This window comes from Niabella drilacis, from assembly GCF_900101395.1.
GTDB classification, from domain to species: Bacteria; Bacteroidota; Bacteroidia; order Chitinophagales; family Chitinophagaceae; genus Niabella; species Niabella drilacis.
In genome coordinates this window covers 1-115,343 of the sequence record NZ_FMZO01000008.1, presented here as the reverse complement: position 1 = coordinate 115,343, position 115,343 = coordinate 1, and the positions used below count along the sequence as shown (strand labels likewise).

Annotated in this window: 91 protein-coding genes, 2 tRNA genes and 1 pseudogene; 39 read left to right on the top strand and 55 right to left on the bottom strand. The window is 48.3% G+C overall.

Annotated features, from left to right (window positions below; all coding sequences use genetic code 11):
- Window positions 1-328 precede the first annotated feature (328 nt).
- The 3 genes from BLS44_RS15025 to BLS44_RS15010 all read right to left on the bottom strand — a co-directional run bounded on the left by BLS44_RS15025 (window position 329) and on the right by BLS44_RS15010 (window position 2,781).
- Window positions 329-1,405 carry a tetratricopeptide repeat protein gene (locus BLS44_RS15025; RefSeq protein ID WP_090390994.1) on the bottom strand — a complete coding sequence of 359 codons (1,077 nt, stop codon included), beginning with the start codon at window positions 1,403-1,405 and terminating at the stop codon, window positions 329-331.
- Window positions 1,406-1,665: 260 nt separating this feature from the next.
- Window positions 1,666-2,316: an NAD(P)-dependent oxidoreductase gene (locus tag BLS44_RS15015; protein ID WP_176954435.1), complete on the bottom strand. Its 651-nt coding sequence runs from the start codon at window positions 2,314-2,316 to the stop codon at window positions 1,666-1,668.
- A 60-nt stretch (window positions 2,317-2,376) separates the two neighbouring features.
- Window positions 2,377-2,781 (bottom strand): RrF2 family transcriptional regulator, encoded by a 405-nt coding sequence (locus BLS44_RS15010; protein WP_090390990.1) that lies wholly within the window; start codon window positions 2,779-2,781, stop codon window positions 2,377-2,379.
- 224 nt (window positions 2,782-3,005) lie between these two features.
- Here BLS44_RS15010 and BLS44_RS15005 point away from each other — a divergent pair, with 224 nt between their 5' ends.
- From BLS44_RS15005 to BLS44_RS14980, 6 genes are all read left to right on the top strand, one after another.
- On the top strand, window positions 3,006-3,443 hold the full coding sequence (locus tag BLS44_RS15005) for a DUF6526 family protein (protein WP_090390988.1): 438 nt from the start codon (window positions 3,006-3,008) through the stop codon (window positions 3,441-3,443).
- A 434-nt stretch (window positions 3,444-3,877) separates the two neighbouring features.
- Window positions 3,878-6,892, top strand: coding sequence for a SusC/RagA family TonB-linked outer membrane protein (locus BLS44_RS15000; RefSeq protein ID WP_090390986.1), 3,015 nt, complete (start codon window positions 3,878-3,880; stop codon window positions 6,890-6,892).
- 52 nt (window positions 6,893-6,944) lie between these two features.
- Window positions 6,945-8,576, top strand: a complete 1,632-nt coding sequence (locus BLS44_RS14995) for a RagB/SusD family nutrient uptake outer membrane protein (protein ID WP_090390984.1) — start codon at window positions 6,945-6,947, stop codon at window positions 8,574-8,576.
- Window positions 8,577-8,891: 315 nt separating this feature from the next.
- A complete protein-coding gene (locus tag BLS44_RS14990) occupies window positions 8,892-10,601 on the top strand; it encodes an aryl-sulfate sulfotransferase (protein ID WP_245729223.1) in 1,710 nt (569 codons plus the stop codon).
- Window positions 10,602-10,639: 38 nt separating this feature from the next.
- Window positions 10,640-11,824 (top strand): glycoside hydrolase family 130 protein, encoded by a 1,185-nt coding sequence (locus BLS44_RS14985; protein ID WP_090390980.1) that lies wholly within the window; start codon window positions 10,640-10,642, stop codon window positions 11,822-11,824.
- A gap of 137 nt (window positions 11,825-11,961) precedes the next feature.
- Entirely contained in the window at window positions 11,962-13,896 is a 1,935-nt protein-coding gene (locus BLS44_RS14980; RefSeq protein WP_090390979.1) for a sodium:solute symporter family protein, read from the top strand.
- A 146-nt stretch (window positions 13,897-14,042) separates the two neighbouring features.
- On the opposite strand, the gene cysM is transcribed toward BLS44_RS14980, so the two are convergent.
- The 15 genes from cysM to BLS44_RS14900 form a co-directional block, all read right to left on the bottom strand.
- On the bottom strand, window positions 14,043-14,915 hold the full coding sequence (gene cysM / locus BLS44_RS14975; protein ID WP_090390978.1) for a cysteine synthase CysM: 873 nt from the start codon (window positions 14,913-14,915) through the stop codon (window positions 14,043-14,045).
- Between the two features lie 166 nt (window positions 14,916-15,081).
- Complete coding sequence (locus BLS44_RS14970; protein ID WP_245729222.1) at window positions 15,082-15,909, bottom strand: serine O-acetyltransferase; 828 nt, start codon at window positions 15,907-15,909, stop codon at window positions 15,082-15,084.
- Window positions 15,910-16,233: 324 nt separating this feature from the next.
- A complete protein-coding gene (locus BLS44_RS14965; protein ID WP_090390974.1) occupies window positions 16,234-18,072 on the bottom strand; it encodes a cytochrome-c peroxidase in 1,839 nt (612 codons plus the stop codon).
- Window positions 18,073-18,099: 27 nt separating this feature from the next.
- On the bottom strand, window positions 18,100-19,446 hold the full coding sequence (gene acpA / locus BLS44_RS14960) for an acid phosphatase (protein WP_090390973.1): 1,347 nt from the start codon (window positions 19,444-19,446) through the stop codon (window positions 18,100-18,102).
- A gap of 512 nt (window positions 19,447-19,958) precedes the next feature.
- Complete coding sequence (locus BLS44_RS14955) at window positions 19,959-21,149, bottom strand: aldose epimerase family protein (RefSeq protein WP_245729221.1); 1,191 nt, start codon at window positions 21,147-21,149, stop codon at window positions 19,959-19,961.
- A gap of 57 nt (window positions 21,150-21,206) precedes the next feature.
- Window positions 21,207-23,240 carry a beta-L-arabinofuranosidase domain-containing protein gene (locus tag BLS44_RS14950; protein ID WP_090390970.1) on the bottom strand — a complete coding sequence of 678 codons (2,034 nt, stop codon included), beginning with the start codon at window positions 23,238-23,240 and terminating at the stop codon, window positions 21,207-21,209.
- A 58-nt stretch (window positions 23,241-23,298) separates the two neighbouring features.
- Window positions 23,299-25,332: a family 43 glycosylhydrolase gene (locus BLS44_RS26585; protein WP_176954434.1), complete on the bottom strand. Its 2,034-nt coding sequence runs from the start codon at window positions 25,330-25,332 to the stop codon at window positions 23,299-23,301.
- Window position 25,333: 1 nt separating this feature from the next.
- A complete protein-coding gene (locus tag BLS44_RS14940) occupies window positions 25,334-26,383 on the bottom strand; it encodes a glycoside hydrolase family 43 protein (RefSeq protein ID WP_090390968.1) in 1,050 nt (349 codons plus the stop codon).
- Window positions 26,380-27,333, bottom strand: coding sequence for a glycoside hydrolase family 43 protein (locus BLS44_RS14935; RefSeq protein ID WP_090390966.1), 954 nt, complete (start codon window positions 27,331-27,333; stop codon window positions 26,380-26,382). The genes BLS44_RS14940 and BLS44_RS14935 overlap by 4 nt, the downstream gene beginning before the upstream one ends.
- A 171-nt stretch (window positions 27,334-27,504) precedes the next feature.
- The gene (locus BLS44_RS14930) at window positions 27,505-28,671 is read right to left on the bottom strand and encodes a glycosyl hydrolase (protein WP_090390964.1); all 1,167 of its coding nucleotides are present in this window, start codon (window positions 28,669-28,671) and stop codon (window positions 27,505-27,507) included.
- A gap of 306 nt (window positions 28,672-28,977) precedes the next feature.
- Window positions 28,978-31,038, bottom strand: coding sequence for a beta-L-arabinofuranosidase domain-containing protein (locus BLS44_RS14920; protein WP_090390961.1), 2,061 nt, complete (start codon window positions 31,036-31,038; stop codon window positions 28,978-28,980).
- A gap of 51 nt (window positions 31,039-31,089) precedes the next feature.
- Window positions 31,090-32,106: a glycoside hydrolase family protein gene (locus tag BLS44_RS14915; protein ID WP_090390960.1), complete on the bottom strand. Its 1,017-nt coding sequence runs from the start codon at window positions 32,104-32,106 to the stop codon at window positions 31,090-31,092.
- Between the two features lie 31 nt (window positions 32,107-32,137).
- Window positions 32,138-32,851 carry a DUF3823 domain-containing protein gene (locus BLS44_RS14910; protein ID WP_090390958.1) on the bottom strand — a complete coding sequence of 238 codons (714 nt, stop codon included), beginning with the start codon at window positions 32,849-32,851 and terminating at the stop codon, window positions 32,138-32,140.
- A 21-nt stretch (window positions 32,852-32,872) separates the two neighbouring features.
- A complete protein-coding gene (locus BLS44_RS14905; RefSeq protein ID WP_090390957.1) occupies window positions 32,873-34,762 on the bottom strand; it encodes a RagB/SusD family nutrient uptake outer membrane protein in 1,890 nt (629 codons plus the stop codon).
- A gap of 13 nt (window positions 34,763-34,775) precedes the next feature.
- The gene (locus BLS44_RS14900; protein ID WP_090390955.1) at window positions 34,776-37,892 is read right to left on the bottom strand and encodes a SusC/RagA family TonB-linked outer membrane protein; all 3,117 of its coding nucleotides are present in this window, start codon (window positions 37,890-37,892) and stop codon (window positions 34,776-34,778) included.
- A 395-nt stretch (window positions 37,893-38,287) separates the two neighbouring features.
- Between BLS44_RS14900 and BLS44_RS14895 the strand changes: the two genes are divergently transcribed.
- Window positions 38,288-41,428, top strand: a complete 3,141-nt coding sequence (locus BLS44_RS14895) for a ligand-binding sensor domain-containing protein (protein WP_090390954.1) — start codon at window positions 38,288-38,290, stop codon at window positions 41,426-41,428.
- Between the two features lie 17 nt (window positions 41,429-41,445).
- Complete coding sequence (locus BLS44_RS14890) at window positions 41,446-42,234, top strand: response regulator (protein ID WP_245729220.1); 789 nt, start codon at window positions 41,446-41,448, stop codon at window positions 42,232-42,234.
- Between the two features lie 265 nt (window positions 42,235-42,499).
- Here BLS44_RS14890 and BLS44_RS14885 read toward each other — a convergent pair whose 3' ends face one another.
- The 3 genes from BLS44_RS14885 to BLS44_RS14875 form a co-directional block, all read right to left on the bottom strand.
- A complete protein-coding gene (locus tag BLS44_RS14885) occupies window positions 42,500-43,735 on the bottom strand; it encodes a BaiN/RdsA family NAD(P)/FAD-dependent oxidoreductase (protein ID WP_090390951.1) in 1,236 nt (411 codons plus the stop codon).
- 90 nt (window positions 43,736-43,825) lie between these two features.
- Window positions 43,826-44,746: an alpha/beta hydrolase gene (locus BLS44_RS14880; RefSeq protein WP_090390950.1), complete on the bottom strand. Its 921-nt coding sequence runs from the start codon at window positions 44,744-44,746 to the stop codon at window positions 43,826-43,828.
- 165 nt (window positions 44,747-44,911) lie between these two features.
- Entirely contained in the window at window positions 44,912-45,553 is a 642-nt protein-coding gene (locus tag BLS44_RS14875) for a TetR/AcrR family transcriptional regulator (RefSeq protein ID WP_090390948.1), read from the bottom strand.
- 279 nt (window positions 45,554-45,832) lie between these two features.
- Between BLS44_RS14875 and BLS44_RS14870 the strand changes: the two genes are divergently transcribed.
- From BLS44_RS14870 to BLS44_RS14845, 6 genes are all read left to right on the top strand, one after another.
- A complete protein-coding gene (locus BLS44_RS14870) occupies window positions 45,833-46,525 on the top strand; it encodes a DUF5683 domain-containing protein (RefSeq protein WP_090390946.1) in 693 nt (230 codons plus the stop codon).
- Between the two features lie 216 nt (window positions 46,526-46,741).
- Window positions 46,742-47,308, top strand: coding sequence for a hypothetical protein (locus tag BLS44_RS14865; RefSeq protein WP_143019791.1), 567 nt, complete (start codon window positions 46,742-46,744; stop codon window positions 47,306-47,308).
- Between the two features lie 54 nt (window positions 47,309-47,362).
- Window positions 47,363-49,741, top strand: a complete 2,379-nt coding sequence (locus BLS44_RS14860) for a TonB-dependent receptor (protein WP_090390942.1) — start codon at window positions 47,363-47,365, stop codon at window positions 49,739-49,741.
- 10 nt (window positions 49,742-49,751) lie between these two features.
- Window positions 49,752-50,633, top strand: coding sequence for a DUF4249 domain-containing protein (locus BLS44_RS14855; protein ID WP_176954433.1), 882 nt, complete (start codon window positions 49,752-49,754; stop codon window positions 50,631-50,633).
- Window positions 50,634-51,419: 786 nt separating this feature from the next.
- Window positions 51,420-52,115, top strand: a complete 696-nt coding sequence (locus BLS44_RS14850) for a M15 family metallopeptidase (RefSeq protein WP_090390938.1) — start codon at window positions 51,420-51,422, stop codon at window positions 52,113-52,115.
- Entirely contained in the window at window positions 52,112-52,669 is a 558-nt protein-coding gene (locus BLS44_RS14845; RefSeq protein WP_090390937.1) for an AAA family ATPase, read from the top strand. The genes BLS44_RS14850 and BLS44_RS14845 overlap by 4 nt, the downstream gene beginning before the upstream one ends.
- A 53-nt stretch (window positions 52,670-52,722) precedes the next feature.
- Here the strand turns inward: BLS44_RS14845 and BLS44_RS14840 are convergent, their stop codons facing one another.
- Window positions 52,723-53,178: a hypothetical protein gene (locus BLS44_RS14840; protein WP_090390935.1), complete on the bottom strand. Its 456-nt coding sequence runs from the start codon at window positions 53,176-53,178 to the stop codon at window positions 52,723-52,725.
- 484 nt (window positions 53,179-53,662) lie between these two features.
- On the opposite strand from BLS44_RS14840, the gene BLS44_RS14835 reads away from it, so the two are divergent.
- Window positions 53,663-53,857 (top strand): hypothetical protein, encoded by a 195-nt coding sequence (locus tag BLS44_RS14835; protein ID WP_090390933.1) that lies wholly within the window; start codon window positions 53,663-53,665, stop codon window positions 53,855-53,857.
- A gap of 141 nt (window positions 53,858-53,998) precedes the next feature.
- Here BLS44_RS14835 and BLS44_RS14830 read toward each other — a convergent pair whose 3' ends face one another.
- From BLS44_RS14830 to BLS44_RS14820, 4 genes are all read right to left on the bottom strand, one after another.
- Window positions 53,999-55,699 (bottom strand): sodium:solute symporter family protein, encoded by a 1,701-nt coding sequence (locus BLS44_RS14830; protein WP_090390932.1) that lies wholly within the window; start codon window positions 55,697-55,699, stop codon window positions 53,999-54,001.
- Entirely contained in the window at window positions 55,696-55,827 is a 132-nt protein-coding gene (locus BLS44_RS27020; protein ID WP_262492858.1) for a hypothetical protein, read from the bottom strand. Before BLS44_RS27020 ends, BLS44_RS14830 begins: the two co-directional genes overlap by 4 nt.
- A 298-nt stretch (window positions 55,828-56,125) precedes the next feature.
- Window positions 56,126-56,305 (bottom strand): hypothetical protein, encoded by a 180-nt coding sequence (locus tag BLS44_RS14825; RefSeq protein WP_090390931.1) that lies wholly within the window; start codon window positions 56,303-56,305, stop codon window positions 56,126-56,128.
- Complete coding sequence (locus BLS44_RS14820; protein WP_090390929.1) at window positions 56,306-58,783, bottom strand: PIG-L family deacetylase; 2,478 nt, start codon at window positions 58,781-58,783, stop codon at window positions 56,306-56,308. It abuts the gene before it with no gap.
- A 374-nt stretch (window positions 58,784-59,157) separates the two neighbouring features.
- On the opposite strand from BLS44_RS14820, the gene ggt reads away from it, so the two are divergent.
- From ggt to BLS44_RS14785, 6 genes are all read left to right on the top strand, one after another.
- Window positions 59,158-60,885: a gamma-glutamyltransferase gene (ggt, locus tag BLS44_RS14810; protein ID WP_090390925.1), complete on the top strand. Its 1,728-nt coding sequence runs from the start codon at window positions 59,158-59,160 to the stop codon at window positions 60,883-60,885.
- Between the two features lie 164 nt (window positions 60,886-61,049).
- Window positions 61,050-61,580, top strand: coding sequence for a DUF1572 family protein (locus tag BLS44_RS14805; RefSeq protein WP_090390924.1), 531 nt, complete (start codon window positions 61,050-61,052; stop codon window positions 61,578-61,580).
- 3 nt (window positions 61,581-61,583) lie between these two features.
- Window positions 61,584-62,066: a GAF domain-containing protein gene (locus BLS44_RS14800; protein ID WP_090390923.1), complete on the top strand. Its 483-nt coding sequence runs from the start codon at window positions 61,584-61,586 to the stop codon at window positions 62,064-62,066.
- Between the two features lie 10 nt (window positions 62,067-62,076).
- Window positions 62,077-62,349: an acylphosphatase gene (locus BLS44_RS14795; protein ID WP_090390922.1), complete on the top strand. Its 273-nt coding sequence runs from the start codon at window positions 62,077-62,079 to the stop codon at window positions 62,347-62,349.
- A 166-nt stretch (window positions 62,350-62,515) separates the two neighbouring features.
- The gene (locus BLS44_RS14790) at window positions 62,516-62,782 is read left to right on the top strand and encodes an acylphosphatase (protein ID WP_176954432.1); all 267 of its coding nucleotides are present in this window, start codon (window positions 62,516-62,518) and stop codon (window positions 62,780-62,782) included.
- 83 nt (window positions 62,783-62,865) lie between these two features.
- Complete coding sequence (locus tag BLS44_RS14785) at window positions 62,866-63,609, top strand: 3-keto-disaccharide hydrolase (RefSeq protein ID WP_090390919.1); 744 nt, start codon at window positions 62,866-62,868, stop codon at window positions 63,607-63,609.
- Between the two features lie 86 nt (window positions 63,610-63,695).
- On the opposite strand, the gene BLS44_RS14780 is transcribed toward BLS44_RS14785, so the two are convergent.
- Window positions 63,696-63,768, bottom strand: a tRNA-Gly gene (locus BLS44_RS14780).
- A gap of 204 nt (window positions 63,769-63,972) precedes the next feature.
- On the opposite strand from BLS44_RS14780, the gene BLS44_RS14775 reads away from it, so the two are divergent.
- From BLS44_RS14775 to coaD, 3 genes are read left to right on the top strand one after another with little or no spacing between them, the layout of a single operon-like run.
- Window positions 63,973-64,887, top strand: coding sequence for an alpha/beta hydrolase (locus BLS44_RS14775; protein WP_090390917.1), 915 nt, complete (start codon window positions 63,973-63,975; stop codon window positions 64,885-64,887).
- A 23-nt stretch (window positions 64,888-64,910) separates the two neighbouring features.
- Window positions 64,911-65,837, top strand: a complete 927-nt coding sequence (locus tag BLS44_RS14770) for an aspartate carbamoyltransferase catalytic subunit (RefSeq protein WP_090390915.1) — start codon at window positions 64,911-64,913, stop codon at window positions 65,835-65,837.
- A 21-nt stretch (window positions 65,838-65,858) separates the two neighbouring features.
- On the top strand, window positions 65,859-66,323 hold the full coding sequence (coaD, locus tag BLS44_RS14765) for a pantetheine-phosphate adenylyltransferase (protein WP_090390913.1): 465 nt from the start codon (window positions 65,859-65,861) through the stop codon (window positions 66,321-66,323).
- Between the two features lie 162 nt (window positions 66,324-66,485).
- On the opposite strand, the gene BLS44_RS14760 is transcribed toward coaD, so the two are convergent.
- On the bottom strand, window positions 66,486-69,257 hold the full coding sequence (locus BLS44_RS14760) for a hypothetical protein (RefSeq protein WP_143019790.1): 2,772 nt from the start codon (window positions 69,255-69,257) through the stop codon (window positions 66,486-66,488).
- Between the two features lie 105 nt (window positions 69,258-69,362).
- Between BLS44_RS14760 and BLS44_RS14755 the strand changes: the two genes are divergently transcribed.
- The 3 genes from BLS44_RS14755 (at window position 69,363) to BLS44_RS14745 (ending at window position 72,186) form a co-directional block, all read left to right on the top strand.
- The gene (locus BLS44_RS14755) at window positions 69,363-69,917 is read left to right on the top strand and encodes a hypothetical protein (protein WP_090390910.1); all 555 of its coding nucleotides are present in this window, start codon (window positions 69,363-69,365) and stop codon (window positions 69,915-69,917) included.
- Between the two features lie 108 nt (window positions 69,918-70,025).
- Complete coding sequence (locus BLS44_RS14750) at window positions 70,026-70,805, top strand: COG1470 family protein (protein WP_090391140.1); 780 nt, start codon at window positions 70,026-70,028, stop codon at window positions 70,803-70,805.
- Window positions 70,798-72,186, top strand: coding sequence for a hypothetical protein (locus BLS44_RS14745; protein ID WP_090390908.1), 1,389 nt, complete (start codon window positions 70,798-70,800; stop codon window positions 72,184-72,186). Before BLS44_RS14750 ends, BLS44_RS14745 begins: the two co-directional genes overlap by 8 nt.
- Before the next feature lie 68 nt (window positions 72,187-72,254).
- On the opposite strand, the gene BLS44_RS26255 is transcribed toward BLS44_RS14745, so the two are convergent.
- The 13 genes from BLS44_RS26255 to BLS44_RS14675 form a co-directional block, all read right to left on the bottom strand.
- Window positions 72,255-72,425: a lmo0937 family membrane protein gene (locus BLS44_RS26255; RefSeq protein WP_143019789.1), complete on the bottom strand. Its 171-nt coding sequence runs from the start codon at window positions 72,423-72,425 to the stop codon at window positions 72,255-72,257.
- A 530-nt stretch (window positions 72,426-72,955) separates the two neighbouring features.
- Window positions 72,956-74,371: an alpha-L-fucosidase gene (locus BLS44_RS14735; RefSeq protein WP_090391139.1), complete on the bottom strand. Its 1,416-nt coding sequence runs from the start codon at window positions 74,369-74,371 to the stop codon at window positions 72,956-72,958.
- Window positions 74,372-75,424: 1,053 nt separating this feature from the next.
- Window positions 75,425-76,024 (bottom strand): porin family protein, encoded by a 600-nt coding sequence (locus BLS44_RS14730; protein ID WP_090390905.1) that lies wholly within the window; start codon window positions 76,022-76,024, stop codon window positions 75,425-75,427.
- 125 nt (window positions 76,025-76,149) lie between these two features.
- Window positions 76,150-76,728 (bottom strand): porin family protein, encoded by a 579-nt coding sequence (locus BLS44_RS14725; RefSeq protein WP_090391138.1) that lies wholly within the window; start codon window positions 76,726-76,728, stop codon window positions 76,150-76,152.
- Between the two features lie 686 nt (window positions 76,729-77,414).
- Window positions 77,415-78,572, bottom strand: coding sequence for a hypothetical protein (locus BLS44_RS14715; RefSeq protein ID WP_143019788.1), 1,158 nt, complete (start codon window positions 78,570-78,572; stop codon window positions 77,415-77,417).
- A 227-nt stretch (window positions 78,573-78,799) separates the two neighbouring features.
- Window positions 78,800-78,994 (bottom strand): hypothetical protein, encoded by a 195-nt coding sequence (locus BLS44_RS14710; protein WP_090390901.1) that lies wholly within the window; start codon window positions 78,992-78,994, stop codon window positions 78,800-78,802.
- 53 nt (window positions 78,995-79,047) lie between these two features.
- The gene (locus tag BLS44_RS14705) at window positions 79,048-79,305 is read right to left on the bottom strand and encodes a hypothetical protein (RefSeq protein WP_090390899.1); all 258 of its coding nucleotides are present in this window, start codon (window positions 79,303-79,305) and stop codon (window positions 79,048-79,050) included.
- A 52-nt stretch (window positions 79,306-79,357) separates the two neighbouring features.
- Window positions 79,358-80,041, bottom strand: coding sequence for a hypothetical protein (locus tag BLS44_RS14700; protein WP_090390898.1), 684 nt, complete (start codon window positions 80,039-80,041; stop codon window positions 79,358-79,360).
- An 8-nt stretch (window positions 80,042-80,049) separates the two neighbouring features.
- Window positions 80,050-81,084: an alpha/beta fold hydrolase gene (locus tag BLS44_RS14695; protein WP_090390896.1), complete on the bottom strand. Its 1,035-nt coding sequence runs from the start codon at window positions 81,082-81,084 to the stop codon at window positions 80,050-80,052.
- A gap of 37 nt (window positions 81,085-81,121) precedes the next feature.
- Window positions 81,122-81,499, bottom strand: coding sequence for a hypothetical protein (locus BLS44_RS14690; protein WP_090390894.1), 378 nt, complete (start codon window positions 81,497-81,499; stop codon window positions 81,122-81,124).
- Window positions 81,500-81,597: 98 nt separating this feature from the next.
- The gene (locus BLS44_RS14685) at window positions 81,598-82,017 is read right to left on the bottom strand and encodes a DUF6326 family protein (RefSeq protein ID WP_090390893.1); all 420 of its coding nucleotides are present in this window, start codon (window positions 82,015-82,017) and stop codon (window positions 81,598-81,600) included.
- Complete coding sequence (locus tag BLS44_RS14680; RefSeq protein ID WP_090390891.1) at window positions 82,007-82,702, bottom strand: DUF4386 domain-containing protein; 696 nt, start codon at window positions 82,700-82,702, stop codon at window positions 82,007-82,009. The genes BLS44_RS14685 and BLS44_RS14680 overlap by 11 nt, the downstream gene beginning before the upstream one ends.
- 173 nt (window positions 82,703-82,875) lie before the next feature.
- On the bottom strand, window positions 82,876-83,997 hold the full coding sequence (locus tag BLS44_RS14675) for a helix-turn-helix domain-containing protein (protein ID WP_090390889.1): 1,122 nt from the start codon (window positions 83,995-83,997) through the stop codon (window positions 82,876-82,878).
- A gap of 441 nt (window positions 83,998-84,438) precedes the next feature.
- On the opposite strand from BLS44_RS14675, the pseudogene BLS44_RS27175 reads away from it, so the two are divergent.
- A pseudogene (locus BLS44_RS27175) lies at window positions 84,439-84,771 on the top strand (recombinase family protein); the annotation flags it as partial.
- A gap of 733 nt (window positions 84,772-85,504) precedes the next feature.
- Here BLS44_RS27175 and BLS44_RS14660 read toward each other — a convergent pair.
- Both BLS44_RS14660 and BLS44_RS14655 read right to left on the bottom strand, forming a co-directional pair.
- Window positions 85,505-85,577: transfer RNA gene (locus BLS44_RS14660), tRNA-Lys, on the bottom strand.
- A 134-nt stretch (window positions 85,578-85,711) separates the two neighbouring features.
- Window positions 85,712-88,159: a bifunctional glycoside hydrolase family 9 protein/polysaccharide deacetylase gene (locus BLS44_RS14655; protein ID WP_090390886.1), complete on the bottom strand. Its 2,448-nt coding sequence runs from the start codon at window positions 88,157-88,159 to the stop codon at window positions 85,712-85,714.
- A 72-nt stretch (window positions 88,160-88,231) separates the two neighbouring features.
- Between BLS44_RS14655 and BLS44_RS14650 the strand changes: the two genes are divergently transcribed.
- Together BLS44_RS14650 and BLS44_RS14645 are read left to right on the top strand one after the other, a co-directional pair.
- A complete protein-coding gene (locus BLS44_RS14650) occupies window positions 88,232-89,041 on the top strand; it encodes an SDR family oxidoreductase (protein WP_090390885.1) in 810 nt (269 codons plus the stop codon).
- A gap of 65 nt (window positions 89,042-89,106) precedes the next feature.
- Window positions 89,107-89,934, top strand: a complete 828-nt coding sequence (locus BLS44_RS14645) for an SAM hydrolase/SAM-dependent halogenase family protein (RefSeq protein ID WP_090390884.1) — start codon at window positions 89,107-89,109, stop codon at window positions 89,932-89,934.
- 284 nt (window positions 89,935-90,218) lie between these two features.
- Here the strand turns inward: BLS44_RS14645 and BLS44_RS14640 are convergent, their stop codons facing one another.
- The gene (locus BLS44_RS14640) at window positions 90,219-90,596 is read right to left on the bottom strand and encodes an SET domain-containing protein (RefSeq protein ID WP_090390882.1); all 378 of its coding nucleotides are present in this window, start codon (window positions 90,594-90,596) and stop codon (window positions 90,219-90,221) included.
- 211 nt (window positions 90,597-90,807) lie between these two features.
- On the opposite strand from BLS44_RS14640, the gene mgtE reads away from it, so the two are divergent.
- The 3 genes from mgtE to BLS44_RS14625 all read left to right on the top strand — a co-directional run bounded on the left by mgtE (window position 90,808) and on the right by BLS44_RS14625 (window position 96,638).
- Window positions 90,808-92,202 (top strand): magnesium transporter, encoded by a 1,395-nt coding sequence (mgtE, locus tag BLS44_RS14635; RefSeq protein WP_090390880.1) that lies wholly within the window; start codon window positions 90,808-90,810, stop codon window positions 92,200-92,202.
- 81 nt (window positions 92,203-92,283) lie between these two features.
- The gene (gene glmS / locus BLS44_RS14630) at window positions 92,284-94,122 is read left to right on the top strand and encodes a glutamine--fructose-6-phosphate transaminase (isomerizing) (protein ID WP_090390879.1); all 1,839 of its coding nucleotides are present in this window, start codon (window positions 92,284-92,286) and stop codon (window positions 94,120-94,122) included.
- A 308-nt stretch (window positions 94,123-94,430) separates the two neighbouring features.
- On the top strand, window positions 94,431-96,638 hold the full coding sequence (locus tag BLS44_RS14625; RefSeq protein ID WP_090390877.1) for a DUF4954 family protein: 2,208 nt from the start codon (window positions 94,431-94,433) through the stop codon (window positions 96,636-96,638).
- Window positions 96,639-96,755: 117 nt separating this feature from the next.
- Here BLS44_RS14625 and BLS44_RS14620 read toward each other — a convergent pair whose 3' ends face one another.
- Complete coding sequence (locus BLS44_RS14620) at window positions 96,756-98,723, bottom strand: menaquinone biosynthesis decarboxylase (protein WP_090390875.1); 1,968 nt, start codon at window positions 98,721-98,723, stop codon at window positions 96,756-96,758.
- Window positions 98,724-98,907: 184 nt separating this feature from the next.
- Complete coding sequence (locus BLS44_RS14615; RefSeq protein WP_090390873.1) at window positions 98,908-99,933, bottom strand: dipeptide epimerase; 1,026 nt, start codon at window positions 99,931-99,933, stop codon at window positions 98,908-98,910.
- A 531-nt stretch (window positions 99,934-100,464) separates the two neighbouring features.
- Between BLS44_RS14615 and BLS44_RS14610 the strand changes: the two genes are divergently transcribed.
- Window positions 100,465-101,310, top strand: coding sequence for a universal stress protein (locus tag BLS44_RS14610; RefSeq protein ID WP_090390872.1), 846 nt, complete (start codon window positions 100,465-100,467; stop codon window positions 101,308-101,310).
- A gap of 174 nt (window positions 101,311-101,484) precedes the next feature.
- Here BLS44_RS14610 and rmuC read toward each other — a convergent pair whose 3' ends face one another.
- The 4 genes from rmuC to BLS44_RS14590 all read right to left on the bottom strand — a co-directional run bounded on the left by rmuC (window position 101,485) and on the right by BLS44_RS14590 (window position 104,886).
- On the bottom strand, window positions 101,485-102,993 hold the full coding sequence (rmuC, locus tag BLS44_RS14605; RefSeq protein ID WP_090390870.1) for a DNA recombination protein RmuC: 1,509 nt from the start codon (window positions 102,991-102,993) through the stop codon (window positions 101,485-101,487).
- 148 nt (window positions 102,994-103,141) lie between these two features.
- Window positions 103,142-103,492 carry a hypothetical protein gene (locus tag BLS44_RS14600; protein ID WP_090390869.1) on the bottom strand — a complete coding sequence of 117 codons (351 nt, stop codon included), beginning with the start codon at window positions 103,490-103,492 and terminating at the stop codon, window positions 103,142-103,144.
- 166 nt (window positions 103,493-103,658) lie between these two features.
- Window positions 103,659-104,414 (bottom strand): SDR family oxidoreductase, encoded by a 756-nt coding sequence (locus BLS44_RS14595; protein WP_090390867.1) that lies wholly within the window; start codon window positions 104,412-104,414, stop codon window positions 103,659-103,661.
- Window positions 104,415-104,496: 82 nt separating this feature from the next.
- Window positions 104,497-104,886: a helix-turn-helix domain-containing protein gene (locus tag BLS44_RS14590; protein WP_090390866.1), complete on the bottom strand. Its 390-nt coding sequence runs from the start codon at window positions 104,884-104,886 to the stop codon at window positions 104,497-104,499.
- A gap of 151 nt (window positions 104,887-105,037) precedes the next feature.
- On the opposite strand from BLS44_RS14590, the gene BLS44_RS14585 reads away from it, so the two are divergent.
- Entirely contained in the window at window positions 105,038-105,274 is a 237-nt protein-coding gene (locus tag BLS44_RS14585; protein ID WP_143019787.1) for a hypothetical protein, read from the top strand.
- Between the two features lie 9 nt (window positions 105,275-105,283).
- Here the strand turns inward: BLS44_RS14585 and BLS44_RS14580 are convergent, their stop codons facing one another.
- Both BLS44_RS14580 and BLS44_RS14575 read right to left on the bottom strand, forming a co-directional pair.
- On the bottom strand, window positions 105,284-105,649 hold the full coding sequence (locus BLS44_RS14580; protein ID WP_090390862.1) for a LytR/AlgR family response regulator transcription factor: 366 nt from the start codon (window positions 105,647-105,649) through the stop codon (window positions 105,284-105,286).
- A 53-nt stretch (window positions 105,650-105,702) separates the two neighbouring features.
- Entirely contained in the window at window positions 105,703-106,143 is a 441-nt protein-coding gene (locus BLS44_RS14575; RefSeq protein WP_143019786.1) for a hypothetical protein, read from the bottom strand.
- 248 nt (window positions 106,144-106,391) lie between these two features.
- Here BLS44_RS14575 and BLS44_RS14570 point away from each other — a divergent pair, with 248 nt between their 5' ends.
- The 3 genes from BLS44_RS14570 to BLS44_RS14560 all read left to right on the top strand — a co-directional run bounded on the left by BLS44_RS14570 (window position 106,392) and on the right by BLS44_RS14560 (window position 110,180).
- Window positions 106,392-106,931, top strand: coding sequence for a class I SAM-dependent methyltransferase (locus tag BLS44_RS14570; protein WP_176954430.1), 540 nt, complete (start codon window positions 106,392-106,394; stop codon window positions 106,929-106,931).
- The gene (locus BLS44_RS14565) at window positions 106,915-107,496 is read left to right on the top strand and encodes a VTT domain-containing protein (protein WP_090390859.1); all 582 of its coding nucleotides are present in this window, start codon (window positions 106,915-106,917) and stop codon (window positions 107,494-107,496) included. Before BLS44_RS14570 ends, BLS44_RS14565 begins: the two co-directional genes overlap by 17 nt.
- Window positions 107,497-107,822: 326 nt before the next feature.
- A complete protein-coding gene (locus BLS44_RS14560; RefSeq protein ID WP_143019785.1) occupies window positions 107,823-110,180 on the top strand; it encodes a PDZ domain-containing protein in 2,358 nt (785 codons plus the stop codon).
- Window positions 110,181-110,638: 458 nt separating this feature from the next.
- On the opposite strand, the gene BLS44_RS14555 is transcribed toward BLS44_RS14560, so the two are convergent.
- Window positions 110,639-112,090 (bottom strand): alpha-L-fucosidase, encoded by a 1,452-nt coding sequence (locus tag BLS44_RS14555; protein WP_090390857.1) that lies wholly within the window; start codon window positions 112,088-112,090, stop codon window positions 110,639-110,641.
- Window positions 112,091-112,155: 65 nt separating this feature from the next.
- On the bottom strand, window positions 112,156-113,016 hold the full coding sequence (locus BLS44_RS14550; RefSeq protein ID WP_143019784.1) for an AraC family transcriptional regulator: 861 nt from the start codon (window positions 113,014-113,016) through the stop codon (window positions 112,156-112,158).
- 371 nt (window positions 113,017-113,387) lie between these two features.
- Here BLS44_RS14550 and BLS44_RS14545 point away from each other — a divergent pair, with 371 nt between their 5' ends.
- Window positions 113,388-113,609: a hypothetical protein gene (locus BLS44_RS14545; RefSeq protein WP_090390853.1), complete on the top strand. Its 222-nt coding sequence runs from the start codon at window positions 113,388-113,390 to the stop codon at window positions 113,607-113,609.
- Window positions 113,610-113,675: 66 nt separating this feature from the next.
- On the opposite strand, the gene BLS44_RS14540 is transcribed toward BLS44_RS14545, so the two are convergent.
- Window positions 113,676-113,906 carry a hypothetical protein gene (locus BLS44_RS14540; protein WP_090390851.1) on the bottom strand — a complete coding sequence of 77 codons (231 nt, stop codon included), beginning with the start codon at window positions 113,904-113,906 and terminating at the stop codon, window positions 113,676-113,678.
- Window positions 113,907-115,343 lie beyond the last annotated feature (1,437 nt).

Below are 115,343 nucleotides of genomic sequence, written 5' to 3'. Positions count from 1 at the left end.
TAAACAATATTAAACTATATTCAACAATGTCCCACCACATTAAACCAGTGAAAAGTGAAACGGCTCTAACCCGCCGGCGGGCAGGCTGGAAACTTTAAACCTTAAACTTGAAACAAACACAGGAGTCTTCAGCTGTCAGTTATCAGCCCCTTAAACAATATTCGACCGCATTCAGCAATGTTCAGCCACATTTAACACGGCATAACTCAAACTGGAAACCTGAAACAAACATAGGAGCTCTTAGCCGCCAGCTCATTTGAGAATTGAGAATTAAGATCCGGGATACCAGATCGGGTATAAAAAACAGCCCCAAACATGAAAGCTGATACTAAAAACCGGCCCCCGGCCACCGATAAGCCTGTGTCCATACCCGGAGTTGCTCCATCTGCTCCCGGTGATCCTGGATCCAGACTTCGTTCATCACATTTCCGGAGGGCGAAAAGATATGATGCGCAAAACTTTCAACAAGCTTCTGTTCATGCAGCCCTCTGAAAAACGGAAGATATACGCTTCCATAAAACCCGCTGTGCCCCGTCTGCCCTGCCAGCAATTCAATAACTGAGGCCAGGCGGCCTGCAAAACGGTCTGCCGGCAAAAGCCCTTCTGTTTTTGAAGCATCAGCTGCCCCTCCAAGTTCAAACAGCAAGCTTATCGACTGAAAATCATCATCCGCAGGCCGTTTATGTCCCCGTTTCTTCAAAGCGCCCCGGGAGATCTCAATATGATAGGTATTGGAATCTGTTTTCTTTGCATTACCTTCTACCAGGCGGCGTACTTCACCAAGGGCATCCTCTGCCCGCTTACTCCTGTTATCCAGCAGCAGGTAAGTCATGTAGGGCATTAATGCCGCTATTTTATTGTTCTTCAGCAGCATCGTTCTGCCCAGCATAAAATGAGAGGAAAGATGCACCGGGTTTTTGGAGAGGGATGCTTCCAGTTCTGAAATACCCGCATCAATCTGGTTCATCCTTAAATAAGTGATCGCCTTGTTATAGTTGAGCATATTATTGCCGGGAACCTCCCTGATCCCCTCCTCATATACTTTTAAGGCTTTCTGATGATCGCCCTGCTCATCCAGTGCCGCCCCCCAGGTACTATATGCATTCCCCATAATACTGCTGTCTGCCCGTTTGCTCTTAATAATGACCTGACTTAATTCGATCGCTTGCTTATAATTTTTGGAGGCCATCAGGGAATACGATTTTTCATATTGAGCGATCACATGATCCGGGTCTATTCCCAAAACGCTGTCGTATTTTTTTACAGCATCCGCATATTGTCCCTGATCATGAAAACGGATCCCCTCCATCATCAGCAATTTGATCCTGCTGGTGTCCTGCCCCTGTACCTTTAACAGCAGCAGTAAGAACCCGGTGAGCAGCAATTGTCCTTTCATCTCTGGCATTTACTCCAAAATTACAGATCATATACCGCATTTTGATAAAACGGGATTTATAATAAGCATGATTCCGGCCCGCCAAAGACACAGGGTGCTGCCCGGCTCCGGCATATGCGTGGCTTACCCTATACCGGAAATAAAATATACATTGCGGCAACAAAAAGAGCCGGGTTACCGTACAGGCAATCCCGTCCGGATTTGTCCGGGCGGGATTTATAAAAGCGGTCCTCAAATACAGCTTCCTGTACTGTTCATCATTTATACGTCTAATAGGCGGCCGTAAAACGCTGCCGGGTATGTGCCGGATGTTCTGCTTCATTGATGACCGCTACCGCCAGGTCCTCTACGGACAATACACTTCTTCCGGATGCATCAAAAACAGGAGTATCCCCGCCCAAACGAAATTTACCGGTACGGCCGGCTGTAACTCCCGGGTTCATTTCTATGGCCGGGCTGAAAAAGGTCCAGTCCAGCTGCCGGTTAGCCTTCAGCTCATTCAAATAATCACGCGCAGCGAGGGCGCCTGCTTTATATTCCCGCGGGAAATCCGGACCATCCACCAGCTGCTTCCCGTCTACCAGCAAACTACCGGCCCCGCCCAAAACGATCAGTCGTTTAAGACCGGTTTTCTCCACAACGGCTTCAATATGCCGGGCACCATCCAGGAAGTCCTCATAAAGATTGGGATTCGTCCATCCCGCATTAAAAGCACTGATAACCACATCGCTGCCCGCTAAAGAAGCTGCCAGTGCCGCTTCATTGGTCACATCCACATTTTTCAGGGTCAGGAGGCCCGGCATGTCGCCCAGTTTAGACGTATCCCGTGCCAGGGCTATTACCGCATGCCCTCTTTCAAGAGCTTCCTTTACGACCGCGCTACCTACAAAACCGGTAGCTCCAATAATTGCAATTTTCATTATCTGCTATTTTTATTATTTAATTGTATTATTTTTTATTACAGTTTAAATCAAAAAAAATCAAACCCGTTCCAGCAGGTCCCTGATCGTAATGGAACGAAACCTTTTCAGCAAAGCCTGTTCCGCTTCGGTATTTAAACCGTCCATAATAACGCCGATACGTTTACCAACAGTACAGTGCTGGTTGGGCAGGTTCCTGGAATGAGCAAACAGGCCCTCCTTATAAACGACCCTATACAGGTCCGATAACCGGATCTTTGAAGGAGGCATTGCCAGGCTGCTTCCGCCATTTTTACCTTCCTGCGTTACAACAAATCCGGCGGCCCGCAGAACGCTGATCTCCTTTCGTACCAATACCGGGTTGATGTTAATGCTCCCCGCTATATAAGATGAGCTTAATGCCCCCTCTTCCTGTGCCAGCAGGGTAAGGATATGAATTACTGTTGCAAAACGCCCGTTGATCATTCTGTAATTATTTTTATTACAGAACAAAGATACAGACAAGCGCCTGAAAAAATGAAACCGGGAATGTTAAATTTTCCGTGCGGCGTTTTTGTACAGGGCGCATACCCTTTCTATTACCAGGCGTCTGAAGACAGGCCCCCGGGTTTCATCAACCAGGGCGAAAGAAGATCATGCACTTGCGCCGCTCCCGGAAATTTCCGTTATCTTAACGGCAAATTTCTACTATGGCCAGCCAGCGTTTCAGCAATCATGTCCGGTATTATCCGCCGCATCATTTTGTCTTTTATCCCTTCCTGTTGCTGCTGGAAGCCGGCGCTGTTTACAACATTTTCTGTGATCCTGCTTTAAGAACGGTATGGATCTTTATCGCCCTGCTGATCCTGCTTATTGGCTGGTTGTCCTATATGCTGCGGCAGCATTATGCCCTTATGCTTCAAAACCGGATGGTAATGCTGGAAATGCGGCACCGGTATTTTGTACTCACCGGCAAGCCCTTTGACCCACTGGAACAACTGCTGTCTTTTTCGCAGGTTGCAGCACTGCGGTTTGCCCCCGATGAAGAATTGCTGCCGCTGATCGAGAAAACACTGCAGGAAGCGCTTCCTCCCCGGTCTATTAAACAACAGATCCGGAGCTGGAAAGCCGATACTATGAGGGTATAAAGTCCCTGCCCGCCTGCTTGTCCTTACCCTTTATATTATAAATGGGTATGATAACCTTCAACCAGGATCATCCTACGGCCTTAAGCCGTTGGAACGCCCTGAACGCTTATGCCATAGACAATGCCTGCACTCAAAAACATCGGACCTGAGCGGATTTTTCAACCTGATTGAGCAAATCGTTCAACAAAAACACCGTTGATCCTTTATCTGCAGAGCTCTGCGCTTGCCTTTACCATACTGCCCGGCCCGGTTGCCTGTCTTTAAAGGGGGCTCTTTACGACGCTTTCAGCACAATACTATCCCGGGGCACCGCTCATGCGGCCCCCAAAATAAAAGGAAAAATTGTTCAATGAACTTGGTGTTATTGTGAAATCCATCCGGTAGTGTTTCCAGTAGTTTTATCCCATCATTTTTTTACCAAACAAGCCATATGTATGAAAAAAGTATTACTCATACTGCTTTTAGGAACCATTAGTCATTTTACATGGGCCCAGCAAGTATTACAGGTCAAAGGAACGGTACGGGATAAAAACAACAATCCCCTGCCAGGTGCTACCGTAACAGTAAAAGGAACAACGACAGCAACGCAAACCGACGAGAACGGAAATTTCATTTTAAATGCGGAAAAAGGGCAAACCCTGGAGTTTACCTATACCGGTCTTCAAACCGCAGAAGCCTCCATTACCGGCACCAATACCATCACGGTATCCCTGAACGAAGGCAGCCAGATGGACGAAGTAGTGGTGATCGGGTATGGGACCATTAAGAAAAAAGATCTTACGGGTGCCGTTGCTTCGGTAACCGGTAAAGACCTGCAGTCCAACCTGGCCAAAAGCGCTGCAGGCGCCTTACAGGGCCGGATAGCAGGTGTATCCGTCTCTAACGCAGGAGGTACGCCGGGCGCAGGCTTAAGCATCAATATCCGCGGCCTTGGCTCTTTGCGCAGCAACGCTCCGCTTTATGTTATTGACGGGGTGTTTGGCGATATTAATTTGGTTGATCCCAATGATATTGCCTCCCTGGAGGTTTTGAAAGATGCATCTGCCGCAGCCATCTATGGTTCGCGGGCGGCCAATGGGGTGGTGATCGTTACCACCAAGGGAGGACGTAAAAACAGCCCGGCCGTTATCGGCATCAATGCCTTTACGGGGGTGCAAAGCCTTCCCAAAAAAATGGACTTAATGAGCGGTCCGCAATGGAAGGCCATTGAAAAAGAAAACGGCCTGCTGCCCGCCCAGGCAGAAAGCTTTATGGCCAATACCAACTGGCAGAACGAAGTGTTTCACACGGCGCCCATCAACAAAGTAAATTTAGATGTATCCGGTGGAGGTGAGCGATCTACCTACAATGTTTCTGCGGGCTATATGGATCAGGACGGTATTTTAAAAACCACCGGCTATAAGGCATTTACCATACGTACCAAAAATACGTTCAGTTTTTTCAACGATCATTTTCGCATGGGTAATACCTTCTTAATTAAATCGGGCGACCGCAAATATTCCGACCTGACCATCACCGATGTGCTGCGTCAGAATGCATTACTGCCGATTTATGATCCCGCTATATTGGGGGGCTATGCCACTTATGCCCCGTGGATGAAAAATTTAGAAAACCCTGTTGGTTTTTTAAACCTGCATAACAAGCACGTATATCAGACGGATATTATGCTGAATGGCTATGCCGAAGCAGATCTGTTTATAAAAGGGTTAAAATACAGACTCAATGTTGGTATTAACCGGACCACCGGCAGGAATTATGACCGGGGTCTGGCCTATACCTATGGCACAGCCAATCAGCAATCCTATCTTAACGAAAATGCTTTTTTCAACAATCAGTGGCTCATTGAAAACACCCTGCATTACGACCGCACACTTAACAAGCACACCATTCATGTTTTAGCAGGTTATTCGGCCCAGGAAAATACCAGCCGGGGCTTTGGAGCCAGCCGGAAAGATCTTCCTTCTGGAACCGATGCTATTAACGCAGGGGCCTTACCCGATCAGTCTACATCCGGAAGTCTGCAGGAAGCAGCGCTCATATCTCAGTTTGGCCGTTTAGTATATAGCTATGACAGCCGTTATCTGCTGACGGCATCGTTGCGCCGGGACGGATCGTCCAAGTTCGAGGACGGACATCGCTACGGGGTATTCCCCTCTATCGCCCTGGGCTGGAATGTGATGAATGAACGCTTCTTTGAGGCCGCAAAAAACACCGTAAATGAGCTGAAAGTACGTGCCAGCTACGGCAGGCTGGGTAACCAGGAAATACCCAATTACACCACGCAGAACATCACTACCTATGGCATCAACTACATACAGGGCGGCAAGCTGTGGCCCGGATCCATTACCGGTATCAACTGGGTTTCCCGCCCGGACCTTACCTGGGAGGAAACCGTTACCAGCAATATAGGACTGGACCTGGCCTTTCTGAGGAATAAACTCAACATTAGCGCCGACTATTATATAAGAGATACCAGGGGGGTACTGCTCAATATCAATCAGCCCCCTTCTACAGGACTTACAGGCTCACCGGTGATGAATGCCGGAACCATCAGCAATAAAGGCTTCGAATTTTTAGCCACGTACAGAAATGCTGTTGGCGCATTGAACTATACTATTGGTGTAAACGCCTCCACGGTTAAAAATGAAGTGAGCGCCGTAACCGTGGGCACTGTGCAGCAATTTGAAGGCTTTAATCCACGGGGTGAGGGCGTTGTGAGCTGGGCTAAAGTGGGATACCCTATCGGCGGTTTCTGGGTAATTAAAACCGACGGCCTGTTTCAGTCAGATGCCGAAGCGCAGGCGTACAAAGATGCCAACGGTAACGTAATACAGCCCAAAGCAAGGGGTGGCGATATTAAATTTGTTGATTTTAATGGTGATGGAAGAATTGACAACAATGACCGCCAGTACGTAGGAAGCCCCTTCCCCAAACTGGCTTATGGCATACGGGGCGGACTGGATTACAAAGGAGTAGACCTGGCTTTCTTCTTTGACGGCATGTACGGCAACAAAATATACAATTATACCCGTGCACGCATGGAGCAGACCAACGAGGTAAACAACCACTCAGCAAGCCTGCTGAACTCCTGGACTCCCTCCAACACCAATACCGATATCCCCCGCTACACCCGGGAGGACCCCAATGATAATAAACGGCGGGTAAGCGATCGCTGGATCGAGAGCGGTGCATTCTTCCGCCTAAAAACAGTGGAACTGGGCTACACGCTGCCTAAACAGTGGTTAAGCAAGGCCACATTAAAGAACGGCCGTATCTTCCTGGCAGCAGACAACCTGTTTACCGCTACCAAATACAAAGGCTATACACCTGACCTGGGGCAAAGCAATGGCGAAAACGGCGATTATACCGGTGTGTTTTCAGCGGGTACTGATTATGGCCGTTTTCCGCTGGCACGTACCATTATGTTTGGCATACAGGCCAATTTTTAATGTTGAAACGGCATTTTGTATCACAATTTTTATTTCTTTTAAAATAGTAATAATGAGGCTTTCAATAAAAAAATATACAGCGGCGGCAGCAGTTCTGTTGTTCCTGGGTGGCTGTAACAAAGATTTTCTAAACAAAGTCAACCCCAACCTTCCCGTAGAAGCAACCTATTGGCAAACGGAGTCTGATGCACTGGCTGCCATTCCTACCATTTATTCACCCATCCGCAATCAAATGGATGGCTATTTCGGTGCTTATTCCGGCTATCAGACCCTGAACAGGGCCGATGACATGTGGTTCCTGATTGGTGAAGAGCCCTTTACCTGGGAGTATGTTAATTTCCTTAACTCCGCCGGTACCGCGGGAAGCAATTTTGGAGACCTGTACAAAGGGATCAACAGGGCCAATGTATTTATGAAAAATATTGACCGGGTAAAAATGGATGACGGTAAGAAGAAACAGATGATCGGTGAGGTAAGCTTTTTACGGGGCATGTACTATTTTTTGCTGGCTGCCAATTTTGGCGATGTGCCGCTGCGATTGTTGCCCGCAGGCGATGATCCGGACGGCGGTAATAAGCCCTCCTCACCGGAAGCGGATGTATGGAAGCAGGTTATAGCAGATTTTAAGGTAGCCAAGGAGAACCTGCCTGTGAGCAGACCTGACGGCGAGAAAGGCCGGGTTACCAGGGGCGCAGCTATCGCATACCTGGGTAAGGCCCTGGTATATACCAAACAATACCCCGAGGCCGAGACCGAGTTAAAGGCCCTGCTCACCGCACCTTATAACTATGATTTAACGGAGAACTTTGAAGACAATTTTAAAGAAACCACCGAGTTTAACAAAGAGTCGGTATTTGAATTATCCTATGATGGATTTTTGGGTTCCGGCGGAATATGGGGCAATGATTGCGCCTCCTGCCAGCTGGGTTTTGCATTACCCAATTTTTGCGGACCGGCTGGTACCGGCGCCTGGTTTAAATTAGTGCCGGGTATATCCATTGTACGCGATTTTGTAAGCGAAGAGCGTCCCGCAGGCTCTGATACCCGTTTCGACAAACGGATGTACACCAGCTTCTTCTGGAAGTACTCCGATTATGAAACAGGGTTGACCGATGGCTCCTGGTTTGGCAATCATGATTTCGATTGGCTCTGGCATGAAGCCCAGGCAAAAATGTCGGTAAACACAGGATTGACCTATCCGAAAATAGGTGATAAGGCCGGACGTTTCCTGTTAAAAAAATACACCAATTTTTACAAGAACGAAGAGGGCGCCAACAGTATGTACAATGCGGCCAATAACAATAATAACCTGCGCGTGATCCGTTTTGCCGAGGTCCTGTTGCTTCATGCAGAAGCCTGTATTAAAAACGGGAACCTGCAGGACGCGATCACCGATCTGAAGCGCATCCGGAAACGCGCCGGGCTTAACGAAAACAAAACCTGGGCAGGTGCCGGTGAACTGATGAACGAAGTGGTTCGGCAGAATGAACTGGAGTTTTTCTTTGAAGGGCATCGCTTCTTTGACCTGAAACGCTGGTACACACCGGCCGAAATGAAGCAGATCTTTGTGACCAATCAAAAGCAGGGCGCCAATAATTTCCAGCCCAAGCACTACTATCTGCCCATTCCCGAATCGGAGATAAATACCAATACAGCAGTGCAACAGCACACATTGTGGCGTTAGACAAGTCATACTACAGGATGGAAGATAAGCGCGCTGCCTGGCACAACCCGCCGGCAGCGCGCATTTCCGGCAGCTGGCCCTTAATGGTTTTAGTCCGGTAATCTGTTTCGTTTTTATCTCTCCAACAGAAAGGTCATTTGATTACTGCCCGGTATGGCAAACGATCCGGCAGTTTAAAAGCAACATTAAACAACATCCGACATGCTGATAACCCGCTCCCGTCACTTAAAAAGGAATCGTATAGTCCCCGGCCTGTTATTAGGACTGGTGCTATTGCTATTTTCCTGTACACGCCGTGATGATGGGCTTACAAACATGCCATCAAAACAATCCCTGAGCGACAGGGCAGATCAGGGGGACTTATTGCTCGATATTTCCAGGAATAACGGGGAATATATTTTTAATTTTGAACAGGGATCGTTGCAGGTTCCGGTACAGGACATTACAAAGATTGTACCCGAGCCTGAACGCTGGCGCACCGGGATCACCTTTAGCGACGGCTCCGGGCTGGTTATCCCTGCCAAAGGTACCAGCCTCGACTATATAGTGGAGGATATAACGCTTAACCCGTCAGGTTACAACCCACTCGCCGCCCTCGTAAATGTATGGCTGCCCACTTATGGCCGGGTAAAGGTAACCGTACACGGTAAAAACGGGGAGGCGGGCACCATTACACACCTGTGCCACGAGGATAAGCCACGCCAGAGCGTGCCTGTTTTTGGCCTGTATGCCGGCTACGACAATACAGTAGATCTTACCTTTACCGACCGGGAAGGCCGGGAGCGCGGCAGCACAACAATCCATATCCGAACAACGCCGCTTACCGTACAGGATTTTCCCAAATGGAAACTGGTAAAAAGCCAGCCGGGAAAAATGGAGCCGGGGATCAATCTGGTTAACTATCCCGGGATGTCGGAAGCAGATGTGTCGCTGCCTTATATGATCGACAACGAAGGGGAGTTACGATGGTTATTGCTTTTAAAATCATCGCCCAACCTGCAAAAGCTTTCCACATCCATCGGCTTAAAGCGCACAAAAAAAGGAACCTTCATCGCCGGGGACCAATTGCAGCCAAGGATCGTAGAACTTGATATGTTCGGGAACCTGCTGCATCAATGGGATCTTCAAAAGCCAGGCTATACCTTTCATCACGAAATCAAAGAAGCGGCCAATGGAAATTTCCTGATCACCGTTACCAGTCCTGCAGCACGTTTAACGAATGGGCAGCCACGCATCAATGACCATATCATCGAGCTGAACCCGGAGTCCGGCGCACTGGTCAGTGAATGGGATCTTGCCAACCTGCTCGATACCGCCCGCTATGTAAAACCTGATGGGATCACGCCTCCGCAATACTCCCAGAACCCTACAAACTGGGCACATAATAATTCAATTAATGAAATCGGAAATGACCTGCTGGCCACCGCAAGGTACCAGGGTATTTTCCGTTTTACCCATGCCGGCAAACTCCGGTGGATCATCTCTCCTCATAAATACTGGGGAGCCGCCTATCAACCCTACCTGTTAAACCCGGTGGATGAAAACGGCCTTCCGGTAACGGACCCGGCCGTTATTAACGGCGATGCGCATACAGCAGGCTTCGACTGGCCCTGGGGCCCGCATACTCCTGTTGTGATAGCCGATGACCATATCCTGGTATTTGACAACGGGTATAACCGTAATTGGATACCCAATTTTAGCCCGGGCGTCACCAACTACAGCCGCGTAGTGGAGTACCGGATCGATGAAAATAAAAAGACTGTACAGCAGGTTTGGTCCTTTGGCAAAGAACGGGGCGCAGAGGGCTTTTCACAGGCTATTTCCGGGGTACAGCTCCTGCCCCAGACCAGGCACGTATTGTTCTGCCCGGGGATGGGGGTACCCACTTCCATCGGATCCGGCGGGCGTATCATCGAAATAGATCCCACAACCAACGAGGTGCTATTTGAAATGGAGATCGCTACGCCCAGCGGTACCGCATTTCACAGGGTGAACCGTATGCCCCTTTACCCGGAGACGCTCTGACAATGCTTTAAGAGCCTCCTGTAAGAAAGACAGCAATTATGACAGAACATTTTGAGCAACGTTTGGAAACGATCATCCGCGAACAGGAACAACTGATCTCAAAAATAAACACGCCATTGAGCGACTACAATGGCATTGTACGCAGATACCGGAACCCCGTTATTACCCGGCAGCATGTTCCGGTTGCCTGGCGCTATGACCTGGACCCCTGCACCAATCCGCTTTGCATGGAGCGCATAGGCGTGAATACCACATCCAACTCCGGAGCCATTAAATGGAAGGGCCGGTACCTGCTGATGGTACGGGTGGAAGGCGTTGACCGCAAATCCTTTTTTGCTATAGCCGAAAGTCCCAACGGCATCGACCAGTTCCGCTTCTGGCCAAGACCGGTATCATTACCGGACCTGTCACCTTCGGAAACAAATATCTACGATATCCGGCTTACAGTACATGAAGACGGCTGGATCTACGGCATCTTTTGCAGCGAGCGGCACCATCCGGAAGCCGCCCCCGGCGACCATTCGGCCGCCCTTGCCGCCTCAGGCATTGTACGTACCCGCGACCTTGTCAATTGGGAACGGTTGCCCAACTTCAGTGCAGCAAGCCAGCAACGGAACGTTGTACTGCACCCCGAATTTGTGAACGGGAAATATGCACTCTATACCCGGCCGCAGGACAGTTTCATTCTTGCCGGCAACGGCGAAGGCATTGGCTGGGCATTGATCGATGATCTTTGCTCCCCCGTCATTCATTCGGAGAAGATCATTAACAGCCGGCAGTACCATACCATCAAAGAACTGAAGAACGGTGAAGGCCCCCCGCCTATTAAAACGGCCAGGGGCTGGCTACACCTGGCGCATGGAGTGCGCAGCTGTGCTTCAGGTCTGCGTTATGTATTGTATATTTACCTGACTGCGCTCGATGATCCTTCCAGGTTAATTGCGGAGCCCGGGGGATACCTGCTCGCACCCGAAAATGAGGAGCGCACCGGTGATGTATCCAACGTGTTGTTCTCCAACGGCTGGATCTCCGATGATGATGGCACCGTGTACATTTACTATGCATCCAGCGACACCCGCATGCATGTGGCCGTATCGACCATTGACCGGCTGCTGGATTACTGCCTGCATACGCCCCGTGACGGCTTCCGGTCGGCAGAATCGGTAAAACGGATCAATGAGCTGATCGATAAAAACAATGCCTTCCTGGAACGGTATGCATAAAAGAAAGCTTTTTTGAGCCGTCGCCCCGGTGAACCCGGCATTACTTTGCAAAGAAAACAGCCTTTCTATGCCGTCAATAAGGAACAGGAAGCCGATATTTGCTTATCTGACGATATAAAAGGTTAAAAAAACTTTGCATGAAGCTTGATTGGATCGATGCGGCTATTGTTGCCATATACCTGATCGCAATGATCATTATCGGGCTATTGCTCAAAAAAAAGGCATCAAAGAATATGGATGCCTACCTGCTGGGCGGAAAAACCCTTCCCTTTTATTTACTGGGGCTCTCCAACTCATCCGGCATGTTTGATATTTCCGGAACCATGTGGCTGGTATACCTGGCTTTTACCTATGGGTTAAAGAGTCTCTGGATCCCCTGGCTGTGGCCGGTGTTCAACCAGATCTTTATGATGGTTTATCTCTCCGTATGGCTGCGCCGTTCGGGGGTACGCACCGGCGCCGAATGGATCGGTACCCGGTTTGGGCAGGGCAAAGGTGCAAGGCTTTCGCACACTATTGTTGTCCTGTATGCCATTATCGGCGTTATCGGGTTTCTTAGCTATGGCTTTGTAGGCATTGGCAAATTCATCGAAGTGTTTCTTCCCTGGAGTTCAGTGGCCCCCTATCTTCCTTTGCGTATTGATCCGCAATATGCCCCGCATCTTTATGGTATTTTCTTTACGGCCATTGCCACTTTTTATGGTATGCTGGGCGGCATGAAGGGGATCGTATGGGCAGATGTGATCCAGTTTGTCATTAAAACAACGGCCGGGATCGTGATCGCGGTTACGGCCATTACCCGGGTAAGCCCGGAACTGCTGGCAGCCCATACGCCTGCGGGATGGAATACCCCATTCTTTGGATGGACCCTGGACCTGGACTGGAGCCGGCTGCTGCCCGTTATCACCAATAAGATCGCAGAAGACCAATATGGTCTTTTTGCCATTTTTGTAATGATGATGTTATTCAAGGGCATCTTCTTCAGCATGGCCGGTCCCGCACCCAATTATGATATGCAGAAGATCCTTGCCTGTAAAAGCCCCCGGGAAGCTGCTTTAATGAGTGGTTCGGTATCTGTATTCCTGCTGATCCCGCGGTACCTGATGATCATGGGATTTACCGTACTGGCGGTTGTGTTCTTCAGTAGTGATTTCCGCCTGCAGGGCACCGGCATTGATTTCGAAACCATACTCCCCAGGGCCATTCACCAGTTCCTGGGCGTGGGACTTACGGGCTTGTTGCTGGCCGCCCTCCTGTCTGCCTTTATGTCTACCTTTGCCTCCACCGTCAACGCAGCTCCGGCCTACCTCATCAATGATGTATACCTGAAATACATCAACCCGGATGCTTCCTCCAGGGTACAGATACGCGCCAGCTACGTCATTGCAGTAGCAGTGGTCGTCTTCAGCACTATTATCGGCATTTACATCCACAACATTAACTCCGTGCTGCAATGGATCGTTTCTGCTTTATATGGTGGCTATATTGCAGCCAACGTATTAAAGTGGTACTGGTGGCGTTTTAATGGCAATGGGTTTTTCTGGGGAATGCTCACCGGCATTGCCGCAGCCATGATCATCCCGGAATTTTTCCCGGATACACTGCCCCTCTATTATTTCCCGGTGCTGCTGCTCCTGTCTCTTGCCGGTTGTATTGCAGGCACCCTTACGTCGAAGCCGACAGACATGGATACCCTGGTCCGCTTTTATGTAAAAGTACGTCCCTGGGGTTTCTGGAAGCCGGTGGCAGAAGAAGCCTGCAACCGCTATCCCGGGCTCAGGACCAATACCGCTTTCGGGCGTGATATGCTAAACGTGGCCGTTGGCATCATCTGGCAATGCTGCCTTACGCTGATCCCCATGTACATTGTGCTGCAGCAACAGTTATCCCTGTTCAATACGATCCTCGTCCTGGGCATTACCACCTGGATCCTGAAAAAGAACTGGTACGATAAAATGAACCGCGAAGAAGAAGCATACAACCTGTTTATGAAGACCCTGATAAAAGAGCCTTCCGGGGAGCAGGGCAACTGCGGGGAGGAACGGCAGCAAGGCCAGCAGAAGTACCAGTAATAGTGAAAAATACTTCAGCATCATTCTTACCGGCTTTTTAAACGGGAGCCCTTACATCCACTGGTAGTTGACGAAAAGTGAGATAACTTTGTCCCAAACAACGGGCCGGGTTCATCAAGTGTAAAAACGGGCCCGGCCCTGAAAGCTTATCCGAAAAGCGTACTGCTCAGGTACCGGTCGCCACGATCGCAGGCAATAAACACAATGGTTCCTTCCTGTATCTCTGATGCCATCCGGAAGGCCGCAGCAGCCGCACCCCCGGTGCTCATACCTGCAAATACCCCTTCCTCTTTTGCCAGCCTCCGTGTATAACTGACAGCTTCTGCCTCGGTAATATCCATTACGCGGTCTACTCTCCCTGGATCAAATATCCTGGGAAGATAGGCTTCCGGCCATCTCCTGATACCGGGAATGGAAGCCTCTTCGGTTGGCTGACATCCAATGATCTGTACATCGGGGTTTTGCTCCTTTAAAAACCGGGAGCATCCCATAATGGTACCGGTCGTCCCCATCGCGCTTACAAAATGTGTAACAGCGCCGCCGGTATCCCTCCATATTTCGGGACCCGTGGTTTTATAATGCGCGCCCCAGTTATCATCGTTCGCAAACTGGTTTAAGATAAAAGCCTCCCCTTCGGCAGCTTTCGCTTCTGCATAGTCACGGCAGGTTTCCATTCCTGTCAGCAATGTTACCCGGGCACCAAAAGCCTCCATGGTCAATGTCCGCTCCCGGGTAGAAGTATCGGGCATTACCAGCTCCAGCTCAAGGTCATAAAACCGTGCTATCATGGCCAGGGCAATACCGGTGTTTCCACTGGTGGCTTCCACCAGTTTATCCCCGGGTTTTATAGCGCCCCGTTCCAACGCCGAAGCGATCATATTTAAAGCCGCACGATCCTTAACGCTGCCACCGGGATTATTGCCCTCCAGTTTGGCAAATACCTTAACTTGAGGGTTGGGATTAAGTTTTCTGAGTTCCACCATGGGGGTATTGCCCACCAGGTCCAGTAAAGAAGCCATATCGAAACAAATTCTAAAATTACAAAATCCAGCTGTTGGCCTCCAGCCATTAGCTGTCGGCTATCCGAGCAGCAGGCACAAAGTTTCAGCATTCAACATAAAACCCTGTACCGTTGATTCCGATAGCCATCGGGGAAACACCTGAAACAGATACAGGAGCAGATCGCTACTCCAGTATTTCCTGCTCCACCAGGTCGATGGACGGCCGGTGGTATACTTTTGAATTGGGCGGTATACTCCGCGTAAGCCATACGTTCCCGCCCACAATACTGTTGCTGCCGATCACCGTGTCACCCCCAAGTATGGTGGCATTGGAATAGATCACCACGCCATCTTCTACTGTAGGATGGCGCTTGCGGTCCATAAGGCTCTTATCCACGCTAAGGGCGCCCAGGGTAACGCCCTGGTAGATCTTTACATGCGCACCAATGAGGGTCGACTCCCCGATCACTGTGCCGCTGCCATGATCAATACAGAAATACGCACCGATGGTGGCGCCGGGATGGATATCGATACCGGTAATGCCATGCGCATGCTCGGTAAGAATGCGGGGCAGATGCGGGATCTGCAGGCTTAACAGCCCATGGGCTATACGGTAATAAGCAATGGCAAAAAAGCCGGGATAAGCGCGGATCACTTCGAACCTTGTTTTGGCCGCGGGATCACCGGAAAGAATTGCTTCAATATCCGTGTTCAATAAGCGATACAATTCGGGTAACCGCCTGAAGAAGCTGCCTGCTTTTTTTGATACCTGCTCACAGGTATCAGTAAGTTCCATAATGGCCTTCAGTTCTTTTTCCCGGAGCTCCAGCTTATGATGCACCTCATCTATGCTGATAGGAAAACAATCAGCACGCTCAGGAAACAGCAGGCAGATCAGCGCATCTGCCCAGGCGGCAATAACATGATTCGGAGGCACTGCGGGCACTCCTTTTTGCGATTCAAATATCTGTTGGTAAAATTGTTTGTCCATATTCACATGATCCTTCCCCACAAATCTACCACAATAATTAAAAACCCGGGGTAAAAAGTAGCAAAAGGCCAGGTCAACCGTATCTGAACCCGCTTCCGGACATTATTTTACCGATGCTATTGCCGGTCCCGGCTAAGGAGAACGGCATTCCATCGAATACCAGCACCCACAATATGTAGGAACCATTTTCACGCAATATCTTTACAGCGGTTTAGAGGGCTAAGAGTGGGGTTCGTAATCTTTCCAGACCGTCGTACACCCCTCTTATTTTTTACCTGGCAGAAAACATACCTGCTTTGTATGCGGTACCTACCGCTGAAATAGCCCGCAAAAAACAACACTGTGCTACTTACTTTCCAGGCTCTTCATAAAGGCAATAATATCTTCTTTTTCGTTCTCGGTAAGATGCAGATTTTCCCGGGGAAGCGTCTGATTGGGCAGATAGATCCCCAAACCCGCACCCCCTCCCTTATTATAAAACTCCAGTAGCTGATCCAGGGTCTGGTATACTCCATTATGCATGTAGGGCGCCGTCTTATCAATATTCCTGACGCCGGGAACCTTAAATGCATTTTTATAGGAATCGATGCCGATCACCCTGTAATAACCAGGATCCGGGTCCAGTGTGGAATCTGTAAGCGAAGCAGGAACGCCCAATACCTCTGTTTCACTTCCAACATACTTGGGAGGAACGATTCCATTGAACAAAGGAATAAAATGACAGGTAGCACATTTTGCTTTTCCCGCAAACAGGTTAAAACCCCTCAATTCCTGCCCCGACAAAGCGCCGTCATCACCGCGCATATAGGCATCGAACCGGCTGTTAAGCCTTGTAAGGCTGCGTACATAGGAAGCCAGCGCATTCGTTACCTCATCCGGATGAATATCCGGCTCTTTCTTTGCAGGGAAAGCCTTTGCCAACAAGGGGCGGTAGCTGCCATTCCCCGCAATATATTTTATGACAGCCTCCATGGAGCCATCCATTTCTGCTTTGTTACAGATCACATCCCGCACCTGGTCCTCCAGGGTAAGCGCTTTCATGTCATAGAAGTAGTTCGACTGTAGGGCGGCATTAAGCAGGGTTGGCGCATTTCTTTCCAACAGTTTTGCAGGATCGCGGATATCAGCCGGCCGGGCCAGACCGTCTGTATATGCCCGTTCGGGTTGGTGACAGGAGGCGCAGCTCCGGGTGCCGGTACCCGACAACGATGCATCAAAAAAGAGTTTTTCACCCAATCTTATTTTGGCATCGGTTATATGAAATTCCGGTCCCGGGGCAAATGCATTCACATTGAACGCATCGGGGTCAAACAAGGTTCCTGCCTCCTGCCGGAGCATCCGGTTGTACTGGATCCCCGGAGACGGCAATGCTTTCTCCAGCAGGGCGATGCCGGTACTGATCTTATTGGCAAAACGGGTTATGAATGCCGCTCTGTCAAAGGCAATAAAACCGGGGTTTTGATGAAGGTATGCAATAGCAGCATCCAGATCAGACAACAGGGGCGTTTGCTGCTTTTTACCGGTATACCAGGTGAGGACATCCCGCAGGCTTTTTAACGACACCGACGATTCCTCCATACTGTTCAAAGAAAGCGCATTGTCATACCCGGTAATGCCCAGGGAAATGACCCGGAATATTTCCAGTTTGGCAGCGTCCAGTATCCGCCAGTCAGCCAGCGGGTGATCAGCAAAATAAGCAACCAGGTATCCCGTATTGGTCACCAGATGTTCTGCTTCACTGATCAGCGCCTTTCTCCCCGCAGTATCGTATACCGGGTAGATCAGCTGTTCGATCATCTGCAACCCCATCGGATCAATAGCGCGGGCCAGCGATGGGTCCAACAGGTCGGCATTCTCGATCTCCTCTACAGGCGGTCCGTTTAACCGTTCTGTCAGGTCTGCCGCAAAATAGGCGGCAGCCCATTCAAATTCCTTAAATAATAGTCTTGATCTCAAAAACACCTGCTGCAGTCTTTGCAGGTCCGGCTTTTTTTTGCTGACCTCCACAAGCAGGGTATCTTTTACATAATTGCGGAAGAAAACGATCTGGTTAAAAACGGTTGCCTGGATTTTCCGTTCGCGCGGGCCCGCTGCCGCATGATCCCAACCCGGATAAAAAGAGGAAAAGCTTACAACAAGTAGCCCTGTAAACAACAACGCTGCTATTCCAATCGCTTTATACATAACACAGCTCCCCCGGGTCAACCGTGGTTATTTAAAGATGAGGGCATTCCTGAACGGGCTTGCATTCTTATCCCGTTCGGCCAGCGGAGCTGTGCCCCATCTATGTGCAATGAAAGAAAGAATGCTTACCGTTTCATACTGGGTATGGTCTACATGGTTCTTCTTTGCGAAGGGCCCGATAACAATGGCCGGGATACGGCTTCCGGGTCCCCATCGGTCGATAACCGGCGGAGGTACATGATCAAAGAAACCGCCAAACTCATCATAGGTCAGTACCACCAGCGCATCCTTTGCGTTGGGCCCCTCCAGCACCGCGTTGATCAGGTTCACAGCCAGCTGCTCTGAAGAATATACATCGGAACTGCCCGGGTGCTCGTCATTTCCGCCCCCGGGTTTCACAAATGAAACGCTGGGCAATGTACCTTCTTTTGCTGCTTTTATAAAATCGTTCTGGTCTTTCAGATGCTTCCGTCCTTCTGTGCCTTCTTCGTATTTGGCAAAGTACAGGAAGGGCTCGTGGTTATATGCAAAATTATTCTTCCGCCCGGCCACTGCATCATCCCATCCTTCCGAGTACCAGGCCCAGGATACGCCTTTCTCGCTCAGCCGGTCTCCGATCGTCGGCATCGTTTGGGAAGGCAATAATTTGGATGTATCCGATTTCAGGGGATAGGGCCAGTTCCGGGACAGCACATGATTGACCGCATAACCATCCGGCGTAACGATCCCGTCTTTTTTCATCCTGCCCGCTGCATCTACCTCGGCGATCATCGATTTGGGAGCGTTGGGCCAAACGGGTGCAGCTGCCGCAATCAGGTATACATGGTTAAAATAGGAGCCGCCGAATACGCTCTGAAAAAAGTTATCGCATAACGTGTATTGCCGGGCTATCGGGTACAACGGCAGCTTCCTGGTGTTGTAGTAACCCATTGCCAGCCCTTTGGAATCGTTATAGGCGGCAAACTGATCCATCTTGCCCCCATTTATCTGCAACTGGTTGTGATAAAACCGGTGTGTAACATCCGGCGTTTTTTTATCAGAAGGTACGTATTGATCGATATTAAAAAGCTTATTGGGCAGGTTGGTAGGAAAGGCATTGTTCCTCGGAATCTCGGGCAGGTACTTATAAGGGATCCCCTTCGCATCTACCTGTACAATTTTTTTCCGTTGGGCGTTCCGGATTCCGTTTACTCCTTTGAACTCACCATACAGGTTATCAAAGCTGTGGTTTTCCATATAAATCACCACCAGGTGGTTGATCTGCCGGATCCCCTCGTCAAATGAAACATCCCCTCGCTGGGCTTTTTTGCTGGTTCCGCAACTGCTGATCCCGAAAACAATAAGGAAGATAAAAAAAAACCGTTGTATAGACATCCTGCTTTCCTTTTTGAAGATTTAATAATTAATAAAAGATGTATGGGGCTGGTTAAAGAGCTTACCGGAACCTGATCCGCAGGTATCCTGTTACTCAGATCCCAGGCATTTTTAATCGTTCTGAAAGCCTCAATTTTCATTGCGGCGGTTACAAACTTACAGCATTTTGTCTTAAACGGTCATTATTGATCCAGGGCAAACGCATCTAAATTGGGTAAAAAGAGCGCACCAGGAACATTTTCAGGCATTGTATGCCGTGTGTTTATAGCAAGGTATTAAAGCGGAAACCCCGGCTCCTGCAGGAGCCGGGGTGATCAAAACAGCACATTGTTATAAACGCGCAGCTCCGCCGGAGCTGAGCAATGCTGAAACCAGATGCGTTTGCCCTGATTATTGATCAGATCCAAGCAAGCTTTTTGCAGGTTGCTGCCGGAGTTCTATTACGGCAGGCCTCATAAAAAAAGGAGCACCGGCCTGTGGCGGTACTCCTGTATTCTGAATCAGTTCCTGTATTACTTTACCGAAAATTTATAGTAAGAAACCGTATGATAAGCAGTACCTGGTTTTAATTCCACACTCGGGAATGCAGGCTGGTTGGGCGAATCCGGGAAATGCTGCGTTTCTGCGCAAAAAGCTCCGCGATGAATATCCTTTGCCCCGGATTTCAGGGTATTCTTCCCTTCATTGAAATTACCGCTGTAAAACTGCAATCCCGGTTCCTGGGTATAAATATCCATTACGATGCCGGATTGATCACCGGTAAAAGTGGCAGCATGTGTTAACCCATAATCGCCCTTTGTACCATTCAGTACATAATTATGATCATAGCCTCTTCCATATTTCAGCTGCGTATTGTCTTCCCCGATACGCGCGCCGATCGCAACCGGTTTTGTAAAATCGAAAGGCGTTCCGGCAACAGGGTCCAGCTTACCGGTCGGGATCAGTGTAGAATCCACCGGTGTATACTGATCTGCATAAATCTGGGCAGTCTGCTGCAGGATATCGCCGCTTCCCTCCCCATTCAGGTTAAAATAAGCATGGTTGGTCAGGTTCACAATCGTGTTCTTGCTGGATGTTGCCTGGTACTCCATTTTTATGGCGTTGTCTGCAGTAACACTATAGGTAACTTTTACCTTCAGTTCACCCGGGAAGCCTTCTTCCATATCCGGGCTGGTATAGCTCAGCTCAAGGGTACTGTCGTTGGGCTGGGCAGCGTCCCATACTACATACTGGAATCCCTTTTTACCTCCATGCAGGTTGTTAGGCCCGTTATTGGCGGCCAGTGTATATTCCCTGCCATCCAGTTTAAACCGGGCTTTGGCTATACGGTTTCCGTAACGCCCGATGGTTGCACCCAGGTAGGCTTCAGTTGCGTTCCTGTAGCCATCCACACTATTTAAGCCGATAACCACATCCGTGGACTTGCCGGATCTGTCCGGTACCCAAAGCCCTACAATACGGCCACCATAGCTGGTAATAGCCACCCGCATCCCGTTATTGTTCTTTAAGGTATACAACCCGGTTTTCTTACCGTCGATCGTTGCCTCAAAATTTGCGGGGTTCAGCGCCCCTGAACTGTCAGCACCGGCTACCTGGGCGGAATCAGCCGTTTTTTGCGTCTCCTCGTTATTTTCCGGGTTGTTGCAGGCGATTGCTCCCGCTGCCAACACCACCAGCGCTGCCGTCTTAAGAGTTTGATTCATGTTGATCATTTTATTGATTTGATTATTTTCAGGTTTTAAAATTAACGATTATCATCTTCAGGGCACTACCGGGAAAGCTACAATTCTCAAACGGGTGAACCCATAGGGGATCAGCGTAAACGAGCGGAGTTCCGGCTCCACGCGGCCTTTATAGATCCCTTCCCGGTCCGATACGGGCTGATCCGCTACCTTTCCGGCTTCCGACTTCCATCCGGGGATCTGCCTTCCCGCGGCTGTAATGGCAACCGGGGCAAAATCCTGCGTCCATTTGAAACCCGGTTTTAGTGAATGTTCCGTCACCTTTAGACTTCCGGGGTTATCGGCGATCTGCTTCAACAGTCCATAATTCCAGGCATCACCGGTTGAAAGGGTCTCATATGCGCCCTCCGCTGGCTCTGTTCCCCCGGTTACCTGTTCCTTCAGTTTTAAGGCATAAACCAGGGGACCTCTTTCCACGGTTCTTGAGTTGCGGCCCCAGTTTGAGAGCTGAACCTCCATCGGCAACCGGAGCCGGATCTGATCGCCCTGCTTCCAGGTCCTTTTCAGAGTGATCAATCCCTGTTGCGGTTCCGCAGCCTGAACCATGCCGTTCACACGCAGCTCCGGTTTCCTGCACCAGCCGGGGATCCTGAGTAAAAGGGGGAAATCAACAGCCGCTCCCGCAGCTACTTCAAACAGGATCTCATCACTGAACGGGTAGTCTGTTTTTTCAATGATCGTTACCGGCACAGACCCGATACGGGTGGTGAGCCTGCTTGGAGCATAAACGAGGGCTGCAATGCCCCTCTCGCCGGCGCGGTGCCAAAGGTTCCGGACAAACTTGGGCCAGCCCTGGTGCATGTTGGCCAGGCAGCAAGTGTAGCCGCTACGCGCGCCAAACACATTATTCATCTGGCGGTCAAACGGCAATGAAAAATCATACACGCCCCGGTTCACATCTACCTGGTTGGCTATCTGGAAATACTGTTTATAATTAAAATCGGCCGTGGTCTGCGGCGGAAACGCATTAAAGGTCATGCGCTCCAGGGCATCGGCAAACCGGAGGTCGCCTGTAATAGAAAGAGCTTCTTCCATGGAGAACATTGTTTCCACGATCGCGCACAGTTCCGTGCCCTGGGTGGGCAGGTTCCCATGCAGGTCTTCATCCGCTGAAAAGATCCCGTTGGGCAGCCCATGCAGCACCATAATATCTTGCCAGCCCCTGTTCAATATGTCAATATACTTTTTGTCCGAAGTACGCTCATAGTTAAGTGCCGGCTCTTTAATAGCCATTCCTACGTTCACTCCATGACGCGTCATCCAGGCTTTATTATTCTGAAAAGCCGCTGCCTGCATCACCCAGTCGCGCCCACCCAGCATCGTGCTCCAGGGCAGGGACTGATCGCGGATGGTAGCGGCAAGCCTCAGCAAAAACGGCTCTTTAGTGATCCCATAGAGCCATTGTACCACCAGCATATTCTCAGAACCTCTCGAAACAGCCCATTCCGTCCACTTCGAAAGCGGGGCCTTTGGCAGCGCCGCCTCCTGGTAGCGGAAATACCGCAGCATAAACGGGATAACCCGTTTATCGCTGGTGGCACTGTAGTACTGCTGCAGTACTTTCAGCATGACCATCTTGGGCCACCAGTCCTCCCCTTTTTCTGCCGTTGCAATGGTGATGGATTTCCCCGTTTCTTTTTCATACGGGGTTAAAGGACCAAAATATCCCGAAGGCCGCTGGTGATCCAGGGTCCAGTTGATATACCGCAGTACCTTTGCCTTCAGCCGCGGATCATTTAAAAGATAGGCTACAGGCACCGCACCATCCAGCCAGTAAGGCGTTTCTTCCCAGCCGTCGCCGTTGCCGCCCAGCCAGCCATTGTCGTTTTTGATCTTCCCGTGTGTTTCATCCAGGTGGCCCGTGGAATTCGCTGCTACCGTCTGAAGCTGATCCAGCAACCAGCCCTCCGGCTTTACAGCGCCAATATCGAAAGTATTGAATACCCTTGGAGCATAATGCAGGCGTTCTCCCGGCACAGCGGGCTTTACCTGTGCCAGCACACCGGTGGCCAAAAACAGGGAGCAGGTCCCATAATAAATAAGCAGGCGCATACGCAATCATTAATAAGTGTCAAATATACAATAACCGGCACTGCTGCGGGTTTAAAAATTACCGGGCTTTTTCGATCCTTCCAAAACGGATCTTTACGGCATGCCCTGCCGGCGCATTTTTCCGTGAGGTTACAATCCCGATAGTATCGTTTCCAAACAGGTAGATACTTTGCCAGATGGTCTGATGCCAGTCGGCTTCAAAAGGCGCACTGTGCCTCCAGGGCATGTCCTGTTCTTTCCAGGTACGGCCAAAATCCCTGCTTACAGAAACCGTACCCCTGTTGGATGATAACAGCAGGTTGCCATTGGGAAGCGCCAGCACATAAGGAGCGCCCTGATGACCGGGGATGAAGGTGCCCAGCCCTTCCTTCCAGTTGATGCCATCGGCACTGGTTTTATAATAGATGCCGCAGTCCTCTGGTCCGCAAACCTCGTAAACCACGATATAACTCCCGTTCAGCATGCGGTCCACTACCGGCATTCCCGGCCTCGATTGCGGATGTCCTGGTGTATGGGCCACCCAGGTTTCCTTGCCCCAGGTCTTTCCGGCATCCGGTGAAATACGTTGCGCAATAACCTGGCTGTAGGAGGGCGATTCCGTTACATGCTTTTCTGTGGCATACATTACCGCCAGCCGCCCGTCGTTTAAAAAATAAAAATGAGGTTCATACATTCCTTTATCCGGTGTGCCCAAAGTACCCGGGGCGCCTTCGTTAGCATCGATGATACTCAGGAACTGCCAGCTCTTTCCCCCATCGCTGCTTTTATAAACCGGCAGCCGGTATGATTCCTGCCAGCGCACTGAACGACCTGCCAGCAGTACATCCCCTCCGGGCAATTGCACCAGTTGTGCATTGTCCAGATCCCGTCCGGGGTCGGCAATAGTGCTGATCGGTTTCCAGTTTTTACCATTATCGGAGCTTTCCGAAATTTCCAGTTCCAGCCCGCCATGGGCATCTTTTTTGTATCCCCTGTTGCGCAGTACCGTATAGCCGGCCAGCCATTTTCCTGTTGAAAGCTTTAGCAGCCTGGGATATTGCGCGCCATATACCGGTAATTTTTCACCGGCGGCCGTTTGCCTGTAACCTGCGCTGATGGTCACACTGTCTGTCCAGCGGACAGCTATTGCGGGAGGCATTTCCTTTACAACTACAGGCCACCCGTTCCTGTATTCAACACGGTCCAGGTATAGCATGCGGCCATAATTTTTCCTGTCGTATGCTGCCCGCGGAATGGCGTGATAGGCGATCCAGGTTTTCCCGTTCCGGTCTTCAATCACGGAATTATGCCCTGGTGCAACCATCATAGCGTCACGCTCAAGAATCACACTACTTTTATTTGCCGCCACGGCGCCCCTGCGGATATACGGACCCGTAATATTTTTTGCGCGGGCCACCATCACGGCATAGTGTGCCTCCACACCACAACAGTTATCGCCGGAATAATACAGATAATAGTACCCGTTCCGGTAATCGATCCATGCACCTTCCACGAGCCTCCCGTAGTCTTTATCGGCCCCGGCCGGCAAAACAGCATATGTTTCAGCATCCTTTGCAAATGCCGTCATGGAAGGATCCATTTCCCGGATCTGCAGGGGCCGGAAACCAGAACCCCATACCATGTAGTACTTCCCCGACCGGGGATCCCGGATCACCATTGGGTCAATGGCTTCAAAGCCCGGTCCTACGATAAGGGGGCTGCCGGAATCGCGGAAGGGGCCTTCCGGCCGGTCGGCAAAAGCCACGCCAATGGCTTTGCCAGCTGAAGTATCCACGGTTTCCGCAGAATAAAAAAGTACATATTTTTTTAACTGCTCCTGGTACAGCACATGAGGAGCCCAAAAATCGCGGTATCCCCAGGAGGGCTTCTCCGGCAAGGCATCGCCAATAATGCGCCAGTCTTTCAAATTATCCGATACGGCAACCTGGATGTTCATAAACTTAGCTGCTGGTCCGGAATTGGTGGCATATGCATAGTATTTCCCCCCGGCAGTGATCACCGTAGGATCGGGAAAATCGGTAGCGATCGCGGGCGACTGTGCACTCAACTGCAAAGCAGCCGGCAGGATCAAAAAGCAAAGCAGTTTTTTCATTTTACTTCTTTTGGGAAGGCTCCGGCAGTGGTTCGGTTGTTGGAAGGGGGCGGCCGAAATCCGGGGTTCCATCCCTGCGCCAGGTAAACCGCTGCGCACGGGGCGAACGGTGCCCGCCACACCCCTGCCCGGGCCGGGGATTGGCATGATACAGGATCCAGTCTTCCTTACCGTCCGGCGATTTAAAGAACGAATTATGCCCGGCTGCATATACCCCGTTTTCCGGGGCTGCCTTAAATACCGGCTCCGGGCTCTTTACCCAGTTGGCCCGGTTCAACAGGTCACTGTTCTTTTTAAGAGACAGCATGCCCAGGGTATAATTTTCCGTCCAGCAGCCGCTGGCAGAGTACACAATAAAAATGCGGTTGTTGCGGATGAGGAACTGCGGACCTTCATTTACATAAACATGATCCGGAGTTTCGCCTTTGAGATACCCGTATTTTTCCCATTTGTGCTCCGGCTCCGAGATCAGTACCCGCTCCCCTTCGATCGTCCAGGGGTTGCTCATTTTTGCAATATAAATATTCTGCTGCCCGTTGGCATCACCTGCCCACCCGGACCAGATCATGTACAGTTGCCCCTTATACTCAAATACATCTCCATCGATGGCCCATTTATCAGAGGGGTCCGCTATCTTTCCTTTAAACACCCATTCGCCCTGCATCGGATCAGCCGCACTGTTTTCAAGTACATACATCCGATGGTTATGATTATTGCCGTTATCCGCGGCGAAATACATATACCATTTTCCTCTTAAGAACAGGATCTCCGGGGCCCAAAGTTCTTTTGAATACATGGTATTGCGCGGAGGCGTCCAGATGGTTTTCTGTTCTGCATCTTTCAGGTCCGAAAGGTTCCTGGTTTTCCACAACACCAGCCTGTTTTGCGTGGTATGGGTATAATAATAATACCCGTCCTTATAAAAACTGTAGGGGTCTGCCCCGGATGGAAGCAACGGGTTGGTAAACGTCCGCAATGCAGTTGCGTTTTTTGAACCGGAGCATGCCGCTATAAACGCGGTAATAAAAAGAATAGAAAAAAATCGGATCATTTTATGTTGTTTAAAAATCTGAACGTTTCGGGAGCTGCTTTCACTAATGGATCGTTTTTCTTTTTTGAAAACAGCAATTGTATGATCGCTGTTTTTCGGGGGCCAACCTTTGTACCGGAAAAATGGGTATGCAGTACATATTGCCAGTTACCGTTTGCGTCTCTAAAAAGATCCCCATGCCCGGTACCGTTCATACCCACCGTGGTTTTAGAAATCACCGGGTTAGCCGGGTCCTTCGTCCACGGGCCCAGGGGCGATGTACTGGTGGCAACGCCGATGGCATAATCAGGATTGCGGAAATCATTGGCCGAGTAAAGCATATAATAAAGACTTCCTCTTTTGAAAACCGTCGGGCCTTCCGTAACGCTCCATTTAGCATCCTCCGTATTTTCCCAGCCCTGCTCAGCATAGATGCATTCCCTTGCGGTGTTCTCTTTGATTGCTGTCAGTTCACTATCCATTTCTGCTACAAAGATCCGGTTGCCCTCCCGGAGGCGCACATGATAGAGATAGATCTTTCCTTTATCAAAAAACACAAAAGGGTCGATCATCCGCACCGGTCCCTCTAAAGGCACCTGTTTTTCCTGTCTGAACGGTCCCAGCGGGTGACCGGCAACGGCGATGGCAATATGCTCATTTGCCGTATAAGCCATATAAAACCGGCCTTTATACATAAAGACCTGGGGCGCCCAAAAGCCCCGGGTCCCAAATGCATCTCCCGGGGTCAGTACTTTCCCGGCGGCCTTCCAGGAGCGGAGGTCTGTGGATGTATAAGCAATAAAGCCGTTATCCGCTCCCCTGCCATTTGTGCCATACAAATAATAAACCCCATTATGAAAAAAAATAGCGGGGTCTGCCATCAGCGGATTTTGCCCGTCTTCCGTTTGCGCTCTTAACGGTGACGCGCAATACAATGAAACAATAAGGATCATTAAAAAAATACGGTACATATATCTTTTTCTTTTGTTCTGCCTGCAATACTTTTACCCCCGGAAGCCCGCACCTTTATTTCCAAAGGAATCCCCCGGATAAACGTTCAAGGGGACCTCTTCGGAAAGGGCGCCCGATATCCATTGACCGATCATTGACAGAACAGGGTAATGATATCAGGGAACGGGCTGTTATTTTTTCCCGGTCATTAATTTTATAAAGTCTACTTCCTCCTGTTTATAGGGGGATCCGTCTTTCCTGAAAATATCATGGAACCAAAGTGGCGGTTCGCCGGTATATGTTTTTGTCCAGCTGTCCCAGGGATAAATGGTTTGCGATTTGCCATCTACAAACCCCCAGTTGATCATCGCCACCTTATTTTCTTTTGCAACCGGCAATGAGCTCTGGAACGTGCTCTTATTGGGTCTTGCCATATACTCAGTACACCAGAGCGGCTTATGGTAGCGCTGAAGCTGCTGGATCTTTTTCTTTAGCGTCAGCGAGTCGTCATAACAATGGAAAGATACGATATCGGATTCTTCCAGCTGCAGGCGCTCGATCGGCTTCAGGGTACTGTCCGCCTCCCAGTTGCCGGCCCATACACCTGAGGTCAGGGGCTGCGAAGGGTTGGCACTCCGGGCCCATTCAAATGTTTTTTTAAGCAGCGGCAGTACCAGGTCTACCTTATTGGGGATCTCCACTTTTTCATAGGATGCCCCGGTCATATTATCCGGTTCATTCCATACGTCCCAGGCTATGATCCGCTGGTCATTGGCAAATTTGCCCACCAGGGCTTTTACATACCGTTCCAGCCCCGGGTATTGCGTGGAGTCCTTTAACACCTCCTGCCCCGGGCTTTGTACCCAGCCGGAGTTATGCACAAAGGGTTTGGGATCCCGTTGCTTCCCGGCTTTTGGAAAAGGATCCCAGCAGGAATCAAAAATGGTGAACAATATTTTTATTTTATGCCGGTCTGCGATCTCCAGGAATTTATTGATCCGGTCATAGAAACCCTGCTCATCATTTTTAAATACCAGGTCATGCAGGTAAACCCGCATTACGTTCATACCGATCGACTCTGCCATCGCCAGTTCTTTATCGATCGTTGCTGTATCAAACGTTTCCGCCTGCCACATCTCCAGCTGGTTAATAGCCGTACTGGGTAAAAAGTCTGCACCTACATACCAGGGCTGTGCGGCATACCAGTTATTGGCCTGCTGCACGGTCCAGACTTCCCGTATATCCGGCTCTGCATCCGCTTCGTCATTCTGTTCCTGCGAGGTACACGAGACCCCAAAGAGAGCTCCCACAATAGTGACCAGCCCCATAAACTTTACTTTTTTAAATACCCGATTCATGATTTGATGATTGTTTTGAGTTATGGATTATTTTAAATTTCTATTGTGGAGCCCGGGGCGCAGTACGGGCATTCCGCTGATGAGCGCAGAGGGTACCGCTGATTTTCGCAGCAACCCGATCTGCCGGAGTGCTGATAATGAACCGGCGTCAAAATCAACTGTACCTCTTTTCTGCCCCCTGCCTGATGGCTGGTAGCAATACCGGCCGGGGCGCCGCAGCCATTTGTGCCCGCATAAACCTTCCGGAAACATTTCAATAAAATCAATAGCAACTTTTTACTAAATTCATTATCTGTATGAGCTCCCCTAATGCACAACAGGAAAAGCCGAAATACGTAAACGGGCGGCTCCCATCGGGATCAGTTCTACCGTTTCCTCTTTGCCCGCCGCAGTTACCGGGCTTTGGGGTAATACATCTGTAAGCCCATTCCCGTCTATCTTCCAGCCGGGGATCTTTTTAGCCCTGGCGTGCAAAACAACCGGCGCCTGTTCGGGCGTAAAAGGGAAATTATTGCGGGGCCACTGCTTTTTTGTGATACTGAAAAGCGACCCGCTGTTTCCCTTATTATACATCAGGCCGTAGTTCCAGTCAGAAGCGGGCACGATCTCATACGAAGGCCATTTTTCAGGGTCGGCCGATTCCTGCCATTTGGAGTCGCCGATGGCCGAGGCCTTACTGTCGGCCTTTATATACCGCTCTTTGATCTTTAGGGAATACGTCAGCGGGCCCCTGTCAACACTGATGCTGTTCTTATTCTTTGCCCATTCACGCACTTTTATCTCCATCGGCAGCTCCAGTTCTACCTTATCCCCCGTCTTCCATGTCCGTTCGATCCGGATATAAGAGCCGGGTTTAAAATGTTGTGCCGATTTTTTGCCATTGATCAAAACTGCCGCATCGGTACACCAGCCCGGTATCCGTAAATAAAGGGGAAACCGGTTTGCAGATGCGGTGGTTATTACGAAATTCATTTTTTCATCAAACGGGTATTTTCCCGTGCTTTTCACCTGTACAGGGTTTCCATTGCCTACCCGGGCATTCACTACGGCCTCAGCATACAGCAGTGCTGCCAGTCCCTTGTCCGGTGTAGCCATAAACAGGTGTTCTGCATAATAGGGCCAGCCCTGTGCATGATTGTGCTGACAGCACCGGGAGCTGAAAGGATTCATCATCAGGAAGGGGCCCTTATTGTCGATGCCCGGATGGTGATTCTTACTGTCGCTGATCGACATATTTGGGCTGGTGATATACCGCAGCGCTTTAAAATCGGGCATTACCGCTGCAGGATAGGTGTTCAAAGCAACGTCTTCGGCGTTGTCTGCCCAAAACGGATCACCGGTAATTCCGAGCAGGATCTCATCGGAGGCCATTTGCTCTACCATACCACAGGTTTCCACGCCCTGCCGGGGATCTGCATAGCCCTTTCGTGCATTTTCATCTGCCCCAAACATCCCCCCCGGTACGTTTCCAAACCGGTCCCTTACCAGGTGAAAATCGTTATAGGTAGCTTCCAGATCGGACGGGTTACCGGTTTGAAGAAAATAGGTAGCCGGCTCCCTGAAAGACTGGGCAATATTTACATTATGCCAGTTGGGGAGGCTTTCTTTCTGACGCCAGTTGGCCGTATTCCGGTCAATTTTCTTTGCCAGCTCCAGCAGCCATTCGTTATTACCGGTACGGTTGTACAGCCAGTACACGCTTAAAAGATTATCGCCCCCGCGGCTGTTCTCCCAGTAGTCTTTCAGGAACAGGCTGTCCGGCAACCGGTACTCCCATTTAAAGTAACGTTCCATAAATGGCAATACTCTTTTATCATTGGAATATTCATAGTACGACTGTAAACACCAGAGCATGATCATATTTCCCCAAAGATCCGGCCTGCCGTTTTTGAGGATCTCCGGTCCAAAATATCCGTCTGCGCGCTGGCTGGCTAAAACCGCGTTGATCCAGGTCTTTGTTTCTGCTATTATTTTGGGGTCGTTAAGTATATATCCCAGGTTCCCGTATCCTTTTAGCCAATAGGGAACTTCCTCCCAGCCATGATCCCCTTTGCCATCCGTGCTCAGCCAGGCATTGTCCTTTTTTGCCAGCCAGGCACTGATCTCTCCCAATTGCCCGGTAAGGCCGTCGCGCTGGAGCTCCAGGTACTTCAGCAGCCAGCCATTGGGCCGTACCGCACCAACCGGCAATTTTATAAAATGCAGTGGTTGCAACGGCTTTTTGCTGCCTGCATAAAAGTTATTGGTTGCCGCATTATCCGGACGGTCCACATTGGATACAATATCAGCAGCAGTCTTTTGCTGTGCATATCCTGTTACAGTAAGGAACAGGAGCCCTGCTATCCAGCCTTTTTTAATACCAGTCATATTTTCAATTTATCTTCAGAATGATCTTCTACAAAGATCCGGTTTCTAATGCTACGGAAGCCAGAAATCAAACGGTTCATCTCTTTTGGCTACCAGGGTTCCCTCTTTAAATACCAGGGCTGCTACCTGGATGGAGGAGCGTCTCTCTTCAAAGGGGTAGATGCCACTGGCATTCATCTTTGCTTCAAAATGTGTTTTGCGCCCCGGGTGTGTGAAATAGAACACATAGGCTTTGCCTCCAGCCACAACGGCATCTCCGTGCGCACCAGTGGGACTGTCATCGGGTCGTCTGCCTTTTTCTGAAAGGATCATTCCCTGCTTTTCCCAGGTTTCCAGGTCGGAGGACCGGTATACACGCATCCCGGACCACTCATCAGTAAGCATCCAGTAGTACCCGGCAAACGCAAACACATTGGGTCCTTCATGCGGCGCGCCGTCGATCACCACACTGTCCTGCGGTGTCCAGTGCTTCAGGTCCCGGCTGTCGGAAGCATAAGTATGCGCTCCCGGCCCCTTGTACCACATCCGCCATCCGCCTCCGGGCTTTTCCATAATGCAGCCGTCAATAACATTTTTAACCCCCACGTTTATGAACTGCTGAAATTTCCAGTGCCACAAGTCTTTACTGGTATAGTACGCCAGCTGCGAATCGCCCCCCCAATGGCTGCGTACGCCCCGGATATAGGTAACAAATAAATGATATACCCCGTTCTTATATACAACATCCGGAGCCCAGAACGTATTGGTGCCGGGCTCAATAGCCAGGTCAATTGTTCCGCGGTATACCCAGGTTTTACCGTGATCGTCTGTGGATGCTATAGCAATGGGGTTTCCATAGCAAAAAGCCACATCCGGCAGTTCCTGGTTGGCCCTGCGCTGCGTATAAAGCATCCACCAGCTTTTTTCCTGTTCATTATAAATCATCACCGGGTCTGCAGCGCCGTCCGTAACGGGGTCCCTGAAAAGCGGCGCAGGCGCTGCCCGCAAAGAAACGCCCCCCTGGGCTGCCGCTTCCCCTGCGGGCCGGCAAAATAAAAAAAACAAAAAAACGATCTGCGTATACTTCATAATCAAACGCGGGGTGCAAAAACCAATGGGCTTAAAAAGTTATCTTCTGTAACGGTCCGTAAAGCATATCTTCCACACCCGCAATCTTTACACCAATACGGGCAAAAACATAATTCTGGGTGGGCTGTATATCCGGGACTGCAACAGATAGCGAAATATTGTTCATATCCGTGATAGCACCTCCCCCAAGATCGGCATTCGCAATCTTCCGGGTATCGCTGGCTGCCACAAACTGTGTTTTATTGATGTACAGTGAAACCCGCTCTATATTCTTTGCATTGGCATCGGTGATGATCTTTTCGAGTGCGCAGGTTGCCGTTATTGTTTTCCCGGAGGCGGTGATCTGCTGGTTCCGTATCATATAATAGGGGGTTACTTCAAGATCCAGCGATTTGTTACCGCTGATATCCAATTGCAATGTATCCGGTATTCCATTGGAAAGGTTTTTTCCCATAAAAGCCCCCTGGCCACCCGGCAGCACCAGCTTATAGCTGCCGTTAAATAACATTGCTGAATAACTGCCATCCTGTGCTACCGCTACATTAATGGAACCACTTTTTCCGAAACCCGGCTGCCACAATTCAAAATACACCTGCCCATCTTCCGTTCCCAGGGGCGTGCCCTGGTACACGATCCTCCCGGTAAATGCCGAGGAGGGCGGCGCATAGTTGTCTTTTGCACAGGAGGCCATCACCAGGGTCAGACAGAGCATCCATAAACGGCTATAAAATTTTATGTAGTTCATCTGAAATACAGTTTTAGAGTTTTACTGATTGGGTTGTTTTACTATTAATGGGTTGTTGGATGTAATGGAAGCATTGATCAGCGAATAGTAATTACCCATCCTGAAATTATGAGCCTTCGAAACCCTGCTGGGCTTTACCACTTTGAAAATATACTTCCCGTTATTGGGTCCGGAAGGGTCGTAATATTTATAGGGCCACAGGCCAAAGACCATGGTATTGATCCTGGTGGCGCTTCCTAAATCCTGTGTGACGGTGGTGGCATTCAATGCCTCTCCGTTCCAGGTCTTATGCGCAATGCGCCATCTTTTGCGGTCCCATAGAATATGATCTTCAAAGGCAAGCTCCACCCTCCTTTCATGCACAATGCGGTCAAAAGTGATGCCGGCCGCAGTCAACGGTGTTACCAGCCCGGCCCTTTTTCGTACCTCGTTCAGGTACCCGGCAGCCACGTCTTTATTTCCCAGCTCAAATGCCGCCTCGGCTGCATTCAGCAATACCTCTGCATACCGGTAACGGATCCACCAGACATCGCTTTGGGTACCGATACGCCCGGACCCTACATTCGGGTCCATATACTTGCGTACAAAAAAGCCGGTCTGTGCGCCAAATTCCAGGGCATCAATGGGGCCGTCTTTTCCCACCACCTGAACCGCTTTGGGGTCTCCCGGTAATACCTTGTCCTTTATTTGTCCGAACTGATCACCGGTGATCACGGATCCGTTCGCAAGCTGCCAGCCCGCCCAGATGTCTACGGTGATCCCCTTGAACTGGTCACCCGGGATAATAATGGTGCCCCGCAGCCGGGCATCACGACCGGCAAAGATGTCGCCAATATTGTTATAAAATGCAAACCCACCGGCAGCTTCATTTGTTTTAAAAGGGGCAAACGTGTTATTGAGCAATTCAAATTCTTCTGCCAGGTTCAGCGAGGGGTTCAGCCTTCCGCCCTGCTGTTCTTCTGCAGAAGTACGGGGCTGATTGCTTAAGGTATATCCATGTGTTTTGCCGGCTTTTATTAGATAATCCCTGGCAAAGATCACTTCCGGGTTACCTGCCTTGTCGGTAAACAGGGAGGCAAAATTCTCCGACAGATCATCTTTTTTTTGATATAGTGAATAGGTTTTGGAATCAATGATCGCTTTTGCAGCAGCAAAAGCCTTTTCATAATAGGCTTCGGCTTTTTCCTTGGGGATGCCCACTTCACCTCCCGGCAATGAAACCTCGGGAGTAGCAGCGCCATATCTAGCTACCGAGCCGGCATACAATGCAGCCCGGGCTTCTGTAGCCAGTGCTGCGCCCCAGGTAGCTCTTGTCTGCGTTCCGTCTTCGGGCAACTGATCTTTTATGGCTTCCAGCTCGCCCAGTACAAAATCATATACTTCACTCTCTTTAGCGCGGGGGTGCCTCAAATAGGTAGGATCGCCGCTAAAATCGTAATCCATTGGCTCCAGGATCAGGGGAACCCCGCCCATCTTCTTTACCAGGTCAAAATAAACAGATGCCCTTATAAACCGGGCCTCAGCCAGGAAACGGTCTTTATCCATTGCGTCCAGCTCGGTAGCCGCGTTGCCGGCCTGGATGAACATATTCAGATCCCGGATAAATGCATAATCCCAGGAAGACCACCAGTCATAGGCCCAATCCGTACTCTGGATACGCCAGTAATCACCCGCAGCCGAAGGAAAAGCTTCATCAAAATTGGAGAACTCCCACCAGCGGTCAATCCGCTGGTAATCCGGAAAACGGTCGTAAAAGCCCGCCAATACGGATAACACCAGGTTCTTATCTTTCCAAACCTCTTCCGGAGCAACCACATCCGTAGGTTTCCGGTCTAAAAAATCCGAATCCTTCCTGCAACTTGCAGCCAATACGACGGTAAACAATAACAGGTATATAGTAATGTGTTTCATTATACTTCAGGATTTACAATGATAGATTAAAACCAATGTTTACAAACTTATTCTGGGGATATTGAAGACCATTATCGTCTGCAATTTCAGGATCCGTTTCCAGCTTCTTTATATTGTCGATCGAAAACAGGTTATACCCATTGATATAGAACCGGGCCCCGTTAATCTTCAATCTTTTGATAAGCTGTTGCGGAAGACTGTAGCCCAGTTCAATGGTCCTTGCACGCAGGTATTTGATATTGTGCAGCCAGAAGGTTGAGTTTTTATTATAATCGCTCCTCCAGCTTTCATTGAAGCTAATGGCCGGGTATTTCCCGGGGATCCAGGCACTGTTCAGGTCAAAAATATCTTCCCGGTGCCAGCGGTCATTATAAATTTCGGAGCGAAGCGCTCCCGTATTCTGATAAGGCCAGCGCATTTCCCAGTTCTGATTCCAGGAGTATAGCGCTCCGCCGGAGAAATCAATATTGAAGTTAAAGTTCCGGTAATTGAGTCCGATCTGTAACCCATATTGAATATTGGGCTGTCCCTGTGTGGTATACCCGATGGGCCGCTCGTCGAGTTCATTGATCGATCCATCACCGTTCTGGTCTTTGTAGATAAAGGAGCCCGGACGCAAGGTGCGGTTGCCTTCGCCGTCTATATTTACAGGATAGTTATTAATTTCCTCAAATGAGCGGAACTGGCCTGTAACTTCATACCCCCAGAAAATATCGGAATACCGGCTCTCGGCAGAGTTTCGGTACTGGTCCCAGGAGTTAAAGAAGATGGGTTTGTAGGACTCCAGGAATTTGGCGCGGGAAATGGAAATATTGCCACCTACCGAATACCCCAGCTTCCCGCTGTTATTGGAATATTTTACCGATCCCTCCGCGCCAAAGCGTGCATCGCTGTTCACATTCTCGCGCGGCAACCCATAACCGATCTCGCTGGGCAGCAGGATATCATACTTGGTTCCGAGCAGCCCGGTCCTTTTACGATAAAAATAATCGGCTGAAGCCTGCAGTTTATGATCAAAAAACTCAAGATCGACGCCAAGATCCGTGATCCGGCTCTCGAACCAGGACACATTGTCTACTTTAATTCCCGAATTCCGCAGCGTAGACGTGGTAATGGGCACCCCATCCAGTATAGCAACACCCGTATTATACTGATAGCCTACTAAATAGTCAAAGGGGCCGATGCCGATATTATCATCTCCAAGGATGCCATAGGACCCGCGGATCTTCAATTCATTCAATACGGAGTTCTCCCCGATGAGGTTCTGAAAGAACCGCTCCTGGGTAAGCCGCCACGCGGCACTCACAGAAGGGAAGTAACCTACCCGGCGGTCGGGGGCAAATTTCCAGGAAGCATCCCTTCGCCCGGCAAACTCCAGGTAATACCGGGAAGCATAGTTATAGTTTAGCTTTAATACATACCCCACACGGGCTTCCTCCTCCTGGATGTCTGCAAAGTTCTGCCCGTCCATATCATTCCAGAACATAATGGGCAGACCATTCACTTTGGGCACTGCATGCTGGAACGTTCTCAAATGTTTCCGTTCGATGCGCTCATTCAGAAACAAAGCGGCTATATTATGATCGCCAAAAGAGCGGGAATAATCCAGCTGCGCCTGGAAAACATTATTGAACACTTTTTCCAGGATCCGCTCCCTGTAGGGGTTAGAGCTCCCCACTTTCTTTTCGTAAGTATCGGATTCGGGGTGATAAGTATATACATCATAGGTATACTCATGCCCGTTGGTAACATTATCTGCCAGGTAGTAGGAATACTTCCCGCTTGCCGTAAGGCCCTTAATACCCGGCACCTGGTACTCGGCGTTGAAATTGCTTTGCAACACCCGCCAGTCGGACCTCCAGTAGCCGGTTAATGCCTTCGACTGTACCGCCCAGTTCTCCGCATTATGACCGATGTCATTAGGATACAATTTATTGTTGTTGGCATAAGCCAGCTCCATGGGGCGGTTCCGGAATAATGCGAACCGCGCAGCCCAGTAATCATCTACCCCCGGCACACCCGGCTGATCCCGCGTTTCGATGCGCCCGTTGATCTGAAGTCCTACTTTCAACCGCTCCGATATCCGCGCGTCAATATTGCTTTGAATATTGGTACGGTTAAAATCAAACTCCCTGTCGGTTCCATATACGCCCTTCTGGTCGAGATGCGTAACCGACACATAATAATTCACTTTTTCGCTACCGCCGGTCGCATTTACGTTAAAGGAATACTGGGGTGCATTTTTTGCAATGATCAGCTTTCTCCAGTCTTCGTTCCAGTATCCGTATTCGGTACCCGCCTTCCATTTATCCAGCTCGGCCTGGGTAATATCTGTTTTCCCGTAAAAAGTCATTTCTGCGTCGGCCTTCCCTACCATCCATTCATAGGCATTGGTCGTATGCGGAAACCGCGACCAGTTCTGCCACCCGTAATAACCACCTACATTTACCCTACTTTTCTGACCGGTGCGTCCTTTCTTGGTCTTTACCAGCACCACGCCGTTTGCAGCGCGGCTGCCATAAATAGATGCGGCGGCATCTTTTAAAACGGTGATGCTTTCAATATCATCCTGCGCCAGGTTGTTAAACTGGCCGGCATCCTGCTGGATGTCGTCAATAATAAACAGGGGAGCGCCCATTCCGCGTATCTGGATGTTGGCGCTGGCGCCCGGCCGGCCATCGGGCATCCGGAAGGAAACACCGGCCATTTTACCGGCAAGGGCCGTACCTACGGTAGACCCGCCCCGTACCCGGGCAATATCATCCGCACTCACCGATGCGATAGCGCTGGTAATGTCTGCTTTTTTCTTGGACCCGTACCCCACCACTACGATCTCGCCCAGGTCCGAGGTACTTACGGTAAGCGATACATTAATGGTCTGCTGGTTATTTACAGCCACCTGCTGCTCACCGTAACCGACCGATGTAAATAACAGGGTCCCGTTTGGAGGCGCAGTAATCTGGTACATGCCCTGCTCGTTAGTGGCAGCAGCGGTGGTGGTTCCCTGCAAAGTAACACTGGCACCGGCAAGCGGCGCTCCTTTTTCATCTGTTATCTTCCCGGAAATTAAAGTCTGGGCCGACAAACCCGCAGAAACAAGTACAAGAAATACAAGGATCTTTAATTTCATACAGCTTTGATTTAGATTGTAAAAAACGAAGCAACGTTACAGCTGTGAAAATAAATCCGCCCGCCTGTCCATCAAGCGAAATTTGTTTCAAACTTTCATCAATTTGTCTCAAACGGGGGTTAATGGGGTTGGGCCACTTTGTTCCAGGTTGAAGGCCTGCCCGCCGGGCGGTTAGATCCGTTTTCTGCTTGTGATTCTATGGCGCACTGACAGGCTCGGGCAACGTTGTTCTTTTTAGCAACGGACACAAGATGCAATAGAGGTGCTGCGCACCCGTAATATAAGCCTTTCCCAAAAAGATTCCCGCCACGCTGCGGCTACGGGCAGGTCGGAATTCAAATCTTCAAATCCCACACCCTCTCCCCCGTTTTATGTAAGTTTGACAAAATTTTTGATTGAGGCGCTATTTTTTCCTGTTCTTCCTGTTGGTATCGGTCACTCATTTCCCCTGTTATTCGGAGGGATATTACTTCCAGCATTTCCAGACCGAAAACGGCTTGTCCAACAACACGGTTTCCGCTGTAATACAGGACCGGAAAGGATTTATCTGGGTAGGCACCAAGGACGGGCTTAACCGGTTTGACGGCTACAATTTCAAGGTTTTTAAACTAAAAACGGACAGCTACCTGCAACTGGGCAACAATTCTATCTGGAAAGTACACGAAGGCAGGAACCAGGTCCTGTGGGTAGGCACCGAAAGGGGCATGTACCTGTTTGATCCAACAACCGAGCGGTTCTCATTCTTAAAGAATACCCCGGCAAAACAGGTGCGTGATATTGCTGAAGATAATGAGGGAAATATCTGGATGATCATCGGTTTTCAATTGTATCAATGGAACAGCCGTACCCTCCGGGTAACCCGTTTTACCCAGCAGGGGCTCCAGTCATGCTCTGCCCTGACCGTATCGGCAAACAACCAGTTATGGATCGGAAATATGAGCGGCGACCTTGCCAACTATGACCAGGAGAAAGGTCTGTTCCGGTTCTATTCCGTCTTCTCGCATTCAAAGCCTGCCGTTTCTCACTGGATCGAGCGGATCTATGACACCGGAAAGGGTTATTTCCTGATCGGCACCTCCAACCAGGGAATAAAAAAATTCAACATCAACGAGCGCAGCTATGAAGACCTGCTGACCTACAATAATGACAAGACTGAGATCTTTGCAAGAGACTTCGTTAAAACGAAAGCGAACGAATTCTGGATCGCTACAGAAAGTGGTATTTACATTTACAACGACGAAAATGGCCAATTTACCAATATCAAAAAGAACTACCAGAATCCTTATGCCATCAGCGACAATGCCATTTATTCCCTTTGCAGGGACCGGGAAGGCGGAATATGGATCGGGAGCTATTTTGGAGGGCTGAATTACTATTCCAATGAAAATCCTCCATTTGAAAAATACTTTTCAGGCAAGGATGATCATTCCATACAGGGCAACGCCATCCGGGAGATTGTAGCCGACAATGCCCGCCACCTCTGGATCGGTACAGAAGATGCCGGTTTAAACCGGTTGGATCTGCAAACAGGGCTGTTTAAAAACTTCCGGCCCGACGGAACTCCTTCCAGCATTGCCAATACCAATATCCACGGGCTTCTTTGCGACGGCGATTCTTTATGGATCGGAACATTTGAACACGGGCTGGATATTATGGACCTCCGGAGCGAAAAGGTGATCCGGCATTTCAATGCAGGGCCGGGCCCATACGACCTGAAAAGCAATTTCATCCACAGCATCTACAAAAGCACCGATCGCCGTATCTGGCTGGGCACGTCCAACGGGATCTATATCTACAACCCGGGAACCAGCGATTTTAAGGAGTTGCCTTTCTTTCCCAAAAACAGCTTTTACGCATGCATTCTTGAAGCATCGGACGGAACCATCTGGGCAGGCACTTTCCAGGACGGGCTGCACTATTACAATCCCCGCAAGCATATTGCCGGCAGGTTGCAGATCCTGCAGCAGCATAAAGACCGGCTTTCGCAAAACCGGATCACTTTCATCCATGAGTCTTCCGGAAAAGAGCTCTGGGTCGCTACAGAGGATGGCTTATACAAACTTGATCTGCCTGCTAAAAAGCTCAAGATCTATACAACAGAAACAGGTTTTCCAAGCAACCTCATTTACACGATAACCGAAGACCATCTGCATCGCCACTGGATCACTACCTCCAAAGGGCTGGTGCTGCTGGACCAGCAGGGTAATATCCTCCGCACTTTTACCAAAACAAGCGGCCTGCTGGGAGACCAGTTCAACTATTCCTCGCTGTACCGCAGCAAAGATGGCAACATTTATTATGGCAGCGTAAAAGGCATGATCAGTTTTAACCCGGCACTGTTAAAGGCAGACAACTATATTCCCCCGCTTTATATCACTGATTTTTCTGTCTTCAACACCCCGCTGCCCATATCGCCACAAAACGGGCCGCTGAAGCAATCGGTACTCATCACACGCCACATTACCCTCCCCTACAACCGGTCCACTTTCAATATTGATTTTGCGGCCCTCAATTTTACCGCACCTGATAATGTGGAGTACGCCTATAAACTGGAGGGCCTCGACCGGGACTGGAACCATATCAAAACAAACAGGAGCGTTTATTTCACCAACCTTCCGCATGGTGAATATGTATTTAAGGTACGCTCAACCAACAGCAGCGGCCGTTGGCAGTATAATGAGCAGCGGATCCGGATCACCATAAATCCGCCCGCCTGGAAAACCCCGCTTGCCTATTTTTTATATATGCTGCTGCTGGCCACGGCAGGTTTTCTTGTGATGAAAACGTACCGGAGGAACCAGGCGAGCAAACAGCAACGGAAAATGCAGCTGTATGCCGTACAAAAAGAAAAAGAGCTGATCGATGCCAAGATCGATTTCTTTACAAAAGTGGCACATGAGATCCGGACCCCGCTTACACTGATAAAAGCGCCACTGGAAAAGATCACGAAGCTGATCCGGCAAACACCGCAAACGGAAAAGTACCTGCGAAGCATGAACAGGAATACCGACCGCCTGCTGGAGCTGAGCAATCAGCTCCTCGACTTCCGGAAGGCTGAATCGGAACAGTTCTCATTAAATTTTGTTCCCGTTAATATACCCGAACTGCTGACATCGATCTGGCTCAACTTTCAGCCAACTGCAGAAGAACGGGGCGTTATCTTTGAACTGAGTGTTCCGCCGGAGCCTTTTCATGCGGCCATTGACCCCGAAGCTTTTACCAAGATCATCAGCAACCTGCTTGATAATGCCATCAAATATTGCAAACAAAAAGTGATCACAGTCCTCGAAAAAGGGGATCAAACCTTTTCAATAAGGATCAGCAATGACGGGGAGCCTGTTCCTGAAAAGGACCGCGACCGGATCTTTGAGCTCTTCTTCCGTTCCCGGTTTACGGAAAGCATTTCCGGAGCCGGCATCGGGCTTTCCCTGGCCAAATCGCTGGTCGACCTTCACCAAGGCAGCATCCGTTTGGTTTCAACAGGGAATTTAATTACATTTGAAACGCTGTTCCCCATCCGGCACCCGCAATTATAAACCCCTGTTTTTGAATTTTGAAGCCCAAAGAAATATTCACAGAAGACGTACCAAAATTTACAATACTGGTTGTAGATGATAACGAAGATATACTGGAATTTCTTGCAGACGATCTTGGGGAAAAGTATGTGGTGTTAACTGCAATCCATGCGCACGCAGCCCTGCAGCAGCTCGAAACACATATTGTTCACCTGATCATCAGTGATATTATGATGCCCGGTATGGACGGCCTGGAGTTTTGCGACTATGTAAAAGCGCATTTCGAGTTAAGCCATATCCCGATCATACTGCTCACTGCCAGGAACACGCTGCAATCAAAGATCGAGGGGCTCACCGCAGGAGCCGATGCGTATATCGAAAAACCGTTCTCGCCCGAGCATCTGAATGCACAGGTAGCCAGTTTGCTCAGCAACCGGATGAAACTCAAGGACTATTTTGCCCAGTCCCCGCTCGCCCATATCAGAACGATGGCGCATACGAAAATGGACGAACAATTCCTGGAAAAGCTGCAGCAGCTCATTGAGGCAGACCTGCCCAACACCCAGCTGGATGTGGAGTTCCTGGCGCAGCAGCTGAATATGAGCCGCCCTACCCTGTACCGCAAAATCAAATCCATTTCCAACCTGTCGCCCAACGAAATGATCAACCTTACCCGGCTAAAAAAAGCCGCCGCACTGATCAGCGAAGGCCACCACCGGATGAACGAGGTTGCAGAGTCTGTAGGGTACAGTTCCCTTACCCAATTTGGCCGCAATTTTCATAAACAGTTTGGCATGACTCCCACCGAGTATGCAAGAAAACTATGACCTGCCAGTTATCAGAGTTGTCAGCATTCAGTTATCAACCACATTCAACAATAATCAACCACGTTAAACCAGGAACCCACCTGTGATCGTTGAGGGGACCCACACGGATCTGCCGTGAAACTTGAAACCTTAAACTTTAAACAAACATAGAAGTCTTCAGCCATCAGCATTCAGTTATCAACCACATTCAACGGATTTAGCGTTGAACCTTGAACTTTAAACGAACACAGGAGTGGCCTTGCGGTATTCCGGTGCAGGCATAGCATCAGGTTCCGGCAGCCATTGCCACTATCGACAATGCCGCCACAAACCCCGTGCTCCAGGCATTCTGAAAATTATACCCCCCGGTGATCCCGTCCACATCGATCACTTCACCGGTAAAGAAAAGCCCCGGAACTTTTTTACTCATCATCGTTTGGGCATCGATCTCCGCCAAAGCAACGCCGCCAGCCGTAACAAATTCATCTTTATAGGTTGTTTTACCCTGTACCGGCAGCTCCAGCTCCAGCAGGTTTTTGATCAGTTGATTCAGATTCTTTGAAGGCAGATCCGCCCAGCGTTTCTGCTCATCAATTCCGGAATGAGCCAGCAGGAACTGCCAGAGCCGGCCGGGCAACCCGAGCTCATTTTTTCCCCCGGTCTTTTGCCCTGCTTTTTCTGACCGCCATGCCCCCATGCGCGCCCTCAATACCGGCTCCGGAAGCTCGGGCAACCAGTTGATCAACGCCCGGAACTCCCATTGCACACCCGCCAGCTCCCTGGCCGCCCAGGCGCTCAGCCTTAACACCACCGGGCCGCTGATGCCCCAGTGAGTGATCAGCAGGGGCCCCCGCTGTTGCAGCTTTGTTCCCGCCAGGGTAACCTTAGCATCCTCCACGCTCACCCCCATTAACCGGCTTATGGGATGGCGGGGACTGTTAAACGTAAATAAAGACGGAACAGGCGCTTCTATGGAATGCCCCAGGTCCTTCAGCCATTGAAACTGTGCCTCCCTGGGAAAGCCGCCACAGGCGACACAGACATAATCGCCGTGGAACACCGCTCCTTTTGCCGTATGGATCCTGAAACCCGGTGCCGCCGGCTCAATAGCGGTAACCGCGCACTGCATCCGGATATCCACGCCGTAACGCCGGGCTTCCTCCAGCAAACAATCGATGATCGTTTGTGATGTATCGGTAGCCGGGAACATCCTTCCATCGGCTTCCGTCTTTAACGATATCCCCCGCTGCCGGAACCACTCAATCGTATCCTTTGTAAAAAACCGGTGAAAAAGCTTCTTCACAAAATGCCCGCCCCGCGGGTACCTTTTGGCCATTTCCGCAATCTCAAAGCAGGCGTGAGTCACATTGCAGCGACCGCCTCCGCTGATTTTTACCTTGGACAGCAGTTTATTATTTTTTTCAATTATCACCACTTTCAGCTGCGGATCCATACGGGCCGCGTTCACTGCACAAAAAAAACCCGAGGCGCCGCCCCCGATGATATAAACCGTTTTTGCCAATTTCTAATTTTTACCAAAGATAAGATACCGTGTTGCCACAGAGGCGCGGAAACAAAGAATTTGCAATACTAAAAAGAGGTTAAACACCGCTTACTTTAGCCAGCCACCCGCCCGCATCCAGTTCAAACATCTTTCGAACCAATGATCGTCACTGGTTTTATTGTTGAGTCCATACCCGTGGCCACCGGCAGCATAAATATGCATTTCGGCTTTTACGCCCGCAGCCTGCAGCGCCTGGTAATAAGCAATGCTATTGGCCACGGGCACCACTTTATCATCTGAACTGTGCAGCAGAAAAGCAGGCGGGGTTTCCGCTGTTACCTGCTTTTCACTGGAATACTGATCCGCTTTTGCCGATACCGCTGTATCCTTTCCCAGCAAAGCGCGTCTTGAACCCTTATGTGCAAGTGGCTCCGTAAAGCTGATAACCGGGTAAACCAATATAGAAAAATCCGGGCGCAGGCGGGTATGCCGGGGGTTATCAATTACCTGGTCATTAAAATGCGTGGATGCTGCAGAAGCGAGATGCCCGCCGGCAGAAAAACCGATAATGCCGATCCGTTCCGGGTTGATATGCCATTCGGAGGCCCGCTCTCTTATGGTCCTGATCGCCTGCTGCGCATCCTGTAATGGCCCGATGGTTTTATTGATCATGATCCTGTCGTCCGGCAAACGGTACTTCAAAACAAAAGCAGCAACACCATTCTCAGCAAATGCTTTTGCCACATCCGTTCCTTCCTGGTTGATCACCAAATAAGAATAGCCGCCGCCGGGGCAGATCACCACTGCGGTACCGGTGGCTTTCTCTTTTGAAGGAAAATATGCAGTTATGGATGGAGCCGTAACCGATCGCACCAGGATCCGGCCCGTAGCCGTAGTATCCCGGCGCTCCGTTATAACCGCCGTCTTAATGGAATTTGGTACCACCCGGTATAAAGGAACTACCTGCTGCGCCCGGCATCCCGGGAATACCGATAACCATAAAATAGTGACCAATAAACAAGGCTTCATATACGATCGTTAATTACCTGGTGAAGAATTGCATAATATATTATGTAATTATGTAGAACATATCAAAGGTATGTATATAAGAGGAAAGATCAAAATCCAGAGCCGGGGCTTTTTTCCTGCCACAGAAGCACTGCGTAATGTGTATTGCAAAACGGCCCCGTTTAATTATCCGCCGACCTGTTCTGCCTGCCGGTACGTATGATCAAGGATCGTTCCCATCGCATCCAGGATGCGGTGCCGCCCGCTTTCCCGGGACAGATCAATTCCGCAGATCTTACTCCCATTTGTCCTGGCATGTAATACCATATAGTAGATCGCCGAAACCAGTATACCGGTAACCGCCCTGAGATCCACTGCTGAATCCCGGAAAATGGGATCTGCTTTTTCAAATACCTTTTCACCCAGCGCTTCCCGTTCATCCGTTAATGCCCGGATAATTTTGTTAGGCTCACTGATCCCCCAAAGCACGATCTTCTGCATTTCCTTTGAGGCTGCAAAATATTCAAAGTCCGATTTCAGCAGGGAGTACATAAAATCCTTTGTAATTTCCGGCAGTATTGTTCCGTCTGAAGTCCGCATTTTTTGCTCCTCAATTTTCCAGAAATCAACCTGCTGAAGGTATGCCTTCAGTAACCCGTCCAGGCTCCCGAAATTATCATAAATGAGTTTTTTATTCACCCCGGAAACGGAAGCGATCTTATTGATCTTTAAAGCAGCATGCCCTTCTTTAGCAAGTATCTTACCAACGGTTTTAATAAGCTTTTGCCGCGTCCGCTCTTTGTCGCGGATCCTGATCTTATTTGTCATTTTTTGTCCTGTTTATGGTCCACACATTTAACGTGTAAAGATATCGTACTCACTGTTGACTCGTGCTGCAAAAACAATTCCGGAGTGCGTTACCTATACCACGAAAAAGTGCCCGGACCTTTATTGCGCAATTCAAATTTAACTTAGTTTTTTAGTGCCCAACCGGGAACTTATAAAATTTCCCAATATTTTCGTCCTCGCCGCAGATCCATCTTCATATATCATGAGTGATGCCTGTTCAGGAACCATCCGGGTGGCGGAATAAATTTCAGATCTATCATGCTGCAACCTTATAAATTATTATTTCTTTTCCCGTTTACTTCGCTTGTGAGTTTGAATACAAACGCTCAAAGTGCAGACTCATTAATCTCCGCCCATAAACCCGGGCATACTGTTTTTCCTGCAACCAGAATACACGCATCAAAAAGAAGAAACAAAGATATTTATATTGATAGTATCGCCCTGAAAGACCCGGGATTCCGGGACCCCAATAAGGCCATGTGGCGCTCCATTATTTTGCCGGGCTGGGGGCAGGTTTATAATCGGAAAGCCTGGAAAGCACCTATTGTTTATGCAGAATTAGGCACCACTGCAGGCCTTTTTGTTTATAATTATAAATGGTTTAAACGCTTTCAATACGCCTATAACGTTGCGTTTAATATTCAAAACGGAACCGATAGTCTTACCGGGCCCAATTTTGCGAAGGTATATGAGCGGCTTAAACGGCCGTTCTTTTTAACGGGCGGAATTAATGGGAACGGGCTTCAGAGCAGAAGAGGTGCATTCAGGCAGGACATGGATTATGCGCTCGTATTCTTTTTAATAGGTTGGGCTTTAAATGTTGTGGATGCAACCGTTGATGCGCACCTGAGCGGCTTTAATGTTGGCTCTAAATTATCTTTACAAGTACAACCGCCACCTTTAAACCAGGATACCAAAATGGGAATAGGCCTGGCAATGCAGCTTCAATAAAAAAATCACATCGTCATCTTCACCATCGCAGCCGGTGTCCTCCGTTAAATTTACCGGAATGAAGCAGCTAAAGGAGTACACAGATTTTAACTTAGTTTTTCAGTATCCTTTCGGTCACTATTTATCTTTTGCCCATATTTTTGCCCGGCAGCATTTTTGAAGAACCGCTGCTGATCTGAAACGAACAATCATTTACTTTTTCAAAACTTAAAACTTGTGAAGAAATTACTATTTCCTGCTTTCTGTTTATTGGGGCTATCCCTGTTTTCCTTTAACGCCCGTGCGCAAACGGAGCTTCAAAAGAACAGCATCGGCATCAGCCCCGGGGTTCAATGGATTGATGGAATGGGTGCACGTCCTTCGCTCCATATCAGTTATGAGCATCGTATTTCGTTCTATAGCGGCATAGAAACCGGAGTCAGTTACGCAAGCCTGGTAGCCGCTGCCACAACAGGCGGCACGGATCTTAAACCGAAGAAAACCTATTACCATCTGTTTACCCTTCCTCTGCTCTACCGGCTGCACACAAAGATCATAGACGTTGCAGCAGGCCCTTCCTTAAATATCCAAACAAGCCTTCCCCCCGGCAGTAAAACAGCAGCTCTTTCCCAGGGTATGAAAAAAGATCCCGGCCAACCTGCTCTTGGCTATTTATTAAAGGCGAGCAAACCGGTCCGGTTGAATAAACGCCTCACTTTAGATCCGCAAGCCGGCATCTATGGCAATCAATATCTCAAACAGCCACAGTGGACTACCGGCATCGGTCTTAAGTATCGTTTTTAAGCTTTCAGGAGTTCCCCGTACATAAATTTTAATTGATCACCTAAAACCAGCTTCTTGAAACCGCAAACAGCACTGTTCACTTTGTTAATAACCGTTGCTGCATTGAATACGTTGATCTGCCCTGCCCAAACGCCACGCATCTCCCTCTACGGTTATGTAGAGGACTCCGTAACCGGGGAACGGCTTATTGGTGCAACCTTATCGGCGACCACGGATCAAAGCAAACCGGTTGCCACAACCAATGCGTTCGGGTATTTTTCGCTAACGGCTCCGCATGGCAGCAGCCTCGTACTTACCTGCAGCTATGCCGGCTATGAAAGCAAAACGATCACTATTGATCCGGCAGGGTTAAAAACGGTTATTGTAAAACTGGTGCCGGAGGTGGTACAGGAAGATGAAGTGATCGTAACCAGCAACGAAAACCGCATCGCTACCAACAATATCGGCCAGCTAAAGCTTTCGGGCAGCCTGGTAAAAAAGATGCCGAAATTCCTGGGCGATAACGACCCGTTAAAAGTCATGCAAACACTGCCGGGCATCACCCAGGGTATGGAAGGCACTACCGGGCTGATCGTAAGAGGCGGCAGCCCCGATCAGACGCTTTTTTTACTGGATGGCATCCCGGTGTACAATCCCACGCACCTGGGCGGGATCTTCTCTCCTTTTAACGGCGATGCCATAAAAGATGTAAGCATTTACAAAGGGAACTTCCCCGCGCGTTTCGGAGAACGCTTATCATCCGTTGTTGACCTCGCCACCAAAGATGGCAACATGAAAAAACTGGCCGGTGAAGGATCGGTGGGTATGTTGGCGTCAAAGGTTTTATTTGAAGGACCGGTTCAAAAAGACAAAAGTTCGTTCCTCATCTCCGCAAGGCGCACCTACTGGGACCTGCTGGCAGCGCCCATTATCGGGCTTACCAACACTGCAGAAGAAAAACGTAAAATGGGTTTGTATTTTTATGACATCAATGCAAAGTTGAATTATATCTTATCGCCCAAGGACCGGTTATATGCCAGCTTTTTTACCAGCAACGACAACTATCGGTTCAAAACGACCACGGATCTGAAAAACTACGATCATTTTGATGAGAACATTGCCCGTATGGGCTGGCAAAATATCAGCGGCAGCCTCCGGTGGAACCATGTATTCTCCCCCCGGATCTTTGCCAACACCACGGTGTATGCCACGGATTATAAGATCCGCACGGACTATTACAATAATGCCCTTGATAAAAATGTGCGTACTATCGAGGATGGCCAGTACCGGTCGCAGGTGAGCGATGCCGGTGTTAAAACAGATCTTGAATACAGGCGAAGCAGCCTTCATGCACTGCGGTTTGGAGCGGCGGCCTCTTACAAACAATTCCGCCCCGGTTCCAGCTCCCGTAAAACCACCACAGACGGAACGGTTACCCAAACCAGGGCTACGGCAAACGGCCGCCAGAGCTCGCCGGAGCTTGCGGTGTATGCAGAGGATCATCTATCCATTTCTGAGCAACTCAATGCCAATGCAGGTCTGCGGGCCAGCACCTTCAAAGCAGGCGCTACCTGGTACAAAAGCCTGGAGCCGCGTGTTTCGCTTAACTACACGCCAATCCGCAATTTAAGGATCAGCGCCGCCTACTCTCAAATGAACCAGTACATTCATTTACTGGCCAATAATTCTGTTTCATTACCTACCGATATCTGGGTACCCGCCACCCCTCAGATCCAACCCCTTTTCTCCCGGCAATATTCACTGGGCGTAAACACTTCCCTGACCGACAATGACGTGGACCTGGGCGTAGAAGCCTATTATAAAACCTTCAAAGGCGTTACGGAATACCTCGACGGGGAAAGCTATTTAAGCTCCTCCGTAAAAAACTGGGAGCAGGTGGTAGAAACCGGTAACGGCAAGGCCTATGGCATCGAATTGTTTCTTCAGAAAAAATTCGGACGGGCCACCGGCTGGGCCAGCTATACCTACAGCCGCTCCCTCCGCCGGTTTCCCACCATCAATAACGGCAAAGAGTTCCCCTTCAAATACGACCGGCCACACGCTTTTAACCTGGTATTTATGTATCATTTTAACCAGCACTGGCGGTTTAGCGCCAACTGGGTGTTTCAATCGGGTGCGCCTTTTACCCTACCCACATCCACTTACAAAGTCATTAACCCCGAGTCCTATTCTCCCTATATTTCGGGGGAATACATCAGCGGCCGGAATGCATTCCGGTTACTGGATTATCACCGCCTCGATATGGGTTTTACCTGGTCTAAAAAGAAACGGAGCTTTGAAAAGTACTGGGATTTCAGCTTTTACAACCTGTACAACCGGAAAAATCCTGTTATCTATTCTTTTGACCAGGATTTTATGCGCAATGCAAAAGTGCTAAAGGGCACCGGGATCTTTCCTTTTATGCCCAGCATCAGTTATGGATTTAAATTTTAAAAAAAGCGTTATGAGAGCATATGTTCCCTTTTTAGTTGGTTGCAGCCTTCTGGCCGCCTGCACAAAAGGAGTAAGGATCAACATCCCGCCCGATAGGGCAATGCCGGTAATGACCACGATCATCACCAGCGACACGACCTTTGCTGCAGACCTGTCGTATTCCAGGCCCGTCCTTGAGGCCGGTAAAGACTATCCTGCTATTAAAGATGCAACGGTCCGCTTATTTGTAGACGATGTTTTTACAGAAACGCTGACCGGCCGGGAAACCCCGCAATCTTACCAGTACTTTTCAACCTATAAGCCAGCAGCCGGGCAAAAACTGCGCATAGAGGCAAAGCTGAAAGATCAGCTCCTTAACGGGACAACGATCATTCCTGCAAAGCCTGAAGCCATCCCGGGCAGGGCCTACCGGACCGAAGGAGACGGTTTCGGTAATAAAACGTATAAGATCAGCTTTACAATAAATGACCGGGCCGGCACACATGATTACTACCAGCTGCACATTTTCCCGGTGCACAACGGAGTTCCGGACCGCCAAAAACCGGTTGCCTTTATTATCGAAAACTTAAAAACACAGGAAGGCGGCATCTTTGACGATTTTATCACACCCGATCCGGCAGGCGCTCATTATTTTGATGATGGTCCCTTCAACGGACAAAGATTTACCGTTCAAGTTAAAAGCAGGTATCCCGGTGATTTTGATAAGATCGCCATCCAATTATCCGCACTTTCAAAAGAGGCGTACCTGTATTTTAAAAGTATACAATTGCAGCAGTTGCGCAACGACGACCCCCTTTATGAAAAGGTGACCATCTATTCAAATATCGTAAACGGGCTGGGTATTGCCGGTTCTGCAAACAGAACACTTGTTTTGCAGGAATTAGAAAAGTAAGGCGTATACTTCTTCCCTTAGTCAACGGGGCCTGCCAGCCACCGTTCAGGTATCAGGTCCTTTATTAAAAGGGTGCATAATATTTTTTAACGGATGCTTCTAATAAAGCGTTTGTTCAACTAAGATAAAATAATGAAGGGCAAAAACATTCAAAGAACCAGTTTAAGGTGAAAGGTATAAAACCGGTATATAAGGATGTGGGCGCCACGTGTTTATAGAACCGTAATCATAGAGCAACCGGCCCCATAGGGTGCCGCGCAACACGGGGCGTCCCAGGAGCCCGACCCCAATAATGAAACATTGCTATAAACACGATGCTCCATCCGGAGCACTAATCCCGGGATTGAAAGCAGAAATTTCAGCAACCGTTCTTGATCTAACAATATGGGTCTTTAAGGTTATGTTCACTAATTTGACGCATATGCGATTTATCAGAAGCGTCGAAAAGAAAAAGCTTCATTCTGATTTCTCTGAAGTCTTCATCATCGCCGTTTTGATAGTTATGTTACTTATGAAAAGCCCGGCACAACAATGGGGAGGCATCCGCTCAGCATAATTGAGGAATCCTTTGCTATGATCAAATTGTTGTATCACATTTCAAAAGATGTGTCCGCATGATCGTCGCTGGCGGAGGTGGAATACCCTTCCCCGCTGGGCCAATGGAAGATATTTGTTTTTGAAAAATGTGATACCCCCTATTAAAATATTCCGCAACCATAATTTTTATAAATTTGTAACCGCTGCTGTATCCTGCAGCCGCAGATCCTGAAATATAATCAAGCAATAATGTCTTTTTACAAATGGCCCTGTTTTGTTATCGCCTGTTGCATGGCACTCTGGTGCCCGGCTCAGTCCTATTCCTTCAGGGTGCTGCGGTCTGGTGAAGATTACCGGGAGGCCCTTCGCAAAAACGCGGATAACCGTATGCTGGAATTAAAAAGCCATATACCGGGCCTGGTTTACGACCTCCGCTATGCCACCACCCATAATTTTATGCACCGGCAAATGTACCCGCACCGCACCCGTACTACCTTCATGCGCAGGCCGGCAGCCGAAGCATTGGCCGCCGTGCAGAAAGAATTGAACCGGCAGGGATTGGGGCTTAAAATCTTTGATGCCTACCGTCCCTTTTCCGTTTCCGAAAAATTCTGGGAGCTGGTAAAGGACGAACGCTATGTGGCCAATCCGGCAAAAGGAAGCAATCACAACCGCGGAACGGCAGTGGACCTTACATTAACGGATCTGAAAACAGGGAAGGAACTGCCGATGGGTACAGGGTTTGACAATTTTACCGACAGTGCGCATCACAGCTTTACCGCATTGCCGCCGCAGGTGCTCCGCAACCGGGAGCAATTGAGAACCGTAATGCAGCAGCATGGATTTAAAGCGCTGGATTCAGAATGGTGGCATTATACCTACGCAACCGGTAACTTTGATGTGCTGGACCTTTCATTTCGTCAACTCAATAAACTGAGCCGATGATCACCGACCGTTTTTATATCCTTACAGGTGGGCCCGGCTCCGGGAAGACCACATTGCTTACAGCCCTGGAACAAGCCGGCTTTAATACGGTGGCTGAAGTAGCGCGGGCCATTATACAGGAACAGGTGCTGACCGGAGGAACCGCCCTGCCCTGGACCAACCAGCAGCTTTACACCGAACAGATGCTGCACCGGTCTGTACAAAGTTACCTGGCAGTAAAGGAACAGGCAAAGAGTAGCGGAGAAAGCCTTTTCTTTTTTGACCGTGGCATACCAGATACTTTATGCCACGCTGTTATGACGGGGCAGGGCATTTCGGCTGCAATGGACGCCATCGCGCGCGCGCACTTATACAACAACACCGTGTTCATCCTGCCTCCCTGGAAGGAAATTTACACTACTGATGAAGAACGCAAACAAAACTGGAAAGAAGCTGTTTTAACGTACGGACAAATGAAAGCCATTTATACCCGTTATCGCTACCAGGTGCTGGACGTGCCAACAGGAACGCCTGATCTGCGCAAGGCATTTATCCTGGCGCATACCAAAGGATAACTCTTTTACCAGGCAACTGTTCCGTTCCGGGCAGCGGTCTATTTTCCGCCCTGTTACTTTACATACACATTCACATACAAATCAGCTACCCCATCACCATCCGCATCTTTTTGATTCCATTGAAGCTCCAGTTGCGTTGCAGCAATGCTGTGCACCGGCTCATTATAAGTGGGATGATCCGCACCATTTTCTTCAAACCAGGCGATCATTTTTTTTGCAGAGGCATCGTACTTATAATGATCCAGACCAAAACCCGTAGACTCACACTTAGCGCCTATTTGCGCATATCCCTCATTGTTCAAAACACCCCCGGATAAGAATTCGTAATAGGTCTTTTTTTCGCAGGCGTCTCCCTCGGTCTGCTTTAGTACTTTACCATCCTTTCCGGAATAAATCACCGACCGGGCATAATACCACTTTCCTAAAAGCGGATCGTTCACTTTTGTATCTTTTTTACAGGCAAAAAAAACAAGTGCAAGGCCCAGGGGTAGTAGTTGTTTTTTAATCATGGTTATTGTGTTTCAGGTTTAAAGTTTCAGGTTAGATCCGTGTTTCACATCTCCCCGACCACGGATAGGTTTTTTGTTTGACATTTAATGTTTGACATTAGATCTATTTTTATGTCTGATAATCAGAGGGTGTGTCAATGGGCGATTGTTCCTTGCAGAAACTACCGTCCCCCCTTCCCGTTTGTGCGTCTATTATCTGAGAGCTGACGTTTATCGTCTTTTAAAGTGTCCGTTGGATCCTGTTTTATACTTATTGCAGCCCCTGCATTTCCACGCTCATCCCGAAGCTTCACATGCGCGTCAGGTTAATTTTAGGAATTTAGTGGTTAAAGGCCAAAGCTGCAGCGTTGCTCTTATTAGCAACGAACACGAGATGGAACAGCGGTGCAGCGCACCGGTAATATAAGCTTTCCCAATATATCCCCGCCGCGCTGCGGCTACGGGCAGGTCCCTGGAAGTTCCTGTTACCATTATTTGCGGCGCGATGCGCCTGCTATTAAAAGATCAGGTCTTTTTTGGCCTCCAAGGGCTTAGAGCCTGTTTAAATTTTATTGATGGAATTTATTATGAAGCTATTTTGGAGCGAAACAAGGAAAATTTTGCAGGCATAGTAGGCCACTATGGCGAAAAATTTAACGCAGTTGCAGCCCAAAACAGCCATAATAAAGCCATTGAATGAATTTTAAACAGGCTCTAATTCATACTACATCTTATGGCAATAGACCTGCTTTTTATCTTGACACGCATGCGAAGCCTTGGGATCCACATCTTCACATGCTCAAGTTCCCCAACCGGCTTCCATGTCGCAATAATAGTGCCATCAGGCGGTGGTCGTTTTCTTTGGCAGTACCCATTGCAACAACCACCCAATACCCCAGACCAGCAGGGCCCCGATGGCATTGAGCCATAAAAAGCCCAGCGATATAACCTTATATTCATTCAGGAAGAACAGCACCACCACGATCAGTTCGGCGATCAGCGCTGCCCAGAACACGGCATTGCCTCCTACCCGCTTTGCATAAAAAGCCACCAGGAATATTCCAAGAATGGTCCCGTAGAAAAGCGATCCCAGTACATTCACCACTTCAATCAGACTGTTTCCCCAGTTGGATACAAACATTGCAACCGCCATGCAGAACAATCCCCATAAAAGGGTATATTTTTTGGAGACCCGGTAATCCTTTTCACCGCTGTGCCCTTTCGAAGAAAAGCGCTTATGAAAATCGATCACCGTACTGGATGCCATAGAATTCAGCGCCGCAGCGATGCTTCCCCAGCTGGCAAGAAAAATAATAGCGATGATGAGCCCCACCAGCCCTACCGGCAGGTAATCTACCACAAAATGGAGGAAAATATAGTTGGTATCATTATCCGCACCCCCATTTTTCTTTACCAGCCCTTTGATCTGCGAGCGAACGCCCTCCGTTTCCTCCTGCAAAACCCGCAACTGCTGAAATGCCGTTTCCTGCCGGCCGGGATAAAGCGCCAGTGCCGAATCCTTTCGTTGCTGGATGGATAAAAGCTCCTGCTTCAGCTGGTGCAGGGAATCCCGGTAAACCGACTGCTCCAGCCGTTTTAGCTCCAGCTCATTGAAAAAAGCCGGGGCTTTATTGAACTGGTAGAAAGTAAAAACGAGTACGCCGATCAGCAGGATCAGGAACTGCATCGGCACTTTTACCATGCCATTCATCAACAGCCCCAGACGGCTTTCCGTGAGACTTCTGCCAGTGAGGTAACGGCCCACCTGCGACTGATCGGTACCAAAATAAGACAACGCCAGGAAAAAGCCGCCGATCACACCGCTGAAAATATTATACCGGTCGCCCCAGTCAAATCCTTTATCTGTAAAACCGGTAGTGATCACGTTCATCTTACCCAGCCTGCCGCCAACACGTAAGGCATCGGTAAAACCGATCCCCGGGGGCAGGTCTTTTACAATAAAATACCCGGCAATAAACATAGCGCCCATGATGATCAGGAACTGGAAGGTTTGTGTATAGGCCACCGCACGGGCGCCGCCTGTTACTGTATAAATGATCAGCAGCCCGCCCATGAACAGGTTGGTCAGGTAAATATTCCAGCCCAGAAGCACAGAAAGGATAATGGATGGCGCATAGATACTGATCCCGGTTGACAATCCCCGCTGCAGCAGGAAAAGGAAGGAGGTAAAGGTCCGGGTTTTCAGATCAAAGCGTTGCTCAAGGTATTCATACGCGGTAAATACCTTAAGCCGGCTAAAGACCGGCACAAAGGAGATGCAGATAATGATCGCCGCCAGGGGCAGACCGAAATAGTACTGAACAAAGCGCATCCCATCCGTATAGGCCTGACCGGGAGCTGCAAGAAAGGTGATGGCGCTGGCCTGTGTGCCCATAATGCTCAGCAGGATCAGGTACCAGGGCATGCTCCTGTTCGAAAGAAAATAGCCGTCAAGATCACGCGTTGTACGGCTTTTATAGACCCCGTAGAGGATAATGCCCGATAGCGTAATAATAAGAACAAGCCAATCCAGTGACTTCATGAGTAGGTTTTTGTGATCTGGTAAAAACAGGCGATCAGCAGCAGCAGCACCACTACAACCAATACATACCACGCTGTCCATCGTCCAAACAACGGCGCCTTTTCCTCATCCTGTATATGTTTATTCATATGCATTTTGATATTTGATGCCTAATACCAGACACCAGATATTAGATGCTAGATACTAGACGTTAGACACTATATACTAAACGTTAGATGTAGGACTGTTGTGCCGGCCCCGTTCACTATTGCCTATTCAATGTCATTTCCTTAAGCTTTTCGGATGTAGCTTCCCCTATAGAAGCCTTACTTATGAAAACACAAAATCCACCCTATGAAGGACCTTAGAAACATTGAGCAACATGAATCTAACCTGGAACATTAAACCTGAAACACCTCTTAACGACATTGATTGCCCATTCTCCCCTCAACGCTTTGTACGCAGGCTGTTCATAAAAACGATACCCAGCCCGATGACCAGCCCCAACATCAGCCCCAGTCTTACTTTTTTGATAAGGGTGCCGATCACCAACCCGATCACGATGGCCACAAGGAATGCCATTTCCCCCCTGCGGATCCCCATAAATTCTTTCTTCTTATCTGTCATTTACTTTTGTTGTGTCTGCGAATTTAGTGCTATAATATTTGCAAATAAACGAATTGCGCCCGGAACTGCGGCAGGTAACTGCCGGAAAAATGCAACCCCGCAGTAGGTAAAACATCCTTTGCCGTACCGCCCGGTTACCAGGGCGCCCGGATCATCCGGCTCGCCGGGGTCGTGCATAACCAGCACCGGCTTCAGTTGTGCATCCCAATTGGCTGCATGGTAGGTGCTCCGCTCCTGTATCCAGCCCTTAAAATCTTCCCCCGTTATCTCGTTGGGATAGTGCAGGACCGGCATCGCCGGATCAATAAACCGCACTTCCGCCTGCTCGTCTGTGATCCTGTTTCTTGAGATTGAAAAATCATACGGACCGATCTTTGCTTTTACCGGGCCGATATTGTTATTGGTATTGTATTGTACAATGAGGTTTCCCCCCTTCCGGACATAAGCCATCAGCCGGTCATACGCCTCGTTCAGCCATTCGTGGATATTATAGGCTCTTACCCCGCTTACAATGGCATCAAACTCCGAAAGATCGCTGGTCAGCAGCCGGTTGCGGTCCAGCGTAACCACCTGGTACCCCATTGCAGCCAGTACCTCAGGCACTTTATCCCCGGCTCCCGGAATATAGCCTATTTTTTTACCCACTGTTTTCAGATCAATGTTCAGCAATTTTACAGAGTCTGTAAAAAAATAGCTGATATACGGGATATGATCATAATGGATCGATTTCAGCGCCTGCCCATACCGGTCCGCAGCGGCCGTTTTTCCAAACACATAGCCATGCACAGCAGTTACCGGCTTTGTAAGCTGCCGGCTGGAGACCGGTATAAAGACCCCATTGCCGGTATCCGCCACCGAGACTGTTGCACCCGGCAATCCTTCAAGCCCGAATCCCAGCTGACCCGGTACCTGCTTATATACCGAAAAATCCAGCTTTAGCTTTTTGCCAGCGGCTGTTCCTTTTTGGAACAGCAATATTTTAGGCGAAAGCTGTACCGTGATCCGGGGTGTAACAATAACGGGCTCGTACAGCTCCCCTTTTACGGGGTCTGTAAGATGATACAGTACCGGTTCGGTAAATGTAAAGCTGGCCCCGTCTACTTCAACGGTAAAATCGGCACTGAAAGCAGGGAGTGCATCAGGGATACCGATCTTTTGCTGATCACTTACGGTGTAATTGGCTGCGGCCATTTTTTCCTGCAACCAGTAAGGCTGTGTTAACGGCGCAGCTTTCGCAATGGGCAGTGCCACGGCAAGCACCCGGTTCCGGTTCTTTTCCAGCGGCTGGTTTACAGCCATATCCTGCTCACCTACCCGGATACTTTTCAGTACCAGTTTTTCACCGGACCGGTTGATCGCATTGGCATTGAGCTGTACCGTATCATCCGGGAACAGCATCTGCGTACTGCTGGTTGCTCTCAGGAACAGGCCGCAGCATTGCCGGATCAGCTCCCGTACCTCTTCCATTTTCTTTTGTTTCCAGTAGCCCTCCGGTAGCTGCCTGATCAGCTGGTAAAGGGCTACCAGGGGTTTTACCGATGCTGCAGGGTTCAGAACCGAGAACTGGTCTTCTATTTGCCGGATCGCTTCGGCAATTTTTTTCCCCTCCGGCCCCACCCGGTTCCAGCTAAGATCCACACCATCCATCAGGTCCGTAACCGGATCGCTGCCGCCGGTCGTTTTAAAGTATTCCCAGCTTTCGCCCCGGGTTCCGGCAGAACCAAATCCCTGGCTTTTGTGCTGGCTTCTGCTGAGAGCCGCGATCTCGCCATAGCTCTTTCCAAGGGAAGCATTGTATCCGCCTGCATCTATTTTGAACTGTGATGGAGCGGTGGTATTGGTTCCCCCGAAATTAAACGTATTCCAGAGGATACGCCTGGCCTGCCAGGGCTTTACATATTTTAACTGCCCGGGGTATTGCCGGGGATCTGCGGCTATCTTAAATGCCTCGTTTGCCAGGATAGCAGAGGCGGTATGATGACCATGCCCGCCCTCCCCTGTTGTGGGAAACCTTGTAATGATCACATCCGGCTGAAATTTCCGGATCACCCAAACCACATCACTCAGTACCAGCTGACGGTTCCAGATCGTAAAGGTTTCTTCCGGATTTTTTGAGAATCCAAAATCAAAAGCACGTGTAAAGAACTGCTCACCCCCGTCCATGCGCCGCGCTGCAAGCAACTCCTGTGTGCGGATCAATCCCAGCTCGATCCCCTGTTCTTCTCCAATAAGGTTTTGACCGCCATCCCCGCGTGTGAGCGAAAGATAACCGGTACGGTAATACTTTTCATTGGCCAGGTACGTGATCAGTCTTGTATTCTCATCATCCGGATGCGCCGCCAGGTAAAGCACAGACCCTAATACATTCAGTTTCCGGATACCCTGGAGGATCTCGCTGCCCGACCAGCTCCTTGGCCCCTGGGCTGTAGCAGCCACACTCAGGCACAAACAAAAAAGGAAGTATACAATACGCTTCATCCTACGAATATACAATGGAGCGCTGAGAATTGACACCATCAGCTACAGGGCAAACACATCTAAATTGGGTGAAAAGAGCACACCAGGAGCATTTTCAGGCACTATAAGTGCCGCGTGTTTATAGCAAGGTATTAAAGAGAGAAGCCGGCTCCTGTAGGAGCCGCGTAAAATTTCGGGCCCAACAAACACGCGGCTCCTACAGGAGCCGGGGGGATAAAACAGCAGATTACTATAAACACGCCGCTCCTCCGGAGCTGCACAATGCTGAAATCAGATGCGTTTGCCCTGCCATCAGCTAAAAGCCAGGAGCTGTGGCTGATGGCTGCCAGCTGATCAATCAGGAACTTTTTATACCTTCCCGAAAATTTTATTACATGCACAGTCTTGTTGTTACCGGAACCCTGTTATTGCTGACGGCTGGTGCCTCCGCACAAAAAGCAGGCTCACCGCCTGCTAAGGGCCCGGGTATTGATGCTTATCATTATACGATCACCAAAAACAGCACGGCTGCTCATGGAGCCGTTGTATCAGCACACCCGCTGGCCAGCCTGGCCGGGCTGGAGATGCTGCGGAAAGGCGGCAACGCGGTAGATGCGGCGATTGCCACACAATGGGCGCTGGCGGTTGTTTACCCGGGGGCCGGTAATATAGGCGGGGGCGGTTTTATGGTAGCCCGGCTGGCCGGCAATAAAGAAATAGCACTCGACTACCGCGAGATGGCGCCCTCCAGGGCCCATCGTGATATGTACCTCGATAGTAAGGGCAATGCCATTGCCGACAAAAGCCTTAACGGTCATCTTGCATCCGGTGTGCCCGGAACCGTGGCCGGTTTGTTTGCTGCGCACCAATATGCCCGGCTTCCGATGAAGGTACTGATACAACCGGCCATCGACTTTGCAGAAAAAGGGTTTGTGATCACTGCTGCAGAAGCCCACGGACTGAATGCGAACCGGGAAGACTTTGAACATTTCAGCACCCGCCCTGTCGCTTTTGTAAAGAACGGCCCATGGCAGCAGGGAGATACCCTGATCCAGAAAGAACTGGCCGCAACCTTAAAGCGGATACAGGCATACGGTCAGCAGGGATTTTATGAGGGCAAAACCGCCCGGCTTATTGTTGAAGAAATGCAACGCGGCGGCGGCATCATTACCCTTGAAGATCTGAAAGCCTATAAGGCAAAATTCCGGCAGCCGCTTAACTTTTCCTACAGGGGATACAATATTATTGGTATGCCGATGCCCAGCAGCGGGGGGCTGCTGTTGAACCAGATGCTGAAAATGATCGAGCCCTATAATATTGGCGCCATGGGATTTGCCACACCGGCTTCTGTGCAGCTGATGACCGAAGCCGAGCGCCGGGCCTATGCAGACCGCGCCCGGTATATGGGCGATGCAGACTTTGTAAAAGTTCCGGTTAAAGCACTGACCAGTGAAGCTTATCTCAAAAACAGGATGAAAGACTATGATCCGCAAAAAGCCGGTAACAGCAGGCAAACCGTAGAGGGTGTGGTACCGGGTTATGAAAGCGAGGAAACCACCCACCTCAGTGTATTGGATAAAGAAGGCAACGCTGTAGCCGTAACCACTACCCTCAACAATGGCTACGGAAGCCGTACCGTTGTCGGTGGCGCCGGCTTTCTCTTAAATGATGAAATGGACGACTTCAGCGCCAAACCCGGGTCGCCCAATCTTTTTGGCGCTGTGGGCGGAACGGCCAATGCCATTGCACCCGGTAAGCGGATGCTTAGTTCCATGGCCCCCACCATTGTCTTAAAAAACAGGAAACCGTTCCTGGTAGCAGGCACACCGGGCGGCACTACAATTCCTACTTCCGTTTTTCAGACGATCGTTAATATCATTGATTTTAACATGACCCTGGATGATGCCGTCAACAAACCCAAATTCCATCATCAGTGGCTGCCGGACCGCATCGACATTGAAAATGGTTTCCCGGAAAGCACTTCGGATGCATTAAAAAAAATGGGGTACCAGCTATACGACCGTAAACAAATCGGCCGCACAGAGGTTATTAAAGTAATGCCTGGCGGGAAACTGGAAGCGGTTGCCGACCACCGGGGCGATGATTCAGCGGCGGGGTTTTGATGACTTTCACTGTTCCTGGTTTGGAGATAGAAGGGAAAAGTGTATCGTGTATAGTGGGAAACTTTACGGTGTGTACGTCTCATCTCTCACTGATCGCCGGTGGGTTTAAAGTTCCGCGCTAACCAGGTTCTTCGTATATTAGCAGGTTCATCAGAAATCAGAAAATGAACGGAACAATATTTATACAAAGCGCGATCCGGCAGTTCAAAGATTATAAAGCGCTTGCTGAAAAAACATTTGCGCAACTTGGCGAAGCTGATTTTTATTTTCAGCCGGATGTCGCCAATAACAACCTCGCGGTAAACATAACCCATATGCATGGTAATATGCTCAGCCGCTGGACAAATTTCCTCACAGAAGACGGCGAAAAAGAATGGCGTCAGCGGGATGCGGAATTTGAGCAGCAGCAACTGGACCAGGCCCGCCTGATGGAGCTTTGGGAAGAAGGCTGGCGATGCCTGTTGAGCACGCTTGAGTCCTTAAAACCGGAGGACCTCGAAAAAACAGTGACCATCCGTACCAAACCCTTAACCGTTATAGAAGCGGTTCACCGCCAGCTGACACATTATGCCTATCATGTAGGGCAGATCGTTTTCATTGGCAAACATATCCGGAAAGACCAATGGGAAAGTCTTTCAATAAAAAAAGGTGCATCCCATACCTTTAATGAACAACTCAAATCCGGTGCGCGGTAAATCATGGCAGAAGACCTTACCATACACAGCGGCTCAAAAAAAGAACAATACCTTGCCCTGTTGCCGCAGATACAGGCGCTTGTTGAAGGAGAGCCGGACCTCATCGCCAACCTTTCCAATATCGCCGCCGCCTTAAAGGAGCAGTTTCACTGGTGGTGGGTAGGCTTTTACCTCGTTAAAAACGAGGTATTGGTCCTGGGCCCCTTCCAGGGTCCGGTAGCCTGCACCCGTATACAGAAAGGCCGGGGCGTTTGTGGCGCTGCATGGGAGCGGCAGGAAACCATCATTGTGCCTGATGTAGCACAATTTCCCGGCCATATTGCCTGCAGCAGTCTTTCAAAATCAGAGATCGTTATTCCGGTAGTACGCAACGGTAGTGTAGTAGCGGTACTGGATGTTGACAGCGAATTATATAATCACTTTGATACTACCGACCAGCAATACCTGGAAGCACTGATCCGCAACATTTCTTTTCCTCCCATCTAAAGAGCAACACATGAGCACAAAAAAAATCATTGTAACCGGGAAGGTACAGGGCGTTTTTTTCAGGAAGACCGCCAAGCAACAGGCCGACAATATGGGGATCCTGGGCTCCGCTCAGAACCTGCCTGACGGCACGGTGCTTATTTATGCCTATGGCGATGCAGAACCGCTGCAACGCTTTATTGAATGGTGCAAACAGGGATCCCCGGGGGCACAGGTGGCACAGGTGATGGTTACCGATGTACCTGAAACCGAAGAGTATAGATGGTTCGAGATCCTGGGTTAATGATTATTAACAGGTTTTTATTGTTCGTCCGGGCCCTTCTTCTTACTTTTGAACAGCATCTTCTTTCCCGCCGGGTACCTGTATGCAGGCTCTGGACCCCGGTTGTTGGCCGTTCTTAAAAATCAGGCGCGTACAACGGCATATTGAAAACATCAAAATGTATACAATGATCACAACGCAAATCACCATCAAAGGCAGCACAATCCGTCATATGCTACAAAAGAGCCTTCAGCAGAAGGCCGAAGAGCTGGAGATCACAGGCACCATGAAGGTGGATAAGGACCATAGCATTACGCTGGTAGCCACCGGCAATAAAGACGATCTCGAACGTTATATTGCATGGTGTGCGGCGGCCGCTACGGAACATGGCGTAGCTGTTACGGAGACCAGGAATCTTGGTTTCAAGGCCTTTTATAATTTTTCGCTGACATAAAAACCAAAAAAATTTGACAGGCGGTTCCTGACTTTTCGGTGATATTGCGTAAGTTGCTTCTTATTTAATCAATTCTCTTTTTCATGAAAAAGCAACTTTATTTAACGTTTGCAACCCTATATGCCGGCAGTGCTCTTTATGCGCAGGGTGGTGATCCCAGGATCACCGAAGTTTGGAACCCCGAACCCAGGATCGTAACTCCCGGTCAAACAAGCGCAGATCCCCCCTCTGATGCCATCGTTCTTTTTGACGGCTCCGGCCTTTCAAACTGGGAACGGGCCGATGGTAAAGGCGCCGCTGCCTGGAAGCTGGAGAATAAAGCCATGACGGTGGCCCAGGGAGCCGGCGCCATCCGCACCAAACAAAGCTTTGGCGATTGTCAGCTGCACATAGAATGGCGCGCTCCCGCAGAAGTAAAAGGCGATGGCCAGGGAAGAGGGAACAGCGGTATCTTCTTAATGAGCAATTATGAACTGCAGGTGCTGGACAGTTATAAGAACCGCACTTACAGCAACGGACAGGCCGGCAGCATCTATAAGCAACTGATGCCATTGGCCAACGCATCGCGCAAGCCCGGGGAATGGCAGACCTACGACATCATCTTTATAGCACCGCGTTTCAACAAGGACAGCACGGTAAAGTCGCAGGCCCGCATCACCGTTATTCATAATGGCGTACTGGTACAGAACAATGCAGCTATTTTAGGGGCCACGGAATACGTTGGGATCCCCCAAAACATTTTTCATAAAGAAAAAGAGCCTATCATCCTGCAGGACCACGGCAATCCTGTAAGCTTCCGGAACATCTGGATCCGGGAACTGGAATAAATACTTATGGTTACAAAAAAAAATACCGGTCTGACGAACCGGTATTTTTTTTGAAAAAGATCAGGGCAGGGCAGCACTTTATTTTGAGCGGAAGACCGGACTCGAACCGGCTACCTACAGCTTGGGAAGCTGTCGCTCTACCAGGTGAGCTACTTCCGCTTTTTAGAGTGGGTAAATATACTCTATATCCCTGGAAAATAAACAAATAAATAATTTTTATTGTGCCCGGGAAGTACACTTCCTGTTATAATTTCTTTCCGGATACATTTATCGTTATCCTATTTTTGTATATACGCCTGAACAAAGGCCGCCGGGCACTATTGCTGTCCTGTTTATCCAGGTTTAAAAAACGATCCTCTTGTTATGACTAAATACGTGTTTTATCTTTTGTTAAGTTTTTTCATAGGCCCGGCAGTTACTGCGCAGGAAACATTCCCGCTGTACCCGGGAAAGGTACCCAACAGCAAACCCACCCTCCAAAAAGAGATCCATCGTCCGGATGCAGTTGTGGATACGGTTATCTCAGGGGTATCTGTTCCCACTTTAGCGGCATACCCCGCAACTCCGCAGGCAGGAAAGAAAACCCCTGCGGTCATTATTTGCCCGGGCGGCGGCTACGGCGTCCTCTGTATAAAGATGGAAGGCGAAAAAATAGCGCGGGCATTTAACAAAGCCGGTATCACTGCCTTTGTACTTAAATACCGGTTGCCTGGCTCCGGTGCGATGCCGGATCCATCCATGGCCCCCCTGCAGGACCTGCAGCAGGCGTTGAAACTCGTGCGCGAACAGGCAGATGCCCGGAACATCGACAAAGACAGGATCGGGATCATGGGATTTTCTGCCGGGGGGCACCTGGCGGCCACCGGCGGCACTCATTTTCAACAGTCCTATATCGACAATCCATCCCAAACCCGGCTTCGCCCCGATTTCATGATCCTTGTTTACCCCGTGATCAGTTTTACCGATTCGATCGGTCATACCGGCTCCCGCAATAACCTGCTGGGTGCCGAGCCGGACCAAAAAGCCATCCGCTTTTTCTCAAACGAGCTCCATGTAACAAAGGAAACACCGCCCACATTGCTGGTATTGCCGGACGATGATCAGGTAGTACCACCCCAAAACAGTTTTGTCTTCCTAAAAGCGCTTCGGGAACATAAGGTCCCCGCCTCCCTTCACCTGTACGCAAAAGGCGACCATGGCTTTTTGCAAACGCCTCCGTTTGAAGAATGGTTCGGAAGGGTCTTATATTGGATGCGGGAGATGCAATATATCCGCTGATTTATCCTTATCTTTGCCCTTTAATGAAGCTTTCCACCAAACATTTACTGGGTATTAAAGACCTTACAAAAGGTGATATTTCCCTTTTTTTAGATACAGCAGCACAGTTTAAAGAAGTTTTACAGCGACCGGTTAAGAAAGTTCCGTCCTTAAGGGATGTAACCATAGTGAACCTGTTCTATGAAAACTCAACCCGCACCCGCATTTCTTTCGAACTGGCTGAAAAAAGACTTTCGGCAGACACCATCAATTTTACCGCATCCGGCTCATCGGTATCCAAGGGAGAAACCCTGCTGGACACGGTCAACAATATCCTTTCTATGAAAGTAGATATGGTGGTGATGCGGCACAGTGCCACCGGTGCGCCTCATTTCCTGTCGCAGCATATTCCAGCCGCCATTGTAAATGCAGGGGACGGTATCAATGAGCACCCTACACAGGGGTTGCTGGATGCCTTCTCCATCCGGGAAAAGACCGGAACGCTGAACGGCACAAAAGTGGCCATTATCGGCGATATCATGCATAGCCGTGTAGCCATGAGCAATATCTACCTGCTTACCAAAATGGGCGCAAAAGTAACGGTTTGCGGCCCCCCCACACTCGTGCCCAAGTACATAGAGGAAGCCTTTGGCGTTACGGTAAACTATAATTTGCAGGAAACCCTTAACTGGTGCGATGTGGCCAATGTACTGCGGATCCAGCTGGAACGGCAGAACCAGGTACTTTTTTCATCGCTCAGGGAATATAACCTTTCCTATGGTATCAGCCGGAAGCTGCTTGAAAGCCTGAAAAAAGACATCCTGATTATGCACCCGGGACCTATTAACAGGGGGGTTGAGCTGGATAGTGACGTTGCCGACTCCGGCCAGTCCATTATCCTGCAGCAGGTAGAAAATGGGGTGGCGGTAAGAATGGCTGTACTATATTTGCTCTCGAATAAAAATCAATAACCACATATTTAACCCGGCGCTATGTCTAGAATCTGCCTGTTTCCCGGAACCTTCGACCCTATTACCCTGGGGCACGTGGATATCATCAACAGGGCGCTGCCCTTATTCGACAAGATCATCGTGGGTATTGGCATCAATACTTCAAAAAGCCCGATGTTCAGTGCAGAAAAACGGCTCAGCTGGATAAAAGCCATTTATCCGGACAGCTCCCGGATCGAAGGCGCCATTTACGAAGGGCTTACCGTCAATTTTTGCAGGGAGATCGGTGCCGGCTTTATTTTACGTGGTATCCGTTACGTAAGCGACTTTGAATATGAAAAGACCATCGCCGATGCCAACCGTACTTTAGACCCGTCTATTGAAACCGTTTTTCTCACCGGCGAGCCAAAATATACTTCCGTGGCATCAACCATTGTGCGCGATATTATAAAGAACAACGGAGATGCCAGCCCCTTCCTGCCGGAAGCCGTATATACATCCCTGTAAGAACGTTTTACCGATCTGCATTTTTAAGAGCATTTGGCAATCATCCCTGAAATCTCGCAGAAGAAGATCATGCGGGTTTCCGCAACGGCAACATGACCGTATCTGTGATTGCCTGCCGCTCCCGCCGGAAAAACAGACGAAAAGCTGGTTGCAGACAGCTTTTCAGAATTGTTTAATCTCTACATTCCTGGAGCGATCCACCAGGTTGAAAATAATTACAGGGTTATCACGCTCCCTGATCATTATTGATTGTGACTGACCGGAGGCAGATGGGCTCCCGTTCTGCGCTTCTGCTGTGAACCTGAAGCGTTTGACCGGCAGGTTAAACGAAAAGTTGCCCGATGCGTCCGTAACAGCAGAAAAATGATCTCCCTGTTCACTCGTTGCCAGGATCCTTATGCCTTCCAGGGCCGGTGACTCCTGTATATATTCACTTTGATGACAGATCACCCTGCCCGATACGGGCGCCGTTTTTACAAGGGCTATCTTAAGCTTCCGGTTGCGTGTTAAAAACACTTCAACCGGTGCCATCAGCCACCACCCGTTCCCGTTTTGGATCTGTATTTTATGCGTTGAAGCTTTTAAATTCGTAAAGGATACTTTTCCTTTGCGGTTACTTTGCGCCAGGGACTGATCCAGCATCACGATCACATTTTCTACAGGATATTCATCTTCATCCCATACCCCATTTGCATTTTTATCCCCAAAAAACAAAACCGTAAGGCTCCTGTACCCCGGCGCATTTTTTTGCAGGAACGATTTTGTGATGCTCACCTGGGTTTGCAAAAAATTATAACCGGAATATTGCTGATAGGTATTATAGATCACCTGTGCGGATGCCTGCCAGGTTTCTTTAAAAGAAAAACTAACCTTGCCCTGGGCCGTATTGGACCATCCCCGGAGATCGTAACCATAATAACTTAAATTATCGGAAGCCTCCGCTTCAAGCCGTTTATTGAATAGCGAAAAACGCAAATAGGGCCCAAACGCATACTGTCTGAATTGCCCATCCTGCCAGGGCAGCGGTTCCTGTATTAAATAGTAAGGATTGTACTGGACCAGGGCATTAAAACCCGCCTGCCGGTAATTATAATTAAATTTCCCCTGCCATACCGTATACGTTTTACCGGGCAAATAGGGGTTGTTGCTTTTTACACGTCCGTAGTCGCCGGAAAGCATAAAGGTATGCCCGCCGGTATTATAGGACAGATCCGCTGCCGCATGCCAGGAGGCTGAGCGCAGCGCGAGGTCTGTGCCGGGGATCTTTTGCTTTAATGCCTGGGTATAAAAATAAGATCGTAAGGTAACCAGCCAGCGGTCCATAGCCGTTGTAAAGCCAGCCTGGTATTGCGCTGTCCTGGTATTAAAGAGCGCCGGGTAATACAGGCTTTCATAACGGGGCAGGTTGTTAACAACCTCATAGTGTACAAAAAGGTGCCGCTGCGGAGTAAGGTGGTAATCGATATGTTCCTGTAATAATAAAGCGCCGCGTCTTAAACCGCTATAGTAGGGTGTGCTGTAATAATTATCCGACAGGATCCCCCACCTGCCGGAATGATACCGGTACCGGATACCGCCGGCGTACCCGTTATGAGCTGCCCCATCATTGCTTAAAGGCTGCTCATGGCTATAGCCGGCTTCCAGCTCTGCAAACTGGTCGCCTTTGAGCTGCCATCCCAATCTTCCGTTAACCAAATTTGTTTGTATCCCCGTAAAAGGATCCCTGCTATGCAGGTAACGAAGGCCTCCGGTATTTTTTTGGGTGGTATGTGTATAATTTGCCGCCCAGATAGTAGCTTCCTCTTTTTGCCTGTTTACATCCGAAAACAGCAGGTAGTTATTTTTCAGATAATATCCGCTTACTTCATTGGCGGAATCGGGAAAAAAGGAGAGTTTAACCCCTTTGCCAAATAAGGAATAATCAAGATCCTCCGCAATATTGCCTGCCTGTATGCCAAAGTGCCGGTTCCGGTAGGAGATCCAGGAATCATACATCTCGGCCCCGGAAAAAGGTTTTGTATAGTAATTCAGGTTTAAATTGTAGCGAAGCGCATCCCCGGCCGAAGGCTGAATAGCGCCCCTGCTGGTTAGCTGGTAATAACCCAAACCATTATCCGCATTCCAGTAACCAAGCTGCACGCTGTTGTTGATCAGGGAAGCGTTTGTGGTGTTTGCAATGGCCAGCCGTTTTTCATTACTTAAAATGAGCACTTTGGTATAAGCAGTAACCAGTTCCCTGCCCGATGAAGGTTCGATTGCCTGAACAGACAGATTAAAATCCGACGTAAGATTTTGCAGGAGCCTGTTACGAAAATGGAAACGCAGTATTTGCTGTCCGCCAGGCGGCAGGGTGATCATTCTATCATTGTCTGTTATTTCCAGCCCTTCCGGGTATGGCTTAAGCCGCAACCTGATGGTCTGATCTGCATAGCCGTTGTTGATACACTTCACCTGCACATTTCCTTCATTTGTTTGAACGTTCAGGTAATTTACCGGGTTCACTGCTGACAACAATAACTGTTGCCCGGTTTGGGCATAAATAAAAAAAGATGCCTCTGCCAACCCGGCCTTGCTGTCAATAACATAGCGGGCGCTTATTTTATTTCCTGTTGCCTTCACTAAAGAGGCACTTGCAAGGTATTTGACAAAGACCTGTTTTCGTTCTCCCGGATTGAGGTACAGCGTATCGGGCAGCCCGATCAGCGCAAAAGAATCTGTTGCATTCTTCCTGAGGAGAAGAGGATCCTTTAAATGATTTGTAAAGAGTAATATATTGGAGAACGTTTCTCCGTGAGCGGCGGGAACGCTATCTTCCAGGAAAGAAAGGGATACCCCCTGCTGTCCCTTCAGCAAAAGGCATAGCAGGGAGAAAAAGAAGGTTAATAACCATTTTCTTAATCGCCCGGAGGGAGCATATGGTAATAGGTTCAGCAAGGGTTAAGAGGTAGCTGAGATTTACAACACAAAGTAAAAAAAAATACCTGTACTTTGTTTTATGTTTTTTTTGTTGTAAGTTTACACCAGCAAAACCTCTGAACTATGACTACTAATAAACTTTACACTTTAGCAATTACATTTGTATCATTCCTTGGGATCATCTCATCCACAGCAGATGCGCAGCCTACAACGGGTACTACCAATCTTCATGTAGTGATCAATCCGCTGTTGAGTATTACGGTGCAGCAACCGGATGTAACACTTACGTTTGCAACGCTGGCCGATTATCAGAACGGTGTCAGCACCCCAATGACGGGGCATCTGACCATTACAAGTATTTTGCCTTATACGGTAAGTCTTGCCGCCAATGCTGCCACCTTAGCGGGCACAGGAGGCAATACACAAACGGTAAATGCTTCCGCTGTTTCGGTAACAGCGCCGGCAACCGCTAATAATACCAATTTACCGGGTAATAATCTCCGAACGATCACCTCACTTTCCACAACCCCGGCACCCTTGATAGGCGGGTCCTATGCGCTTGCGGCGCCCGCGGATGTCACCTATTCAATTCCCCAGGCAAATGTTGCCACACAGATCCTCGGAAAGGAGCCCGATACCTATACCGTAGCACTTACTTATTCCATTACAAACCCGTAGGCACTCAAGACATAAGAGAACGTGTTTTTTTTAAAAACAAAAGAACGGAAGAACCCTGACCCGGGCATTCAATGCGGCCGGTACTACGTCTTAATTGCCGCCCTATTAATGGCGTTACTTTACTCTAGCCGGGCCGGTGCACAAAGCGTTGCCATTACACCGTCGCGTATCTTTTTTAACAGCCCTGCAGGCCAGGCTGCAACAGAGCGCATCAGGGTTTCCAACACAGACAGCGGGGTCCTTATTTTAAATGCCGCACTCAGAGACTGGTACCGGGACAGCCTGGGAAACAAAATCTATTCCGGCCCCGGAAGCCTTTCTACATCCAATGCCAACTGGATACGCATCGATCCTCAGCAACTTATACTACAACCGGGAGAAACAAAAGAAGTAACCGTATCCCTGCAGGTTCCGGAGAGCGCCAAACCGGTAACCAACAGTATGCTTTTTTTAACCCAGGTAAATGAAAGAAAACCCGTAAAAGGGATTGACCGGTCGGGCAGAAAAGTAGATATCCTGATCAGGGTAGAAATAGGCATACAACTATATAACACCATCCCGGGGATCAATAAAAAGGACCTGGCCTTCATCGCCCTCCAGGACAGGGGGCTCAACACGGATACCACCAGGTGCCTGGCCGCCACTATCCAAAACACCGGTGATATTGCAACAGACGCTACATTGCGGTTTGAACTGACAGAGAAAACATCGGGCAACAATATTAAATTACCGCCACGGGTTATTTCAATGCTTCCGGGAGCATCGCAGGTGGTTTTTATAAATTTCCCGGCGCAGTTGCAGCAGGGAAAATATCAGGCTACCGTCATTTTAGATGGCGGTGACGGCACCGATCTGAAAGTGGCACAAAAAGAGATCGCATATGACTAAGCACGGCTTTTATGTTTTGTCATTGTGCTTCTTTCTGACGATCCCCGGTAAAGGGCAAAATCCCGTACTAACGATCAATAACAGCAATATCGCAACTGAAGTGGCGGTAAGCAATAATACTTTTACGGCCAATAGCTGCCTTTTGGCATTAGGTGCTTATGTACGGGTGCGGGCAAATGCAGACTTTTCACCAACGCTTACACCATCTATTCTATCCAAAATAAAATTACTCATTACAGCAATAGGCCCCAATGTAAGCCTGGGATCTTCCGTAACAGAGCGTTCCCTTTCTACATCAGACCAGGCCCTGTATTCCGCGCTAATATCCCTGGTAAGCGGCGGGGCGGTAACGATCCGCTATCGTCTTCCTCAGACAGAAATGATCAATTATGCATGGAAGGCGGGCACATACACCGCTAATCTTACCTTCACAACGCCCGGGGGGGCGCTTTGCCTTGGTGCAGGCACTTACCCGGCGAGCCTGACCGTTATTGTAAATCCTTTTATGGTGGCTTCCACGCCCGCTAATATAACGGCAACATTAGATAATCTTAATTATTTCCGGAATACCGCGCTGAGCAGCAGCCATTCCCTTCCTTTTACCTATACCGTCCCCCTCGGGCTCCGGGTAAAAACCGCAGCGGCCAATTTCGCATACAGCAACGGCTACCCCGGGGCCGCCAATCCCAATACCAGCACCAATAACGTATCCGCCAATGTATCTGCCCCCGTTTCTGGTTCCGGCATTGCATTGAGCTCCTCCTACCAGAATCTATCTCCGGCAGGCGGCTATACCATTCCTATTGGCAATAAGCAAACCAATACGATAAACTATACCCTGTCGCCTGCCCAATTGCGATCTGGCTTTATTCAAAAAGGGACTTATACAACAACCCTGAACTATGAAGCTTTTGACGCAGGCACAACACCGCGGGCTACAGCCATCCAGCAAGCTTCTGCTCTAACCATCAATGTAGCAGACCTCGGAGAGCTTCGCGTAAACAACAGTGATGTAACGGTATCTTTCAGCAGCCTGAACGATTATAAAAACGGGGTGTCAACCAGTTTGAACAATGCCCTCACGGTCAGTAAAACCACCCCCTACGACATCTATGTAAAAGCGTCTTCGTCCAATCTCGTCAATGGCAGCAACACAATTCCCGTAAGTTGCATTTCCATATCCTCCGGTACCGGCGATCCGTCCGTATCAACGATCACCCTCTCACCCACCGCGCAGAAAATCATATCCGCTTCGGCACCGGTCATCGACCGGCAGGTGGGACTTCAATACAGCGTTCCTCCCGACAAGGTTTCCCAGGTATTAGGCAAACCGCCCGGCACCTATAGTACCACCGTAACCTATAGTTTTGTAGCACCCTGATAGCGGAAGCCCCCCGCTTTCTTTGAGGCAGGGATGCTGCCTGATATATAAAACGATACAGGGAGCGTTTAATCAACCGGTTTGCGTCCGGAAATAATATTGTACAATATTACAATAACAGCGATCACCAAAAGGATATGTATCAAACTTCCCAATCCCATGCCGCCCCCAACGCCTATCAAACCCAATATCCATACTACAATGCATATAACAGCGATCAACCACAATAGATTCCTCATATTTAAACGATTTCAATGGTTAAAAAATATCAGGCCCTGTTCCTTTTGTCTTCTATTACGCGGCCAAATATGATGCCGCACATCTTTGAATCCCGGCTGTTACAATACTCCCCGCTCCCGGTACTGAATAGCCGCAGCACTAAAATCATTTTCCGCAGCCACTCTTTCGCAGATCGGGAGCACCTTCCCGGCGGGCAATTATATACGCTTTTTGTGGAATATTTTACACCCGGCAGCCGGTCTCCGTTCTTATAACTATCGGAGCATCCCCCAATGTTTCACCTATCGCAATGAGGTTTGGCGGAAAGGTATTAATAACACCCGTTCATTCCTGCCTATCCGGGAAATTTCTATTACAATGATCAACTCCGGCCGTTCCTGTATAACGCGCGCTACACGAACGAGTCCCAATCCTTTGTCAAAATCTCCCAATAGCTTTTCATCGTCACGGGTCACAAAATTAAAAATCCAATCAGGTGACAATATTTGGCTTAAAATGCAACACTGCTAAACTTCTTTGACTGATCCTTCTAAAAGCTATATGCCGAGAAATTTTTTATGATGGGCTTGTCAAAAGCCGCTTCAATATTCAGCCGCAACCTGGAAGTGATGACCGGCTGCTTTAATACGTAAATAAATTTATTGCCGATGGCGGTACCCGCTACCTGTTTTACCCATTTGCCATTTACCCATGCTTCTACTGAAAAGCGTTTTACTCTTTGCCCGTTTTCTATGGCTTCCTGTATTACCAGCTGGTTAACAGGTTTTGCAACAGGCCATACGAGCTGTATTGTGCTCCCGGAGCCCTTTGATGCGGCAACGGGTTTATCAAAGCGCTTTCTTATTGCTGCTCCAAATTCCTTTAACCGTTGTACATCCGGTTCCGGTAACAACCCGGTATTATCGGGTGTAAGACCCAGTATCAGTGTAGCATTGCGGCCTACCGAATGGTAATACATATCCACTAAATCTTTCAAAGGATAGATATGTTTTTCATCGCCGGGCTCCCAAAACCATTCATGCCTGCCTCCATAACCCCTCAGTGGAGCATCGGCCATAGCAGGCATATAATACTTCCCGTTCATATCCCCCTCTTTCAGCAGTGCGTAGTCATTTTTTGAAATGCCCGGGATAGCGCTCTCCCCTGAGCCGGTATGGTTATAGGGGAATGTAGACCAGCATGGATAGGGAACCGTGCCGGTTTCAGAGCCTCCCCACCTCGCTTCGGCCAGCTGATCGTTATGATAAAACAAACAACCGGGCTGATATTTTTTTACTATTGGCAATACATCCGGTGCGCCTTTGTCCGGGCTGCTGGCGCCGCCATCAAACCATATTTCAAACAGGGGGCCGTAACGGGTACATATTTCGGTAACCATGCCCTCTACCATTTGGTTATAATAAGCCTGCCGTTCCTTTTGCATGGCACCGCTGCCTTCGATTTTAAAATCATGTACACCCAGCAATGAATTCCAGCGGATACCGATATACACTCCCGGTTTTATACCATGCTTGCGGCAGGCAGCTACAAAATCTTTAACCAGGTCACCGCGCCCGCCCTTCCAGTTCAGCGCCTTCATGCAATAAGGGTTCACATCGCTTTGATAAAGTGCAAAGCCTGTTTCATGCGTTGCCGTTATCATAGCAAACTTTGCACCTGCGCTTTTTGCAGCAAGTACCCATTGCTCCACATCCAGCTTCCCGGGCTTAAAGATATTGTAGTCCGGCACCGGCTTTATACGGTTGACAGCTTGTTCATATTTGGCGGTATCAAACACATGCAGGTCGTAATGAAAAACCACACCCAATTCAGCCTCCTGCCAGGCTACCTGTGCCGCATTAGGCAGGGGTACCGATTGAGCAAAAATTGAATTTGGGATCAGGATCCCTAACAGTGTAAAGCAGGCTTTAATAAATCTCTCTTTTAAAACAGCGAAATAAACCATCCGGTTGTTTTTAAAATGCAATTTACGATAATGCCGTTGCAGGTTTACCGGGCTGATCCGGGCCGCGGCTCCTCCCGTTCTTTTATCCACCGGCACGGGGGGCGTCCCTGTCTTTCAAGCACCTTCCCGGAAGGCGTCTCCGTTCATCGGCCTTTGCGCTGTCTTTCTTATACGCACCATTTCCTCTGCCAATGTACTTTTCTGACCACAGGGTTTACACCGCAAAAATACGATAACCGTTGGTCCGTGCCCTATGAATCCGGTGCTTGCTACCGGGCCCATCCGCTTTTGATAACAGGTATGCGACCCCGCCAGGCGCCTTGTACAGCAGGCTGGAGCGTCCTTACTACGGACAAACCGACTCAATAATAGTGGCTGCTCTTTTTGAGTACAGGCACGCTCTTCTTCTGGGTAAAATGGGATAAAGCGCTATTGAACACCGGGCCGGAAAACATATCAGGCGATGCGCCTTACCCGTAGTTAAAGATCACCTATTAAACGCCTCAAAAAACCTCAGGGGTGTTATCGGCAAGAGCTTTCAGCTTTGTTTAAATGGCAGCCTTACTCATGACTATTGCGGGCGCCAGCCTTTCAACAGAAAGATCCGGATCAGTAAGGAACTCCCATACTGAAATCAGCTATTATGGTTAAGTCTGACCCGGTTCCGGGTCCCGGCGGATAAATTTGCCGTTATTCTCTTCCCCCCTGATCGTTTTCCTGTCCGGGAATAATCCCCCTTAGCCGGGGCTTTAACACCCGACCAAAAAGTTAGCCTTAAAAGTATTGTCTGTCAATGTCCGGGTCCCGCTGAAACCTGTGGCTTGAGCTACTACGGCAGTGGTGTTATCTTTCCTGATATTCATTTTAAGGCCTCGCTGGCTTACTATTTTCTGTAACCGTGCCCTGCCAGACCGAACCGGTGCTGCATCCTTATTTTTTTCAGGAATCAATGGCAGGCGGGGAAGCACCAGGAACTGTCATCATGAAATTGACGTTGGAATTTTCCACCTCCATGCCGGTGTTATTCGTTATTATTAATGCTATTTTTCTTTTTCAGAAAGTATAGCCAATTCCTAAGGAGGTGCTTCTATTCTTAACAGCAGCAGCATCCGTATTCTTCTTAATTATGTCGGAAAACCCCGCGGTATAACGTGCGTTGATGCTGAGGTTGGGTGTAAACCGGTAGCCGGCGCCCAGTCCCATACCGAAGCTGAATGATTTCGTTCCCTTTTTAGCGTCTTCAGTCATGGATTCTCCTTCAAATTTGTACCTGAATTTCGAGCTTGTCAATAAGCCAACCTCCGGGCCTGCTTCTATATAAACCCCGGGTGTGGCATGATACCGGAACATCACCGGTACATTGATGTATCCTAAATTCCACCTTAACCGAACATTGCTGTTTTTTTCTTTAGCGCCCTGCCCGCTGTACAGGACTTCCGGCTGAATACTGAAACACCGGGCAATGGGTGCATTCATCATTACACCTGCATGGAAACCCGTTTTAGACTGCATATCCATACCTGCCGCCTTCTTTGTGTTGGTTAACCCGGAAAGATTACCTCCCGCTTTGATACCGAATCGCAGCCCGGGTGCAGACTGTGCGGATGCCATTGTACATAAAATAACACCTACTCCCAAGAATACTTTTTTCATGCTTTGAAATCTTTGTAAAAATATTTTCGATTTGATTGATTTTACTACCGTTGGTACCGGCTAACGCTCCAATCCATATGCAATACCAGCCATAGCCAACCGGCCATTTATATAGGTTCTTCTTATCAGAACATATAACTTACCCCTAAAGAGAAGTTATTCTGCTTCATCCCGTTGTTGTTTTTGGACATACTGGCTAATCCTGCATTAAAACGGGCATAAGCGCTAAAGCCGGGTGTAAACCGGTAACCGCCTCCCAATCCTATACCGGCATTGAACGATCTGGTGTACTGTTTCTGGTCTTCTGTTATAGTTTCTCCCTCAAATTCGTATCTGTTCCTGGCACTTACCAGGAAACCAAATTCCGGACCTGCTTCCAGGTAAAACGCCGGTATCGCGTAGTACTGGAGCATTATCGGTACATTAATGTAATTGAGATTGTACCTATTGTTCTTTACATTATTTTTATCGTCCGTTGTAGCCCCCTGCGCACTATACACGACCTCCGGCTGGATGTTGAAATTCCGGGCGACAGAAGCGTTCATAAACACGCCTGCGTGGAAACCGGCTTTAGATCGTGCCTCCTCATGGGTTAAAGTGGAAAGGTTGCCACCGGCTTTGATACCGAATCGGGGCCCGGTTGCAGATTGTGCGGACGCCATTGTACCTAAAACAATGCCCAATCCCAGAAGTGTCTTTTTCATCATTTTGATTTTTGTTTAATTGACACAGCAAAACTGCAATGATCAGGCTGCCGGCAGCACGGCCAATTAACAAAGAACCCGTTCCACTTAACGGACCGGCTATTTATACCAGGTAATGAAGCTGCCTGCTCAGTGCAGGAGCACATGTACCCATCCATTCTGATTTAACCCGTAGTTCATCGACCCGGAAAACGTCGCGGCGGCTTTAGAAAGAGGGCGCCAATTCCTTCCTTACAGAATATGGCAATTTGATTGACGGCATCGTTACTCCCGGGGCAAATGCATCTCATAATGAACCGGAATCAATTTTATTAAAATGCGTAATTACTAGTGGTTTGTGAGGACACAAACCACGGACCACGCCACGGTCAGTGTCCTCACTGACCGAGAAAAGAAATAATTTTGATGCCGGCTTATTATCAATCGGAAAAAAGAAGGGAAGCAGCAACATGATCAGGCACTGTAAGTGCACCGGCTTGTGGCAGGGTGTTAAAGAGAAACCCCGGCTCCCAGGAACCCGCGTAACATCGGCAGGCTCAAACAAACACGAGCTCCCCGGGGAGCCTGGTTGATGAAAATAATACATCTGTTATAAACACAATGCCCCCCGGAGCGGATCAATATTGCAATCAGATGCGTTCGCCCTGCCCCCTACCGGCTTTTTTCAAAAAAAAGCCACTCATTTCTTACATTTTGCGCGTGGTCACCTCCACCCTTTTAATATCATTCGCCCATAAATTATGGAATATGCTGAAAGTCTTGCCCACTACTTTAATATTGCCGGAGGTATACGTATTCGTAATCGTCAAATAAACCGACGGAACAATCAGCGTATCCCCTTTGCAGGCATCCAGTAATTCAGGTGGGGTCCATTGCTGATTTTCCCAATCACTGCAAACAGATAGCTGAAGAGAGCATTTGCCTTTGGGATCCCAACCTGCCCGGTAGCTGGAGACGATAATATACTTTTTTAAATACCTGCTCCATGCTACAGACGGTCCATAGCCCTGATGCCCATAGATCGGGGACTCAAGCCCGTTATTAGCGGGTTGTGTCCACGCGCCATTGTACCATTTATTCCAGGTCCCGGGAGACTTCTTCAGCGCTCTGGCTACGCAGGTGCTGTCAGTGAATGTGCCGTTCTTCGTATAAATTTTTGTATAAAACAGGTACAGGTATTCATCATTGGGGTTTTCAAACAAGCTGCAGTCCCCGGCCCCCAATGCATATTCCGGTCCTTCCTGCCCTCCTTTCAATTGCGGATCAGGCAAATACCTGGTGGAATAACTCTTTTCCTGAGCCGTTATAATCCACCCGTCAAAATTCCACGTGTGTCCGTGATCTATTGATGTCATTAGGCCAATATGACGAAAATCAGGTTCTCCTTCAAATTGTTCATTAATGGTATAGCCCGTACCTCCCGCGTACCATCCCGTTTCATTATGTATATAACAATAAAAGGTATCATTAGAATCTATGTATAAACCGAGGGGCCAGATCTGCCCCCGGGATTTTGGTCCATCAGGATAAGGGATATTATCAAACGCGAGCCCGGCTGCCCCCAGTTTAAAATTCAGCGCCGCATCATAACGGTAATGCATTCGGTCAGCCGAAGCACCTTTCCATACTTTCAGTTCCCCCTTCGCGGTATGTCCGAAAATCCCCCATAAATTACCGCTGCGATCCCTGCACAATGCTAAATTGCCATCCTGGTGAATACCCTTTGCATTGGTAAACCCTGATAGTTTGGAAACATCTTTAAAATAAAATTTCTGCGCCCGGCCCCTGCCGGCACTCAAAACCAGAAGAACTGTGATAACGGTCATTGTCCTGATTCCCATCATCTGAAGTTGTTTAAATTTTTATAAATCGGGCCCTTTCAGGTATAAAGAACACAATTTACATCCTGATTTTCTTACGGAGCCCGTTTCAACAACTGTTGGATAAAATATATTTGTACTTCTGCTCTATAAAAGACACATTGTTGGCCGCAGGCGAATTAAGATAATTTATGGGGGTGCAAGCATACAGACAGCAGCCAATTAGGGTTGCGGCTATATGTTCCTGCTATTTATGGATAAACATTAAAATTTCCAACCCGGAATTTCCTTTTGCAATGCACAGCGAATAATGCATCAATTTCCACCACTACTTTTAATCCTGTATTGTTCATCAGCAGCTCCGCCGGTACGCCTGCGATCTGCGGCGCTCCAAATAAAAAAAAGCCGAAGAATACTTCGGCATTATAAATTTTAATTTGATTCATAACCAACCTATGAACTTGTTGAATTATAAAGAATACTGCCAACATTTTTAAAACTAAAAATCCCAGTCAATTTTATAATCCCTAATCACCGCAATGCTTATTCCTTTTATTTTGTAATAATTCATTCTTTCCTGCAAATTCCATTTTGGTGTATTTTCTATTTCTACCCAACTTGCCAAATTTTGTTCAACTTGTTGTATTTTAATTTCAACTTCCTTTGAATATTTTTTATTTGTCTGTGCAGTTAGTAAGCCAAACGAATAGCAAAAAAGTGTTACACATAAAATTGTTTTATTGAATATGAATTTCATAATTTCTTCAAATTTTAGAATGTTTAATAATTCTTTATCCTATTCAATCGTTTCAAAAGCTAAAATTCACTCCAAGTTGTCCATAAAATGGTAGCAATGGCTGTGATTGAAAACTCTGCTGTAAAACTTTCCCTGTTTTGAGAGTAATATCTGTTTTTTTCATAGAAAAGCCGCCTTGCAATCCATAATAAAAATTGCCCCCGGTTGCCGGCTCATACCAGCCATCCTGCACATTATCATAGATATTATTTTTGTACCAATCACTGTGTTTAAAGTGTGTAACAATGGCTTTATCAAAACCGGCTTCAGCTCCCAAAAACCAATGTTTTCGATAATAGCCCAGTGTTCCGGCAAAATCACTTCCAAAATTGAAAAGTGTAACCGACTGATTGTGATACCGCCTTGCTATACCCTGAACTCTCGCTGAAAATTGAAAATGATCTAATGCAACAATCCTTATATGTGTACCTAACCTAACCTTAAAATCATCTGCCAATTGATTTCCTGATGGCACAGAAAATTCGCCCCCAATCCATAAAGGAAATTTTTTAATGGGTATTAAGCGATGATAGCCCAAACCAGCCGTTACGCCATATTCTGCGCCAATATTAGCATGTAAGAGGTTCTTGTTTTGTTTAGACGTATTTTCCCAATTAACAGCCTGTGCGTACATTTTATTTTGAAAAAAAGAAAAAGCAATAATTGCTATAATATATTTTAGAGTAATAGCCTTCATATCTGTTGTTATAATGATTGTATATAAGAAATAATCTTAGGTTCCATAGTTGTTGTCCAGAAATTTACCTGGTCGAACATTCCCGAATGACCTACTCCCTGTGCTTTAAAAATTTCTTTATTGAGGTAAGCTGATGAAATCTTTTCTGCCCAACTACCAGGATAAGCTTTATTGTTAGAGCTATATATAAAAAGTGTTTTGGTAGAAAAGTTATTGATACCAGCCGAAAAATCGGGCTTGACATCTTGTCCTAATTCATACGATGCAGCATTAACAACTGCACCACTTCGGGAAGCAACATAAGAAGGTGCATTATTACCTAAATCAGAACCTAAATCACCAACTATTGCATTTGTAGAACCCATCAAGCCAGCTTTGTAATCTAAGATTTCGTGCTGGTCTTCTTTGCCAGTCATAAACTGGTCAATATAGGTAGCATCATTTAATGCTTCGCTCCATAGTTTGAAAGACCGGGATTCTGAAATATAATCAACCACATCATCCCATTTTAAGCCACCCGGCTCAGCAACAATTAAACCATTTACCTCATTTGGATACTTACCAGTGTATCCGGTAGCTAGCATGGCTCCCCAGGATTGCCCTAATAGAATTACTTTTTGCGAAGCGGATGTTTTATAATGAGCTATAACACCTCTCAATTCATCGTAAAATATTTTATTGATGGCATCACTACCCTGTGACTTATACCAACTTTTTGGAAAACGTTGAGAAAGACCTGCACCCCGCTGGTCGTAAAAAACAACTCTATAACCTTTTGTTGCGAGGGTTTTGCAATTAAGCATGTAACGATAGTCGCCTCCGGGCCCACCATGAATACATATAATTAATGTGCCATTTTCCGGGCCAAAAGCTTCGGAATGCAGCTTTGCACCATTCACAGTTATTGACAGAAGTGTGTTGTCTTCAATTACGGTTTTGGGAACAAGATTACCAGGTTCGTTGATATATCTTTCTTTATTGCAGGAAAATGAGAATACTGACAGGGTTATGACGGTTAAATAGATTCTAAACAAATTTTTCATGCTACATACTTTTTGATTTTATTATACCCAACTTGCTTTATTGAAAAGTATATGACATTGACGAGTTAGGGTTAGTATATACCTGAGACTTCACAACCTCACTATTGATCAATATTTCCAGTTTTACGGTTTGAGCAGGATTAACGAAATATCCAAGCGTTACAATGTTATTTTTGTTTACAGTTTTAGTGATGACTTTCGTGAATGGTAATGTTGGGTTGTTAGCAGTAGTTTGCCCTCCGGTTTCATTATCATACGTTATTGAAGCAAGGTTGTTCGTTGTTGTACTGCTAACCTTATAAGTTATACTCACTTGTTTAGGATAAGTATTATCAGTACCTGAACCTGATTTTTTGCAAGAGGTCACGAGTAAAATGATTAATCCAACAAAAAGATATGTTTTAAGTAGTTTCATTTTTTAAAGTTTTAGATATGTTATATAAAAAGAATAATTGCTTAAAATTTATTAGTTGCTTCAGTGTATTTAGTTGTATTTTTTATAAACATAAATACTTAATCCTTCGGCCAGTGCCACGCATTCCACACAATAATTGATGTAATAATGCTTTCTAAAAAAGACAGCATCACATAAAATGTTCTCCATTCAGTAAAAGAAGAAACTCCCACAAACAAAGTGAACAGCGTTAGAAATACGCCAATTGAAATATTAAAAACTCTATTCCATTTTGGCTTTAGTATGAGTGAAAGAAAAATCATTAGTGATGGAAGTGTCAAAATAATAGTTGCAAAAAGCAATTTGTAAGGAGTATTCAATATGTTTTGCCCGTTTATCAAGCCTGCAACTTTTTCGGGAACGTATAATTCAAAATAGTCACCATAGATGTAAAGAAACATCACGGAAGCCCAAAGTGCTGAAAGCACCAGTTTGACATTGATTTTGAAATCTTCGTATTGATATTTTTTACTTTTCATTTCTCTTTATTTGTAAACCAGAAAATAGCAGCCAAAAACAGATACCGATTTCTGCAACTGCCGGAAGCATACTCATATATTTTCCTATCCCGATTTGGGAGTAATTTTCAAGTAAAGTATTTCCGGTAAAATTTATTAAATAGCCAATGCAGCCCAGCATCAATAAAACGCCTAAAAATTTCGGCATAAAGCCTGACCTGTAAACCAGCAACCCAAACGGGAAAAGCCAAAAGCCCCAAAACACAGTTGTAAGCAAAATCCCATCATTATACTGATGAAGAGAAAACATTAGTTTACTTTGTAAGTCTTCTATTGAAATATTTTGTAGTAAGGATTCTTTTCCAATCAGCGTTAGTGCCGCATATTTATGTTGCAAATTGTTAAACGATAAAGGCACACTTAATAATGCTAATATCACCATTACCCTTGCATGAGACTCATTAACAGTTCTTAAAAGCCGGTATAAGAAAAGTGGCAAAAAGGTAAATGTGACATAGCAGAGTACGCTGCTGTAAATGCCAAATCTGAATAAAGAAGCTGAAGTAGTAATATTATTGAACGTTACCCTGCTATTGTTCCAGTCAATAAGCTTTTGAGGAATATAGGCCAGGCTGAACATTCCTGTAATTATTACAATCAGATAAATAAGACCCACAGCTCTCGCCGTATTTTTACTTAAGTTCATGTTTCTTTTCTTGAAGGAGATTGAAAGACAGAAAGCAAAAATCGTCAAGCAAAATCAATACAAGGTCTCAATGGCTACTGTAATACAAACAACTTACATCATCATAAGTATTTGATAATAAATAAACTGTGGGTATTGATACTCCTTGAGTGAGAATTGATACTATTGATGTTTCATTGTTCCTGACTGTTCAGATATTCACTTGGTGTTTTTCCGGTATATCTTTTAAAATTCCGGTTGAACGAAGCTTTTGAGTTGAAACCGCAATCATAGGCAAGTGATATGATGGTATATTGCTTGTTTTCGGGCATATTTAGGAGCCGGAAAAATTCCTGAATACGCCGCTCATTGATGAGGTCATAAAAATTCTTTCGCTCATATTTGTTAATAACCTCAGACAATTTATTGGGATGGGTAGGAATAAGCTTTGCCAGTTCTGCCAGGGTTAGCTCCGGATTTAAAAATGGCTTTTCACTTTCTAAAATTTTCAATAATTGCTCATGTATCTGTAAAGATTCGTCCTCACTTAAATTGGAATATTGGTATTTGACCGGATGGGGTAGTTTATCGGGATCTTTCCCCTTTTCATCATCTATTAAAACCACAGTGGAGACGGTAGCGACTTTTGACCCGAAAACATTTACCTGTGTGATGCCGAAATAACCAAGCAAAATCACAAAAATGGTAGATGATGTCGAAATTATTTTTTCGCTTTGCTCGAACAGAACTATTAACCAAATTGTCAATATTCCGATTATCAGAAATACCAGCCAGTTGAATTCAATCCTTTCTGTATTGGAAAATTCATTTTTGATATTTCTACGATATTTAAATAGAATCCTGAGCGAAAAAAAACTATAAATAATGCCAGAGATATAAATCACCGATATTCTTAATAAATTTTCAAATTCATAACCGGCCCCTTCTGATTGCATAATAGTCAGTTTTTTAGTATGACTTAAAAAGAAAAAGCCAGTATAAATCAGAAAGATAATTGCAGCAGGCACGAAATGCCAAAGATCCCGCCATTGAAACTGAATATTGTGGGTTTGGTACCTAGTATATAAATATAAAAATACGGCGACTATTATGGGACTGGAAAAGCCAAGAACAAACAAGTCTGGACAAGTTAAATACAAGCCGGTTTCCAATAAAAATGAATGAAAAATAGTTTGGGCCGCAAAAAATAATAGTCCAGCAAGAATAAAATCAGTTGTATACTTCTTTTTCTTCGTTAACAGGATTACAGTCAAAAATAATGCAATCGAAATGCCAGTGACAAAAAAATAACTCATAAACAATATACTGGTAGAAAAGCAAAGATAGCAAGATTGGAATCTAAAATAAATTTCACAATAATAGAGGGTGACCCGCTTGCCGTTAAAGTACTATCGGACTATGTTGCGCAAGTGCCTTTTCGCAATTAGAGAGTACCTTTAAGGATGCCATACTTGTGATCTCCTCCCAAATTTCGGACGCAGCTAAGTTGGGGTTTTCAAGCTGCTGACCCTGTACCCTATATCGGACACAGCTAAAGTAGATTTTTCGGGTGCAAAAGATATTGAGTTGTAAAGAGATTTGCGTATAATAATTACAAATAATTTTGTAACGTGGTTATCTCTTTTAGTCATAACTGCTGTATCAAATGCTGTAAATCCGGGTCATTCTTAATACGCTCCAGCTCGCTTTCAACAATATGCGTACTGTGCAGCTTCACCAGTTTGTAATTGGCTTCTATGGGTACGGCTCCACTGGGGTATATCAATAAAATGCCAGAAGCTAAAAAGAAATTTATTGCACCACATGAATTTGAAGCCCCTGTTTTAAAATGGGCATTTGAACAGATTATAGCAAACAATTTCAATACCGAACAGATATGGAAAATAGTACGACAAAAAACCGATGGTAAAGGTCGGTTTAGCAAAAATAACTTTTGGGTCGCTCTGCGAAACCCGTTGTATTGTGGCAAGATCTTCATTCCTCCGTATAAAGAAGAACCAGGCTATTTAGTAACTGGACAACATGAGTCGCTAATTAGTGAAAAAATGTTTTACGATGTTCAGGATATTCTTGACGGGAGAAGACGAGTTATAAAACCTAAAATTGTTTCAACGGAAAATCTCCCGTTGCGAGGGTTTCTTAAATGTCCAAAGTGTGAGCGGATGTTAACGGGAAGTGCCTCAAAAGGCAAGATGGGGATTTACTATAATTATTACCATTGCACGTCCTCATGCGGAACAAGATTTAAGGCAGAAGATTCTAACAAGGCTTTTCTAAAGCAGTTGCAGTATTTATCTCCAAAGGAGGGCGTTGTAGATATTTTCATCGAAGCTTTTATAAGAGATTTCAATAATAAAACCAAAGCCCAAAATAGTGAAAGAGCCAGTATAATAGATGAGATTGATTCCATGAATAAACCTTATCAAAACGCACTAATAAAGAACGCTGATGGTGAAACGGCGGACGACGATTTTCAGGAATTAAAGAAAATGACTAAAAGCAGGATTGAGCAATTGGAGAAGCGATTAAATGACTTAGCCATAGTAGGTACTGAAATTAAAGACCTGGTGGCATATGCTTTAAAGAAAGTAGCGAACATTGATAGGCGTTATGAGAATGGAGATATTGAAGAGAAAAGAGCAATCGTGAGTTCGATGTTCCCTGAATTTTTGGTTTTTGACGGAACTCAACATCGAACCTCAAAAATAAATTCTGCCATAACACTTATCTATCAGAATAATAACAAGTTACTGGACAAAAACAAAGGGACAAATCTATCATTTTTAGATTTGTCCCTACAAGTGATCCCGCTGGGACTCGAACCCAGGGCCCATACATTAAAAGTGTATTGCTCTACCAACTGAGCTACGGAATCAACTGCGTTCCCGTTTGGGAGTGCAAAAATAAGGGAATCAATTTATTGCTCCAAAAAAAAACCAATGAATCTCAAAATATTTTTTCAATTTTCTTATGCCGGGCTTTACAAAGAGCCCCCACGCACTGCCTTGTTTAAGGAAGCCGGTCGGGTTCATATCCTTTTGACCGTAATAATGAAATGACCCTGTCCAGCTGTTTGTAAAATTTATCCTTTCTCCGTTCATCGGTTCCATAATGGATCAGCAGGATGCTTCCGTCCAATCCCTTTTCTTCCGCCACTTTTGTCAGCCGGTCCAGCAGCTGCTCACTGCTTTTATAATTGGATTGTTCCGGCCAGGTATAATCCGCATTGGTACCGGTGCCTGGTGTAAAATTGATCACCGTCAACCCCATTTCTTTTGCCCATTGCACAATGGCTTTGTTATACCATTCATAAGGCGGCAAAAACCATTGGCCTTTTTTAATGCCCATACCGCCCAGTGTCTTGTATGCGGACTCAAGATCATTTTTAAATTGCTCTTTTGTTACCAGCAGCGAATCCCGTTTTGTCCAGTCATTATATAATAAGTGTTTATCAGAATGGGCCGCTATATAATGTCCCTCTTTTTTTAATTGCACCACCAGGGGCCGGAACTCCGGGGTACGCAAAAAATCTCCTGTAAAAAAGAAACTGGCCTTTACACGGTTTTGTTTCAGCACCCGGTGAATATAGGAACCACCCTCCCCTTTGTCGTGCGCTGAAAAGACCAGGTAAACCTTCCGGCCGGGAAAGCCGATAACGGCCCCTTCACTATCAGTACGCAACGCCGTTTGTGCATGGGCTGCAGCCTGCATCTTCGAAAGATAATAACTCAGGCTGGCCGTACCATCCATGGTAGGCTCATTACTGGAATAATCACCATAATCATCATGATAAATAACAAGGGGCGACTGGAACTCCGCGAATTTATCGGGCTTATAGAGCCGGATGCCAATCAGCTTATCCCAGATGCTTCCATAGATAGGACCGTCTACCAGCCCCCCTGAAATTTTGTACCCATGTAAATGGGTAAATGCCGAATGGGGATCCCTGGGGGCTACGCCCCCTTCCGGCAGATCGCAGATCATACCGGTGCCCCAGGGATTGCAGCCAAACAACCAGTCGCGCATAGCCGCCTCCAGCTCGTCATACTGATGGTCGCCACTGGCTTCTTTATAAAGGCTGATCTGTGTTAAGAGCGCCACCGTAAGATTATTGGAACACCATATAAAAGGCACACCCATTAAAAAAGGATTGCCGCCCCCCCGCTGTTTTACCCGCTCAATACCCGCTCTCATAAAAGAGAGGTATTCTTTCGCACCGGCCGCCTGCCGGGCCCCGAAATAATGCCCCAGGTTCACAAACGGATACCACTGGTAATGCCGCGCGGTATCTGCACCCATCCAGGGAGTAACAGGCTCCCGGCGGGCAAAATCCAGCGCCTCTGTAAGATAGTCCGGCTTCCTGTCTGTTTCGTAAAGGGCAAGGGCAGCCAGTTCCATATCGTCCACATAATTATCTTCCTCATAAAAATACGGCGCACCAAAAGGAATGGTCTGGTTATTACCGGGATACTTTTTTCCGAATGCATACGCATCCCTTGCTTTTTCCGCCAGCTGCGCTGCAAAAGCAGGGTCATACCCCTTCAGGATCTTCGCACCCAGGGCAAAGGCAGATGCAAATTTGCCTGCGCTGGAAGCCACTCCCCGGGTCCGGTTCTGGTATTTGGGTCCCTGCGGTTTGCCGGAGATAAAATAGACCGGCCGGCTCAAACCCATGCCTGGCCCATAGTGTACCGTATCCTCATTGGGCAGCCGCATACCCCGGTGATCCCGGTCGTCTGCAATCTGGTTATAGTATTCCTCTTTGCCCGGGTTCATTTTTACCATCCACTCGAGTCCCCATCTTGCTTCATCCAGGATATCAGGGATCCCGTTGCCCCCCTTTTTCCCGGCAGCATCATACGCATCGCCAAAACTTCCGGGGTTCATCATATAGGCAAACAGCATTTGAAAAGCAGCGTTAGCCGATGTAGGCAGGTATTGCAGGTAATCAGACGCATCGTGCCATCCTCCTGCCACATCGATGCGCGTGGAATCTTTGCGTTTATCCTTATGGTACACTATAAATCCGTCCTCCGTATGACAACTATCGTTCAAAAAAGGATTAAACCGGGAACGTTGTTGCCGCATATATTGCAGGACAAAGTCTGCAGTACCATCGTATATACCATTATTAATGGTAAAAACAGGTGAAACAATACCCCCGGCTTTTATATAATACCTGCCAGGCGTTTTAAACGCTGTAAAATTTAAGCGGAAGCCTTGTTTAAAAGCAGCATAGGCCGCAAAGGCCTGTACCTTCCGGCTGGTAAAAACGGACTGGTGTGTAGTTGCATCCACAACAGAAAAATGTCCGCAATGGATCCGGTCTTTAGAAACAAGCACCGCTACTTTTATATCTTTTTCGGTGTAGCCCAATTGATTGATCCGTACCCATGACTGGGCATAACCCGCTACTGCAGCCCATCCCAAAAGGATCACCAGCTGTATTTTCTTCATTATATACCCGGCATTAAAAGTTATTTTTTAATATTTTATAAGTAGGTTTGTTGAAATATTTCAAATAGCCGCATGAACGAATATTACAAAGATAAGGTGGTCGTAATTACCGGGGGAACAGATGGGATTGGCCGTGCCCTGGTGGATGCCCTGCTTGGATTCGGCGCCAAAGTAGCCACCTGCGGGCGGAACCATGACAAATTATATGCCTTACAGGCGGCGCACCCCTCTTCTTTTTTACATACCCTCGTTGCAGACGTAAGCGCAGAAGCCGAATGCCAGCGTTTTATTGCCTCCACGGTTGAGGTTTTCGGGCGCATCGATGTCCTTATCAATAACGCCGGCATCAGCATGCGCGGACTTTTTAAGGACCTGGACGTTGCGGTGATAAAAAAACTGATGGACATTAATTTTTACGGGGCCGTTTATTGTACCAAATTTGCGCTCCCCTGGCTGATCGAAAGCAAGGGCACCGTTGTGGGCATCTCATCCGTTGCCGGTTACAGAGGACTGCCGGGGCGGACCGGCTACTCATCCAGCAAATTTGCCCTGCAGGGCTTCCTGGAATGCCTGATGACCGAACTCCGCGATGACCAGGTGCATGTAATGTGGGTAAGCCCCGGCTTTACCGCTTCCAGCATCCGCGATAATGCGCTGAATGATAAAGGAGAGAAACAAAAAGAAAACCCCATGGATGAAGGCAGGATGATGACGGCCGAAGCCGTTGCCCTGCGGATCCTCAAAGCCATTAAACAAAAAAAGCGAACCATCGTGATGACCACCACCGGAAAGGAAACCGTTTTCCTGAATAAATTTTTCCCGTCGCTTGCCGACAAGCTGGTTCACAAATTTTACTTTAAAAACAAAGAGTTGATAAAGTAACAAATGGTCGTTTACTTTGCAGGATATACCCGTAACAAAAAACAAGTGAATCTACTGAGCAGGAAATGAACTTTGTAACATTAACATCTGATATCGGATACCAGGATTATTTAGTGGGAGCTGTAAAAGCCCAATTGTTACAAGTAAATGCCGATCTGCAACTGGTAGATATATCACATAACATCACACCCTTCAATTTCCCCCAGGCTTCCTATGTTTGCCGCGGAGCTTTTAAGAACTTCCCGGAATTTACCTTTCACCTGATCCTGGTAAACCTTTTTGGTACCCGGCCGGAGAACCTGCTGGTCGCTTTCCACAAGAACCAGTACATTATCTGCGCGGACAACGGCCTGCTGAGTATGATCCTTGAGGAAAAACCGGATATTATCATTGGTGTACCGTTGAACAAAAATGCAATAAAAAACACCCTCTATGTTACAGAGGTCATGGCCAAAACGGTAGAGCGCCTGGTGAACGGCGAATCGATTCAAAAAATAGGGATCCCGGATTTCAGTTTCAGGGAAAAAAACCCGTTGCAGCCGCTGGTCGACAGCAGCTATATTGAAGGGCAGATCATTTTTATTGATAATTTTGAGAATGTTATTGTAAACATTACCCGGGAGCAGTTTGAGCAGCAACGCAATGGTCGTGGTTTTAAGATCGTATTTAAAAGAGACGAGGTGATTGACCGGATCAGTGAATCTTATGCAGATGTACGGGAAGGCGATAAACTGGCCCTCTTTAACAGTGCCGGCTATCTTGAAATTGCTATCAACAAGGGAAATGCCGCAGGCCTGTTCGGGCTAAAGGGTTTTTCCGACAAGGCCAGCCAGTCTTCCAATATTATGCAGAACCAGCTGCTTTATCAAACCGTGCGGATCTATTTTGAGTAAGAAACGGCTTACCGTTCCAGCTATCAGATTCAGTTTTCAGTTTTGATCATCAATAGAACATTGAGGCACGCACACGGATCTACCGTGAAACTTTAAACCTCAAACCTGAAACAAACATAGGAGCGGTCAGTTGTCAGCGTCCGTTCAACCACATTAAACAATATTAAACCACATTCAACAATATTAAACCACATTCAACAATGTTCCACCACGTTAAACCAGAAACGGCCTGTGATCTTTGAGGGCTGAAACACAAATCTACCTGAAACTACCTCAAACAAAAGTTATTTCGCCTCAAACCAAACCGGCTTCTGCTCATCCCAGCTGCCCCCGTAATTGATAAACAGCTCTTCCCCCGCCCGGATGTCCCGCACGGTTTGAATGGCTATGGAGTTGGTTGTATAATCCATTTCATATTCGCAGTTGGCCATATAGGAATGATTATAAACCGGAACCCAGCCCAATGCCATAGCACATTGCCCGCCGGTGCCCCATTCAAAGATGTAATCATGTAAAAGTGTCTGGTCCAGCAGCTCCCGCTCCTTTCCGGACATTACGATCACCGGGGCGATCTCGATAACGGAGCCCGCCGTAATCGCAACGCTTGTAAACACGCCCTTCCCCATTTTTTCTGTTCCTGCAATGAATAAACCAGGTGCCATCACGTTGTTATCTTTATTAGTAAAAAAGGAATATTTAACCAAAAAATAATACCGGGAGCCCCCTTCAGCAGCTCCGTTTGCAAAATAAACAAAGTTCCCGCATTTCTCTCCAAAAACCGCCTGTAACGGGTGTTAAAAGAAACCGAGCCCCTCAAAACTTTTCGTTCAGCCGGTTGAATAAGGAATGAAAAATTTTATGTACGTTTGACGCATGTCTTTTGAAGAAGAAGATAAAACATTGGTAGAATCTTTCAAAGAGGTCATTGCCACGGAAGACAAGCTGGAGATCAAAAAATTTTTAGATGCCCAGAATATTACGGATGTGGTGGATCTCGTCTACGAAATGCCGGAGTACGACAGTCAGATCATTGCAAACATGTCGGTACACCGGGCTGCCAGCGTTTTTAAACTGCTGGAGACAAGCAATCAAAAAGACATTATCCACAAGCTTCCTCCCAACAAGGCAGCGGAGCTGTTAAACGATCTGCCTGCAGATGACCGTACTGATTTCCTGGAGGAACTGCCCTCCAACGGGGTCCGGGAGCTGATCAAATTACTGGACCCGCAGGAACGGAAGATCACCCTTTCGCTGCTGGGATACCCGGAAAACAGCATCGGGCGCCTGATGAACCCCGACTATGTTTATGTGTATTCCTACAATACCGTTGCTGAAGTTTTTGACATTATCCGCAAGTATGGCAAGAACAGCGATGCCATCAACGTGATCTATGTTATCAATCATAAAGGCGAACTGCTGGACGATATCCGCATCGGCGAATTTATTTTAAACACCCCCGATACCCTGGTATCTGACCTGATGGACGAACGCCGGGTCATATCCCTGAACGCGTACGATGACCAGGAAACGGCCAGTGAGGTCTTTAAAATGAACAACCGGATCGCGTTGCCGGTTGTCAGCCAGAGCAATAAACTGTTGGGGATCGTAACCATCGATGATGTGCTGTGGGTGGCCACGGAAGAGTACAGCGAGGACATGCAGAAAATGGGGGGTACCCAGGCATTTGAAGAACCTTACCTGGATATTGCCCTTTTTAAACTGTATAAGAAACGCGTGGGTTGGCTCATCATCCTCTTTCTCAGCGAAATGCTCACTGCTACCGCTATGCAGTTCTTCGAAGTGGAGATCGAAAAGGCAACCCTGCTGGCCCTTTTTGTTCCGCTGATCATGAGCAGCGGCGGCAACAGCGGCTCCCAGGCCTCCACCCTTATCATCCAGGCCATGACCCTGGGTGAGGTAACCATTGCAGACTGGTGGAGGGTCATGCGCCGCGAACTGTTTTCCGGGGCCATGCTGGGCCTTACGCTTGGCACCATCGGGCTGCTGCGGATCATGATGTGGCAGCAATTGCATCTTTATGATTACGGTCCGCACTGGCTGCTCGTGGGAATCACTATTTTTTTTACCCTTATCGGTATTGTACTTTGGGGAAGCCTGATCGGCTCCATGCTCCCTATTGTCTTAAAACGACTGAAACTGGACCCTGCCACCTCCTCTGCACCCTTTGTGGCCACGCTGGTAGACGTCACCGGCATTATCATTTACTTCTCCGTAGCCTATATGGTGTTAAAGGGCACCCTTCTTTAAACAATATTTTAATAAAGGTGCGCAATCGATTGCACAAAATTTTGTTTATTTTCGCCCTCTTTAACAAAAACACTAAATATCATGTGCGGAATTGTTGGTTATACCGGTACCAGGGAAGCTTATCCTGTTATTGTTAAAGGCTTAAAAAGACTGGAATACAGAGGCTATGACAGTGCGGGGGTAGCACTGTTAGATAAAGATCAGCTCAAGATCTACAAGAAAAAGGGGAAAGTGGCAGACCTTGAAGAGGCCATCGGAACCAAAAATATTGAGGGTTCAACCGGCATCGGGCATACGCGCTGGGCTACGCACGGGGAACCCAGCGACAGGAATGCGCATCCGCATCTCTCCAAAAGCGGCGCTATTGCCATGATCCACAATGGCATCATAGAAAACTATGCCCAGCTGAAAAACGAGCTTACTAAAAAAGGCTATACGTTCTCCAGCGACACCGATACGGAGGTCCTGCTTAATTTTATTGACGAGATCCGGCAGCAGAACGATTGCTCGCTTGAAGAGGCTGTGCGTGTTGCGCTCAGGCGGGTCACCGGCGCTTATGTGATCCTGCTTATTGAAGCCGGGAACCCGGACACTATTATTGCGGCACGCAAAGGAAGCCCGCTGGTGATCGGGGTCGGGAAGAATGAGCACTTCCTGGGCTCCGATGCCTCTCCCATGCTGGAATATACCAAGGAGGTGGTTTATATCAATGATTATGAACTGGCCATTGTAAAACCCGATCAGCTCATCCTCAAAAACCTGGGTAATGAAAGCATTACCCCTTATGTTCAAAAACTTGACCTGGAGCTGGCCGCTATTGAAAAAGGGGGCTTTGATCATTTTATGTTAAAGGAAATTTTTGAACAGCCCCAGACCATTTTCGATTGCATGCGCGGGCGGCTTCATTCTGCAAGCGGAACCATTACCATGGCCGGCATCCAGCAGTACGCAGAACAGATCATCAATGCCAACCGGATCATTATCATTGCCTGTGGCACCAGCTGGCATGCTGGTTTGGTTGCCGAATACATTTTCGAGGAACTCTGCCGCATTAATGTAGAGGTAGAATATGCCTCAGAATTCCGTTACCGGAACCCCGTTATCAACAAAGGGGATGTGATCCTGGCCGTAAGCCAGAGCGGCGAAACAGCCGATACGCTTGTAGCCATTGAAAAAGCAAAGGAAAAGGGAGCTATCATCCTGGGCGTGGTAAACGTGGTGGGCTCTTCCATAGCAAGGATCAGCCACGGCGGAGCTTATACACATGCCGGCCCCGAGATTGGCGTAGCTTCCACCAAAGCGTTTACCGCGCAGCTGGTAGTGCTAACCATGATGGCCCTTAAGATTGCGTATATCAAAGGCAGTATTGATGGAAACCGGTATAAAAAGCTATTACTGGAATTGGATGCCATTCCTGAAAAAGTGGCCTGGATCCTGAACCATCACGAAAAAATAAAAACGATCGCAGAAAAATACAAAACGGCAAGGGATTTTCTTTACCTCGGCCGGGGCTATAACTTCCCCGTTGCACTGGAAGGAGCCCTGAAGTTAAAGGAGATCTCCTATATCCATGCGGAAGGGTACCCCGCAGCCGAAATGAAACATGGTCCCATTGCCCTTGTTGACGAAGAATTGCCGGTGGTCTTCATCGCCAGTAAAGATTCCTTCCATGAAAAGATCATCAGCAATATGCAGGAGATCAAGGCCCGTAAAGGAAAAGTGATCGGCATTATCACAGAAGGCGATGAAACCAGCAGGGCGCTTTGTGATGATTACATCAGTATCCCTGAGGCCGATGAGATCGTAGCGCCCATGCTGGCCGTGGTTCCGCTGCAGCTGCTCTCCTATTATATCGGTGTTGCAAAAGGATGTAATGTAGATCAGCCCCGGAACCTGGCCAAGAGTGTTACGGTTGAATGACAATTTAGTTCCAGGTTTGATGTTTAAAGTTTCAGGTTCGTTCCTCCCCGGGGTCAGGGACCATACCCGGCGTATCAAACCGCAATCCAACCAGAAACATGAAACGTTGAACCTGATAATGAACCGGAATCAATTTTATTAAAATGCGTAATTACTAGTGGTTTGTGAGGACACAAACCACGGCCCACGCAACGGTCAGTGTCCTCACTGACCGAGAAAAGAAATAATTTTGATGCCGGCTTATTATGAAGCCTCAAACAGCCTGTCATCTAAGTCTAACGTCAAATATCTAATATCTAAATACGCTCATGAACCAGATCAAAAAACACCCGGTAGAAAACCTGGGTTATAACTTTATTCCTTCTGAATTTTTGCCGGAAGGAAAAGATGAATTTTACATCCGCTTTCAGCAAAACCCGGCAACGGATTACCGGCAACTCACCAGGCAGGAGACCGCCATTCTCAAATCCAACGGCAACCGGTCCGACAACTGGTCACAGGTCCTGGTCAGAGAGGGGATCGATATCCTGCTTATTGAAGAATGCACGTTCTTTGGGCTGGTACGCATCGGCCGGCTGGAGCCCTATTTTTTAGAGTTCAGCCAGCTGCGTACGCCTGTAGGTCTTTACCGCAGCCTGATCGTAAGCTGCGATATCGGGAACAATGTAGCTATTAATAATGTCCGTTTATTAAGCCATTATATTATCGAAGACGAAGCCATCCTGATCAATGTTAATGAAATGTCCTGTACCTCTCACAGCAAATTCGGCAACGGCATTGTTAAGGACGGGGAGCCGGAAGACCTGCGGATATGGCTGGAGATCTGCAACGAAAACGCCGGTCGTAAAGTGATCCCCTTTGACGGGATGCTTCCCGGTGACGCCTGGCTCTGGTCTAAATACCGGGCCAGTGAGCCACTGCAGGATGCTTTTAAAGCATTTACCGACCGGCAGTTTGGCACCTACAGGGGAACCTACGGAACCGTTGGCAAAAGAACGGTCATCAAAAATACCCATATTATTAAAGATGTAAAAATAGGCAGTGATGCATATATTAAAGGCGCCAATAAACTAAAGAACCTTACCATTAACTCCAATGAGAATGCCAAATCACAGATCGGTGAAGGCTGTGAAATGGTGAATGGGATCATGGGCGCAGGCAGCCGTGCCTTCTATGGTGTAAAAGCGGTACGTTTTATCCTGGCGCCCTTTTCGCAATTAAAATACGGCGCCCGGCTTATTAATTCCTACCTGGGCGAAAATGCCACCATCTCCTGCTGTGAGGTGCTGAACACCTTGCTGTTTCCCGCGCATGAACAACACCATAACAATTCTTTTTTGTGCGCCTCTTTGGTAATGGGACAAAGCAATATTGCTGCCGGGGCCACGATCGGTTCCAATCATAATTCAAGAGCAGCAGACGGAGAGCTCCAGGCCGGGCGCGGTTTTTGGCCCGGGCTCTGTGTAAGCCTCAAACACAATTCAAAATTTGCCTCCTTTACAATGATCGCCAAGGGCGATTACCCTGCTGAGCTCAACATCCCCATGCCCTTTTGCCTGGTAAGCAATGATGTGCATAACGACCGCCTCCTGGTAATGCCGGGCTACTGGTTTCAATACAATATGTACGCGATCCTGCGTAATGAACGCAAATTTGCCGACCGGGATAAACGCAGGGAAAAAGCGCAGTTGCTGGAGTATGATTTCCTGGCGCCGGATACTGTCAACGAAATGTTCGTGGCCCTGCAGTTGCTGTGCCGGTTTACCGGGCAGGCTTTTTATCAGAAACACGCGCTCATTGGCGGCAGCAGGGAGCATGAGCAAAAAGGGAAAGAACTGCTGGAAAGTAATGCTCCTGTTTTAAAGCAGCTGGAGATACAGGCAAGGGGCTTCGAAAATTCAGGGCGCCCTGTGCACCTTATCAAAGTGCAGGAAGGGTATCTCCTTTACAAAAAAATGATTGCCTACTATGGTACCCGGCTACTGATCGGGTACCTGCAAAAGAACAGCGATAAAAGCATCCGCTCCCTCGCCCTGCTTTTTGCCGGGGCCGGGAGCAGGTCCAACTGGTTAAATGCAGGCGGGCAGCTCATCCCGGAGGAAAATATCAATACATTGATCCGGGATATAGAAAACGGGAGGCTGGAACGGGGGTGGCAGCAGGTACACGCATTTTATGAGCAGCAGGCCCTGCTGTACCCGGATCAGAAACTGCAGCACGGCCTGGCGGCACTGATGGAAACCGGGAATTTCCGGCCGGATATGGCGAGCCTTCCATTGCTCAGGGAGCTGCTCCTCAATGCCATTGACACGAAGCAATGGATGGCACAATCCGTTTATGCCTCCAAAGCCAAAGACTATGAAAATCCTTTCCGGAAAATGGTCTATGATTCTACCGGGGAAATGGAAGCGGTTGTAGGAAAATTAAAGGATAACCCCTTCATCAATGAACAGCTAAAAGAAGCCGAAGCTTTTGAAAGCAATATTCAGGAACTCATCGGGGCGTTAAAAGAGTGAAAGCGGAGGATCAAGCCGGAACATTGATTATCAAAAACAGGTCTGACATGAAACGTTAAACCTGGAAGTTAAACCTGGAAACTGCCAATAGCCTGGAAAAGTGAGCCGTGCGTCAATCTATTCCGTTGCCGCCACCGCCGCCTGCCCGTACATCTGGTTTTTATATTTGAGAGAAGGAGAAGAAATGAACGGACCAATCCCCAGGGAACCCCATTTTTCATCTACTACCTTAATAGTTGCATCATCGGCTACAATGATATTGGGCCAGTCCCGCTGAAAATTATCAAACGCTTTTGTTTTGATGGTTCCGTCCAGCCCCATACATTGATACCCATCCTTTGCCGTAGGCGCCAGCAGGTGATCCCGCACAGGATCCAGGTTATTACAGAAACGCCAGAGCGCCAGCGCCAGGTCCGATGCATTGACCGTATGCTCTACATACAGGATCATTTTGATCAGCTCCATGCCCGGCAGGGCTGCTACCTCCCGGTGCAGCTCCTTTATATGGCCTTTACGATCTTTTTTTACAGAAACGACCAGGCAGGGGATCTGTTCCTTCGGCAATGCATCATTTACACCGGTGATCTCCCGGAAACGGCCGGTGAGCAGCCCGGCAAAATCCACTCCGGTTTCTCCCATCAGTGGCAGGTAATCATCCGCCGTTTCTTCTTCAAACTTTAGTGTGCCATCAATACACATTTTCCCGCCAAAGCCCATTTTGCTGCAGCTATGATCCAGCACATCCATGGGGCCCTGGCTGAAAGACACATCGGTTGCAGGGTTCAGGTTCTTAAAGATTTCCCGGGCACAGGCTTTATAGTCGCCCAGCTTTAGCGCGCTGCCGTCCGCTGTTTGCGAAACCAGCACCAGGATCTTGTTAAACATCATCTGTCCTGCGCCCCACATGGCATTCATCACCTTTTGTCCCTGGCCCGCATAGTCTTTGCGGATCTTTGTAATAACCAGGTTATGAAAAACGCCCTCCACAGGCATTTCCATGTCTTCAATTTCCGGCACAAGGGTCATTTTAATAGGCGCCAGGAAAATGCGTTCCGTGGCTTTACCCAGCCAGGCATCTTCCTGTGGCGGAATGCCCACAATTGTTGCGGGGTACACCGGGTTCTTCTTATGCGTGATGGCTGTGATATGAAATTTCGGATACCAGTCCGGCAGCGAGTAATAGCCGGTATGATCTCCAAAAGGGCCCTCCCAAAGCATCTCATCGTTGGGGTCCACATAACCTTCGATCACAAAATCCGCGTCTGCAGGCACTTCTATTTCCGGTTGGGTAATGCATTTTACCAGCTCCACTTTTTTCTTTCTCAGGAAACCCGCCAGCATATATTCATCCACATTTTCCGGCAAAGGAGCCGTGGCGGAATAGGCATAAACAGGATCACCACCCAGCGCTACCGCTACCGGCATTTTTTTATCCAGCTTCTTATATTCATTAAAATGTTTGGCCGATACCTTATGCTTATGCCAGTGCATGGCGGTAAGCTGCGGACCAAATACCTGCATGCGGTACATACCTACATTCCGGATATGATTATTGGGATCTTTTGTATTGATAATGGGCAATGTAATAAACGGCCCGCCATCCTGCGGCCAGCAGGTGATCACGGGTAGTTTGGTAATATCCGGAGGTCCACCCCATTCTCCTCCTGAAGGAAGGGGCTTTTCCGTATATACTACTTCCTGACAGGCACCCCGCCCCTTTTTCACCTTCGGCATCCAGGAAGCAAATTCGCCAAGCTTCGGCAACAGCTTCAGCTTTTCTATGATCCCTTCTTTAGGCGCCGATAATAATTTGAACAGGTTTTCAATATCCCGTGCCACATCATCCAGTTCATTTACACCCAATGCCAGGCACATCCGCTTTTCACTTCCGTATGCATTCATCAGCACCGGAAAATCATACCCCGTATTTTCAAACAAAATGGCTTTTCCTCCCCCCGGTTCCTTGCTCATACGGTCGGTAATTTCCGCCATTTCCAGCTTTGGGTCTACATATGCCTTTACCCGCACCAGTTCACCCGCCTTTTCTATTGCTTCAATAAATTCCTGTTGATTTTTATATGCCATTGGTTATTTGAGATATCAGATTTGAGAATTGAGAATTGAGAACTGAGCTATCAGATCAGCCTTTAACTTTCAGGTACCAGGGGCCAAAGATTCAATGGACTCCGGGGAGGCACTGTTAAGATGCGGGACACTCCTTCCGGGAATACTTTACACCCCGGTAACCCGGAACCTGAAGCTTGAAACATCACCCCTTAAACAATCCCGTATATTCGATCCCCAATCCCGGTTTATTGTTATAAATAAGTTTGCCATAATCATATCCCAGCCCGGTTGCCACATCTTCTTCCAGCAGCAATGGGCCGTCTACATCTACGTGATCAATGAACGGGGCCAGGTGCGCTACCGCAGCGGACCCTACCGTGCTTTCATTCATACAACCCACCATGATCCTGAGTCCTTTTTTCCTTGCATCTTTTATCATACGCAATGCCGGCGTAATGCCGCTGCACTTTGTGAGCTTGATATTGATCCCATGAAAATGCCCCACGCATTTTTCAACATCCTGTTCAAAAACGCAGGCTTCATCTGCATACAGCGGCAGGGAGGAACGTTCATACAAAACACGCATATCTTCCCAGTTATCCTTAGCCAGCGGCTGCTCCACATACTCCACCCCCAGGGCCTCCAGCTCGGGAATCAGCTTCAAGGCGGTCTCCAGGTCCCAACCCGCATTCGCATCCACCCGGAAAGGCACATCGGTAACACTCCGCAAAGCTTTTACAACAGCCAGGTCATCGGGTGTACCTACTTTTACCTTGTATACCGGCCAGGGGCGTTCTTTCAGCTTGGCTGCCATTTTACCGGGAGTATCAATGCCAATCGTAAAATCAGTCAATGGGCTGTCCGCAGGGTTGCCCTTCCAAAGAGCATACAACGGCTTACCAGACAACTTGCCCCACAGATCCCAGGCGGCCATATCCAGCGCACAGACCAGGAATGGGTTCGCGGGCAGCAAATGATGCAGGAAGTGCCAGTAGCGCTCCGGCTCCGTAAAAGCAAAGCGCTCGATCATCAGTTTCTTTGCTTCCAGGTCCTTAATCATATCCTCCACAGATATATGGTAATAGGTGATCGCAGGGGCTTCACCATATCCCTTTATACCAAAATGTTCCAGCTCCACGATCAATGTGGGCTGGTGTGTTTTTGTTCCTTTAGATATCGTAAAAGGATGCCTGAATTTTAAATTGAATGGGTAATAATTACACTTCACGCTTCACTTGCCGGTGTTCCCCCGGCCGGGTTTTGGCAAATGTAAGACAAAGGAGCTGAATCGCTGCCTCCCCCTGCAGCGCAAACGCAGCTGATTGCAGCATTGATCCGCTCCGCAGGAGCTTTGCGTTTATAGCAAACGGGCCGGTTGCAGCAACCAGGCTCCCCGGGGACCTCGCGTCTATTTGCCCCGGATAATGTTACGCGGCTCCTGCAGGAGCCGGGGGTTCTCTTGAATACCTAGCTACAAACAAGGGGCGCTTACAGCGCCTGATCCTGTTCCTGCTTCCGGGGCACGGCTCTTCACCGATCTCCCCTGTAAATACCAGGAGCTACATCAGCAACAGTACCTGGCAGCAATGATATGGCCTATTGAAGCAGCCTATATAAAAGATAAAGGGCGCATTAATATGGCCGATTGCAGGTGGGTCTGCCGCCGGTCCTCCGATATCCCGAACCCCGAAAAAAGTTGCGGAAAGCCACTATAAAGCGATAGCTTTTTTGTAAATTTAAGGAGACAAAACGGCGGATTATGAAAAAGCTTCTGGTTATTACCGATTTTTCTGACGCAGCCGGCCATGCGGTGGATTATGCCTGCAACCTGGCTAACCGGCTGAATGCAGAACAGTTTTTTATATTGAACACTTATGAAAGCGTGCCCATCTATGATTCGGGAGAAGCGGGATCCCTGGCGTTAAGCATGCAGGAGGCCGACGCGTTGGAAGAAGGGCGGAAAGAGGAGCTGCATTTACTTAAAGACCGGATCCGCAGCCTGCTGGCCACCACCACGAAACTGACCACTTTGGTCGTCAATGATGCCCTGGCACCGGCTGTGAACCAGGTCTGCGATGACGAAGATATTGACCTGGTCATTATGGGTTTTAAGCCGAAGGATGAGCTGGAGACCTTTCTTGTAGGCGATAATGTGCAACGGGGAGTAGACAAGATCCGCTACCCGGTACTGCTTGTACCCAGGCATGCGCCTATTGCTATCCCGGACAATATTGTGCTCGCATCCGATTTTAAGGAATCGCTCAGCAAATCGATCCGGGTAAAGCTGCATAAATTCCTGGAGCGGTTCAATGCACGGGTAACAGCAGTGCACCGCTGTATGAAAAACGAGCTGAACGAAAGAGAATCCAGGCTGGCGAATGAGCTGCAACTGGAACTGCAGGATTATCATTTTCGGCTGCACCTGGCCAGCAACGTGGAGGACCTGCCAACAGCGGTGCGGGCACTTGCCAAAGAAGACAATGCATCCCTGGTCATCTCCATCCATAAAATGCGCAGCTTTCTTGCCGGCCTGTTCCATAAAAGCATCACCAAGAACCTTGCCTGGCGCAGCGAGGTACCGGTGTTGGTGTTGCATATGGAGTGACGCTTTTAATTTGACGTTTGAGCCGTTGTTACCTGATCGGCCTTCTTTGGTTTCACGTTAGAGCGTGTTTCACTTCTCACTGATCACTCTTTTGTTTGAAGTTTGATGTCAGATCCGTTTGCTGGCCTCATGTCCTATCGACTATTGACCATTAACCATTGACTATTTCCTACTTTACATTCCTGAAGGGATATCATCATCCGGCAGCAGGTCCAGCTCGGCCAGGTACTTACCGGGGATCTGTTTGCTGACCTTTGCTTCCAGGTTCCGGATGCGCTCAAACCGGCCAATGATGGTATTGCCTTTTTTAGTGCCCTCCTTCAGATGATTCATAGCATCGCGGTGCGCCCTGGATGCCTGGCTTAACGCGCCCTCCACCCGCTCCATCTCTTCCAGGAAGAGTACAAACTTATTATATAACTCCCCGCACTGGCGGAAGATCTCCTCCACGTTCTTTACCTGGTTCTCTTTCTGCCAGAGCAGCTTCACCACTTTTAAGGTAGCCACCAGTGTTGTTGGGGTAATAAGGACGATCTTTTTCTTCAGCGCCTGGTTAAACAGGTCGGGTGCCTGGTTCAATGCCAATGTAAGCGCCGGTTCTACCGGCATGAAGAGGAAAACATAGTCCGGAGTGTTGAGCCCGGCCAGCGATTGATAATTCTTATCTGCCAGCTTTTCGATGTGATCCGTAACGCTGCGGATATGCAGCCGGAGCTGTTCCTGTTTGGTCTTCAGATCAGCAGCATTAAAGTAGTTGACATAAGCCGTTAATGAAACCTTGCTGTCAATAATAATATGCTTGCCATTGGGTAGCTTCAGCACAAAATCGGGGCGCCGGATATTGTCTTCCGCCGCATCCCGGTATACTTCCTCCCGGGTAAAATCAATATATTTCTGCAGCCCCTCAGCCTCCAGGATCATATTCAGCCGGTCTTCGCCCCAATTACCCTGCATCTTCACCTCTGCTTTTAATGCAGTAGCCAGGTTCCGCGCATCATCTCCCAGTTGCACATTCAACTGCTGTAAGCGCTCTATTTCCTTTTTCAGAGAGGTAAACTCCTGTATGTCTTCTTTCCGGGTAGCTTCTACTTTCTCCCGGAACTGGTCCAGGTTGGTCTTCAGCGGTTCCAGGATCGTATTCAGCTCCTTTTTATTTTCATCCAGGAAGGTTTTCTTTTTCTCTTCCAGTACATCCGCAGCCAGTGTTTTAAACCGTTCATGCGAGAACTGGTGCAGCTTCTCCAGCTCCGCCGCAAACAGTTCCAGCTTCTCCTTCAGCGCATCTTCCTTTTCCTTCATCGCTACCAGTTCATTACTCAGCTGCAGAAGCCGCTGGTCGCGCTCCTCTACCTCTGCTCTGGAAAACTTCTGCTCCGATTCCCGGGTCAGTCTCAAAAGCTCTTTCTGCTGTTGCTGCGCCGCCCATTTTTCATCTTTTAATTCCTCCTGTAGTGTATGGATATGCTCCTGCAGCAGTTCACCAGCTTCGCGGGCGATATATTGCTGCTGTACTTCCGCCCGTGATAAGCGGGAGGCGTTTGACTGCTCCAGCAAACTGATCTTTTTCTGTAATGCCTCCGCTGCGGAACTGGGTACAGAAGCCGTTGCCAGCAGTTTTCGCGCAACCAGGTAGCCGATTGCAACACCAATGATGATTCCAAGGAGCAGGTATAAACTTTCCATAGTCAGATCCGTTCAATTAATAAATCCCATCTTTACCATTCCGCTACAAAAGTTCATCTTTTTTCTGAGATTCCGGCATCAAAAGGCAAATTCACCGCAGCGCCGGTTTTCGGGCAGGATCCACGGCGCTGATGCACCGGGGGCAGATCTACCGCGCCCGGAGCGGGTGCTGCAGATAGATGATCACCAGGTTCAATACAAGAAAAGGTAACTCGATCAATGCCCCCCGGATGTTGCCATCGGTCAGCTGAATACAGGCAACCAGCAGTATACCTGCTGCCATGATGAAATTTCCCCATAGAAACGTTTTTGGAAAAAGGATCAGCAGGGCAGCCAGTATTGTAATAGCCCCATTGATCTTTACCCCGGCGGTCCCCAGGCCGCCTTTGGCAAAAAGTTCCAGCATTTCCGTTTTGGCATTCAACATGGCAAGCCCCTGTTTAATGCCCATCAATACGGCTGTCAGTATCAGGACTGTGTTAATAATTTTCAGCATCATGGTATATTATTTAAGGTATTGCCAAAGAAATGCCCCCGTCTAAATTACGATATCGGTTTTAGAATCCCGCGTACCCGGCTTTGGCACCCAGGCTGCCGGGGCATACAAAGAAAGAGCAGGCACCCGTTATTTTGCCTGCTCCTTTTTTATTACAGGAGAAGTCCTGTTAGCGCGTGGTATATCCCCCGTTGGCAAAGATGGTTTGCCCGGTGATCCACCAGCCATCGGTCACCAGGAATTCAACAAGCGGAGCAATATCCCTGATATCCGTTAATCCGCCCAGGGCAGAAGCCGATTGATGATAGGCTACGGCCTCCGGGGATTCCTGGCCATAGAAAAACGGGGTGTCCATCGGTCCCGGAGCAACGGCTGTAACGGAAATCCCTCTTCCGCCAAATTCTTTAGAGGCCATTCTTGTAAAATGCTCTACCGGTGCCTTGGCCCCGGCATAGGTAGAATACAAGCCGGTATATGCTGCCAGCAGGGAAGTAACAATGGTGCAGATCTTTCCATGGTCCCTTAATTTCTTACCGGCCTCCCGGATAAAGAAATAAGCCACTTTAGAGTTAATGCTGAACATTGCATCATACTCGGCTTCGGTGGTATCCACAAAGGGCTTTTTCAATACCATTCCTACGGTGTTAATGGCAATATCAATACCGCCGAACCGGGTAATTGCTTCATCAAAAAACCGGGTGATGTTTTCCACTTTGGTCAGGTCTCCCTGGAATAAGAACGCTTCGGCGCCGGTGGCCTGCACTTCGGCCAGCGTTTTTTCGCTGTCTGCCTTTGAATGCTCACTGTTGTAATGGATCGCCAGTTTTGCTCCCTGCGCAGCAAAATCCCGGCTGAGCAAGCCACCCAGGTTTTTACCACCGCCCGCGATCAATACTACTTTTCCTTTCAGATCTTTTTGTGCCATATGGTTGTTTTTTATTAAAAATTATTCAACAACCAAAGGTCTGTAACCCGGCCGCTACGTTTATGGTGAACTTTTCGGTTTTTTACCCGCCAGTGCCATTTGCCGAGGCAAGCCGGTAAGCGCCGGGCGTCCTTCCTGTAAATTTCCGAAAGAACTTTGAAAAATTAGACGGGTCATAGGTCAGTTTCAGCGCGATCGCAGCCACCGGCCAATCTGTTTCTTTCAGCATTTGCTGCGCACGCTCGATGATCTTCAGATCATAGAAATAACAGGGATGGTTCCCCGTGGCTTTCTGAACCGTATCCGTAAGGTGCTGGTGCGAAACAAAAAGCCGCGCAGCGATCTCCGAAAGCGGCATCATTTCAGCGGCATCTCCGTTCACCACATCTTCGAGGTGCTGATCTAGCAGCTGCAGGTACTGTTCAGTAATTTCATCGCTGCGCCGGGCAGCATTTTGTTTTTTTTGTCTCATATGATCAGGGGTCTTTCCTGGTTCTAAAATGTTGCACGCTCCGTTTCAGTATAAAGTTTCCGGGTTGGCCCCTTTTTTATATCCGTTGATCCCATTTTTACAACCGGGGCACATCCGTTGCTTTAATATTGCTGCCATAAAACAGAGCTTCATGCGTATAAAGATAATTTTAATATCGCTGCTTGCCGGAGCTGTTTCGTGTGGCAGCCATAACAGCACACGCGTCTCCGTAACTGACCGCAACGGTGCGCTCCGCATCCAGGTTCAAATTCAAAAGGGCTGGCGCAACGTTGTAAACTATGACAGGAGCTTTCCCAATGCCGGAATGAACAAAGAACAGCGGGATGTATTGGTGCGTCATATACTGGATTCATTGAAACAGGAATAAGAGCAGGCTTCAGAGGCCCATCCGGCGAAAAAAAGCTTCTTTGTAATGGGTGCCAATGGGGACCTCGCTCTTTTGAATAAGGATACGGTTGCCTTCAATACCGGAGATCTTGCGTTTATTGATGATATAGGAACGGTGTACCCTGGCAAACAGTGCATCCGGCAACATATTTTCCAGCAACTTCAGATGAAGCCCCACCAGCAGTGTCCTGTCCTCCAGAAAGATCTTTGTAAAGTCGCGCTGTGCTTCAAAATAAAGCAATTCATCAAAGTTGAGCCTTATATGCCGGTTGTCCATTTTTATGAAGAGGTGATCCGATACAAGGGGTGCAGCAGCCATTGCCTGTTCCTGTATGGTAACCACGGGGCTTGCCAATACCTCCTGCGCCTTTACAACCGCCTGTGTAAAGCGCTCAAAGGTGACAGGCTTTAACAGGTGGCAAGCTGCACCATCAGCTGGTACAGGAAGCCAAAGCTGATGAGCCGGGTAAGCACAGTACCAAGCAGCCCGCGGTGCAGGTAGGTGTAGTATTCCGGTTGCTTTACACGCAGCTCCTCCCAGCAGGAAGCACAGCTATTCAGGATACGGATTTCCCACAACGCATCCATAACAACAAATAATCCAAATAAGACCAGTGACCAGAAAATACCCCGCCGGTATTTTTTGCGTGCAAAAAAACGCGGTACGATCCAGTACATCAGGGGGTAAAAGACAAATGCCGCTCCAACAATTAGCCGCAACGGGTTTAAAAACATTGCCGGGGCAATGATAAGCGCGGGAATCGATACCAGGCCATAGTAGAACTGCAGCAGATAAAACGCTATCCAGAAGAGCGTATGCCGCACTACACGCCGCGTTGTTGCATTCAAAATGCGTTCCTTTAAGACCTGGGGCTTCATCCCGTAAAATTCGCGATTAAAGTTCAGCGGTCAAATTTTATCGACCAACCGGCTCCTGCCGGCAATGAACGGGGTGTGGATGCCGACAAGCAGTTTTAACAGATGTATTTTCCATTGATCCGCCATAATCCACCACTTGCAGGTAGTCAATGAGCACCGGTCGATTTTATTTTCCGCCCTGCGTTTACCCGGTCTATTTTACAGAAAAAACAACAATCATGTTTACATTTTTCAGAGCAGCATATGAAAACCTGGCGCAAACAGGATCCCTTGTAGAAAGTTCTTCGAGGCTGGCCGGCCGGATGACGCGGATCGTTGACTTCAGCCGTTCTGTGCATATCGTGGAACTGGGCGCCGGTACGGGCAGTATCACGCGGCATCTGCTTGACCAGATAAATGCAGTTTCTCGGCTCACCTCGTTTGAGATCAATCCGCAGCTTTTCTACAAACTGCACCTGCTGAAACGGCCGCAGTTTGCTGCTGTTAACGACGATGTTTGCCAGCTGCCGCGGTACATTGCCCCCGAAACGGCCGACTATGTCATTTCGGGCCTTCCGCTGGCCAACCTGAACAGGTCCACAAAGGAGCATATCCTTGAAGCCGTCAAATCCGTATTAAAACCCGGCGGGTTCTATATCCAGTTCCAGTATTCGCTTAACGACAGGGCCCTGCTCCGGCGGAAGTTCCCGTTGGTTCAGCTCGGCTTTGAGCCCATTAATATACCACCCGCTTTTATTTATTATGCACAGCGACAGTAACCCCGCACCGCAAAGGGCCAGGAAACTATTACGCTTTACCTGGGTGCTCCTCATTGCTGCAGCAGTGATCTTTTACCTGTATCACCGGCAGCATTTTACACAGGAAGCGATTGCGGCTTTCCTGCTTCAGTACCGGCAGCAGGTGTGGCTGGTTTATTTCGGCATATGCGTGGCCCGCGGAATATTCCTGCTGCCTTCAACCCCTTTTTTGCTTGCAGGCATGCTGGTGTTCAGGAATACGCCCCTTCTTTTATTCGGGGTATTTATGCTGAGCATTTTTATGGTAGCCGCCTTTATTTATTATACAGCCGGCTGTATGCGGATCACCGGTTCACTGGCCAAACAGGCTCCCCGGCTGGAACGCATACAACGGGGATTGAACAGCAAAAAGGGATTCTGGTTTATCCTGGGCTGGGCATTTATGCCCTTTACCCCAACCGACCTTGTCTGTTATGCTGCGGGACTGCTCCGGATGCGGTTCCTGCGCCTGATACTGCCCCTGTTGCTTGGAGAGGCCCTGATCTGCGCACTCTATATTATCAACAGCAGGCTGATCTTTTCCTGACAGCCCATGCCCGGTTTTTAAAAAGCAGCTTATACGGCAAAACATTGCTAATAGTCCCCTCCCCTTAAAGATCCGTCTGGCCATTATAAAAATACCGATCCGGGGTCCCCCGGCCGGGGTTCAATGCAAACCGATCGAAAATAAGCCGACGGCTACCCGGGCATACCCTCTTCAGGGCTTTACTGCTTACCTTAACGCACAGAAGATCGCCACTGGAACTCCCGTAGCTATCACAACTGATGACCGGCCGCAGATCACTGATTATTTACCCTCAATTTAGATATCTTTACCCTTTTTAAAACCAGCTACAATTACCCGCAAGGCATATGAATAAAAAATCGTTCCTCTTCTTTTTTCTCCTGGTCGCATCAGGTTTTATCGATCCCCTGTATTCCCAAACAAGGATCTTTGCAGCCCCTTCCGGCAACGACCGGAATACAGGGACCCTGCAATCGCCTTTCCGAACGCTTCAGAAAGCACTGTCGGCTGCAGCTTCCGGCAAGGGGGACGTAACCCTATTCCTAAGAGGGGGTACCTATTACCTGGACACCACGGTAGTGCTCCGGGCAGACCAGTTCCGGCCGGCCTCGCTTGCGGTTGTCAATTATAAAAATGAAGTGGTGAACATCAGCGCCGGCAGACAGCTGCAGCTCCGCTGGGAACCTTACCGTAATGGTGTCTATAAAGCAGCAGTACCGCAGGATATGGTCTTTGAGCAGCTTTATGTAGATAACCGGCTGCAGGTGCTGGCCCGTTATCCCAACTATGACACTACCGCCCGTGTTTTTCACGGTACAGCAGCCAATGCCATCAGCCCGGAAAAAGTACGGCAATGGCAAAACCCCGCCGGCGGTTACGTACATGCACTGCATGCACATGAATGGGGAGGGTTCCACTATCTTATCAAGGGGAAAAAGACAGACAGCAGCCTTTTGCTGGAAGGCGGATGGCAAAACAACCGGCCGGCGCCGATGCATAATCAACACCGCTTTGTAGAAAACATCTTTGAAGAGCTGGACGCCCCGGGAGAATGGTTCCTGGACCGCGCCAAAAATGAGCTCTATTACTATCCTGCAAAAGACGTGAACCTGGCCAGTGCAGCAATCGTGGTATCCGTTCTCAAAAACAGCATCGTATTAAAAGGAACTGCGGAAAAGCCCCTGCGCCAGGTAAGCCTTACCGGGCTTAACTTTTTCCATAATGACCGCAGCTTTATGGAAACCCGCGAGCCGCTGGTCCGCAGCGACTGGACCATTTACCGGGGAGGAGCCGTGCTGATGGACGGAACGGAGCGCTGTGCGGTAAAAGATTGCCGTTTCAGGGAGATCGGCGGCAATGCGGTTATGGTCAGCAATTACAATAAAAACGATACCATCAGCGGCTGCCATATCTCATTTATCGGGGCCAATGCCATTAGTTTTATCGGAGATCCCCGGGCACTGCGCTCCCCCTCCTTCCGCTACCAGGATTATACTCCGTACGACCAGCTGGATAAAACGCCCGGGCCCCGTTCCAATAACTATCCCCGGCATTGCATGGTAACCAATAACCTTCTGCATGACCTGGGAAGGATCGAAAAGCAGGCAACAGGAGTACAGATCGAAATGGCAGCAGCCATTACCGTAAGCTATAACAGTATTTACAATACGCCAAGGGCCGGACTCAATATCGGCGACGGCGCCTTTGGAGGGCACCTGCTGGAGCACAATGACGTCTTCAATACAGTGCTCGAAACCGGGGATCACGGTGCTTTTAACTCCTGGGGAAGAGACCGCTACTGGTCTGCCAACCGGCATTATATGGACAGTCTTGTAGCCCTTCATCCCGAACTGATCTTACTGGATGCCCGGCAGCAAACCATCATCCGCAATAACCGGTTCCGCTGTGATCATGGCTGGGATATCGACCTGGATGACGGTTCCTCCAACTATCATATTTACAACAATGTTTGCCTCAACGGGGGTATCAAGCTCAGGGAGGGCTTTTACCGGATCGTGGAAAACAATATTATGATCAATAATTCATTTCACCCGCATGTCTGGTTTAAGAACAGCGGGGATGTATTCAAGCACAATATTGTTATGAAAAAATATGCCCCCATAGAGATCCGGTCCTGGGGCACTGCTGTGGATTCCAATTTCTTTCCGGATGCCGGCGCCCTGGAGCTGGCGCAGGAGAACGGCACGGACCACCATAGCATTGCCGGTAAACCTGCATTCGTAAATCCCTCGGCGGGGAACTACACCATTGCTGCAGGTACGGCTGTGTTCCGGACCGGGTTTCGGAACTTTCCGATGATCTTTGGCGTACAAAAGAGATCCCTCCGCAGCATAGCACAGCAACCACCCATCCCGGTCATCACAGATCCCGGGAGCATCAGCAGGAAATCAGCGATCGCAGGTTTCCTGGGCGGGAAGGTAAAATCTGTTGAAGGTCTTGGAGACCGGTCTGCCTATGGTCTTCCGGATGAAACCGGTGTTATTATCGTTACGGCTCCCGGAAGCAGTTTGCTTGCCCAATCGGGTCTGCAGGAAAAAGATGTGCTGCGCAGCGCGGATGGCAAGCCGGTTAAGGACCTGAAGGACCTGCTGGAGCTATACAGCAGCAGCAACTGGAAAGGGCGTATCCCGGTTACCGTTATCCGCAACCAGCAGCCGCTACAGCTGGAACTGAAAACCAGGTAACCGCAAAAGGGGTTATTTTGTTTATAAACCGGATAAGATATTTGAAGGATAAACCCGTACTTCTTTTTTACTTTACAGCATAAAACAAGCAATTCGTTATGAAGCCCGTCTCCAGCTTTTTCTAAAGCCAGCGCCGGGCTTTTTGTTTAATACAACCCCTGAATTTGTTTCAGTTCAAGCGTCTGTTATACCGGTTTAAGATTAAAACGGTAAACCGGTTCTTTAACTCTTTTTGTAGCGCTCCCGGTTGATGTTAACTTTGACGCGCATGCCATTGCCATGGGAACGGGATTCAACAACAAACCCCCGTTTCATATCCGGGGGTCTGTTGCCTGCAGCCCTGATGGTTGCCGGTGATGTGCAAAACATCATGGAGCATTCATCACCGATACCTCAACTTAAGTGCGCAATAAATGCTCCCGATGCATAAATACGGAAGGCTGACGACTGATATCATATCACAATACATTCTTCAGCTTCAGAACCAGCAGCTCGCCCGGCAATGATCCGGGCTTCAATGCGGAAAGATCGACCCAGCAATCCCTGCCGGTATTCTTTACTTTCACTTCCTTTCCGTTGGCAAGAAGTACCGCCGTTGTATTGGCGGGTACATTCAGATCCTTTATCTGCACCCTGGTCTGGTAATCCGGCAGGATACAAAACAGGTCGCGTCCTTTTTTTGTAAAAAAGAGTTCGATATGTGCGGTGTCCTTCTTTGGAACAACCAGGTTGGCCACACTGTAACCCGCCATATAGCTTTTACCGCTTTTACCGGGAACAGTGCCGCTGCTCCACTGGTAAGGGTGTGCATATGCCCGGGTGCCATAGATCGCATCCCCGTTCAGCTTTAACCAGTTCCCGATCGCTGTAAGCCGCTGCTGCATGATCACCGGGATCCGGCCATCGGCGGTTGGCCCGATATCCAGCAGCAGGTTCCCGCCCCTTGATACAATGTCAACCAGCATCAGGATCAGCTCCCGTTCGGTTTTATAATCGGTCAGCTGCTCTTTGCGGTTATACCCGTAGGAATGCCCGATGCCCTGGCTCTCTTCCCATACCCGGCTGGCATCCATGCCGCCGCCATATTCAGATGTGGTGTAAGTAGCCCCTGTATTATGCTCGCGCGTATTGCTGCCCCACCGGTCATTAACCACCACATCCTTTGCAACGGGCGAATCATTAAACAGCCAGGCCAGCAACTCGGGGCTGTGCCAGGCAGTATCCGGCATATCCCACTCACCATCTGCAAAAATGAGCGACGGCTTGTATTTATTCACCAGATCTTTTAGCTGGGGTAACATATGTTCTGTCACATACTGTTTACGATCCTTTTGCCAAACCGGGTTAAACCACTCATACAGGGAGTAATAGTACCCCATTTTCAGCCCCGCGGCTTTTACAGCTCCGGTAAGATCTCCCAGCAGGTCCCGCTTAGGCGTACCCGTTACTGCATTCCAGGGACGGCCCCAGCTGCGATCGGCTTCCGGGCTGTTCCAGAGACAATATCCCTCATGGTGTTTTGAAGTAAGCACTACATAGCGGGCCCCTGACGCTTTAAAGACATCAGCCCACTGTGCCGGGTCAAACAGCTCAGCCTTAAACATTGGCTCAAACCGGGGATATTGAAACCCCGCGCCATAGTTCTTATCATGAAAGGGCATGAAATTCTTGTTTTTTTCATTCAGCCGGTACCAGTACCATTCGGCATAGCTTTCGCCGCTGTTGGGTATTACGGGGGCATAAGAAGGTACGGCATAAAGGCCCCAGTGAATGAAAATACCGAATTTATCCTGCTGGAACCAGGCCGGGATCCCCCGCTTGTTGAGTGAGGACCAGTTGGGTTCATATCGCTGCGCTGCAATCGTATAGCTTAGCAGGATCATCAGGAGGAGCAGGTTTCTTTTTTTCACGTCTTTTGAGTTTTTATGATTGAAATCGTTTTAACAAATTTAAGCAGCCCGTATCCGGAGTATCACTACAGGGAAGCATCCCGCCGCAGCTTTTTCCGATAGCCTGCCGGGGTCGTTTGCTGTATCTGCTTAAAAAACTTATGAAAATTTGCCGTTGTATTATAGCCGCATTCATAGCAAATGGCAGAGATCGAATGCTGCTCATCATGCAGCAGCTCACAGGCATACCCGATCCGAAGCTCATTCAGGAACCGGGTAAAGGGCTTATTGGTACGGCTTTTGAAAAAGCGGCAAAAGGAATTGGTGGTCATATGGCAAAGATCCGCCACTTCTTTTAACGTGATATCCTTCTTAAAATTTTTTAAAAGGTACTGGTACACTGTGTAAATACGCCCGGCGTCCTTTTCATCATACCGGTTATTATACAGGATGGTGGCCAGCGCATCAAATTCCGTAGAAATCGTCAGCAGATCTACTACTTTCAGGAAATCAATAATTTTTGCGATCCCTTCGGTCTCCGTAATTTTCGACAGCAGCTTGACCACTTTTTTGCGGGTTTCACCATAGATCCACATACCCCGCCGCGATCGCTGGATCATCTGCTTAAAGCCATCCAGCGTTGCTTCATCATCTGTAAGATGGGAAAGAAAATCCGGATCAAAATAGATCGTTGTGGATTTCACAAAATCGATATTGGCATCGCTCCTCCAGATATGCGGCAGGTTAGGCGCCATCAGCACCAGGTCGTTCTTTTTAAAATTAGAAACAGAATCCCCTATGATACGGGTCCCCACACCCTCCTCCACCCATACCAGCTCACATAAATGATGGAAATGAAAGGGGCCGTCGAACCGGGTCTTGGCCGTTTTTTTAACCTGGATCTTCCCGGCCTTTGAAAATATAATATCAACAAACTGTGGTTTCACGCTGTTATCAAAATACTCATTTTTTTTATAATAAAGCTGGCAACAGGGACAGAACAAGACCTCCTGCAGCTGGCTTTTTCAGAAGCTGTTTGAAAATAGATTTTTCCTGCTCCAAAAGAGCTCCCCTGCTGGCCTCCGCGGATCTTTTTTGCACCCGCACGGGTAACTGGCCGGAGGCCGGACGGGGTACCCGCTAATGGACTCTTTTCTGCGTTTACCCCACACTCTCCCCGCCTGCCCGATCATCCGGACAGGGCTGAAAATAACCATTACTACTACTTTTAATATGGATCAAATCTAAACAGCTTCCCAGATCTCCTGCAATTCGTTATCCATTCCGGTTCCAAAAGATCTTGCATCCCCAAAAGTAAATGAACAACAGTTTAGCCGGGTATCATTTCTTACCTTATAACTACACTATTTTATCATTATTCATCAAATACATTACCCTGAATCCCGGAGGTTCCCACCCGGCTGCCGGCGTCGCCAACCGGGGCAGCAGGACAATGGGGAAAGGAGCGTTTGGTATGGGTGCAGCAGAAGTTTTGAACAGGATGATAAAAGACAGGCCGGCTGAAGTACCCGGCCTGTAATATGAGCGCAAAACCGGGTCTCTACTTCCCTGTATGGAGATAAAAAGTCTGGCTTCCGAGCGATCCTTATTGTGGCTCCCCTCCCGGGGAAGGGGCAATGGACAACCGCTCTGTAACAATGCAATATTGCACACCATTAACGATCTCCGTATGCCATACCCAGTCCTTAATATCGAAGAGGCCATACCCTGAAAGCGCCAATTGATTGATCGCATCACCGGTAAAACTAAGCGGCAAATCATGACGAAACCCCGCGCTGACGATCCGGGCTTTATTGTTTTTTATGGGTGGTCTCATATAATTATTTTAAAAGGCTTACTTACCCTTTCTAAAACAAAAGGTTTGCCAAAACCCAAAAACATAACGGAATCAATACACTACGGTGAGCAAGTTTTATTTAAGACCAGCTGATACACAGTGGTTCCTGCTTATTGGCGAGCCAGCTTACGCCCACTGCGCCGGAAAAGGGCAGGCTGAAGACGCTCTGCCCGCCCTTATCAGTATGTAGAAATAAAATGACGCCGGGGATCTTTTTTCCACACTTTTTATTAAAAGCACCCGGAAAATCCCGTTTCCGGCCCGCTTATTGCGGCTAAAAAGCAGAACTGGCGGTCAGGAAAAAGTGCCATCCACCCGGCCGGGGTATTTAGAGAGGAAGGGAGCGAAAAATCCGGCAGGGCGGGTTGTTGCAGCCGGCTTATCAAAGACCCGGAGATCCGGGGCCGGTCTTAATAGCAAAACCCCCAATGTAAAGAATTACCCGGGGGTTGAGTTGCATTATAAACCTATCTTGAGCACAGGAACATTCCATCCTGCGCATACGAATCATTTACGAAACCTGTTACTTATTCAAAATACTGCGGCGTTCTCTTGCAATGTAATTGGAAAATACCGGACGAAACCGCTGCCGGGATCAACGCCTTACTGATACGATACAAAAGTATTTTAAGGATATTTCCTGCACCTGGAAATTCGATGAATCCCCTCTTTTTTTCGGCCAATAGCCCGCAAATCCGCCGGCAGATCCGGGGCTTGCAACAACCGCCGTTCATATAATAACAGCGCCCTATACATATATCCCTCGTTTTCTCCACCTTCTAAATTTTTTTAAAAAAGAAGCCAACTCTTACAATATTTTTTTCCCAACAACGTTCTTAGATAAAGCATATTTTTAAACTAAAGGTTCATATTTAAATAAGATTTTCAATTTTCTCATAAGCAGTTAGTTTTGGTTGCGACCCCTGTTTCCACAGGGGTCTATTCATATGTCCGGTACAAAGCACCCCCTGTTTGCTTTCAGCAGCCGGCCTTCAAATTGTGGCAGCAGGAATGGTTTTTTTAAGCATATGAAAATGGGAACATGAAACTTGAACACCGGGCAAAAACAGGTCAGACGTTGAATCCTTGTCCTGACCGGAATTGCATGTGCGGCATTCGAAGTGGGTTATGACCGGATAGCCGGTGGCGTAACCGCCGGTTCGGTTACAACCGGTTTGCATTGAACCCCACCGGGGTTCAACCCGGATTACGATCAGGAACCACGCGTTGCACGCGCGGTTCATCAGATCAATCCCCTGCGGGGAATACGAGCATGTAGGAATGTGATCATAAGATTGAACACCGGGCAAAACAGACCAGGCGTTGAATCCTTGTCCTGACCGGAATTGCATGCCCGGCATCCCCCAATTGGCCTATGGCCGGATAGCCGGTCGTGCAACCGCCGGTTCGGTTACA

What these genes read in the sequence shown, in the direction of transcription:
- BLS44_RS14870 (WP_090390946.1), top strand. Translation starts at nt 45,833, where the DNA reads ATGCTGCAACCTTATAAATTATTATTTCTTTTCCCGTTTACTTCGCTT.
- BLS44_RS14620 (WP_090390875.1), bottom strand. Translation starts at nt 98,723, where the DNA reads ATGGCATATAAAAATCAACAGGAATTTATTGAAGCAATAGAAAAGGCG.
- BLS44_RS14840 (WP_090390935.1), bottom strand. Translation starts at nt 53,178, where the DNA reads ATGATTAAAAAACAACTACTACCCCTGGGCCTTGCACTTGTTTTTTTT.
- BLS44_RS14980 (WP_090390979.1), top strand. Translation starts at nt 11,962, where the DNA reads ATGAAGCTTGATTGGATCGATGCGGCTATTGTTGCCATATACCTGATC.
- BLS44_RS14540 (WP_090390851.1), bottom strand. Translation starts at nt 113,906, where the DNA reads ATGAGACCACCCATAAAAAACAATAAAGCCCGGATCGTCAGCGCGGGG.
- BLS44_RS14835 (WP_090390933.1), top strand. Translation starts at nt 53,663, where the DNA reads ATGCGCCTGCTATTAAAAGATCAGGTCTTTTTTGGCCTCCAAGGGCTT.
- coaD (WP_090390913.1), top strand. Translation starts at nt 65,859, where the DNA reads ATGTCTAGAATCTGCCTGTTTCCCGGAACCTTCGACCCTATTACCCTG.
- BLS44_RS14830 (WP_090390932.1), bottom strand. Translation starts at nt 55,699, where the DNA reads ATGAAGTCACTGGATTGGCTTGTTCTTATTATTACGCTATCGGGCATT.
- BLS44_RS14785 (WP_090390919.1), top strand. Translation starts at nt 62,866, where the DNA reads ATGAAAAAGCAACTTTATTTAACGTTTGCAACCCTATATGCCGGCAGT.
- BLS44_RS14610 (WP_090390872.1), top strand. Translation starts at nt 100,465, where the DNA reads ATGAAAAAGCTTCTGGTTATTACCGATTTTTCTGACGCAGCCGGCCAT.
- BLS44_RS15000 (WP_090390986.1), top strand. Translation starts at nt 3,878, where the DNA reads ATGAAAAAAGTATTACTCATACTGCTTTTAGGAACCATTAGTCATTTT.
- BLS44_RS14560 (WP_143019785.1), top strand. Translation starts at nt 107,823, where the DNA reads ATGAATAAAAAATCGTTCCTCTTCTTTTTTCTCCTGGTCGCATCAGGT.
- BLS44_RS14805 (WP_090390924.1), top strand. Translation starts at nt 61,050, where the DNA reads ATGAACGGAACAATATTTATACAAAGCGCGATCCGGCAGTTCAAAGAT.
- BLS44_RS15005 (WP_090390988.1), top strand. Translation starts at nt 3,006, where the DNA reads ATGGCCAGCCAGCGTTTCAGCAATCATGTCCGGTATTATCCGCCGCAT.
- BLS44_RS15010 (WP_090390990.1), bottom strand. Translation starts at nt 2,781, where the DNA reads ATGATCAACGGGCGTTTTGCAACAGTAATTCATATCCTTACCCTGCTG.
- BLS44_RS14915 (WP_090390960.1), bottom strand. Translation starts at nt 32,106, where the DNA reads ATGAAGTATACGCAGATCGTTTTTTTGTTTTTTTTATTTTGCCGGCCC.
- BLS44_RS14715 (WP_143019788.1), bottom strand. Translation starts at nt 78,572, where the DNA reads ATGATGGGAATCAGGACAATGACCGTTATCACAGTTCTTCTGGTTTTG.
- BLS44_RS14595 (WP_090390867.1), bottom strand. Translation starts at nt 104,414, where the DNA reads ATGGCACAAAAAGATCTGAAAGGAAAAGTAGTATTGATCGCGGGCGGT.
- BLS44_RS14800 (WP_090390923.1), top strand. Translation starts at nt 61,584, where the DNA reads ATGGCAGAAGACCTTACCATACACAGCGGCTCAAAAAAAGAACAATAC.
- BLS44_RS14820 (WP_090390929.1), bottom strand. Translation starts at nt 58,783, where the DNA reads ATGAAGCGTATTGTATACTTCCTTTTTTGTTTGTGCCTGAGTGTGGCT.
- BLS44_RS14795 (WP_090390922.1), top strand. Translation starts at nt 62,077, where the DNA reads ATGAGCACAAAAAAAATCATTGTAACCGGGAAGGTACAGGGCGTTTTT.
- BLS44_RS15015 (WP_176954435.1), bottom strand. Translation starts at nt 2,316, where the DNA reads ATGAAAATTGCAATTATTGGAGCTACCGGTTTTGTAGGTAGCGCGGTC.
- glmS (WP_090390879.1), top strand. Translation starts at nt 92,284, where the DNA reads ATGTGCGGAATTGTTGGTTATACCGGTACCAGGGAAGCTTATCCTGTT.
- BLS44_RS14645 (WP_090390884.1), top strand. Translation starts at nt 89,107, where the DNA reads ATGAACTTTGTAACATTAACATCTGATATCGGATACCAGGATTATTTA.
- BLS44_RS14935 (WP_090390966.1), bottom strand. Translation starts at nt 27,333, where the DNA reads ATGTACCGTATTTTTTTAATGATCCTTATTGTTTCATTGTATTGCGCG.
- rmuC (WP_090390870.1), bottom strand. Translation starts at nt 102,993, where the DNA reads ATGGAAAGTTTATACCTGCTCCTTGGAATCATCATTGGTGTTGCAATC.
- BLS44_RS27020 (WP_262492858.1), bottom strand. Translation starts at nt 55,827, where the DNA reads ATGAATAAACATATACAGGATGAGGAAAAGGCGCCGTTGTTTGGACGA.
- BLS44_RS14750 (WP_090391140.1), top strand. Translation starts at nt 70,026, where the DNA reads ATGGCGTTACTTTACTCTAGCCGGGCCGGTGCACAAAGCGTTGCCATT.
- BLS44_RS14905 (WP_090390957.1), bottom strand. Translation starts at nt 34,762, where the DNA reads ATGAAACACATTACTATATACCTGTTATTGTTTACCGTCGTATTGGCT.
- BLS44_RS14775 (WP_090390917.1), top strand. Translation starts at nt 63,973, where the DNA reads ATGACTAAATACGTGTTTTATCTTTTGTTAAGTTTTTTCATAGGCCCG.
- BLS44_RS14655 (WP_090390886.1), bottom strand. Translation starts at nt 88,159, where the DNA reads ATGAAGAAAATACAGCTGGTGATCCTTTTGGGATGGGCTGCAGTAGCG.
- BLS44_RS14675 (WP_090390889.1), bottom strand. Translation starts at nt 83,997, where the DNA reads ATGAGTTATTTTTTTGTCACTGGCATTTCGATTGCATTATTTTTGACT.
- BLS44_RS14790 (WP_176954432.1), top strand. Translation starts at nt 62,516, where the DNA reads ATGATCACAACGCAAATCACCATCAAAGGCAGCACAATCCGTCATATG.
- BLS44_RS14880 (WP_090390950.1), bottom strand. Translation starts at nt 44,746, where the DNA reads ATGAAGCCTTGTTTATTGGTCACTATTTTATGGTTATCGGTATTCCCG.
- BLS44_RS26585 (WP_176954434.1), bottom strand. Translation starts at nt 25,332, where the DNA reads ATGAAAAAACTGCTTTGCTTTTTGATCCTGCCGGCTGCTTTGCAGTTG.
- BLS44_RS14990 (WP_245729223.1), top strand. Translation starts at nt 8,892, where the DNA reads ATGCCATCAAAACAATCCCTGAGCGACAGGGCAGATCAGGGGGACTTA.
- BLS44_RS26255 (WP_143019789.1), bottom strand. Translation starts at nt 72,425, where the DNA reads ATGAGGAATCTATTGTGGTTGATCGCTGTTATATGCATTGTAGTATGG.
- BLS44_RS14770 (WP_090390915.1), top strand. Translation starts at nt 64,911, where the DNA reads ATGAAGCTTTCCACCAAACATTTACTGGGTATTAAAGACCTTACAAAA.
- BLS44_RS14855 (WP_176954433.1), top strand. Translation starts at nt 49,752, where the DNA reads ATGAGAGCATATGTTCCCTTTTTAGTTGGTTGCAGCCTTCTGGCCGCC.
- BLS44_RS14695 (WP_090390896.1), bottom strand. Translation starts at nt 81,084, where the DNA reads ATGAAAAATTTGTTTAGAATCTATTTAACCGTCATAACCCTGTCAGTA.
- BLS44_RS14755 (WP_090390910.1), top strand. Translation starts at nt 69,363, where the DNA reads ATGACTACTAATAAACTTTACACTTTAGCAATTACATTTGTATCATTC.
- BLS44_RS14700 (WP_090390898.1), bottom strand. Translation starts at nt 80,041, where the DNA reads ATGAAGGCTATTACTCTAAAATATATTATAGCAATTATTGCTTTTTCT.
- BLS44_RS14950 (WP_090390970.1), bottom strand. Translation starts at nt 23,240, where the DNA reads ATGCGCCTGCTTATTTATTATGGGACCTGCTCCCTGTTTTTGGCCACC.
- BLS44_RS14705 (WP_090390899.1), bottom strand. Translation starts at nt 79,305, where the DNA reads ATGAAATTCATATTCAATAAAACAATTTTATGTGTAACACTTTTTTGC.
- acpA (WP_090390973.1), bottom strand. Translation starts at nt 19,446, where the DNA reads ATGTCTATACAACGGTTTTTTTTTATCTTCCTTATTGTTTTCGGGATC.
- BLS44_RS14625 (WP_090390877.1), top strand. Translation starts at nt 94,431, where the DNA reads ATGAACCAGATCAAAAAACACCCGGTAGAAAACCTGGGTTATAACTTT.
- BLS44_RS14685 (WP_090390893.1), bottom strand. Translation starts at nt 82,017, where the DNA reads ATGAAAAGTAAAAAATATCAATACGAAGATTTCAAAATCAATGTCAAA.
- BLS44_RS14995 (WP_090390984.1), top strand. Translation starts at nt 6,945, where the DNA reads ATGAGGCTTTCAATAAAAAAATATACAGCGGCGGCAGCAGTTCTGTTG.
- BLS44_RS14850 (WP_090390938.1), top strand. Translation starts at nt 51,420, where the DNA reads ATGTCTTTTTACAAATGGCCCTGTTTTGTTATCGCCTGTTGCATGGCA.
- BLS44_RS15025 (WP_090390994.1), bottom strand. Translation starts at nt 1,405, where the DNA reads ATGCCAGAGATGAAAGGACAATTGCTGCTCACCGGGTTCTTACTGCTG.
- BLS44_RS14825 (WP_090390931.1), bottom strand. Translation starts at nt 56,305, where the DNA reads ATGACAGATAAGAAGAAAGAATTTATGGGGATCCGCAGGGGGGAAATG.
- BLS44_RS14690 (WP_090390894.1), bottom strand. Translation starts at nt 81,499, where the DNA reads ATGAAACTACTTAAAACATATCTTTTTGTTGGATTAATCATTTTACTC.
- BLS44_RS14640 (WP_090390882.1), bottom strand. Translation starts at nt 90,596, where the DNA reads ATGGCACCTGGTTTATTCATTGCAGGAACAGAAAAAATGGGGAAGGGC.
- BLS44_RS14920 (WP_090390961.1), bottom strand. Translation starts at nt 31,038, where the DNA reads ATGACTGGTATTAAAAAAGGCTGGATAGCAGGGCTCCTGTTCCTTACT.
- BLS44_RS14985 (WP_090390980.1), top strand. Translation starts at nt 10,640, where the DNA reads ATGACAGAACATTTTGAGCAACGTTTGGAAACGATCATCCGCGAACAG.
- BLS44_RS14545 (WP_090390853.1), top strand. Translation starts at nt 113,388, where the DNA reads ATGAACAACAGTTTAGCCGGGTATCATTTCTTACCTTATAACTACACT.
- BLS44_RS14930 (WP_090390964.1), bottom strand. Translation starts at nt 28,671, where the DNA reads ATGAATCGGGTATTTAAAAAAGTAAAGTTTATGGGGCTGGTCACTATT.
- BLS44_RS14875 (WP_090390948.1), bottom strand. Translation starts at nt 45,553, where the DNA reads ATGACAAATAAGATCAGGATCCGCGACAAAGAGCGGACGCGGCAAAAG.
- cysM (WP_090390978.1), bottom strand. Translation starts at nt 14,915, where the DNA reads ATGGCTTCTTTACTGGACCTGGTGGGCAATACCCCCATGGTGGAACTC.
- BLS44_RS14955 (WP_245729221.1), bottom strand. Translation starts at nt 21,149, where the DNA reads ATGAATCAAACTCTTAAGACGGCAGCGCTGGTGGTGTTGGCAGCGGGA.
- mgtE (WP_090390880.1), top strand. Translation starts at nt 90,808, where the DNA reads ATGTCTTTTGAAGAAGAAGATAAAACATTGGTAGAATCTTTCAAAGAG.
- BLS44_RS14745 (WP_090390908.1), top strand. Translation starts at nt 70,798, where the DNA reads ATGACTAAGCACGGCTTTTATGTTTTGTCATTGTGCTTCTTTCTGACG.
- BLS44_RS14650 (WP_090390885.1), top strand. Translation starts at nt 88,232, where the DNA reads ATGAACGAATATTACAAAGATAAGGTGGTCGTAATTACCGGGGGAACA.
- BLS44_RS14590 (WP_090390866.1), bottom strand. Translation starts at nt 104,886, where the DNA reads ATGAGACAAAAAAAACAAAATGCTGCCCGGCGCAGCGATGAAATTACT.
- BLS44_RS14730 (WP_090390905.1), bottom strand. Translation starts at nt 76,024, where the DNA reads ATGAAAAAAGTATTCTTGGGAGTAGGTGTTATTTTATGTACAATGGCA.
- BLS44_RS14565 (WP_090390859.1), top strand. Translation starts at nt 106,915, where the DNA reads ATGCACAGCGACAGTAACCCCGCACCGCAAAGGGCCAGGAAACTATTA.
- BLS44_RS14965 (WP_090390974.1), bottom strand. Translation starts at nt 18,072, where the DNA reads ATGTATAAAGCGATTGGAATAGCAGCGTTGTTGTTTACAGGGCTACTT.
- BLS44_RS14680 (WP_090390891.1), bottom strand. Translation starts at nt 82,702, where the DNA reads ATGAACTTAAGTAAAAATACGGCGAGAGCTGTGGGTCTTATTTATCTG.
- BLS44_RS14900 (WP_090390955.1), bottom strand. Translation starts at nt 37,892, where the DNA reads ATGAAATTAAAGATCCTTGTATTTCTTGTACTTGTTTCTGCGGGTTTG.
- BLS44_RS14910 (WP_090390958.1), bottom strand. Translation starts at nt 32,851, where the DNA reads ATGAACTACATAAAATTTTATAGCCGTTTATGGATGCTCTGTCTGACC.
- BLS44_RS14570 (WP_176954430.1), top strand. Translation starts at nt 106,392, where the DNA reads ATGTTTACATTTTTCAGAGCAGCATATGAAAACCTGGCGCAAACAGGA.
- BLS44_RS14725 (WP_090391138.1), bottom strand. Translation starts at nt 76,728, where the DNA reads ATGAAAAAGACACTTCTGGGATTGGGCATTGTTTTAGGTACAATGGCG.
- BLS44_RS14940 (WP_090390968.1), bottom strand. Translation starts at nt 26,383, where the DNA reads ATGATCCGATTTTTTTCTATTCTTTTTATTACCGCGTTTATAGCGGCA.
- BLS44_RS14735 (WP_090391139.1), bottom strand. Translation starts at nt 74,371, where the DNA reads ATGGTTTATTTCGCTGTTTTAAAAGAGAGATTTATTAAAGCCTGCTTT.
- ggt (WP_090390925.1), top strand. Translation starts at nt 59,158, where the DNA reads ATGCACAGTCTTGTTGTTACCGGAACCCTGTTATTGCTGACGGCTGGT.
- BLS44_RS14585 (WP_143019787.1), top strand. Translation starts at nt 105,038, where the DNA reads ATGCGTATAAAGATAATTTTAATATCGCTGCTTGCCGGAGCTGTTTCG.
- BLS44_RS14845 (WP_090390937.1), top strand. Translation starts at nt 52,112, where the DNA reads ATGATCACCGACCGTTTTTATATCCTTACAGGTGGGCCCGGCTCCGGG.
- BLS44_RS14600 (WP_090390869.1), bottom strand. Translation starts at nt 103,492, where the DNA reads ATGATGCTGAAAATTATTAACACAGTCCTGATACTGACAGCCGTATTG.
- BLS44_RS14710 (WP_090390901.1), bottom strand. Translation starts at nt 78,994, where the DNA reads ATGAATCAAATTAAAATTTATAATGCCGAAGTATTCTTCGGCTTTTTT.